The organism is Clostridium sardiniense, assembly GCF_050584765.1.
GTDB classification, from domain to species: Bacteria; Bacillota; Clostridia; order Clostridiales; family Clostridiaceae; genus Clostridium; species Clostridium sardiniense_A.
Map to the genome: position 1 here is coordinate 1 of NZ_JBNOOR010000001.1, position 115,343 is coordinate 115,343.

The window sequence follows — 115,343 nt, forward strand, 5'->3', positions numbered from 1 at the left end:
GCGATAGCTCAATGGTGGAGCATTCGGCTGTTAACCGACAGGTTGGAGGTTCGAGTCCTCTTCGCGGAGCCATTTTTATTATAAGCTAATGATAGCTTATTTTTTTTTGCCTAAAAATAAAAATTATTGTCTCTATATGGTACAGTAATGCAATAATTTTGTATTATAAAGAGTAAATAAAATTTCTAATGTATTACAAATTTGTAATAGATATTAATGTTTTTGTAATAGCAAATTTTTATATAAGTATTATAATTAAAGTATGAGATAATAAGGGGGGCATCCTGTGAGGAGACAGAGTACATATAATAAACATAATTTAGAAAGAATGAAGAAGAAGAGGATTATTGAAATGAAAAAAAGAAAAAAGCAAAGTATGTTATTATTGGGACTAGCATTAGTATTAGCTGTTGGAGGTATTGGAATTTATTCAGCTTTTTCATCAAGCAGTAAAAGTGAACAAGCTTTAGCAGATGGAAAAGATAGTGATAATAAAGAAAGCAAAGATGATAAAAGTGAATCTGAGGAAACTAAAAAAGATGATTTAGATAATTCAGGATATTTAACATTAGAAGAAGATCCCAATGCAGATGATGCAATTGTTGTTGCAGAACGTACTTCAGGACTTCTTAAGGGCCAATTACATTATCCTGTAAGAGATGATGGAAAAAAAGTTGTGTATTTAACATTTGACGATGGCCCTTCAAGTACTAATACACCTGAAGTTTTAAATATATTAGATAAATATAATGTTAAAGGAACATTTTTTGTAATGGGTAAGAGTATTGAAGCTAAACCAGAAGTAACAAATGATATTTTAAAGAGAATAGCTTCAGATGGACATGCAATTGCAAATCATAGTTATAGTCATGATTATAGTTATTTATATCCGAATAGAGTTATAAATTCAGATAGATTCATGGAAGAATATAATAAAACAAATAAATTATTACAAGGTGTACTAGGAAAAGATTTTTCAACTAGAGTAGTTAGATTCCCAGGTGGTTATTGGTCATGGAATGGAAGAGAAGAAGCTAGACCAGTTTTAGATAAGAATGGAGTAAATATAGTTGATTGGAATGCATTAAATGGAGATGCTGAAAATGGCGGAAAAAATACTCCAGAACAGTTAGTTCAAAATACTAAAAAGAGTGTAGAAGCTTTAGGACCAAATGCTGACAGTGTGGTATTTTTAATGCATGACACTTATGGAAAAGAGAATACAGTTAAAGCATTACCAGAAATAATTGAATACTTTAAAGATAAGGGATATGAATTTAGAACAATGAAATAATATTTATTAATATTAAGAAATGTAAATATAGATTATAATAGTATTAAAAGAAGCTTGATAATGTTAAGCTTCTTTTTTAAAATCAATAAAAGAGGTGTTAGAAATTGGCTAAGATATTATTGGTAGAAGATGAAATTAGTATACGAGGATTTTTAAAAATAAATTTAGCAAGAAACGATTTTGAAATAATAGAAGCAAGCAATGGAGAAGATGGAATTAAGAAGGCTATTGCTGAAAAGCCAGATGTTGCTATATTGGATGTTATGTTACCTGGAATAGATGGATTTCAAGTTTGTAATAGATTAAGAAGTGAATACCCTGATATGGGAATAATAATGCTTACAGCAAAAGGGCAAGATATGGATAAGATAATGGGACTTGAATATGGTGCTGATGATTATATAGTTAAACCATTTAACCCGTTAGAAGTAATTCTTAGGATTAAGGCTATATTAAGAAGATTAGAAAAGACTGCAGAGGTAAAATCAAATGAGATAGTTAATGGCCCATTTGTAATAAATCTTTATTCACAAAAGATAACTAAAGATGGAGAGGAAATAGAACTAACTCCTAAGGAATATTTAATTATGAAAACATTTATTGAAAATCCTAACAAAGCATTTTCAAGGGATGAGCTTTTAAATAGTGTATGGGGATACAATTATTTTGGAGATCCTAAGATAATAGATGTAAATATAAGAAGATTAAGAGCAAAGATAGAGGAAGATGCTTCAAATCCAAAATTTATAGAGACTGTGTGGGGCATAGGGTACAGATGGAAAGGGTAATATATGAAAAGCATAAAGAGTAGAATTATAAGAAACTTTATAATAGTAATTCTTTCAACAATAATGATACTAGATATGTTGCTAATAGTTTTTGTTAGGCAGTATTATTATGATAATACTGAAACTATTCTTACAAATCAGATTGATTTAGCAATTAATTTTTATGATAGATATTATTCAACATCATCATTGTTACTGAATATTTATGATAATGTTGATGCGTTTTGGAATCAAACAACAGCACAAGTTCAAATATTTGATGATAATGGAAAACTTTTAATGGATTCTATAGGAGTTAATGATAAGTCTCTGGAAGGCAATAATGAAATTAAGAAAGCATTAAAAGGAGAAAGTAGCAGATGGGTCGGATATGTAGGCTATACAAAATATAAAGTAATGGCCGTAACTAAACCTTTAGAAGTAAATGGTAAGATAATAGGTGCGATAAGATTTGTTACGTCATTAAAAGATATAGATGACTCTATAGCTTCAATAGTAAGCTTTTTCATAATTATATCAGTTTTAGTTTTAATTATAGGTGTAGTTCTTAGCTTTATTATGGCAAAAAATATAGTTGATCCTATATTGAAACTTAAAGATACAGCACAGAAGATGGCAAGTGGGGATCTAAATCAAAGAAGTAATTTCGTATCAAAAGATGAAATAGGGCAACTTGCAGATACTTTAGATTTTATGGCTGAAGAACTTACAGAAAAAGATCAGATGAAGAACGATTTTATATCATCAGTATCACATGAATTAAGAACGCCTTTGACTGCAATTAAGGGTTGGGTAATAACACTTAATAATGATAATACAGATAGAGAAACATTAAGTCTTGGATTTGATATACTTGAAAAAGAAACAGATAGATTATCAGTAATGGTTGAAGAACTACTTGATTTCTCAAGGCTTATAAACAATAAGATTAGTCTTAATAAACAGCCTATAGCTATAAAAGATTTTGCAAGTTATATAGAAGTATACATGGCACCAAGGGCAGAGAGAGAGAATATAAATTTCTATGTTTATAATAATGCAGAGGATATGGAAATGAATATAGATTTAAATAGGATGAAGCAAGTGCTTATAAATGTAATAGATAATGCATTTAAATTTACTCAAGAGCAAGGTAGAGTTAAAGTAGAATTCATAGATTTAGGAAGTAATTTAATAATTAAGGTTAAAGATGATGGATGTGGAATAGCCGCAGATGAACTCGAGAGAGTAAAAGAAAAATTCTATAAAGGTAGCAATGCAAATTCTAATGCTGGTATCGGGCTTTCAATAGCAGATGAAATAATTAAATTGCATGGTGGATCTTTAATAGTAAGAAGTGAGCTAAGTATTGGCACAGAAATCGAAATAATTATTCCTAAAGATGAAGGAGCTGAAATTTAAGAATGAAGAATAAGATAATATTATCTATAATTATGATAATTACCTTGTTTTCTTTGAGTGGTTGCAGTAGCATTGATGCTAATCAAATGGTGGAGATCAAATCACCTAGAAATAATGAGTTGTCAATAAAAGGAAAATGGGCGGTTGAAGACTATAAAGTTTTAGATAAAAATATATATGATGGTGGCAAAGTTGAAGATTTGAAAAATCAAGTTATTGATGTCGGAACTAGAAATATTAATATTGATAATAAGACATATAACAATGTTGATTATAAATTAAAAATTGTTAAAAGTGATTATTATATTTCATATGAGGCAGGTTTTACAATTGAAGATCTAGGAATAAAAAATAAAGATGTTGATTTAATAACAGCAAATGATAAAAATAATATTATTTTTGATTTTTTCCATATAGATAATAATAAGAGTTATATATATTATCAAGGTGTATTTTTAACAGTTAAAAGAGTTGGGGATGTTACTAAAGATACATTTATAAATTCAAATGAAAAATTATCAAATCAAAATGAAACCACAGATAAGAGCAAACAAGATGTTGGATTATATTTAGCACTTAAAGAGCCAAGAAGATTAAAAGAAGATGGCACATACACTGATGAAACTTATAAAACATTATGGATAAGTTTCAAGGACAATAAAGTTCAACCCATAGAAGAAGCTAATGGAGTAATATTTCCTAGAATGACAGGGATATGGACACTTGATAAGAAAACATTAAACAAAAACGGTAAGCATCAAGAATATTTTGTAGCAAACACTATAGATAGAAAAAGTAAAGAGAATCCAGTAGTAATAAAAAGTGATAAGGATATATATAGAAGCATTAACTTTATAAGTAATAACTATGTATCAACTGAAGTATATGAGGGAAATGATTTTAAGAATAATTTTCCTCAATATGAGATTTTACCAGTAGATAATTTATCTGTTGAAAAGGGATTTGTTATACAAGATATATATTCGAAAGATATAAATGCAAGATATAAAAAAGATTATGAGAATGCATATTCAGGGCTTACTACAAAGGAAAAAGAATCATCTAAAAAATACATTGATTACAGTAATTTCACTATGAAGAGGGAGAATGGTAAGTGGATATTACAAGGGAAAATATCACCACTAAGTGGTAATGGTGAATCTCATAATTATAAATTATCAATAAAACCAAATGAGAATTTGCTTAAATATGATACTTTAGTAGTTCCATGGAGAGTGCTAAAGAATGAAGTCCCATTTATGAAAGATGCATATACATCTCCAGATGGAAATATAGCTGTTATAATAATAGATGGTGAGTTATTAGTTTATGAAATAAAAGATAATAAACTATCACAAGAGCCAGTAGAAAGGTTTGATCTTAACAAAGGTGATCAGGTTATAATGGCAGAATGGTGTGCAAGTGATTATGTAGATTATTGGGAGAATTCGTTTAAGGAATTCCAAAAGGAAAAGAATAAGGAGGGATAATATGTTATCAAAAGAAGTTATAGGTAAGGTCTTATCTAAATGTATGATTACAGGAGGAGACTTTGCAGAAATTTATGAAGAAGATACAATAAATAATTCTTTGGGAATTTTAGATAATAAAGTAGAGAGTGCTATAGGTGGAAGAAGCTATGGTGTAGGTATAAGAATATTTAAGGGGCTTAAAAGCGTTTATGCATATACTAATGATAATTCATTAAGTAGCCTTCTAGATACAGCTTATAAGGCTGCTGTGGCACTTGGAGATTTAAAAGATGAGAAAGAGATATTTGTTAATGACTCCATAATAGTTCCTAATAAACATATAATAAAATATTATCCAGGGGATATCATGTATGCAAAAAAAATTGGAGTAATGAAAATGGCATATAATAGTGCAAAGGAATATAGCACAGATATTACAAAAGTTAGTGTTAGTTATTCAGATAAGGATCAAAGAGTATTAATAGCTAATACAGATGGTCTTTGTGTTGAAGATAGACGAGTTAGAACAAGACTTGGAATAAGCGCTGTAGCATCAAAAAATGGAGAGAATCAGACAGGATTCGAAGGACCAGGACGTTCAATGGGATTTGAGATGTTTAATGAGATAGATCCAATATGGCATGGAGAAGAAGCCGCAAGAAGTGCAGTTACAATGCTTCATGCAAAAGAATGCCCAGCTGGAAAAATGGCAGTTGCAATTGATAATGGGTTTGGAGGAGTGCTTTTCCATGAAGCTTGTGGACACTCATTAGAAGCCACTTCAGTTGCGAAGGGAAATTCTGAATTTGCAGGAAAGATGGGACAGCAAATAGCATCTTCAAAAGTTACTGCAATAGATGATGGAACTATAAAAAATGCATGGGGTTCAATCAATATAGATGATGAAGGAATGGAATCTCAAAGAAATGTATTAATAGAAAATGGTATATTAAAAGGTTACATGATAGATAAGTTAAATGGTAGAAGAATGGGAATGAAGCCAACTGGTAGTGCAAGAAGACAAAATTACAAATATGCACCAACTTCAAGAATGACAAATACTTATATAGCTGCAGGTGAAGATAAGCCAGAGGATATAATAAAATCAATTAATGATGGATTATATGCAAAGAAGCTTGGAGGAGGATCAGTAAATCCTGTAACAGGAGAATTTAACTTCTCAGTAGCAGAAGGATACCTTGTAAAGAATGGAGTAATTACTGAGCCTGTAAGAGGGGCTAGCCTTATAGGAAAAGGTAGCGAAGTATTAATGAATATAGATATGGTTGGAACTAACATTGAACAGGCACAAGGAATGTGTGGTTCATCATCAGGGAGCATAGCAGTTAATGTAGGTCAGCCAATGATTAGATTAAAAGAAATAACTGTAGGTGGAAGATAGGAGGTGTTTTTAGATATGGAATTTAAAGATTTTAAAGAAAAACTTTTTGAAGAAGCAAGAAAAGAAGGGCTTACAGAATTTGAAATATATTTTTCAAATAAGGAAAGTTTAAGTATAAGTATATATAAAGAAGAGGTTGAAAAGTATAATTTAAATAAATCTTTTGGAATATCTTTTAGAGCAAAGGTAGATGAAAAGATGGGCTATTCTTATACTGAAATTATAGATGAAGATGCAATAAAAATGCTTGTAGCAAATGCAAAAGCATCTGCATTATCAATAGAAAATGATGATATGCAATTTATATATGAAGGTGATAAACAATATAGTGAAATTAACAGCTACTATAAAGAATTAGAAAATATTGATGCTAAAAAACTTATAGATTTAGCAATAGATATGGAGAAGGAATGTAAGAATTGTTCAGATAAAGTGGTTAATTTTGCAGGATGTGGTATAAGTTATGTGAATGTAAAATATGGGCTTATGAATTCAAAAGGATTAGAACTTACTGATAAATCAAACCTTTTAACAGCTTATGTTGCGCCGGTTATAGAGATAGATAGTAGAAAGTATGATGGATTTGGATACGATACGGCTAAATCAATAGAAGAAATAGATCCAAAGAAGATAGCGAAGCAAGGTATTGATGAAGCTATGGAGAAAGTAGGAGCTAAATCAATAAAATCAAGTAAATATAAGACTGTAATTAAGAATGAAGCTATGGTATCATTACTTCAAGCATTTTGGTCAGTATTTGATGCAGATTCAGCACAAAAGGGAATATCATTATTAAGAGATAAAGAGGGAGAAATAATAGCCTCTGATAAAATCACATTAGTAGATAATCCTTTAATGGAAGATGGATTAGCATCTGTTGGATTTGATGATGAAGGAGTTGCAACATTTAAGAAGTCCATTATTGAAAATGGAAAGCTTATAACATTACTTCATAATCTAAAGACAGCTAATAAAGCAGGTATAGAATCAACAGGAAATGGATTTAAGGGTTCATATGCATCACCAGTAAGTGTAGGACCTACAAACTTCTATTTAGAAAATGGAGAAAAAGATTTTAAAGAGCTTTTAGCTGAGGTGAAGAATGGAGTTATAATTATTGAATTTTCAGGACTTCATGCAGGAGCTAACTCAATAACAGGAGAATTCTCATTAGCAGCTAAAGGATTTATGATAGAGGATGGAAAGCAAACATTCCCTATAGAGCAGATAACTGTTTCAGGAAACTTCTTTAAACTTTTAAAGGATGTTGAGGAAGTTTGTTCAGATATAAAATTCCCAATGAGTAGTTTTGGTTCTCCATCGGTGTTAATTAAAGAATTATCAATAGCAGGAGAATAAAAATTATAATTTTAAGTAAGAGAATGGTAATAAATTTTACCATTCTCTTAATTTTTTTAATTATTAATAAATTTATAATATCTAAGTGCTATAATACAAAGCAGAATTAAATATAAGGAGATAGGCTTTTATATGGATTTTATGAATCATGTAATTACTATTGCAACACATATTACAGAAAATTTCGGATATTTAGGAATATTTATAGCTACAATGCTTGAATATGCATGTATACCATTGCCAAGCGAAATTGTATTGCCTGCTGTTGGGCTTAGCATTGCAAATGGAAGATATAGTTTTACATTAGTATTAATATGCACAATATGTGCAGCTATTGTGGGGGCATTAATAAGTTATGCAGTAGGATATTTTGGTGGAGAAATTGTAATAAGGTGGCTTAAAAGAAGAATACCAAGTAGTAGAAAAGGAATAGATATGATAGAACATTTATTTTCTAATTATGGAAAATCTGCAGTGTTTTTCACAAGAGTAGTGCCTTTTACTCGGACATATGTATCATTACTTGCAGGGGCGGAGCGACTTAATAAACCTATATTTATTGTATTTTCGGCAATAGGAATAGGAATTTGGAACTTTGTATTATTACTTATAGGTTTCTATATAGGTAACAATATGGAACTTATAGGAAGTATATTTAGAAAATACTCAACTATATGTATACTAATAGTAATAGTTGGTATAGTTATATTTATATATAGAAAAAGAAAAAAATAAATATAGTTAAATTTTTTCACATTCTCACATTATTTAGCGTGTATTAATAAATTTCTAATAATTAGGTGATACAATGCTAAATAATGGAGGGTGTAGAATGAATGTTATAAATATAGCAACTCAATTAACACAAACATTTGGATATTTAGGAATTTGTCTTGTATGTATGATTCCATTTCCTAGTGAAGTAGTATTGCCATTTATAGGACTTGGTATTTCAAATGGGAATTTTAATTTTTTCTTGGCATTACTATGTACAATATTAACTGAAATAGTAGTATCAATAGTTAATTATATAATTGGATATTATGGGGGAAATGATGCCTTAGCGAAGATAGAGAATAAAATTCCAAATAGTAAAAACGGAGTGGAGAAGATTGGCAAGATATTGCGTAAATATAGAGAATTTGCAATTATAATAGCCAGAATAGTACCTTTTCTACGTACATACATATCACTATTAGCTGGAGTAGAGAAGTTAAATAAATATATATTTACAATACTTTCAGCAATAGGAATTACTATAGTAAATATATTTTTATTAGCGCTTGGATACTATATAGGCAATAATAAATCTTTAATTGGAAGTATACTAAAAAAATATTCTATAGTTACAATTATGATAATAGTAATTACTATAGTTGTATTTATAGTATATGACAAAATGAAAAAGAGCAAGAAATAAAAATTCTTGCTCTTTTATTATTTTAATTTTCATTCATATTAAAGTAATCTGAACGTATCATCTTATCCGACATATCAAGAGATCCTTCTATAAGACTTTTATCTTTATCTGAAAGATTATCTAAATCTCCAACAAGCTTACCATTTGTAAGTACTGCGTAGTTTCTATTTGTATTAAATAGATTTCTTCCAAGGGCAGTATCTTGATATTCTTTTGCAGGAATTCCAAGTCCGTATAATAGAGTTGGCATTATATCAATTTGGCCACCTATAGTATCAAATGTTTTTCCAAGTGGTTTACTCTTATCATATATTATAAGAGGTACTGTTGGTTGTCCATGGTCTGAATACCAATCCTTCTTGTTACTTAAGTTAGCAAATTTATCTTTGTAGTTCTTGTCTATATTATCAATTCTATATTGATAATACTTATGAACACCAGTGTGATCTCCTTCTATTGCAACAACTGTATTATCAAGTATTCCAGCTTTATCAAGAAGATCTAAGAAGTATCCTATTTGAGTATCTGTGTAATGAATACTTTCTATATATCCGCCAAGTTCACCAAGTTCAGGATCTAAGTTAAACTTAGTAAGGTTTTCAGGTAAATCAAATGGCCCATGGCTTGTAAGTGTTACAGTAAATGCATAGAATGGTTGTTTTAAATCTTTAAGCATTGGAACAACTTGTTTAAAGTATGTTCTATCGCTTAATCCCATTCCAATTATTTCGTCTGGGTTAAATGAATGAAAATCTACAAATTTATCAAAACCTATTCCAGTCAATCCACTTCTGTAATTCCAGAATGATCCTTTATCTGGATGTATAGCAATTGAATTATAACCATTATGATCAAGTATTAGCGGAAGAGAGTTATAAGCTCTAGTTGGATATCTAAAGAATGTTGACCCTCTTCTAAGTGGAAACATTGATGTGTTAACCATTAAGTCTGAATCAGAGCTTGTACCTTCGTTGACTTGTTCATAGATATTTGGGAAGTAAGCACCTTTACTAATTAAATTATCTAAAACAGGAGTAACTTTCTTACCATTTATTTCTTGTCCTAAAATAAAGCTCTCTAAAGATTCAACTTGGATTACTATAAGGTTTTTACCTTTATACATTCCATAGTAATCATTGTTTGGTAGATTTTCATTTTTAAACTTATAATAGTCATTAATCTGACTTTCATCCTCAGCTGTCATTTTATATGGCTTTGAATCTTTATATACATTTATAGCATCTATTATATGATATCCAATTGGTGAAAAGTATTGTACTGTGTTTGTTGGATCATAATTTTCAAATAGATATGCATTCTTTACATGCTTATTACCAAGTACATAGATGTTAAATGGTACATAAGCGATAAATATTATAGGAAGTATTAATGTACATAAAAAAGATTTTATAGCTCTTTTTTTAACCTTTATGTATGACTTTCTTGTAAAGAATACATAGATTCCCATTATTATGAAATCTATTACAAATAAAAAATCATATGGACTGAACATTGAAAGTATACTTCCAGACATATTATCTAAGTTAGCAGTCTGAGTAAGTATAAGTAATGATGGTACTGTTAAGAAACCTCTAAAATATGTAATATCAGTTATAATTAATGCTGTTAGTATAGCATCAATTACAAAAAGATATATAACTCTTCCTTTACCTTTAAATAATAAGGCAAAACTTAAAAATATTAATGCAAAAGCATAATAATAATCTAAGAAATATCTAGCATTATTAAATCCTTCAATAAGATTTAAATTATGAGGGTCTTTACTAGATACAAAACATTGAAAAAGTATACCCTTAAATACAATACTAAATAGCGGTATTAAGAATAGTATAAGTCTAAAAAGAGTATCCTTATTAAACTCAAATTTAAAGTTTTTAAAAAACTTCTCCATATGGTCACCCCTTAAAATATAGTCAACTTAAATTATATTATATGGACTATATTTAATCAATAAAGTGAGGAGAGAAGAAAGTAAAATAATGATATAATATTATTAGCAACAAATGAAAGGAAAGGAAATGTGTTTTTATGAAGATTATTGATTGTACTGGACTTACGTGTCCGAAACCTGTAATAGAGACTAAGAAGTACTTTGAGAGTATAGAAGGTGGGGAAGCTGTAATTATAGTGGATAATGAGATTGCAAATACTAATATTACAAGATTTGCAGAAAATTCAGGATTCACAGTTAATAGCGTTGAAGAAGAGGGATTATTTAAGCTTGCTATTATAAAGGAATCAGAGAGTAATAGCTGTAATGGAAAGGATACATTCTCAATAATAATAACAACTGATAAACTGGGGGAAGGATCTGAGGAACTTGGAAAAGTTTTAATGAAAAGCTATATGTATGCTCTAAGTGAAGCGACGGAAATACCAGAAGAGATAGTATTTTTAAACAGTGGTGTAAAACTTGTAACTGAAGGAAGTGAGGTGTTTGACAGTATAAAAGATCTAGAAGATAAAGGAACTAAGATTATAAGTTGTGGTACATGCTTAGATTTTTATGGTCTAAAAGATAAGTTATTAACAGGAGAAATATCTAATATGTATGCAATTGTTGAAATAATGAATAGTAAGAGAGTAATTAAAATATAAAATAAGAATATTATATATGTAATTTACAATATGCAATAAGTTATATCAAGATGGTTTAGGCTAAGGTATGACTCCTTGCATATTGAAAAATATATTGTGAATAATAATATAGAATTGTAAACTTTCTATGTGATATAATTTAAAATATTAATTATATAAATTGGAGAGATTATGAAACATATTTTTATTATTAATCCCGTAGCAGGAAAAGGCAAGGGATTAGACTTTGAGAGAAAGATACATAATATTTTTAAAGAGCTAAATTACCCTTATGAAATTATAGTTACTAAAAAAAGTGGACATGCTATAGAAGAAGTTAAAAAGATAACATCAAAAGAAAAATGCATAGTATATTCAATAGGTGGAGATGGAACCTTAAATGAAGTTTTAAATGGAATTATTAATTCAGATAGTTCACTTGCTGTAATACCAGCTGGATCAGGAAATGATTTTGCTAGAACTTTGTATGGAGATATAAAGTCTGATAATTTATTAGAGGACTTAATACATGGAGAAGAAAGGACTATAGACGTTGCAAAGCTAAATGATAAATATTATCTTAATATATCATCTATAGGATTTGACGCAAGTGTAGTTAATAACGCAAGGCATTATAAAAAATATAAATTTATAAGTGGACCAATGGCATATGCAATAGCGGTAGTAAAGACTCTTTTTACATTTAAACCTATGGAATTAACCTTTAAAATAGATGAGGAAGAAACGAAAGGCAATATGTATTTAATAGCAGTTGCAAATGGTAAATGCTATGGTGGTGGTATAAAAATTGCACCAAAGGCGAAACTAGATGATGGACTACTTGATATATATGCTATAAAAAAACCGAGGTTACATAGACTTATAAGATTTTTACCAATGGTAGTATCAGGAAAAGATACAAGCCATGTAGAGGAGATAAAGTATATAAAGTGTAATAAAATTCAAGTTATAGCAAAGGAGGAAACCATCATAAATCTGGATGGAGAAATTTTATTTTCAAAAGACTTAACCTTTGAAGTTATACCAAATGCATTAAAGGTTAGAGTTCCTAAGAAAGATATAATAAAGGAAGTGTAAAAGCCATGAAAAAATATGATTTAGTAGTTATAGGTGGAGGAATATCAGGAATGACAGCAACTCTTGCTGCTCTGCAAAATGGAATAAAAAACATACTTTTAATAGAAAGAGAAGATGAATTCGGAGGCATACTAAATCAATGTATTCATAATGGCTTTGGTAAATCGTATATAGAGGATGAAGTTACAGGGCCAGAATTTATAGAATTTATTAGGATTAAGCTTAATAAATATGAGTTTGATAGAAAGAAAAAAACAAGCGTTTTAAATGTATCAAATGAAAAGGTAGTAACTTATGTTAATGAAAAAGATGGAGTACGTGATGTAAAAGCTAAAGCTATTATTTTAGCAACAGGATGTAGAGAAAGGTATACAGGTAACGTATTAACTCCTACAAATAAATTCACAGGAATATTCACAATAGGAAATGCACATAGATTTATAAATTTAGAAGGTGTACTACCTGGAAAGAATCCAGTAATAATTGCAAATAATAAATGGGCATTAATTCTTGCTAGAAGGTTAGAAATTGAAGGCGGAAAAGTTGCAGCTCTTATAATAAATGAAGAAAGTGGCTTTAAGCTTACTGAGAAGAATAGAGATATACTTGAAGGCTTTGATATAAATATTTTAGAAGATACAAAGCTTTTAGATATTGATGGAAATAAAAGAATTAATAAAGTTAAGGTTCTTGATAAAAAAACAGAAGAGATTAAAGAAATTACATGTGATTCATTGTTTTTATCAGTTGGATATTATCCAGAGCTTGGAGTGGTTAAGGAACTTAACCTTAAAATTAATGAGGATACCAATACTCCTGTTGTAGATAATTACGAAACTTCAGAACCCGGTGTATTTGCTTGTGGAAATATTATATATGGCAAAGAATGTATAGAGATGGAAGATATAAATGGATATGATGCTGGATTAGTAGCATCAAATTATATCCATAAAATATCTGAATAAAAGTTCATTTCCTAATGAATTTAAATGAATACCATCTAAAAATATCTTTTCATTTATGTTGGTTTTAGTTAAAGTATAAAAATCAACATATTTGAATGGATATTTTTTTTGTAGTTTAATAATTTCTTCTCGAAGTATTGGTAGTGAATTACTACAATGAGTATAGTAATTTGAAGGCATAAATAAGTCTTCCGCTAAACTCTTAATAATAATAGGGGGAATACCAACTATAACTGAAGCGTTAATATCAAGACTATCTTTTATCATAAGTTCTAAATTACCAATAATATAATCAATATTTCTTCCACTTAATAAATCATTAGTACCACCCATTATAAAAATTTTTTTAGGGGATTTAGTAGTTACATCTCTGTAAAATCGAGTGAGCATTGATGAAGTTGTATCTCCATTTACTCCTTTATTTAATATAGTAAGGTTATTAAACCTTTGCTGAATCTTATAAACCCAAGAGTCTTTTTTAGAGACTCCAAAGCCAAATGTAAGGCTATCTCCAAATAGAATCATATCTACATTACTAGAATTCATAAAAACACCTCTTAATTTAAAATAATTTATTAAAGCATTTCTTGCATATTAGTGTTTTTCCTTTATTAGCTTTAATTGAGTCTTTAGGAGAAATCTTTTTATTACATATTTCACATACATATACTGAGACATCTTTTTTGACTTCTTTAGATTTTATTTCTTTATGGCTTAATTTTTTTGAGATAGAAGATTTCTTTATAGGGCTATAATTTCTCTCTTCTAATTTCGTATCTCTTTCTTTTATTGAAAATGAAAGCTCAAATTGACTAAGAGGAAATAATTCAAGTTCAAAACGAGGATCTTCCTTGTCATAATATTCTTCAACTATTATTTTTACTATTTGAGCATCATTTATAATAAGACCACTCTTTTCTATTCCATCAAAAATACTTTTTGAAATATTTATTGTATCTGGATGACGTTTTTCACTTTTATAATAAACTTTAAGTATAGCAATTAAGCTTTCGGTAAATACAGTGCTTGGGTTCTGAACTCTTGCAATATAGGCTATCTCTTGCTCATAAAGAGCATATCTATCATGATATTTACCTGTATTATAAGGAAGAATGGCTCTTCCATCTTTATTATGAAGTTTAAAGTTTGATTTTGTTATAGGAGATCCTTTAACAACGACTTTTGCATACTGTGACATAAAATAACTCCTTTTAGACATTAATTTTCCAAATTTTGAAACATAAAGTTAATGATAATATATGCTTTAAAATATATAATTTAAATATACATTATTAAAAAATACTTAACAAGTGCGGGTTTCATTGATAATAAATTGGTAATGAAGTATAATTACAAATAGTAAATTTATGCGATTATATAAAGAAGAGGGAATTAAAATGGATAAAAAAATAATTTTAGCAATTGAATCAAGCTGCGATGAAACATCAGCTGCTGTTGTTGTAGATGGTAGAAAAGTTTTATCTAATGTAATAGCTTCACAAATAGATACACATAAAAAATTTGGTGGTGTTGTACCAGAAGTGGCGTCAAGAATGCATACTGAAGTTGTTAATGGCGTTGTACAAGAAGCTTTAAAGGAAGCTAACGTAACTTTAGATGATATAGATGCAATAGGTGTTACCTATGGACCAGGTCTTGTAGGGGCATTACTTGTAGGATTACAATATGCTAAAGGTTTAGCTATGGCAACTAAGAAACCATTAATTGGAGTTAATCATATAGAAGGACATATATCAGCAAATTACATACAGCATGAAGATTTAAAACCACCTTTTGTTTCACTTGTAGTATCAGGTGGACACACATTTATTGTTTACGTAAAAGATTATGGAAAGTATGAAGTAATAGGAGAAACTAGAGATGATGCAGCTGGAGAAGCATATGATAAAGTTGCAAGAGCATTAGGTCTTGGATATCCAGGAGGGCCTAAAATAGATAAGTTAGCTAAAGAAGGAAATAAAGATGCTATAGCATTTCCGAGAGCTAAATTCCATGATGATACACTAGATTTCTCATTTAGCGGATTAAAATCAGCAGTTCTTAACTATTTAAATAAAGCTAAAATGCAAAATACAGAAATAAATAGAGCTGATGTTGCAGCATCATTCCAAAACGCTGTAGTTAGAGTTTTAAAAGATAATGTTTTTGCAACATGTGACAAAAAGAATTTAGACAAAATTGCAATAGCAGGTGGAGTTGCGTCAAATTCAGCATTAAGAGAGGCACTAATTTCAGAAGGAAATGAAAAAGGAATTAAGGTATTATTCCCAGAGCCAATTTTATGTACTGATAATGCAGCTATGATAGGAAGTGCTGCATATTTTAGATTTATAAAAGGTGAAGAATCAACGTTAGATTTGAACGCTAAACCTAATTTAAAACTGTAGTATAAACAGGGGGATAGATATGAAGTTATTACCTAATTCTAATAGTCTACATACAGTTGATATGAAGGAAAAAATTTCAAAAATCACATTATTTAAAAGAATAATTATAATAGCGTTAATTGTAATAGTTAGTGGGCTTGTAATCCAATGGGGATATGGCTTTTATGTAGGCGAAAAGTTTGGAGCTAGAATGAAATATACTAGAGTCAACGATAAGAAAATGGAGTATAATGTTTCAGGCAGTGGAGATCTTACAATAATTTTTGATGGTTCTACAGGAGCAAATGCCTATGAGTGGAAGACTGTAGCAGATGAAGTTGAAAAAGAACTTGGTGTCAAAACATTTGTATATAATAGACGAGGATATGGATTTAATGACTCAGGAAGTAGAATTACTCCTAAGGAGCAAGCAGAAGACTTAAAGATATTATTAAGAAAAGCAGCAGCTGGTGGACCGTATATACTAGTTGGTGAGGGATATGGAAGTTTAGTTATGACAAACTTTGCAAGCATGTATCCTGAGACGGTAAAAGGAGTAGTACTAATAAATCCATATGATGAAAATCAAATTAAAGAACAGAAAAATGGTATTAAAGGTACACTTGATTTAGTTAGAAAGAAGATAGAAGATGTAGGATCGAATTTCTCTTTAACACTACTATTAGATAAACTTGGACTAGCTAGTGAAAATAAAGATTTTGAAAATAATCTTACTGGTTTTGCAGGAGAAGAATTTTCTTATAAAAAAAATCAAAGTGGCTATAGAGATGCTGTTTATAACGAAACAAAAAATATATATGATAGATCAAGTGATAGCCAGAAAGATGGAATGTTTAAGGATATACCATATTATATACTAAGCAATGAAGATGATAATCCACTTAAAAGACTTGGAAGTCCGGACTTAACATTCCAATATAAGAGTGCCTATGATGGATCAGTTTATTCAATGATGGATTCAAAGAATGTAGAAAATGCAATTAAAAAAGTTGTTGAGTCAGCTAGAAGAATTGAAAAAAAGAATTCACAAAATAACGATTAATATAAAGGCTAAATACAAGACTATATGGTTATACTAATACTGAATAGGAGAGATTCTACTCAGTATTTTTTTTGAAAAATTTGAGTATTAATCAAAAATTTTTTTTTATGCCATATAGTTGACACAAAAATTTTTTATACTTAGAGTAAGAAGAATTTAAGACAAATTAGGAGGTACTTAATGAATAATGATGATAACTTAAATAAAGATTTAAATGACAGAATTGATGATAACACTAATGGCAGTGTTAATGACGATATGAACAATAATTATGATTATAATAATAGTAATTATGTAAATGAAAGTCCAGAACCTAAGAAGAAAAAGAAAGGTTCTAGAACATTTGTAGTAGGCGCAATAATTGTCGTTGTAGCATTACTTGCTGGAATTTGTGGTAGTGGAGTAACATATTTCTTAATGAAGAACGATAATAAGGTAACTACTCAAAGTCAAGATGGAAATGCACCAGATTTTAAGGATTCATCAGCCATGACAACTCAACAAGCATTTAATAAAGTAGCTCCAGCGGTAGTAATAGTTTCAACTAAAGGCTTAATGCAAAACGGAATTATACCACAAGAGGTTGAGGGTATAGGATCAGGATTCATAATAAATGAAGAAGGCGATATATTAACTAACTACCATGTTGTTAAAGGAGCGCAAGAAGTTACAGTAACTTTAAGTACTGGTGAAGAGGTTAAGGCAAAGGTAGTTAATTATGACGAGACACAAGATATTGCAATGATTAAGATGCAAGGTAAATTTAAAGTTCCAGCAGTTGCAGAGCTTGGAGATTCATCTAAGCTTAAACCAGGTGAAGAAGTTATAGCAATAGGAACTCCTTTATCAAAAGACTTTGCTCAAACAGTTACAAAAGGTGTTGTAAGTGCAGTTGGAAGAACAGTAAATACTGAAACTGGTAAACAAGTTAATTTAATTCAAACAGATACAGCTATAAACCCAGGTAATAGTGGAGGACCTTTAGTTAATTCAGAAGGTCAAGTAGTTGGAATAAACACTTTAAAATTAGCTGGAGGAGCTGAAGGAATAGGATTTGCAATTCCAATAAATGAAGTTAAAGCAAAATTAGATGTTTTATCAAAGCCTATATTAACTTTAGGAGTTAAAGTTAGAGAAATAGATAAGAAATTATCAAAACAATATGATATTCCAGAAGGAATATATGTAGTTGAAGTAACTCCATTTTCACCAGCAGAAAAAGCAGGAATTAAACAAGGTGACGTTATCACAGAGTTTGATGGAAAGAAAGTAAAAACTCTTGAAGAGTTAAATGCTATTAAAAGCACTAAGAAGGCTGGAGATAAGGTAAGTACTAAGATTATAAGAGATGGAAAAACAAAAACAGTTGATATAACATTAGAAGCTCAATAGAAAATGTGAATGGATACACACTAATTTTAAGAAAAATATAAATTAGTGTGTATTATTTTTTTGTGTGTATAAAAAGGTTTACCTATATAGTATAATTGATTATAGTATTGAGAAAGGGAGGATTTTATGAGTAAGATTAATGAGGTCTATCAATCATTATTAGACCTTCAAGCACAAGAAAATAGAGGTATAACGGCACAAGAACTAAGCGAATATACAAGTTCAAATAGAGCAAATGTATCAAGATATTTAAATAAATTGTATTCTGATGGAAAAGTTACTAAAGAAGAAGGAAGACCAGTAAGATATGCAGCAATTAACGTAATAAAAGAAAAGGAAATTGTTCAAGAGAGAAAATCTTTAAAAGTAAATTCAGGTGATAATAGTTTAGATATGATGGTTGGTGCAAATCAAAGTCTACAAGTACCTATTCAGCAGGCAAAGGCTGCAATGATGTATCCACCTAGAGGATTACATACTTTAATTCTTGGAGAAACAGGTGTAGGTAAATCAATGTTTTCAGAACTTATGTATCAGTTTGCAAAGGAAGATAATTTGTTAGATAAAGATGCACCATTTATAAGGTTTAATTGTGCAGATTATGCAGATAATCCTCAACTTGTAATTGCTCAAATTTTTGGTGTGAAAAAGGGAGCGTATACAGGCGCTGACAAAGATAAAGAGGGATTGCTTAAAAAGGCAAATGGAGGAATAATATTTCTAGATGAAATTCATAGATTATCTCCTCAAGGACAAGAAATGTTATTTACATATATAGATAAAGGATATTTTAGACCACTTGGTGATACTGACAACCCAATATATTCAGATGCGCAAATTATTGCAGCAACAACAGAGGATCCAAAATCATATTTATTAAAGACATTTACTAGAAGAATTCCGATGTCAATAACACTTCCATCTCTTAAGGAGAGAAGTGCAGGTGAAAGATATCATTTACTAGAACAATTCATAAAAGCAGAATCACATAGATTAGGCGATAGTATATATTTTAATAAGAATGCCCTTATTTCATTTTTATTATATGATTGTCCAAACAATATAGGACAATTAAAGAGTGATATACAACTTGCATGTGCAAAAGCTTTTTTAAATTATAAAGCAAATAATAAAGATTTTATAATAGTAGAGCAGGGAGATTTACATCCAAGAGTAAATAAAGGCCTTATGAAGCTTCAAGATCGTAGAAAAGAAATTGATGAGTTATTAGGAAGCGCTTCAGATGTTTTAAGATTTTCATATAATGATGATAATATAATAAATCTTATGGATGAGGAAGAAGAAAATATTAAAGGCGATTATTTCTACGATATTATAGAAAATAAATTAGATTACCTAAAGAAAAAAGGTATGGAAGAAGAAGAAATAAATGAAATAATAAATATAGACATAGAAAGTTATTTTGAAAAATATATAAGAGATCTTCCAGAAGAGGTAAGAAAAGAAGAGATAACCAAGATTGTTAGCGAAGATATTGCTAATATGGTAGAAGAAATATTAAATATGGCTTCAGAGAAGTTAAATACTCATTACGATGAAAAAGTGTATTTTGGATTAGCATTACATCTTCAAGGAAGTTTAGAGAGAATAAAGCAAGGAAATAAGATATATCATCCTAAATTAAATTTTGTTAGAGCTCAATATGCTGATGAATTCATGGTTGCAATGGAAGCTGCTAAAAAGATTGATGATAAATTTAATATACAAGTACCACTTGATGAGATAGGATATCTTACAATGTTCTTAGCAGCAAAGCCTTATGAGTTTGATGAGAAAAAAGAAGGTAAGGTTGGAGTAATTGTAATAATGCATGGGCACTCAACTGCATCCAGTATGGTTGAAGTTGCAAATAAATTAATTGGAGAGACTCATGTAAATGCACTTGATATGCCTTTAAGTATGAAGGCTGAAAAGATGTATGAGCTCGCAAAAGAAAAAGTAAAAGAGATAGATGAAGGAAAAGGTGTTATTTTATTAGTTGATATGGGCTCTTTAACTAATTTTGGTGAGATGATTAAAGATGAGACTAACATAGATGTGAAAACAATAGATATGATAAGTACTCTTGCAGTTATTGAAGCTGGACGAAAAGCCCTAAATGGAAGAAAAATAGATGAGATATGCAAAGCTTGTTTAGAAATCAGTAGATTTGGAGTAAAACGAGAAAAAAATATAAAGATTGAGAAAGAAAAAGTAATAGTTACAACATGCTTTACTGGAGAAGGATCGGCTGAAAAATTAAGGCAATTAATAGTTAATGGAATTAATAATCCAAATATAAAAGTTAAACCACTAAACATATTAGATAGAGATGACTTTATTAGAAATGTGGATAACCTAAAGAAAAATAGCAATATTTTAGCAATAGTTGGTACTGTTAATTTAAATGTAGAAGGAATACCATTTATATCAGCACCAGATATTCTAGCAGGAGATGGGTTATCAGTACTAGAGAGTTTTATAAGCCAAGAAGAAGATTTTCAAAAGATAGCAAATTCAATAGATGCTCAATTAGAAGAAGTAAATGGAGAATATCTTGTTAAAATAGTAAGAGAAGCTATTCAAGAAGTACAAGAGAATCTAAATATTAAAATATCACATGAAGTAACTGTTGGTATGGTAATTCATATATGCTTCTTAATTGAAAAAATAATTGAGGGTGGAAAGAGAAAGAAATTCGATAATTTAAATGAGTTTAGAAATAAGCATAATAGAGAATTTATACTTATAAGACAAAGTATTAGAAAGCTTGAAGTTAATTATAATATAAAGATAAATGAAGATGATTTAGCATTCATAGTCAGAATGTTTTTAGAAAATATAGTCTCTGTGTAGAGTGTAATAAGTGTGTAAAATTTAAAGTTTATAGTGTGTAATTTAAATTGCACACTATAAACTTTTTTTATTAAGGTGAAAGCCAGTAAATAAGCCATAATTATAAAAAAAAATAAAAAATTTTTTTTGAGAATATTTTGGCATACAGTTTGCTATATATAAATAGTGTAAAGGAACACAAACAAAAAAGTAAAATAAATAAAATAAAAATATAAAAATATAAAGTTTAAATCTTAAGGAGGAATTTATTATGAAAAAAATATTATTATGTTGTTCAGCAGGGATGTCAACAAGTCTATTAGTAACAAAGATGCAAGCAGCTGCAAAGGAACAAGGGATTGAATGTTTAATAAACGCTTATTCAGAAGCAGATGTTAAGAATCACGAAGATGAAATGGAAGTATTATTATTAGGACCACAAGTTAGATTCTTATTAAATAAAATGAAATCAAAGTATGAACCAATGGGAATTCCTGTTGATGTAATAAATACAGTAGATTATGGAACAATGAATGGCGCAAAAGTTTTAGCACATGCATTAAAATTAATCGATGAAAAATAAGATTCAGTAGATCGTAACTGTGTCAAAATTTTGGCAATATGAAGGGGAGTTAGGGACACATGGAAGAAATAATTTTAAACTTAATAATGCATAGTGGAGAAGCTAGAAGCTATGCAATGGAAGCTATGGAGCTTGCAAAGAGTGGAGATATTGAAGGTGCTAGAGGATTAATTGAGAAATCAAATGAAGAGTTAGGGCTTGCTCATCATTCACAAACTAGCTTAATACAAGGTGAAGCTGGCGGACAAAAAGCAGAATTCTCATTATTATTAATGCATGCTCAAGATCATTTAATGACAACTATGACATTAAAAGATTTAGCAAATCAAATAATTGACATACATGCAAGACTATAATCTATAGCATTTTAAACATGAACTCTAATGGTAAGCATTAGAGTTCATTAATTATATGTTGAGGAGATTAGAAATTATGAAATATATCATTGGTGTTGATGGCGGTGGTACTAAGACAGAAGCTGTAGCTTATGGGTTAGATGGCAATGTTCTAGCTAAAAGCTTAACCGGTTTTGGAAATTTGCTTAATGATGAGAAAGAAGCTTTAAATAATATAACTAGCGCTGTTAACGAAATATTAGATAAGTTAAGTATAGATGGGTTAGAGGGTATATATCTTGGTATTGCAGGTTCAGAGGTATCAGATAATGCTAAAAAGATACATAATGAACTTAAAGCAAAGTTTAATTTAGATTCAGTTATTATGAATGATGGAGATTTAGCTTTAAAAGCATTACTAAAGGGTGAAGATGGAATACTTGTTATAGCAGGTACTGGTTCTACAGCCTTTGGTATAAATGGCACAAAACAGGCTAGATGTGGTGGATGGGGCCATATATTAGGCGATGAAGGAAGTGCATATAAGATTTCAATTGAAGCATTTAAAAGAATGATTTATGAATATGATTTTGGTTTAGAAAGAAGTGAACTTTCACAATCAATACTTGATGAGCTTAATGCCAAAGAAGTTGATGAAGTAATCGGATTTATCTATTCAGCAACAAAGGATGAAATAGCAGGTTTTGCAGGTTTAGTATCTAAATATGCAGAAAAAGGTGATGAATATGCTAAGGGCATATTAGAAACTGAGGGGGTTTTACTTGCAAAGGATGCAGAACGAGTATTTAAGAGTCTAGACTTTGATAAATGTAAAATAGGGCTTGTTGGAGGCGCTATAAGAAAATCTAGAGTATTGAGAAATGCATTTGAAGGATATCTAAAAGAGAAGATAAATGTTGTTGAATTTGTAGATGAAGATGTATCAGCGGCAAAGGGAGCATATTATATACACAATAACAGTGTAAGATAAAAAGATTTATAAGGTATTGGAGGTCATATTAATGAAGAGATTAGGTATTTCAGTATATCCAGGACATCGTCCAATGAATGAAATATTAGAATATATAGAACTTGCGGCAAAGTATGGATTTGAAAGAATTTTTACTTGTCTTTTATCAGCAGAAGGAAAATCAATAGAAGAGATTGTAGAAGAGTTTAAAGTTATGCTTAATGTAGCAAATAAACATAACATGGAAGTTATAGCTGATTTAGATCCAACTGTATTTAATAACTTAGGAGCTAGTATCACAGATCTTAAAGTATTTAAGGATATGGGGCTTAGTGGAATAAGATTAGATATGGGATTCTCAGGGAATGAAGAAGCTATAATGACTTTTAATAAATATGGATTAAAAGTAGAACTTAATATGAGTAATGGTACTAAATATGTTGATAACATAGTTTCATATAAGCCAAATTTAAATAATTTATATGGATGTCATAATTTCTATCCTCATGTTTATACAGGACTTTCATATGATCACTTTATAAAATGTAGTAAGCAATTTAAAGAGCTTGGAATAAAGACTGCTGCATTTGTAAATTCTCCTACTGCGGAATTTGGACCATGGCCAGTATCAGAAGGACTTTGTACATTAGAAATGCATAGAGATATGCCGATAGATGTTCAAGCTAAACATTTATTTGCAACAGGCTTAATTGATGATGTAATAATAGCTAACTGTTTTGCATCAGAAGAGGAACTTAAAGCATTAAGTGAAATTAATAAAGAAATGTTAGAACTTTCTGTTGAGCTAGAGGATGGTATACCAGAGCTACAAAAGAAAATAGTTCTTGAAGAATTCCACTTCAATAGAGGTGATGTTTCAGATTATGTTATAAGATCAACTCAATCAAGAGTTAAATATAAAGGAGAGAGCTTTGCTCCATTTAACACACAAGATATGAAAAAAGGTGATATCTTAATAGAGTCAGATCTTTATACAAGATATGCTGGTGAACTTCAAGTTGCAATCAAAGAAATGAAAAATAGTGGTAAAACTAATGTAGTTGGAAGAATTATAGAAGATGAACAATTCTTATTAGATTATATTGAACCATGGAGTAAATTTGCATTTAAATTAAAGTAATTTAAATATTATTAGGCTATGGGGATATTAAAACCATGGCCTTTTATATTAAAGTTTTACAAAAGAAATTACATATTATTAAATAAGTAAAGAGGTGCAGAAAATGAACAAAAAAGGAATTAAAATAGTTACTATTGGTGGAGGATCAAGTTATACTCCAGAATTAGTAGAAGGATTTATTAAGAGATATGATAAGCTACCTGTAAGGGAATTATGGCTTGTAGATATAGAAGAAGGAAAAGAAAAGCTTGAAATAGTAGGAAACCTTGCTAAGAGAATGGTTAAAAAAGCTGGAGTTCCTATGGAAGTTCATTTAACTTTAGATAGAAGAGAAGCTTTAAAAGATGCTGATTTTGTTACAACTCAAATTAGAGTAGGACTTTTAGATGCTAGAATTAAGGATGAAAGAATTCCATTAAGTCATGGTGTTATAGGACAAGAAACTAATGGCGCAGGTGGTATGTTTAAAGCGTTAAGAACAATACCTGTAATATTAGATATCGATAAGGATATGGCGGAACTTTGTCCAAATGCGTGGCTTATAAACTTCTCAAATCCAGCAGGTATGGTAACAGAAGCATTGATTAGACATGGTATAAATAAAAAGGTTATAGGTCTTTGTAATGTTCCAATAGGAATGGAAAAAGCAGCAGCTGATATGTTAGGTGTTGATCATTCAAGAGTAAGATTTGATTTCTTTGGATTAAATCATATGGTATTTGGAAAGAACATTTATGTTGATGGAGAAAATGTTACTAGTAAAGTTATAGATTCTATTGCAGAGGGTAAACTTGGATCAATAGTTAAAAATGTAAAAGATTTTGGATGGGATGCTGATTTTATTAAAGCTTTAGGAATGATGCCTTGTCCATATCATAGATACTACTTCCAAACTGCACAAATGTTAGAAGATGAATTAAAAGAATTCTCAAAAGGAGAAACAAGAGCAGAAGTAGTTAAGAGATTAGAAGCTGATTTATTTGATTTATATAAAGATGAAAATCTTGATATTAAACCACCTCAATTAGAAAAAAGAGGAGGAGCTTACTACTCAGATGCAGCTTGTAGATTAATTTATTCAATCTACAATGATGAAGGAGACATTCAACCAATTGACGTTAGAAATAATGGAGCTCTTGAAGGAATAGATGATGATTCAGCTGTAGAAATTTCATGTATGATTACAAAGGATGGTCCAAAGCCATTAGCTATGGGAGAAATTCCTGTATCAGTAAATGGATTAATCCAAACAGTTAAATCATTTGAAAGATTAGTTGTAGAAGCAGCTGTTACAGGGGATTATCATAAGGCGTTAATGGCACTTTGTATGAATCCATTAATTCCTTCAGAAAGTATGGCTAAAACTCTGTTAGACGAATTACTAGAAGCACATAAAGATTATTTACCACAATTTAAAAAATATTTTGAAGATAAATAATATGGTATAAAAAGATGTACTTTAAAAGGTGCATCTTTTTTATGTATTAATATATTCTATAGGTGTATATGAAGGAATAGAAAGTAAATTATATTGGAATAAAACATAAATAAATTATGATATAATTGTATCTAGATTATTTAAATTTTGGAGGTAATAATGGGAGTAAAAATAGTAACAGATAGTACTAGTTATATTAATAAAAATATTAGAGAGGAATTAGAAATTGAGGTTATTTCTCTAAATGTTATTTTTGGTGGAAGAAGCTATAGAGAAGTTGAACTTAATAATGAAGAGTTCTTTGAAAACTTAGATAAGATAGAAGAAGTACCAACATCTTCTCAGCCTAATATAAATGAAGTTAAAGAAAAATTTGAAAATATTATTAAAAATGGAGATAAGGTTGTCTGTATATTAATGTCATCTGATATGAGTGGAACTTATCAAAGTGCAAATATGGTTAAGAATATGGTCTTAGAAGAATATCCAGAAGCAGAGATAGAGATTTTAGATTCTAGAACAAACTGTATGCAAATGGGATATGCTGCAATAGTTGCAGCAAAAGCAGCAAAAGAAGGAGACGATATTAAGGAAGTAGTATTAAAAGCAGAAGAAATAATAAATAAAAGTAAGTTCTTATTTATGCCAAAGACTCTAAAATATCTTAAAAAAGGAGGAAGAATAGGAAGTGCTGCTGCATTAGTTGGAAGTATATTAAAAATAATTCCTATTCTTACAGTAGTAGATGGAAAAACTACTATTTTTGATAAGGTTAGAACTAGAGGAAAGGCTATAAATACAATAATTAATAAAGTTATAGAAGATATTGATGAAAAAGGACTTGGCGAAATTGCTATACATCACATAAATTGTGAGAATGAAGGAATGGAACTTAAAAGAAATTTAGAAGATAAACTAAGGGAAAATGGAATAGAATGCAATATAATAGTAGGATCTATAGGACCGATAATTGGATTGCATGTTGGACCAGGAAGTATTGGAGTTGCATACTATACTAAAAATTAAGTAACATTAGGGGTAAATGCTAAATTGACTTATAACATATAGGGGAGAGGTTATGGAGAATATAGTACTATACATTGTTGCTATCTTTTTTTTGATAGGAGCAATAGATTATGTTTTTGGAGATAAACTTAAATTAGGAAATTACTTTGCTGATGGAATAAATAATATGGGGCCACTTGCAATAGCAATGGTTGGGATAATATCTTTAACTCCAGTAATAACAGAAGGATTAAATATAGTTTTAGTTCCAATTGCAGAGAGAATTGGAATTGATCCATCGATATTTATATCAAGTATCATTGCTATAGACATGGGAGCTTTTAATATAGCAGAAAATATTGCACTTAGTAAAGAAATGATATATTTTTCAGGAGTTTTAATGGCTTCAATGTTAGGGTGTACTTTAAGCTTTACCCTTCCTTTAGCTCTTGGAATAATAAAAAAGGAAAATAGACAGCCATTATTTATAGGTATGTTATTTGGTATTATATCATTACCTTTTGGTTTATTTATTGGAGGATTACTACTTAAGATACCTGTAAATATTATACTTATAAATTTGATTCCTATAATTATAATTTCTATACTTCTTAGCATAGGAATATTATATTGCGTAAATAAAACAATTTTTATATTTAATATTTTAGGAAAAGGAATACTATGGCTTAGTATAATTGGATTATCACTTCAAGGAATACAATCTATTTCAGGAGTAATAATTTTAAAAAATCTTATGCCATTACAAGAAGCTTTGAATATAGTAGGTAAAATTGCTATATTTTTAGGTGGTGCATATGTTATGCTTGAAGTACTAAAGAGATTGCTAGAAAGTCCTCTAGATAGATTAGCATTAAAATTTGGAGTTAATAAAAATTCGATTGCTGCATTTTTAGGAAGCTTAGCTTCAGCGATAATAGTATTTGTAAACTTCGAAGAACTTGATGATAAGGGGAAGATATTATGTAGCGCCTTTTCAGTTGGTGGGGCCTATGTACTTGGAGGGCAGCTTGGATTTGTTGCAAGTGAAGCAACTGAAGTCATAGGTATATATATATTCACCAAATTATTTTGTGGATTTCTATCAATTTTCATTGCAATATTATATATAAAGAAAAAAGAGAGCATAGTTAAGAATTAGAAGGATTGATTTTATGAAGGGTAAAATAAGAATGGTATTAATTTTTATTATAACAATAGTTGTATCTGTTGTAATAATAAATTATTTTAGTGATGATAAGCATAATAAAATAACAGGAGAAATTACTATTTGGGCAAATAATCATACATATGCTTACTTAGATGAATTGGCAAATGATTATATGAAAAATAATAAGAGAGCAAAGATTAAAGTTGAGAATATTAATAGCAAAGAGTATTTTAATAAAATAGTAAGTTTAAATAAAAAAGATGTACCTAATATTGCATTATTTGATAGTGAAGAGCTTACTAGCTTAATGAAAGAAAATAAAATTAAACCAGAAGATCAGAGTAATTTAATAAATACTTATAAAATGAACTTTTCAAGTAGTAGGTTACAAGAGGTAACTATAGATGGAAAGTTAATTGCTGTTCCATTTACAAGTAGACCTTTAGTTATGTATTTAAGAGAAGATGTATTAAAAGAGTACGGATATTCTAGCAATGATATAAATACATGGGATGATTTAATTAAAGTTTCAGAAGATATTTATAAGAAAAGTAATGGGAAGTATAGAGCTTTAAATGGGAATGGACAAGATTATAATGATTTAAAGACATTGCTTATAATGCAGAATATGCAGTATGAAAGTGATAAAGATAAGATAATAAAAAATGTAGAAAAAAATTTGAAGGATTTTAATGAAAAAAATATTATTACAAAAAACAATGATGAAAGCTATTTTGCAAAAATATCCTCTATAAATGGAATGAAATCTATTAAAGAGCTAGAAACGAAATGTATTTGGACAGCAAATAATCCTCCGGCTGCTAAAATTGGATCAAATAGATTTTTTGTGGCACAAGGTGAGAATCTAGTTGTTCTTAATGGTACTGAAGAGAAAGAACTTATAAATAGCTTTTTAGAGTATGTAAGTAATAATACAAATATAGCATTAAAATATGCACTTGATGGAAGTTTATTTCCAAGCTATATATATGCATATAAAAGTAATAAAGTAGAAGAGCCTGTTAAGAACTTTGAAGGAAAGAGCCCTCTTGTTGTTATGAGTAATATATCTAAGAAGGCTCCTAAAATAAATAATTATAATCTTTATAAAGAGATTGAAGGAAAGTTAGTTGATTAAAGAATCTAATATTGTTTCATATACATTTAATGTATTTTGTGCAGTTTGCCTCCAAGAGAATTGGAGGCTTCTTTTATATCCTTTTTCAATTAAATCATTTCTAAGAGAATCTTTTTCAAGTACATCAAATATAGCGCTAGATAATTCATCCTCTACTGTAGGATTGATTAGTAGTGCGGAATCTTTAGTTACTTCAGGAATTGATGTAGTATTAGAAGTTATAACAGGAGTTTTACAACTCATAGCTTCAAGTGGTGGAAGTCCAAATCCTTCATAATAAGATGGATATACAAAAAGATCCGCACCATTATAAAGAATAGGAAGATCTTTATCATTTAAAAAGCCAGTAAATATAATATCATTTTCTAAATTTAAGCTTTCAGCGTAATTCTTTAAATTAAGGCCATCATCTTTTAAAGAACCCCCAAGAACTAGTTTATATTTATTAGAAAGACTGTCTTTAACTTTACTAAATGCGCTTATTAGACCTCGAACATTTTTTCTTGAGCTAAATCCGCCTATATATAATATATAAGGTTCCTTAAAACTAAATTTATCTTGTATAGTTTCTCTACACTTATTTTTATTCATAGGAGTAAATTCATAATTTGTGGATAAAGGTGTTACAAATACTTTATCCTCTGGATAACCTTTAAAAAATTTTAGAATATCTCTTTTAGAATATTCAGAGACAGTAATTATACCTTTAGAATTTTCTATTATATTTGGAACATCTCTTAAAAATCTTTTTAAGTAGCCTGGACCAACAGTTTCTGGCATTATATATGGTATAAGATCATGTATTGTTACAAGTGTATTTATATCGTAATTAAAAGGGAATCCCATACCGTTTTGAGGAATATGATATAAATTTAATTCTCTATTTTTAATTAAATTCGGAATATATTCTTTTTCAAAAAAAGTACCATGGCGTCCAGAACAGTAAATAAGGTCAGTATTTTCTTGAATAAAGCTATTGTCCACTTTTCCAGCCCATATAAGAGTAAATTGGTTATTCTTATCTATGTTTATCATTTCTGAAATTAAGTTTCTTGTATATGTTCCTATACCAGTTCCTGCATGTAAGTTTATACTTCTAGAATCTATGCAAATCTTCATTAAAACACCTCAATTTAGCTATATACTATAAAATATTATTAATGGTAAAATTTGTGAATGAAATCACATTAAATTAAGGATATTCATATAATAAATCAAACAAGTTTTGGGAGAAGTATATGAATGAAAAGATTATTAAAAATATAGTGGAAAGAGAGTATGGTATAGAAGTTAAATCTGCCATAAAGATTAAAAATACTTATAAGATAAATGGAAATGAGGAATATTGTTTTAAGATTGTAAAATATAATTTTCCTCATTTTTGTTTTATTTTATCTTCTATGATGCATTTAAAAAATAATGGTTTTTCAAATGTATTAGATATAATAAAAAATAATAAAGGGAGTTTGTATGTAGAGCTTACAAATGGAAATTATGCTTACTTAACTAAATGGGTAGATTCAAGAGAAAGCAATTATGATGATATAGATGAACTAAAAAAGGTTTCTGAAAAATTATCAGAGCTTCATATCTGTAGTAGAAATTTTACTATAACACCTCTTATGAAGCCAAGAGTATATTGGTTATCATGGATAAACACATTTAAGACAAGAAGAGAAGAAATTCTTGATTTTGCACATAGAATATCTCAAAAGGCACATAAAAATGAATTTGATAAGGTATTTCTAGAAAATTTAGATGAAGAAATTAAAAGAGCTGATAGGAGTATAAATGGACTTATAAAAAGCGACTATTTTTGTGTTATGGAAGAACATTTAATGAAAAGAGAATTTTGCCATCATGATTTGGCAAATCATAATATCTTGATAGGAAAAGATAATAAGATAAATATAATTGATTTTGATTATTGTATTTTAGATAGCCATCTTCATGATTTATCTTCATTATTTATGAGATCTATGAAATATCATAGGTGGGATAAAAAGAAGGGAAATATAATATTAGAAGGGTACTCTAAAAATATTGAGATTTCTAATAAAGAAAAAAAGATAATGAAATCATTTATGTTATTTCCACAAGATTTTTGGCAAAGAGGATTACAAATGTATTGGGAGCAACAGCCATGGGGAGAGGAGTTTCTTTTAGATAAACTTAATAAATATTTGAATGATAGAGAAGAGAAGGAAGAGTTTTTAAATAATTTCTTTAACTAAGGGGTGATTACTATAAATGAGATAACTCTTAAAAATTATTTGTTGGAAAATGACGTTTATATAATGGGAAATTATTTTAAAAAGAAGAAAAATGATATAAATATCTTAAATCATATAGAGATAATAATTAACCTTCAAAAAATTTTGATGGGATACCATTCTGTTGAAAAAAACAGTATTTTAAGTGAAATAGGTAGAAGAGTCGATAGAATTTTCGTGATGACAAAAAAGCTAGATATAGGATTTAATGAGTTAAATTATTATGAAAAATGTGTATTAGATAAAATAAAGAAACAGCTTAAGAAAATAGAGGATATTGATTATATAGATATATATAGAAGAGGGATGTATAAAGATGAAATATGTATTGAACGAATCGATGAGAGTAACTTAAGGGTCGTAGATCAAGTAGAGGTTGGTAAGATTAAAAAAATTAGTTTTAACATAGTGGAGGAGGACTTTATAAATTATTTATTTAAATATAAGAAGAAATGTAATAAAGATGCCTTGAGAGAATATGCAAAAGAATATGTAAGAAGGTCAAACCTTAAAAAAAGTAGCCTTCAATATATAAATTTAATTGTTGATATGCCATGTGAGAGCCTTAAGTATTGGTATAAAAATAGATATGAGTGGGATGAACATAGCAAAGATGAATTCAGACTGATAGCTGAGAAAGAATTAGAATTCTAAAGGAGGTATGTAATGAGGAAGGTTAAATATGGAGATAAAAAGCTTTTATGTAGATATGATTTAAGTAAAAACTTTTTTGACAAGCTAGGACTTGATATATTAGATATAACTCCTCTAAGAAAGTTATATATATTAAATACAACTGAAGGAAAGAAAATATTAAAGAAAGTTGATTATAATGAAGATAGAATAAAGTTTATAGGAGAGTCTCTTGAATATGTAAACAAGAATTTTCCATACATTATGAAAATGAATAAGCTACAAGCAAATGATAATTATATAAGCTGGCAAGGTGATAATTATATAGTAATGGACTTAATAGAAGGAAGAGAGGCATCCATAAGTAATCCCATAGAAGTTGAGATGTGTAGTGAGGGATTAGCTAGAATGCATAAGGCTTCTCAAATGATTAGCGATGCACTAGAGCCTAAAGAAGTACCTATTAAAAAATCTAACAATTTAGTTGAGTACTATAAATCAATAAAAGAAGATCTTATAAATATAAAGGAATGGGTAAGTTGTTATACTTATAAAAATGAATTTGATAATCTTTTTCTAGAAAATTGTGATAGATATATAGAAGAGATATCAAAGGTAAATGAAATGATTTGGGTTAGTAAATATAGAGATTTATTAATGGATAAGGAATTAATATGTCTTTGTCATAATGACCTTGCAAACCATAACTTTATAATCAATGAAAATAAGATTAATATAATTGATTTTGATTATTCTACAATAGATTTAAGAACTTTAGATATAGCTGATTTTCTTTTGAAATGGATTAAAAATAGTGTTTTTGATATAAATAAGGGAAAGCTTGCATTAGAGAGCTATGATAAAATATTCAAAATAAAAGATGAGGAATATAAACTTATATATATTTTGATGAGTTTTCCAAGGGATATATATTCAATAATAAAATCCTATTATCATAAGAGTAAAGAATGGGAAGAAGAAGTTTTTCTTCATAGATTCAAGACAAAACTTGAGAATGATGTATTTAGAATGAAATTTTTAGATGATTATAAGGAGTTTTATGAAGAGAAGATATTATAAATAAATTAAAGAGTGAGTGATTAAAATTTTTAATCACTCACTCTTTTTTATCTACTTAAAATACTTTCATAAGCTTTAATAGTATTTAGTGCTGTATTTTCCCATGAAAATAATCTACTTCTTGTTAGTGCTTTTTTTACCATAGCTAGGACAAGTAAGCTATCACTTAGAACTCTTTGCATTGCATAACATAAATCGTCAGGATTATGAGGGTTTATAAGTAATGCAGAATCATAACACACTTCAGGAAGGGATGTTTCTGTAGATGTTATTACAGGAGTACCACATGCCATAGCTTCTATAGGTGGCAATCCAAATCCTTCATAAAAAGATGGATACACAAGCATTTCACAAGCATTATAGAAATAAGGTAAGTCTTCAAGTGGGATAAATCCAGTAAATATAACATCATTTTCAACATTCAAATCTCTAGCTCTATTTAAGTAGACATCATATGAGAATCCTTTTTTACCTGTTATGACTAGCTTGGTGCTTTTTCTATAAGGAGGAGGTAATAATGAAAATGCTTCAATTAATCCAATTATATTTTTTCTTGGACTAAAGCCTCCAACATATAATATAAAATCTGATGCAATACCATATTTTTTTTCAATATTTTTTTTGCATTGGCACTTACTCATAGGTCTGTAAATCTCTTCAGCGGCTAAGTGAGTTACATATATTTTTTCCTTAGGATAATTAAATTCCTTGCATATATCTTGTTTAGAAAACTCTGAAACAGTAATTATTCCATCACAATTATCTAGAATTTTGGGCATATCATCATTAAATATTCTAAGATAACGATCGCTAACTGTCTCTGGCATTCTAAGCGGGATTATATCATGTAATGTAATGGCTTTTTTGCAATTAATATTGTCAGAAAGTCCTACACCGTTTTGAGGAACGTGATATAATTCCATGCTATTACTAGATAAAATATTAGGAACTCTTACCTCTTCCCAAAAGTGCTCCTTAACTACAGTATCAATTTTTTCGATTTTAAAATTAGAATTTAAATTACTTAGTTTGGGATTATCTGGTGTAAAAATTAAATAATTATTATTGAAATCTACATTATTTAAATTATTTATCAATTGGTGTGTGTACGTGCCGATACCTGTTCCTCTATACCATTTTGCGGCTCTGCCGTCAATGCCAATTTTCATGATTTAATCCTTTCAAAGTACTCTTAATCTTATTATATTTATTTATAGTAAAAAATGTTAATAAAAGAAATAGGTAGTACATATAAATATTAAGGGGGTGATTAAAATGATGAGAGAGTTTGAAATAGAAAGACAATTTAATATTGAGATTGAAACTTTAAAAGCAAATAAGGGTGTATACTATTTAAAAACTAACAAAGGAGAACGTTGCTTAAAAAAAATAAACTATGGACCTCAAAAACTATTATTTGTATATGGTGCTAAGGAACATTTAATAAATAATGGATTTGATAAAGTAGACAAATATTTTTTAAACATAGAGGGTGAGCCATACGCATTAGTAAATGAAGATTTATATACTCTATCAATATGGTTAGAAGGAAGGGAATGTGATTTCCATAAAATTTCTGAAGTAAAACTTGCAGCAGAAACTTTAGCAAAATTACATGAGGCTTCAAAAGGGTATGATCCACCTGAAAATTCAAAGTTAAAGAGTGATCTTGGTAGATGGCTTAATCTTATGAAAAAGAGGGTTAAATCATTGGATAAGATGAGAGATATGGTTAGAAAGAAGAGTAATAAGAGTGATTTTGATTTAATATATATTAAATCAATGGAATTTTACAAAGAAATGGGCAGAGAATCTTATAATACTCTAGAGCAATCAAATTATCTTGGACTTTGTGAGATTGCAGAAAATGATAAGAGTTTCTGTCATCATGATTTTACTTATCATAATATTATAATTGATGGTAACAATGATGTTAATGTTATAGACTTTGATTATTGTAAGAGAGAAATAAGAGCTTTTGATATTTCTAACTTCATGACTAAAGTATTAAAAAGAGTTGAATGGAACTTTGAATATGCGAAGGCTATAATTGACTCATATAATAGTATATCTCCTATAAGAGAAGATGAGTATAAAGTTTTATTAGCTTATCTACAATTCCCTCAAAGGTATTGGAGATTAGCTAACAGATATTATTACAATGAAGTTAACTGGGGACAAAATACTTTTGCTAAGAAGCTTCAAGGAATAATAGATGAAAGAGATAATTATTTAGAGTTTTTAAAGAAGTTTAAAGAAGAATATAACATTGACTAAAACAAAACTCCATTTCGGTGGAGTTTTATTTTAATTAAATCATAAATCATATTTTTTACATAGAATAAATAGAGTAATAATATTTTAGGTGAAATTATGGTTGTAGGAGATATAGTTGTAAGAAAATCATACGATAAGGATGTTTCTTTCAAAGTGATTGATATAAAGGAGGTAGATGGAAAAGTTACGTTTATATTAAAGGGGTTAAATATAAGAATCATAGCAGATGCTGAGAGCGACGATTTAGAGAAAGTATCAGAAGATTACTCAGGAGAGCAAGATAAAATTTTAAATAGTAGAGTTAATAAGGCTATAAAAACCGCTATTTCAACCAGAGATATATATAACAGAAAAGGTGCAACAAAAACAAGTAATAAAGTAAGTAAGGTCTCTAAAAATGAAGAAAAAGAAGAATTGTTTTTTGGAAGACCAGGAAAAATACTTCACGTTGATGGGGACAAAGAATATATGGATACTTGCCTTAAAGTATATAAGCAACTTTCTCTTGATGCAGTGGGGGTAGCACTACCGGAGGAAGAACAACCTAAAAAGATAGTTGATTTAGTAAAAGAAATTAAACCGGATATAGTAGTTTTAACAGGACATGATGGTGTTCTTAGAGGAACTAGAGATTATTTGGATCTTAATAATTATAGAAATTCATTATTTTATAGAGATGCAGTAAAGGCACTTAGAGATTATAACTCAAGTTATGATGAATTAATAATCTTTGCAGGTGCATGTCAAAGTTGTTATGAAAGTATGTTAGATGCAGGGGCAAATTTTGCATCTTCTCCAAGTAGAGTTCTTATCCATTGTTTAGATCCTGTATTTGTATGTGAGAAAATTGCATATACTAAAATTAACGAAATTGCATCAATTAAAGAAGTTATTGAGAATACAATCACTGGTATAAAGGGTGTAGGCGGTTTACAAACTAGAGGGAAGTATAGAGAGGGATATCCTAAATCACCATATATACTATAAGTAAAATTAAATATAAAGGGATAAGATTATAAATATAATATTTAGAATAATTTATAATTAAGTCCCTTATAGTTTTTATATATTATATCGATTATTAATGAAAAATTAGTTTGAGGTTTTATGCATAAATGTGAGTAGATTTACAAATAATAAAAAGGTAAGAAAAAGTATGAAAAAAATATTGACATTATAATTGTTAAGTGTTAAAATTAAGTTTTTGCTTGACGAAGCTTCAAAAAAATGGTATAATAAAAAATAAGAAAGAGGGTGTTTTTATGGAAACTATTAAGACAATTGCCTCAATTAAAAAGAATATTGAGGGGCACCTTGGAGAAAAAGTAACTTTAAAAGCTAACGGAGGAAGAAAAAAGATTCTGGTTAACGATGGAGTTTTAGAAAGTGCTTATCCTAGCATATTCGTAATAAGATTAGACAATGACACCCAAAGAACCGTGACATATAGTTATTCAGATGTATTAACTCAAACAGTGCAATTACATTTTCCAGGATAGAAAATAAAACTTCGATTTTCGAAGTTTTTTTCTATTTAAATAATTTTAAATAAAAAAAAGAAAGATGGTGGGTTTCCATCTTTCAACTATGGTATAAAAGGGTATTGAGAATTTATGAGAGGTTATATGGTCAATAACCATTTACTATGTTACGACAAAAAAGACTGTTTGTCAACAAAAATATAAAAAAAATTTAAAAATAAATAAAAAAAATATATACTTTATAAAAAATTTTTCTTTAATATGGATATTATGATGAAAAAACTTATAAAAAAATAAAAAAAATAATTTGCTTTTCCTTCACATTAGGCATACATTTAGAATATTTTTATATAAATAGTAGTAGGTAGTTTATAGGGAGGGATTAAAAAATGTCAAAGATAGATGTTATAAAAGAAAATATCCAATTTGAACAACTTTTAAAAGAAAGCAATACTACAACTATGTTAAATGATGAATATCTTATACCTGATACTCATCCAGATGTAGAAAAAGTGCTAATGATAGAGGCAAAACCTTCTGTTACTTCTAAAGAAACAATGGGAGATAAGATCGTTGTAGAAGGAAAGGTTGAATATAATTTAATGTATTTAGCTAAAGAAGAAAATATAGTAGTTTCATCAGTTAATTATTCTCAAAAATTTAATAGCAGCTTAGACTTAGAAGAAGCTGAACATAAAATAGTCTGCGAAGTTGAATGCAGAGTAGAACATATTGAAGCAAAGATAATCAATGAAAGAAAAGTAGCTATTGATGGGGTACTTAATTTTAATTGGGAAATGTATAAAGGAAAAGAATTAGAACTTATAAAAGATGTTGAGGGAACAGAAGGTATAGAAATTCTTAAGAAAAATGAAGTTATAAATAATAAAAATGCAAATGAAAATATAGATATAGCTGGTAAATCAGTTATTAGAGTTAGCATGGATAAACCACAGATATCAAAGATATTAAAATCTAAAATTGAACTTCAAAAGAAAGAAATAAAAGTTGGAGAAGATAAAGTACACTGTGGATGTTATTGCAAACTTGTAATATTATATTTAAGCAATGAAAGTAAGGATATCTTCTATTTAGAAGATAATATTTATCTATCAAAAGAGGTTGAAGTTGCAGGAGTAACTCCAGATATGATGGTAACAGCTGATTATGATATAAAAAATAAAGATATTACTGTTGAAGAAGATGATTTAGGTGAAGCTAGAATTCTTAATACAGAAGTTTTACTTAACTGCAATGTAAGAGTCTTCTCAAAGAAAAATGTTGATATAGTAATAGATGCATACTCACCAAAATTTCCAATTGAAATTTCCAAGGATGAATGTGAGATGGGAATGATTCAAGGTGTCTATAATACTGAATCTATGGTAAAAGATAATCTTTATATGAATGAAGGCGCTATGATGCCTGAGAGAATAGTAACATTCTCAGGTAATGCTATAATTACTGAGAAATCAGTTGTTAATGATAAAATTATGGTTGGTGGATATATAAGTGTTAATGTTATATATAAAACTAATGATGAAGATAAGTATCTAGATAAGGTTTCTGGTGATATACCATTTAATGTGAGTATCGAAGCAAGTGGCGCTAATGATAAGATGAAGGCATTAGTTAAAGCCAATATAGAAAATATGGATGTAGCAATAGAAGCCAATACTATAGCTATAAAGGCTACTTTAATCATGAATGCTAAGATATTATTTGAAGTTAAAAAAGAATTTGTAAAAGATATCTTAGAGACTGAAGGAGAAGAAGTTGAAAAGAAAGCTAGTGTAACAATATATGTAGTAGGTAAAGGGGATACCTTGTGGAAGATCGCAAAGAAATATAATACAACAATGAATGAAATTATAAGAATGAATGAATTAGAAGAGCCTGATATTTTAGTACCTGGAGAAAGGTTATTAATACCTGGAAGAATAGTATCTTAGTCTAAAAAAAGAAGTCTTGCTAGATGTTTAGCAAGACTTCTTTTTGCATTTAAATGTTTAAATATGAGTTTTAATATTCTTGAATAAATAATATAGCCTTAGGAAATAATAATAAACGCATGATTTGAGGTGAATATTATGAAATCTAAATTAAACTATGATTTGGTTGTTATAGGTGGAGCAGAAGATAAAGAAGGAAGAAAAAAAATCCTAAATGAAGTATGCGATTTAATTAATAAAGATAGAGATTTATTATTAGTCGCTACAATAGCATCTGAAATTCAAGAAGAAATGGAGGATGTATATAATAAGGTCTTCAGAGAAATAGGAGTAAAAAATATAGAGTTTTTAAATATAGAAGATAGGGAAGAAGCTTATTTAGAAAAAAATATAGATCTTATAAAATCTTCTAAATTAATATTTTTTACAGGTGGAGACCAATTAAAAATAACTAGCCTTATAGGAGGAACTCCATTAAACAAAGCGCTTATGAATGGGATGCATAGTGGAAAAATAATAGTAGGAACATCAGCGGGAGCATCTGTAATGAGTGGAACTATGATCTTAGAAGGAGATGATGAGGAGTCACCTAAAAAACATAGTATTAATATGTGTCCAGGACTTGGACTTATTGAGAATGTTGTTATTGATCAGCATTTTATTCAAAGAGGAAGAATAGGGAGATTATTAACAGGTATAGCTGAAAATCCAGAATATTTAGGAATAGGAATAGACGAAGATACAGCTATAATCATTGATGAGAGAAAAATACTTAAAGTTATTGGAAATGGTGCAGTATACATAATTGATGGAACTGGAATAAATCATACAAATGTGTCAGAGCAATTTAGAGATAAAACATTAAGTATATTTAATGTTAAGTTACATGTACTAATTGAAGGAAATAAATTTGATCTAATTAATAAGATACCTTTTGAGGAGGAAGTATTTAGAGATGAAGATAAAAGGGATAAGGATATTTAATGGAAGAAATATCTATTCGCATAGAAAATGTATAAGAATGGATGTTGATTTAGAGGGATATTCTGAGACACCAAGTAATAAAATAGATGGCTTCAATGATGAACTTTTAAAACTCTTACCTATTCTAAAAGAACATAGATGTGGTATAGATACTGAGGGTGGGTTTGTTATAAGATTAAATGAAGGTACATATCTATCACATATTTGTGAGCACATGGTAATTGGAATGCAAAATATGTTAGGTATGGATGTTTCCTATGGTAAGGCTAGGGAATGTGAAGGAGAGCATTATTATATTATTTATGAATTTATGTATGAAAATACGGCAGTTGAAATAGGAAAATTAGCTGTTGATTTAATAAATTCATTAATAACAAAGAAAAGTATAAATTTTGAAGAGAGATTAAAATTAGTTAGTGATATATTAAGTAAAGAATCAATAGGACCAAGTACGGAAGCTATAAAAGTAGCTGCTGAGAGAGTTGGGTTACCTGTTTTTGAAATAGACAAATCAGGATATTATCAGATAGGATATGGAAAACAAGGTCGTATTATAGAAGCTACTATAGGGTCAAATACTACATGTATTGGAGCAGATATAGCATGTGATAAGATGTTTACAAAAACGTTATTAAGGAGCCAGAGTATACCAGTTGCTGAAGGAGAAAAAGTATATAATATAATAGGTTTATTAAAAGCAGCTGAAAGTATTGGATATCCAGTTGTATTAAAGCCGCAATGTGGTAATCAAGGTAAGGGCGTATTCTTAAATATCAAAAATGAAAAAGAGCTTATAAAAGTTTATAACAAACTATCAAAGGAATATAAAGATATAATAATAGAAAGATATGTAAGTGGAAATGATTATAGAGTATGCGTAATAAACAACGAAGTTGTTGCAGCTTCACTAAGAGTTCCACCAAAGGTTTTAGGTGATGGAAAGAGAAGCATAAGTGAACTCATAGAAGAGTTAAATAATGATCCTCTAAGAGGGGATGATCATGAAAGACCTTTAACTAAAATTAAGATTGATGATGATATGAAGGAACTTCTTTTAGAATCAGGATATAAACTAAGTAGTATTCCTAAAGTAGGTGAAGAAGTAATCCTAAGAAGGAATGCAAATCTTTCTACTGGTGGAATGGCTATAGATTGTACTGATGAAATATGCGAAGAAAATAAAAGATATTGTATAAAAGCAGCAAGGATTATTGGCTTAGATATCTGTGGAATTGATATAACAGCTTTAAGTATAGGAGAATCTATAAAAGAGCAAGGTGTGGTAATGGAAGTAAATGCAGCACCAGGAATAAGAATGCACCACTATCCATCAAGTGGAGAACCAAGGGATGTAGGAAAGGCTATACTAGAGCATTTATATAATGGAAAGCCTAGAAATATTCCTGTAATAGCTATTACAGGAACTAATGGAAAAACTACAACAACTAGACTTATATCATATGTATTAAATCTTATGGGAAATACTGTTGGTATGACATCTACGGAAGGCATCTATATTGGAGATGAATGCATAGATATAGGTGATGATACAGGTTATGAAAGTGCAAAATCAATTCTATTAAACAAAGATGTGGATGTTGCGGTACTTGAGACAGCTAGAGGTGGAATGATAAAGAAAGGATTAGCTTATGATTTAGCCGATGTTGGAGTAGTAACTAATATAACTGAAGATCATCTAGGACTTAATGAAATATACACAATGGAAGATTTAAGTTTTATAAAATCATTAGTAACTGAAGCTGTAAAACCAAGTGGACACTCTGTAATAAATGCAGATGATAATTGGAGTAGAAATTTAATAGATAGAGCTAGAGGGGAGATAATATATTTTTCCAAAGATAAGAATAATAGCTTAATACAAAAAAATATACTTGATGGAAAGAAGGCTGTATTTATAGATGACGGTATTCTTTGCGTAGTTAATAATAATAAAAAATATAATGTGCTAAAGGTTGATGATATACCAATAACGTTAAATGGTAGCTTAATATTTAATGTTGAAAATGCACTAGCAGCATGTGCAGCGTTAGTAGGAGTTGGCATAGATTACTGCATGATAGCTAGAGGATTTAATAAGTTTAAATTAGATTATGAACATAATGCTGGTAGATTTAATATATATAAATTAAATGGTAGAACTATTATATTAGACTACGGTCACAATGTAGATGGATTTAGGGCTATATTTGAATCTTTAAAATCTATGAATTTTAATAAGTTAATTGGAGTTATTGGCATTCCAGGTGACAGAAATGACGAAATGGCAATTGATATAGGAAAAATAAGTGATAAAAATTTAGATTTTATTATAATAAAAGAAGATATTGATAAGAGAGGAAGAAAGCCAGGAGAAATTGCTAATCTAATAGAAAATGGAATATCTGATAAAAATAAGTATAAAATTATTTTGGAAGAACCCGAGGCTCTTAAAGAAGCTATAAGAATTAGCGAAGAGGGAGATGTTATAGTAGTATTCTTTGAAGAATTACAGCCTTTGATGAAGGTTGTTGAGAATTATAGAGACGATAATGAAAAAGAAGAATTGGTTAATTTATAAATATTTAAATTAAAGATTAGACATATAATATTTTTTAATTATTCTATAATCCGTTTGAATGATTAAATCATTATATGTCTAATCTTTTTATATTACAAAAATAGACAGAGAGAATTAGCTATGATAAAATATGAGATAACATTGACAGAGGGAAGGGATATGTGTAATGAAAGCAAAGGCATATGCTAAGGTTAATATAGCATTAGATGTTATTGGAAAAAGAGAAGATGGATATCATTTATTAAGAATGATAATGCAAGCAATAGATTTATACGATGAGATATTGATAGAAAAGATAGATAAGGGAATAAAAATAAATTGTAATAAGCCATATGTACCAACTGATGAAAGAAATTTAGCTTATAAGGCAGCAAGGCTATTTATGGATAAATTTAATATTAAATCAGGAGTTAACATAACAATCAACAAAAACATACCAGTTTCTGCTGGGTTAGCTGGTGGAAGCACAGATTGTGCAGCTGTATTAAAACTCATGAATAAGATGTTTAAGACTAATCTTAGTGATCAAGAATTGATGGATTTAGGTGTTAAACTGGGTGCGGATGTTCCTTACTGTATAATTGGAGGAACAGCACTTTGTGAAGGCATAGGGGAGAAGATAACTAAGTTAAAACCATTCAAAGATAAAATATTAGTTTTAGTAAAACCTCCTTTTGGTGTTTCAACAAAGGTAGTATATCAAGAGTTTGATTTGTCAAAAGTTGTATTCCATCCTAATGTAGAAGGGCTTATTAAAAACATAGAAGAAGATAATTTAAAATATGTAGCAAGTAATATGAAGAATTTACTTGAAAATGTTACTCTTGCAAAGTATAAAGAGATAATTTCCATTAAACAATCAATGATTGAATGTGGATCAATTGGAAGTATGATGAGCGGAAGTGGTCCAACTGTATTTGCGTTTTTTGATGATATGGTTAAAGCACAAAAGTGTTATGATATAATGAAAAAGAAATATAAAGACGTATGCATAACAAGAACAATATAAAATAAATATATATGTATAGAACTCCTTTAACTGGTAATAATGATTACTAGTAAGGGGGTTTTTATTATGAAAAAAGTATTTTATGCATTTATATTAATTATAATTTCAATGTTATTTTCAGGGTGTACAAGCAGTGAAGTAGGTAACTTAAAGGTAGATAGTGAAATCACTTATGATTATGATAGTGTGCAAGATGAAATAATTAGATTTCACGTAATTGCAAATAGTGATACTGATGAGGATCAGGAACTAAAACTTAAAGTGAGAGATGAAGTAATTAAGTTCCTTACACCGTTACTAGATGAGTCATCAAGTATAGAAGAATCTAGAGAAATACTTAAAGGAAATGATAAGAAGGTTATTGATATAGCTAAAAGAGTTATAAAAGAAAATGGATATAATTATAGTGTTAAAAGCGAACTTTCAAGAGAGAATTTCCCAGAAAAGATATATGGAAATATAGTATTACCACAAGGAGAATATGAAGCCTATAGAATCCTAATAGGAAAATCATCAGGACAAAATTGGTGGTGTGTTATGTTTCCGCCATTATGCTTTGTAGATGTAACTAAAGGTGAGGTCGCATATAATGAGACAGAAAGACAAATGAATAAAGTTGTTGAAAATAAAAATAAATCTGTAGAGAAAAATGATAGTAAAAATAAATCTGTAGAGAAAAATGATAGTAAAAATAAATCTGTAGAGAAAAATGATAGTAAAAATGGAAATAGTAAAGAGAATGATAAGGATAATAAAATAGATGAAGAAGTTAATAAAATAGAGGATGATACAAAGATAGATGAAAAAAAAGAGTATAATATTAAATTTAAGATTGTAGAAGTTATAAAAGAATTATTTTAATAGTTACCTTAAAAATTAACTTGATAAAACTAATGAAGAATCATAAACTATAATTTGTAACAAATTATGAATTTGGGATAGTTAAAGTTTAAATAAACTAATTATTAGGAGGAAATTTTAATGACTAGAGCACTAGCTATGATATCAGGTGGATTAGATAGTATATTATCAGCAAAATTAATCAAGGATCAAGGAATAGAAGTAATAGGAATATGTTTTAAATCATATTTCTTTGATGAAGAAAATGCTAAAAGAATGACTGAACAAATAGGCATACCTTTAGAGGTTGTTGACTTTTCAGTTGAACATTTTGAAATGGTTAAAGATCCTAAAAATGGATGGGGAAAAAATATGAATCCATGTATAGATTGTCATGCTATGATGATGAGATATTCAGGAGAATTAATAAAAAAATTTAATGCAGATTTTATAATAACAGGTGAAGTTTTAAATCAAAGACCAATGTCTCAAAATAGACAAGCTTTAAATAAAGTTAGAAAAGAATCAGGTTTTAAGGATATTATACTAAGACCTTTATGTGCAAAAAATTTAGATGAAACTGAAATGGAAAAATCAGGGTTAGTAGATAGAGAAAAATTACTTGATATATCAGGAAGAAGTAGAAAAGTACAAATGGAACTTGCAGAAAAGTGGGGAATAAAAGATTATCCATCACCTGCGGGAGGATGCAGATTAACAGAGCCTAACTACTCATTAAGACTTAAAGAATCACTTGAAAGAAATGGTGATGTATCTCCAAAAGAAATAGAATTATTAAGATTTGGAAGACATTTTGTTAGTGAAAATGGTTGTAAGATAATAGCTACTAGAACTAAAGATGAGGGTGACAGAATAAAAAATGTTTTAACTAAAGAGGATTTAGTATTATATCCAACAAGTCATAATGGTGCTATGATAGTTATAAGTGGAAAGTATAATGATGAAGATAAGGAATTAGCAGCTAAGATAGCAGGCAGATATTGCAAGGGGAAAGACCTAGATGAGGTAGAAATATCTTATGGAAAATTTGGATGTAAATTTGACGGAACTTTAAAAGTTAAACCAGCTAGTGAAGATGAGATAAATAAGTACATAATACAAGGTAAATAAGGAGGTATAACATTTTGGAAAAAAAGGCGATTATTAAGATAGTTAGTAATGCTACTATGGAAAATGAAGAACTCATAGAAGTAGTTACTCCAGGTAGCTTAAAGAATGAGAATGATGAAATAATTGCAATGTATAAAGAGACTGAGATATCTGGAATGAATGGAACGGATACAAAGCTTAGAATTGGTGATGAATATATCATTCTTGAAAGAGAAGGAAGCACAACAACAAAAATGCATTTTGAAAAAGGTAAACCATCTGTTTGTTTATATAATACACCTTATGGAATGTTAGAATTAACAATTGATACTAAAGAGTTAAAAATAGATATGACAGAAGATGGCGGGAATGTTGAGATAAAGTATGAAATGCAAGTAGAGGGGCAACCATCATTTAAGACACAATTAAAATTAGATATAAAAGCATAATAAAATCACCTTACTAGATTACGATTACGTTAATTTGGCAGGGTGATTTTTTTATAAACTTCGTTTAAATTAAATCTTGTCTATAAAAATCAAAAGTGGGAATAATTTAATAAAAGGAGGGAATGTGTATGATTAATGAGGAAAAATATTTTAGAATAATAAAACAAGTATGTGCCTTTAATAACATATCTAAAGAAGAATTATTGGATATATTAAAGGAAAAAGATATGAAATACTTACTGATTTTATTTTTGAAAAAATATGATTGTTGGAGTGAAGAGGAATTAAAAGAAGTTTTAAATGTTAAAACACGAAAAAGCATACATTATAACTACCAGAAAGCTGAAGAAAAATTATTGATAAATAAGAAATTTAGAGATAAATATTTTGAAATAGAGAAAAAAATAGACGCAGAATTATAAAGAAAATAAGAAATGAACAAAATATAAATAAAAAATGACTAGATATTAAAAAATAAATGTGATACTATATTATCTATGTTATTTAAAGAGAATTGTTTTAGCACGAATACCCCATAAATGAAATTTATGGGGTAATATCTATTATAACTTTGGATAGTTTATATGTCAATAAAAAAATAAATTTTCTCATAGGGAGGAACTAAAATGAACAAAAGAACTAAGTATGTATTTGTAACAGGTGGAGTTGTTTCAGCATTAGGAAAAGGAATTACAGCAGCATCACTTGGAAGATTATTAAAAAATAGAGGGGTAAATGTATCAATACAAAAGTTTGACCCATACCTAAATGTAGATCCAGGAACAATGAGCCCATATCAACATGGAGAAGTATTTGTAACTGATGATGGAGCGGAAACAGATTTAGATTTAGGACACTATGAAAGATTCATCGATGAAAACTTAACTCAAAATAGTAATGTTACTACTGGTAGAATATATTGGTCAGTTATATCAAAAGAAAGAAGAGGGGAATACTTAGGTGGAACAGTACAAGTAATACCTCATATAACTAACGCTATAAAAGAAAAAGTTTATAGAGTTTCAAAAGAAAGAGATGTTGATGTTGTTATAACAGAAATCGGTGGAACAGTTGGAGATATCGAATCACAACCTTTCTTAGAAGCAATAAGACAAGTTAGAAGTGAAGTTGGATCTGAAAATGTTTGTTTTATACACGTTACATTAGTTCCATACCTTGGAAAAGCAGGAGAACTTAAAACTAAACCAACTCAACATTCAGTTAAAGAGTTAAGAAGTATCGGTATACAACCAGACATAATAGTATGTAGATCAGAAAAAGAATTATCAGATGATATTAAAAATAAGATAGGTTTATTCTGTAATATGGATGGAAAATCAGTTATCCAAAATTTAGATGCTGAACATCTTTATGAAGTACCTTTAATGTTACATGCTGAAGGGTTAGATAATTTAGTATGTGAAAAATTACACCTTGGATGTAAAGACATTGACAATAGTGAATGGATAGACATGGTTCAAAGAATTAAGAACTTAGAAAATGAAGTTACAATAGCGTTAGTTGGTAAATATGTTGAATTACATGATGCGTACATATCAGTAGTAGAAGCCTTAAGTCATGGTGGTCTTGCAAATAACACTAATGTAAAAATTAAATGGATAAATTCAGAAGAATTAGAAACTCAAGATGTAGACAAAGTTTTAGCTGGAGTAAATGGTGTTTTAGTTCCAGGTGGATTTGGAGATAGAGGTGTAGAAGGTAAGATAGAAGCTATAAGATGGGCTAGAGAAAATAAAGTACCTTTCCTTGGAATTTGTCTTGGAATGCAATGTGCAGTAATTGAATTTGCAAGAAATGTTGTAGGTCTTGAAGGTGCACACAGTTCAGAATTAGATCAAGAAACAAAATATCCAGTTATAGATATTATGCCAGAACAAAAGGATATAGAAGATTTAGGTGGAACAATGAGACTTGGATTATATCCATGTAAGTTAGATGAGACAACAAAGGCTTATGATTCATATAAAGATGAAATCATATATGAAAGACATAGACATAGATATGAATTCAACAATGAATTTAGAAAAGAAATTACTGAAAGTGGTATGACAATTTCAGGAACAAGTCCAGATGGAAGATTAGTTGAAATAGTTGAAATAGAGGATCATCCATGGTTTGTTGCAGCTCAATTCCATCCAGAATTAAAATCAAGACCAAATAGACCACATCCGTTATTTGATGGATTTATAGAAGCTGCTTTAAAAGAAAAGTAAAATAAATTATTATATATAATAAAGGTATTCTAAATTTTTAGAATACCTTTATCTATTTTAGGAGAAGATTATAAATATAATTATTATAAAATGAATCTTTTTAATTAATTATAAACAAATACCCTAAATACCTTGCAAACATAAGGGTATTGAAGGATAATAAAATAAAAGTCAAGTTATCTAAGAATCTTACCTTGAGAGTTCCCTAAAGAGTGAATTTAAGTTTTATATAAATATTGAACTAAATATGGAGGTGTCATTTTGACAAGAGAAGTTTACGAAGGTATGACCTTAGCAAGTTTAAAAGAAGTTGCTAAAGAGTTGAATATAAAAAATATATCAAAATATAAAAAAAGTGAATTAATAGATGAAATTATAAAGAATAAAGTAAATTCTATAGAAAAAAATGGTGTTATATTAAAAGAAAAGATATCACCTAAGCCTAGAGAAATCAACACTCAAAGTAATCAAAATAATTACCCAAATCAACAAAATAATTATTCAAATCAGCAAAATAATTATCAGAATACAAATAGAAATTACACTCAAAGTGAGAGAAATCATACACAAAGTGATAGAAGATATAACAATCAAGGAGATAGAAACCATAATCAAAATGATATGGCTCAAGCTGTTACAGTATCAGGTATATTAGAGATTCAAGAAAATAATAGCTTTGGATTTTTAAGAGGAAAGAATTGCTTAAGTAGTAATGAAGATGTGTATGTATCCCCAGCTCAAATTAGAAGATTTAACCTATCAACTGGAGATAAATTAGAAGGTAAGGTTAGGGAGCCTAAAGAAGGAGAAAAGTTTAAAGCATTAATATACTTAGAAAAAGTAAATGATGAGAATCCTGAAAAGGCTGTAGGAAGAACTAAGTTCGAAAAATTAACTCCAATATATCCAAAGGAAAGAATTAGACTTGAACTTAAGGGAGAAAATGATCTTTCAACAAGATTAATGGATATAATTTGTCCTTTGGGAAAGGGACAAAGAGGTATGATTGTTGCACCACCGAAGGCTGGTAAAACAACACTTTTAAAGAAATTAGCTCAGAATATATCAAAAAATTGTCCGGAAGTTAAGCTTATAGTATTACTTATAGATGAAAGACCAGAAGAAGTTACAGATATGCAAAGATCGATAAATGGAGAGGTGATGTATTCAACATTTGATGAAGAACCTCAAAATCATGAGAAGGTATCAAAAATGGTATTAGAACATGGTAAAAGAAGAGTTGAGCAAGGTCAAGATGTTGTAATTCTTTTAGATAGTTTAACAAGACTTTCAAGAGCGTATAATTTAACAATTACTCCAACAGGAAGAACATTAACAGGGGGATTAGATCCTGGTGCATTAATAATGCCTAAGAAGTTCTTTGGGGCTGCAAGAAATATCGAACAGGGCGGTAGTTTAACAATTCTTGCCACAGCTCTTGTAGATACAGGTTCAAGAATGGACGATATGATATTTGAAGAATTTAAAGGTACTGGTAATATGGAGGTACACTTAGATAGAAGACTTCAAGAGAGAAGAATATTCCCAGCTATAGATATTTATAAATCAGGAACAAGAAAAGAAGATTTATTATTGAGCAATGAAGAAAGAGAAGTTGCATTTGCAATTAGAAAAATAATGTATACAGATGGAAATGTAGATAATGTAACAGAAAATCTAATTAAAATGCTAGGTAAAACTAAAGATAATGAAGAGTTTATAAGAGTATTTGAAAAAAATAATATTTAGAAGAAAAAGACTGATACAAAAAGTTAAATGACTTTTTGTATCAGTCTTTATTACTAATTAAATGATTTACTAAATCAACTATTGAAGATGATGAATATGTATCTGCTAAAGATTTTAATTTATTTTTCATTTCTTCAAGAATAGCTGGGTTTTCAATTAATGAATCTATTATAGGATTAATTTCTTTCATATCATTTACGTGGAATGCATATCCCTCTTTAGTAAGAAATTCAGTATTCTCTTTCTCTTGCCCAGGTATTGCAAACGGTATTATTAAAGGTAAATTTTTTGCGATTGACTCAGTAACCGTAAGTCCTCCAGGTTTTGAAATTATAACGTCTGAATATTCCATAAATGAAGATATGTCATTTGAAAAACCTAATATATGCAATTTTTTATCTTTATATTCTTTAGTGCAATGTTTCATTAAATTATGCTTTAAGTTTTTATTATTTCCACAAACAACTGTAATTCTAAGTTTATTATCATTTTTTAATAATTCATCAAGAACATAAGAAATATCTTTTAACCCCATACTTCCACTCATAAGTAATATATTAAAGTATTCTTTGCCCTTTATATGAGGAATATTTTTATCTCTATCAAAAAAAGATTCTCTTATAGGAATACCAAAAGGGAAAATTCTATCTTTTTTTATATTTTTATTTATTAAAGATTGCTTAGTATAGTCACTTCCTGTTATATAAGCATCAACATTCTTTCCTATATATGTATAATGTGCCTTAAAATCTGTAACAACTGAAATGAAAGGTATGTTTAAGCCTTCTTGTTTTAGTTTATCCATTATACAGATACATAAAGGGTGAGTGGATATTATTATATCGGGTTTTTTTAAGCTAATTAGATTAGCAAGTCTCTTTTTCACAAATAAAAAAGGTATATTATCTAGCGTGTTTATAAATCTATTATTAGTTAGTTTATAAAGAAAACCATAAATACCTGGAAAACTCATTGCAGATACTTCATATCCACCTACTACAGCATTTATTAAGAACTTACTACTATTACTTAAAAAGTCATAACTTATGCATTCATAATCGTTTTTTTGAAGCAATTCGCTAAGTGATTTAGCTGCTTGATTATGTCCCTGCCCAGTAGAAGTAGTTAATATAAGAACTCTCTTCATTCAATTCACTCGCTTCATATAATTTTTTATATAAATATAGTTTAACATTATTTCAGTATAATTAAAATAAATTTAGCAAAAAAGAAAATGGGAAAGACTTGAAGTCTTTCCCTAAATTTCTTATTTTTTAATGTTGAATCTCTTGTTGAATTTATCAACTCTTCCACCAACATCAACGATTTTTTGCTTACCAGTGAAGAATGGGTGGCATTTAGAGCATATTTCTACTTTAAGTTCATCTTTAACTGAACCAGTTGTAAAAGTATTTCCACATGCACACTTAACCACTGCGTCGTGATGGTATTCTGGATGTATGCCTTCTCTCATGTTTTTCACCTCTTTGTGTTTTAGTTTTATTGTAGCATTGTACAATAAATAACTACTAGAGTATATCATAGGAATATAGCACAGTCAATAAAAGACAAAATTAAAAAAAACTTTTTATAAAGGTGCATAAATGCTATAATCATTATTAACTGAAATGTAGAAGGAGAGAAAAGGATTGAGTAAATTATACTTTAGATATGGGGCTATGAATTCAGGAAAATCAACGCATTTAATGCAAGTTGCTCATAATTATGAAGAAAGAGGAATGAGAGTTTTATTAATGAAACCATCAACAGATAAAAAAGGTGGTAATAAACTTGTTTCTAGATTGGGAGTAGTTAGAGATGTTGATGTTTTAGTTCAAAATGATGAAAATATTTGTAATATAGTTAAAAACAATGTTAAAGAGTATGGGAAATTACATTGCATTTTAGTAGATGAAGTCCAATTTATGAAAAAAAATCAAATTGATGAATTATTTGAAGTTGCAGTAACACTAGATATTCCTATAATATGTTATGGTCTAAGAACTGATTTTAAGATGGAAGGTTTTGAAGGAAGTAAAAGACTACTATTAATTGCACACAGTATAGAAGAGATGAAAACTATATGTAAATGTGGTAGTAAGGCTGTAGTTAATGCGAGAAAGATAAATGATAGGTTTGTATTTGAAGGTCAGCAAGTTGCTATAGATAATATAGGTGATGTTCATTATGAATCATTATGTGGAGAGTGTTACTTTAAATATAAGAACCAAAAATAAGGAGGGGATATATATTGAAGAAATGTGATGTGGGTGGTCAAGCTGTCATCGAAGGTGTAATGATGAGAGGAAATAAAGGAATGGCAACAGCTGTAAGAAAAGAAGATGGTAACATCGAAGTTGAAGTCAGAAAAATTACACCAATTACAAAAAAATACAAGATATTAAATATGCCATTTATAAGAGGTGGCTTTATACTTATAGATTCTTTAGTACAAGGAATAAAATCATTAAATTATTCAGCATCTTTTTTTGAAGATACTGAACCTTCAGCTTTTGAAGATTGGCTTAAAAAGAAATTTGGAGATAAAAGCAATGATGTAATAATTACTTTTACAATGTTTATTTCATTTATACTTTCAGCATTTTTATTTATTGCAATACCTACAGGAGTTGCTTCGCTTTTTTCTAAACTTAATATATCTAGCATAGGTCTTAATATGATAGAAGCAGCTATTAGAATAGGAATATTACTATTATATATGTGGGGAATTAGTAAATTAGACGATATATATAGGTTATTTCAGTATCATGGTGCTGAACATAAGACTATATTTTGTTATGAATCTGGAGAACCTTTAAAGGTTGAAAATGTAAAGAAATACTCAAGGTTTCACCCAAGGTGTGGAACAAATTTTTTATTTCTTATAATGTTTGTAAGTATAATAGTTTTTGCCTTTACTGGATGGGGAAGTTTTTGGGAAAGGCTATTACTTAGAATAATACTAATACCAGTTGTGTCAGGAATAACTTATGAGCTTATAAAGTGGCTTGGAAAGTCTGATAATAAGCTAGCAAAAATTATTGCAGCTCCAGGATTAAAATTACAAGAGATTACAACAAGAGAGCCAGATGATTCTCAGATAGAAGTTGCAATTAGATCTTTAAGAGCGGCTGAAGGATTACCGGAGGAAGAAATGACAATAACAGAACTTTTAGATGAAGGAACAAAAATATTATTAGATGTAGATAAGGAAAATGCAAGATTAGATGCTACATTATTATTAGGACATATAATAGGTAGAGATAGGCTTTATATACTAACTCATGGTGAAGAAAATATAAATAATAATGATAAGAAAAAGTATCTAGAGCTTATAGAGAAAAGAAAGTTAAAGATGCCAATTAAATATATTTTAGGTTCTTGTGAATTTATGGGTTTAGATTTCTATGTTGAAGAGGGCGTATTAATTCCTAGAGGAGATACAGAAATATTAGTTGAAGAAGTTTTAAATCATATAAGTGATGATGAGAAGTTAGATGTATGTGATTTATGTTCAGGGAGTGGTGCAATTGGTATATCACTTGCACACTACAGAAAAAATATTAATGTAGATTCAATAGATTATTTTGAAAAACCAGAAGAAATCACAATTAAAAATATTAAAAAACATAAATTAGAAGATAGAATGAGATTTATTAAAAGTGACTTACTGGAAGCTGTTATAGATGAAGATAAGAAATATGATATCATTGTTTCAAATCCTCCATATATAAAGGAAGAAGAAATAAGAACTTTAATGGATGATGTTAAAAGATACGAACCTCACAGTGCTCTAAGCGGAGGAGAAGATGGACTTATTTTTTATAGAAGAATAGTTAATGAAAGTAAAATTCTTTTAAAGGGAAAAGGAATATTAGCATTTGAGATTGGGCATGATCAAGGAGATGAGGTAAAAGCTCTTATGGAAGGAAATAATTTTAATGATGTAAGAGTTATAAAGGACTTAGCAGGACATGATAGAGTAGTTATAGGATATTTTACCCTTATTGAAAAAGGATTATAATATGTGATATAATACTTAAATATGAAATTAGATAGTACGGAGTGATAAAATGTTATTAGATAAATTAGCATTCATAGAAAACAAGTATGATGAATTATCAGTAAAGATTAGCGATCCTTCAATTATGGCAAACCAAAACGAGTGGAGAAAACTATGTAAGGAACATGCCGATTTAGAAATAATAGTAGGAGCTTACAAGGAATACAAAAAAGTTATAGAAGATTTACAAGATAACAAAGAAATGCTTGAAATTGAATCAGATAAAGAAATGAAAGAAATGCTTCATGACGAAATTAATGAACTTAAGAACAGAGAAGAAGAATTAGAACAAGAAATTCAAATTTTACTATTACCTAAAGACCCAAATGATGATAAGAACGTATTTGTAGAAATAAGAGCAGGTGCAGGTGGAGACGAAGCAGCGTTATTTGCAGCTAATCTTTTCAGAATGTATACAAGATATGCAGAAAACAATAGATGGACTGTTGAACTTATGAGTACTAATGAAACGGGAATTGGTGGACTTAAAGAAGTTGTATTCATGATTAAAGGTAATGGTGCATACTCAAGACTTAAATATGAAAGTGGAGTTCATAGAGTACAAAGAGTTCCAGATACAGAATCAAGTGGTAGAATACATACATCAACTGCTACAGTTGCAGTATTACCAGAAGTTGATGATGTAGAAGTTGAAATTAATGATAAAGATATTAAGTTTGATGTATTTAGAGCATCAGGTAATGGAGGACAATGTGTTAACACAACTGACTCAGCGGTAAGACTTACACACATACCTTCAGGAATAGTAATATCATGTCAAGATGAAAAATCACAGCTTAAAAATAAAGAAAAAGCTATGAAAGTTTTAAGAGCAAGACTGTATGAACAAGCAGAAGCTGAAAGAGCAGCGGGAATTGCAGAAGATAGAAAATCACAAGTTGGTACAGGGGATAGAAGTGAAAGAATAAGAACTTATAATTACCCACAAGGTAGAGTTACAGATCATAGAATAGGATTAACTCTTTATAAATTAGAAATGTTCTTAAATGGAGATATAGATGAAGTTATAAATGCACTTATAACTGCTGACCAAGCTGAAAAAATGAAACAAATGGGAAATACAGAGCAGTAATTTTAAAAAAGCCTTGCATTGATAATGTAAGGCTTTTAGAATATATAAAGGAGCAAAGTATGGATATTTATAAAGCATTAAAAAAAGAAAAAAAAGCCATAAAAAGATTTTACATATATATGGGTATATTAGCTTTGTTATTGCCAGCTACATTATGGCTAACAGGTATCAAAACAAAATTTTTTATATTTTATGTGCTGATTTTAGAGCTTTTAATAATACTTGCTGTTTTAAAAAAAAGAGATTATACAAAGCTTGAATTTAAATATAAAAATAATAGATTAAAGTTTACGAGTGGATTATTTAGCCAAACTAATACGATATTATGTGATACTATAGCCATAGTTCATACTGATGGTATTGAAGATTATATGAAAATAATATTAGTTAGTAATGCAAAAGTTAGAAATAGAAGAATGAAGCTAATATCAAAAGGATTTTTAAAAAGATATCCCGAAGTAGCTGAACTATACGATAAGATAAAAAGATTAGATCCAGATGAAATTTACTATTTTCAAATAGTGAAGAAAGGTGGATTAAAGAAATATCCTTTTCTAGATGAGGTATTTAAATATTGTGTTAAGGCGGACTACACTGAAGCTTGTATTGAAAATATAAAAATTGCGCGTGGGCAAACTTTAAGTTAGAAAGAAGGAATTAACTTTGAAAACAAAGATTGCTACTTTAGATGGAACTAATGATATAAAGTACATAAAAGAAGCGGCACAAGTTATAAAAGATGGAGGAGTAGTTGCATTTCCAACTGAAACCGTATATGGATTAGGAGCAAATGCTTTAAAAGAAGAATGTGTAGAAAAAATATTTATAGCAAAGGGAAGACCACAAGATAATCCTTTAATTATACACGTTGCTTCAAAAGATATAAGTGAATATGCAAAAAATATTCCTGAGGTTGCAACTAAATTAATGGATAAACTTTGGCCAGGACCAATGACATTAATATTAGAGAAAAAGGATATAATACCTATGAAGACAAGTGCAAATCTAGAGACTATAGGTATTAGAATGCCATCAAATGAAGTGGCATTAGAACTTATAAAGGAATCAGGAGTTCCTCTTGCAGCACCATCTGCTAATATAAGTGGAAGACCAAGTCCAACAGACATTGAAAGATGTATTGAAGACCTTACAGGGAGAGTAGATTATATAATTGGTGGACAAAAGAGTGAAGTTGGGTTAGAATCTACTATAGTGGATTGCACTGTATATCCTCCAGTAGTTTTAAGACCAGGTGGAATAACTTTAGAAATGCTAAGAGAAATAGATAAAGACATAGTAATTGATAAAGGATTGCTTAATAATTCAGAAGAATTTAAACCAAAAGCTCCAGGCATGAAGTATAGACACTATGCACCAAATGCAAAGCTTAAAATTATAAGAGGAAATAAAGAAAAAACTATTGAAAAAATTAATGAAATGGTACAAAATTATATAGATGATGGAAAGAGAGTAGGAATACTCATAACTAAAGAGAATAGTCATAGATATCCTAAGGGAGAAAAGGTTATTCTTGGGGAAGAAAACAATTTAGAAGAAATTGCATCAAATCTTTTTGAAGCCTTAAGATCTTTTAATGATCTAGATGTAGATATAATACTTGCAGAGGCTTTTAGTGAAGAGGGCTTAGGTGTTGCTATAATGAATAGATTAAGCAAGGCAGCAGGCCATGATGTTATAAATGTGTAATAGTGTTTGGAGGTTTTTTTATGAAAGTACTCTTCGTATGTACAGCAAATACATGTAGAAGCCCAATTGCAGAAGAAATATTCAATAAATTGAATAGTGATACAAACTTAAAAGCTAAATCAGCTGGCATTACTATTGTTCCAGGAAGCTTCGTGACTGAAAATTCGGTGGAATTAGTAAAAGAAGAATTAAATATAGATATTCAGCATAAAGAAGCTATTCAATTAAATAGGAATATGCTTGAAATGGCTGATATTGTTTTAACAATGACTAATTACGGTAGAGACTTTATAAAAAATAATTATCCAGATTATAAAGACAAAGTATTTTCAATATGTGAATATGCTGGCGTTAAAGGGGAAATAACTGACCCTTACGGCAGCACAATTTCTGTTTATCATAAAATATATAAAGAGTTAGAGGATATAATTCCTCGTATAATAGCTAAATTAAAGAAAGATGGAAGTGTGTAATATTTTTATTACATGCTACACTTTCTTTTTTTATAAATTAAAATACTTATGAAAATAATTGGAGGTGGCGTTATGAAAATAGCATTAGGATCAGATCATGGTGGATATAATCTAAAAAATGAAATTATATCATTTTTAAAAGATAATGGATATGAAATAAAGGATTTTGGTACTTATAGTACTGAATCATGTGATTATCCAGAATATGCACAAAAAGTTGCAGAAGCTGTTGCAGCAAAAGAATTTGATTTTGGAATATTAGTTTGTGGAACAGGTATAGGAATAAGTATAGCTGCAAATAAAGTACCAGGAATTAGAGCAGCATTATGTTCAGATACTTTTAGTGCACATGCAACTAGACAACATAATAATGCAAATATTCTTGCTCTAGGTGAAAGAGTTGTAGGACCAGGTCTTGCAATAGATATAGTTAAGACATTCTTAGCTTCAGAGTTTGAAGGTGAAAGACACCAAAAGAGAATAGATAAAATCTCTCTTATAGAAGAAAAATATAATAAATAATTAATTAATATATTGGAGGAATTTAAAAATGAGTAAAGTTACAGAAATCAATCATCCATTAATACTACACAAGTTAGCATTTATAAGAAGTAAGGAAACAGGTTCAAAGGATTTTAGAGAATTAGTTTCAGAAGTTGCGATGTTAATGGCTTATGAAGTTACAAGAGACCTTCCAACTGAAAATGTTGATATAGAAACACCTGTATGTAAAACAAAATGTAAGATGTTAGCTGGAAAGAAGCTAGCTATTGTACCAATATTAAGAGCTGGACTTGGAATGGTAGATGGTGTTTTAAAACTTATACCAGCAGCTAAGGTTGGACATATTGGATTATATAGAGATGAAGAAACACTACAACCAGTTGAATATTTCTGTAAGTTACCTCAAGATATAGCAGAAAGAGAAATAATCGTTGTAGACCCAATGCTTGCAACTGGTGGATCAGCTGTAGATGCATTAACTATGCTTAAAAATAGAGGAGCAAAGTGCTTAAAGTTAATGTGTTTAATTTCATCACCAGAAGGAATAAAGGCAGTAAAGGAAGCGCATCCGGATGTTGATATATTCGTTGCTGAAATAGATGAAAAATTAAACGAGCATGGATATATAGTACCAGGTCTTGGTGACGCTGGAGATAGATTATTCGGAACTAAATAGTTTCTTTGATTTATAATTAGTAAAATAAATAATAAAATCCCCTATTTTATAAGAAATAGGGGATTTTATAGATATTATAATTTTAAATATAAGAATTTTAGATATCATCTACATCAAATGAAAGTTCAATTTTTTTAACAGATGGCACAAGCTCCGTTAATCTCACACCAGCAGACTCAAACATTCTTTTTGATGCCTTAACTACATCTGTATCAGAATATTTATTGCTTAAATAAATTACTTCCTTTATGCCACTTTGAATAATAGCTTTAGCACATTCATTGCAAGGGAATAGTGCAACATAAAGTTTTGCATTTTCAAGTGAAACACCCCTATTATTTAAAATAGCATTAAGTTCTGCATGCACAACATAAGGATATTTAGTTTCTAGGAAATCACCATCTCTTTCCCATGAATAGCTATCATCTGAGCAGCCAAATGCAAATCCATTATAACCAACAGATAATACTCTATTAGTAGGACTTACAATACATGCCCCAACTTGTGTACTCGGATCTTTACTTCTTTTAGCTGATAAAAGTGCGAGTCCCATAAAATACTCGTCCCAAGATATAAAATCAGTTCTTTTCATAATAGAAACTCCTTCATATAAAAAATTATGTAATTTATTAATATTATAATATAAAGGTAGGAAAAAGGGAAAAAATCATCTAAAAAAGTATTTGTTTAAAATTTAACAAAAAACTATTGATTATTATTAAAGTAATGGTTATAATAAAAGTATGTTAAGACTTTAACAAAGATTAAGAAATTTGTTAATTATAAATTTGGGAGGTTTTATTAATGAGAGATGTAGTAATTGTAAGTGCAGTAAGAACAGCACTAGGTTCATTTGGAGGATCATTAAAGGATGTTCCTGCAGCAGATTTAGGTGCATTAGTAATAAAGGAAGCAGTAAAGAGAGCTGGAATAAAACCAGAAATGGTAGAAGAAGTTTTAATGGGAAATGTTATTCAAGCAGGTCTTGGACAAAACGTTGCTAGACAAGCTACAATAAAAGCAGGTCTTCCAAACGAAGTTTCAGCAATGACTATTAATAAAGTATGTGGATCAGGATTAAGAGCAGTTAGTTTAGCAGCTCAAATGATAAAAGCTGGAGATACAGATGTAGTTGTAGCTGGTGGTATGGAAAATATGTCAAGAGCACCATATCTTTTAGACACTGCAAGATGGGGTCAAAGAATGGGTAACGGAAAAATGGTTGACTCAATGATAAATGATGCTTTATGGGATGCATTTAATAACTACCACATGGGAGTTACTGCTGAAAATATAGCTAAAGAATGGAATTTAACAAGAGAAGAGCAAGATGAATTTGCTGTAGCTTCTCAAAACAAAGCAGAAAGAGCTATAAAAGAAGGAAGATTCAAAGACGAAATAGTTCCAGTTGTAATACCACAAAGAAAAGGAGAACCAAAAGTATTTGATACAGATGAATTCCCAAGATTTGGAGCAACTATAGAAGGATTAGGAAAATTAAGACCAGCATTCCAAAAAGAAGGAACAGTTACAGCTGGTAATGCTTCAGGTATAAATGATGGAGCAGCTGCATTTGTAGTAATGAGTGCTGAAAAAGCAGAAGCATTAGGACTTAAGCCAATGGCTAAGATTCTTTCATACGGATCAAGAGGATTAGATCCAGCTATAATGGGATACGGACCATTCCATGCTACAAAGAAAGCTTTAGAAGGAACTGGACTAGAAGTTAAAGACATAGACCTTATAGAAGCAAACGAAGCATTCGCAGCTCAAAGTTTAGCAGTAGCTAAAGATTTAGGATTTGACATGAGCAAAGTTAATGTAAATGGTGGAGCTATAGCTTTAGGACACCCAGTTGGAGCTTCAGGAGCTAGAATATTAGTTACATTACTTCACGAAATGGAAAAGAGAGATGCTAAAACAGGTTTAGCTACACTTTGCATAGGTGGAGGAATGGGAACAGCATTAGTTGTTGAAAGATAATTATAAAAAAATATAAGTATAATTATACAAATATACCTTAGAATTTTATTCTAAGGTATATTTTTTTATTAGTTTAAAGAAAGCCACCTTCTATGCGAGTGGCCATTAAATGATTATAGTATTAATACTGTATTCTTCTATTTAGGAATATATCTTAGTTTTTAGTTATATTCTTAAATGCGTTGTAAAGGTTTAACAAATATATAGACAGTTTTGATTAAAAACGAATATATATGTTTTAGGCATATAGTCGCAGTGCAACCGTACATTTTACGGGTTTATGACTTGTGAATAAATATAAAAAATTATACTACAAATTTATGAAAACATTTAAAAAAAATCGAGAAATAATAATAATAAATTAAAAAAGCTATAAAAATCTCAATTTTACATACAATAAATATGAATAAAGTGAAAACAGTATTAACAATATAATAATGCATTGAATAAGAAGAAAATTTTTTATTCAAACTTGATACTGTTTTAACGGAGTTATTATTATACTTATATATGATATATATATCAAAAATAGGAAATAACATCAAATATTTTAAAATTTCTATTGGAAATACCAATTTATTACGACTATTAAAAAAAGAGGTGATTTCAGAATATTCAGAAAATTGAATAGATAACAAAAATTCAATTCGTAAAATGTGAAAAATAGAATAAAACGGATATAGTAGCAGTAAACATGAATTATTGGAAGATAATTTTGTTTAAAAATCAAAAAATAACAAATTTTAATTAGAAATCAAGTTTTGGACAAAAAAATATATAAACTATAATTAAGAATATAATTGCCGAGGGGGTAAATTATGGTTGGAAATTTAAGTGGAATACTTAGACAAACTTTTAAAAGTAGTGGGATCATTCTTACTGCGGGACTTATAATTACATATTTAATAAATGCAAATTACTGTTTCCCATTTTTGATGGGATCAATTATTAGTATTTTAAATTTCTTAATAAGTGGTGCAGTTACTGAGAAGACTATTAATAGTGACATGAGCTTAAAAGGTATTATGCTTATGGTTAGTTTTGTAATAAGAATAATAATGGTAGCAATAGTAGGATTGTTATTATTGCAAAACCAATTCAATATAGTATTTTATCTTATTGGATACATGTCCAACTTCATTTCTCTATTCATGGCAATTAAATATGAAGAAAGGAAGTGATTGAGTGGAAGCGTTATTTAAAGAAATTGGCTCTACTGTGTTACAACAATGGGGAATAATTATTATAGTAGCCATTGTTTTGATACTAATGACAAGAAATCTTTCCGTAGTACCTAAAGGAAAAAGTCAATCAATAATTGAGCTTTTTGTTGAAGGAATTAGTAATTGGACTAAGAACACTATGGGAGATAAATACACAGGATTTGCAGCTTATATCGGTGCGTTAGTTCTTTTCTTATTCTTTATGAATATAACTGACCTTATAGGTTTAAGACCACCAACAGCAGATTACAGTGTTGCATTAGTACTATCATTAACAACATTCTTAATGGTTCAAATAAATGCAATCATAAAGAATGGCGGTTTTGGATATCTTAAAGGATATATTCACCCAAGCCCAGCTTTATTACCTATCAATATACTAGAGAGAGTAATGCTGCCAGTTACATTAAGTTTCAGACTTTTCGGTAACATTACAGTTGGAGTAGTAATTGTTGAATTGCTATTACAAGCATTAGGTAACTTAACTTGGTTTGCTCAATTAGCTATCCCAGTGCCATTTATGGCATACTTCGATTTATTTGACGGATTTCTTCAAACATTCATCTTTACTATATTAACAATGATTTATATAAAGATGACAGCAGAGGAGTAGCCAAAAAAAATCAATTTTTAGTCAGAGAAACTTTTAAAGTATTAAGGAGGAATTATTTATGACTGGAGCAGAATTTATAATAGGAATGCGTGCAATAGGTGCAGGTCTTGCAGTTATTGCAGCAGTAGGTGCAGGTGTTGGTATTGGTAATGCAACAGCAAGTCTATTAAAAAGTATAGCAAGACAACCTGAAGCAAGTGGTAAACTTATGTCAACATACTTCATTGGTTGTGCCTTAGCAGAAACAACAGCAATATACGGATTACTAATTTCATTCATCTTATTATTTGTTGGTATCCACTAAAATTTGAATACTATAAAAAAAGTAGGGTTTTAATAAGCCTGGAAGGGAGGCTTTAAATTTGGAAATTAATATGAATATTAACATACCAGAAATGATAGTAACACTAGTAAATCTACTTATATTATTTTGGTTAGTTAAACATTTTGCTTTTGATAAAGTAAATAAAATCTTAAAACAAAGAAAAGATCTTATTGAAAATACAATAAGTAAAGCTGATGAAGACTTAGAAAAAGCAAGAATATTAAAGCTTCAAAATGAAAGAGAAATCAGTTCAGCTAAAGAAGAAGGAAAAGAAATTGTTAGTCAATATAAGACTAAAGCAGACAATGTTTATAAAGAAATAGTAGAGGATGCTAGAAGAGAAGCAGGAACTATTATTGATAAGTCTAAAGTTGAAATTAATAGAGAGCGTACAAAGGCTCAAGCAGAGATTAAAACACAAGCAGTAGAGCTTGCTGTATTCCTTGCAGAAAAAGCACTTGGAGACTCAATTGATGAAAAGAAGCATAGAGAACTTATAGACGATTATATAAGCAAGGTAGGTATGTAATTATGTACGAATATTTAGATCGTAGATATGCTTTAGCTTTATATAAAGTAGCAGAAGAAAAAAATAAAGTCGAGGAGTATCTTGAGGACTTAAGAGAGATTTGCGATATTATTGATAACAATAAAGAATTTTACGAAGTCATTAAATACCCTCAAATAAGTACAAGACAGAAAAAGAAAATTTTCATTGATTTATTTAAGGGTAAAATTGATGAGGAATTATTATCATTTTTACTAATACTTATTGAAAAAGGCAGAATCTTATATTTAAGAGAAAAGCTTAATCAAATGGAACAAATCCATTTAGAAAAAGAAAACAAGGTAATTGCAAAAGTTAAAAGTGTTATAGAACTTACAGAAGATGAGACTTCAAGGCTAAAAGAAAAGCTAGAGAAGAAATATAACAAGACAGTAATTATAGAACATGAAATTGATAAGAGTATAATAGGTGGACTTTATGTAAGAGTTGGAAATGATGTTATTGATGGATCAATAAAATCAAGACTTGAAGACATGAGAGCCTTAATGCTTAAGATGGAATAGAGGTGAAACCATGAATATCAAACCAGAAGAGATTACTTCTATAATCAAAAATGAAATTGAAAAGTACGATAAACAAATTAAAACAATAGATTCAGGTACAATTATTCAAATTGGTGACGGTATTGCGAGAGTATATGGTTTAGATGATTGTATGGAGGGTGAATTATTAGAATTCCCAAATGATGTTTATGGTATGGCATTAAACCTTGAGCAAGATAATGTAGGATGTGTTTTACTTGGTTCTGAAGAAGGAATCAAAGAAGGAGATGTCGTTAAAAGAACTGGTAAAATTGTTGAGGTTGGAGTTGGAGCAGAGTTAATAGGTAGAGTTGTAGATGGCTTAGGAAATCCTATTGATGCAAAAGGTCCAATAAAACCAGAGGCATATAGACCAATAGAAGTTCATGCTCCTAGTATCCTAGATAGAAGCTCAGTTAATGAACCATTACAAACAGGAATAAAGGCAATTGACTCAATGATTCCAATTGGTAAGGGACAAAGAGAACTTATCATAGGAGATAGACAAATAGGTAAAACAGCTATCACTATAGATACAATCATTAACCAAAAGGATAAAGATGTAATCTGTATATATGTAGCAATAGGTCAAAAACAATCAACAGTAGCACATATAGTGAATACATTAACAGAATTTGGTGCAATGGATTATACAACTGTTGTTGCTGCAACAGCTTCAGAATCAGCACCATTACAATATTTAGCACCTTATGTTGGATGTTCAATTGGTGAACATTTCATGCATCAAGGAAAAGATGTATTGGTTATATATGATGACTTATCAAAGCACGCAGTTGCTTATAGAACAATGTCATTACTACTTAAAAGACCACCAGGTAGAGAAGCGTACCCTGGAGATGTATTCTATATTCATTCAAGATTACTTGAAAGAGCAGCTAAGCTTTCAGAAAAGAATGGTGGAGGTTCATTAACTGCACTTCCAATTATAGAAACACTAGCAGGTGACGTTACAGCATATATCCCAACTAATGTTATATCAATAACAGACGGTCAAATATTCTTAGAAGCAGATCTTTTCTATTCAGGACAAAGACCAGCTGTTAATGCAGGTATTTCAGTATCAAGAGTTGGGGGTAACGCTCAAATTAAAGCTATGAAACAAGTTTCAGGTACTTTAAGATTAGAGCTTGCCCAATATAGAGAATTAGCATCATTTGCTCAATTTGGATCAGATTTAGATGCTGATACTTCAAGAAGACTTGAAAAAGGTAAGAGAATGGTTGAAGTTTTAAAACAAAACCAATACTCACCAATGTCAGTTCAAAATCAAATTATGATTCTTTATGCTGCAGTAAATGATTATTTATCAGATATAAAGGTTGACGATATAAGAAAATTCGAAAAAGATTTCTTAGAATACATGGATACTCAATATAGAGAAGTAGGAAAAGAAATAGTAGAAAAGAAAGTTTTAACTGATGAATTAAAAGCATCACTTGAAAAAGGAATCACTGAATTCAAAAAAATATTCTTAAATAACGCATAGCTTATAAATTAAGCTATGCCATCTTTTAGGAGGTGGAGGTATGGCAGGAGCTGGACTTATTGAAATTAAGCGTAGAATTAAGTCAGTAGAAAATACTAAAAAAATAACAAAAGCCATGGGACTTGTTGCCACTTCTAAGTTAAGAAGAGTCAGAATGGAATTAAATAAAAATAACGATTACTTTGAAGCCACTAGAGATATAGCTCAAGAAGCTTATTCATCAATGGATGTTGAAAAAGAAGGTATATATTTTAAAGGTGGTCATTCAAAGCGAAAGTTATATATAGTTGTAACATCAGATTCAGGATTATGTGGAGGATATAATGTTAATATAGCATTATCACTTAAAAATTATGTTGGAATGGAAAAATCAGATAGTTTAGTTATGTGTTTAGGTAAAAAAGGTGTATCTTACATGAAAAGATATGGTTTTGAAACTGTAGCTGAATATGTTGATATAAAAGAAACTAGCGATATGAAGGAAGTTTCAACGATTTATAAGCATGCATTAAGATTATATAATTCAAATGAGGTTGGTGAAATTTATGTTGTTTATACACACTTTAATTCACCAGTTTCTCAAGAGGTTAAAGTTGATAAAATGTTACCTATAGAATTTGACGAAATAAAAGAAGATATTGGATTTATGTTAGAACCAAATGATGAATCTTCAATAGAGGCAACTTTTGATTTTTATTTAAAATCAAAATTAATTAATTGTATTTTAAACGCAAAAACTAGTGAGGAATCTTCAAGAATGACTGCGATGGACGGAGCTACAAAAAATGCAGATGACTTGTTAGATTCATTAAACACTAAGTATAATAGAATTAGACAAAGTGCTATAACCCAAGAAATTGCAGAAATAGTTGGTGGAGCAGCAGCACAAAAATAGTGAGGAGGTATCATTAAATGCCTAACAATATAGGAAAAGTAGTTCAAGTTATTGGACCAGTAGTTGATATAAAATTTGATACTGAGTCACTTCCAAATATTTATAATGCTATTGAAATAGAGATGAATGGAGAAACTTTAGTAACTGAAGTTGAACAACACGTCGGAGATGATATAGTAAGAACAATAGCTATGGAAGCGACAGAAGGATTAAGAAGAGGTATGAAGGCAGTTAATACAGGAAAACCAATATCAGTTCCTGTAGGAGAATGCGTTCTAGGAAGATTATTTAATGTTTTAGGAAAACCAGTTGATAAAGAAATATCTGGAGATGTTGCGACTAAGGAGTTCTATCCAATACATAGAGCAGCACCAACATTTGCAGAACAATCAGTTGAACCTGAAATGTTTGAAACAGGAATAAAAGTTGTTGACCTTATAGCTCCTTACCAAAAAGGTGGTAAGATTGGTCTATTTGGGGGTGCTGGAGTTGGTAAAACAGTACTTATTCAAGAACTTATAAATAATATAGCAAAAGAACACGGTGGATTATCAGTATTTACAGGTGTTGGAGAAAGATCAAGAGAAGGTAATGATCTTTACTATGAAATGAAAGAATCAGGAGTTTTAGCAAAAACTGCATTAGTATTTGGTCAAATGAATGAGCCACCTGGTGCTAGAATGAGAGTTGCACTTACAGGTCTTACAATGGCAGAATACTTCAGAGATCAAGGTCAAGACGTGTTACTATTTATAGATAACATATTTAGATTCTCACAAGCAGGTTCAGAAGTTTCAGCGCTTCTTGGTAGAATACCTTCAGCTGTTGGTTACCAACCAACACTTGCAACTGAAATGGGTGCTCTTCAAGAAAGAATAACATCAACAACACATGGTTCAATTACATCAGTTCAAGCAGTATATGTACCAGCGGATGACTTAACTGACCCAGCGCCAGCTACAACATTCTCTCACTTAGATGCAACAACAGTTTTATCAAGAAGTGTAGCAGAACGTGGTGTTTATCCAGCAGTTGACCCACTAGATTCAACTTCAAGAATATTAGATCCAAGAGTAGTTGGAGAAGAACATTATTCAGTTGCATCAAAGGTTAAACATATATTAGAAAGATATAAAGAGCTTCAAGATATTATTGCTATATTAGGTGTTGATGAATTATCTGATGAAGATAAATTAACTGTTGGTAGAGCAAGAAAAGTTCAAAACTTCTTATCACAACCATTCACAGTAGCAGAACAATTTACTGGTATGAAAGGTAAATATGTTACAGTAGAAGAAACAATAAAAGGCTTTAAGGAAATCATAGAAGGTAAGCATGATGATTTACCAGAATCAGCATTCTTATTTGTTGGAAACATAGATGAAGCTGTAGAAAAAGCTAAGACTTTAGCATAAGGGGATGATGCAATATGGCTAATACCTTTAAACTAAAAATCATGACACCAGATAAGGTCAAGATAGATGAAGAAGTTTTAAGCTTAACTACAAAGACATCCGAAGGTAAGTTTGAAATTCTTGCAAACCATGCTTCTATAGTAGTTAACACAGTACCTTGTGTTACAGAAGTTACTAAAGCAAATGGAGAAAAGATACAAGTTGCCACTTCAGTAGGAATAATTGGATTTAAAAATAATGAATTAAACTTTTGCTGTCGTTCAGCTGAAACAAAAGAAGAACTTGATAGTGGAAGAGCTGAAGAGGCAAAGCAAAGAGCTGAAAAGCGCTTAAGTGATGAAAAGTTTGATCAAGAAAGAGCTAAAGCTGCTTTAGATAGAGCACTTGCTAGATTAGAATTAAAAAAATAGATAAGAATATAAATAGATCCTAGATAATATATTATCTAGGATCTATTTGTTTTAGTCAATTTATGACAATCTAGCACAAAAAAATATTAAATTTATATATTATAGTATAAAGGTAAATATGTATATTAAAGGTAAAAAATGACAACAATGAAGATGAAAGGCGGGCAGGGATTATGGAATTAAAAAGCTTATTCATCTATTTTATTGTTTTATCAATTAATTTCTTAGGATTATCAAATGGAGAGAATATAAGTATCAATAATTATCAATATATAGAAAGCATAGTTAAGAGTGAAACAATATTTTCTGAAAATGGAGTTAAGATTCAATATAATATTAAGTCTGATATAAAGGATGAAGTAAAAAGAATTAAAGATATATATAGCGAAGAATACAGTATAGAAAATTTAACAGATAAAAATCATTTTTATATTAAAGGAGATAATAATATAGAAATGAAAGTATGGGAAGAAGAGGATAGAGTTTTTGTTGAAGGAACTATAATTAATTCTAAAAAAGAAACTTCCACAGTTGAAATAAAGAAGGAATTACAAAAATTACAAGATAATAAAGTGAATTCATTAAGATATTTTGAATATTATAAGGGAAAACTAAATTCTGTAAAAAGTATAAAAGATTTGAGTTTAAGCAATGAGTTAATTAAAGTACACAATGGCTATGTTGGAAAAAGCAAACTGAAGGATGGAAATCAAATCAGCTATGGAATTATGGAATATGACACAGGGGTATATGTAATTGTAGGGACTCCTATTATATTTACAACATACTAACAATTAATTATGGAGGAAAATATGGAAAAAATAATAGTAAAAGGGGTTAAGAAACTAACAGGAGAAGTAAATATAAATTCGGCTAAAAATTCGGTGTTACCAATAATAGTATCAACAATACTATCTCCTAATAAAATAATAATAGAAAATACTCCTATGTTAGAAGACGTTCAAGTTATACTAAATTTACTTCACGGCTTGAATACAGATATGAATTATTCAAGGATTAATAATTCACTTGAAATAAATACAAGTAACTTAAAAAGTTTTGATGCAACTAATGAGCTTGTAAGAAAAATGAGAGCATCATTTTTAATTATGGGTCCAATGCTTGCAAGGTTTGGACATTGTAAATTATCTATGCCAGGAGGATGTAATATAGGTAGTAGGCCTATTGATTTACATTTAAAAGGATTTAAAGCATTGGGAGCTGAAATTCTACAAGGACATGGATTTGTTGAGGCAAAGGCAAAGAAGCTTATAGGTAATAGAATATATTTAGATTTTCCATCTGTTGGAGCGACAGAAAATATAATGATGGCAGCAGTTTTAGCAAGTGGAACAACAATTATAGAAAATGCTGCTGAAGAACCTGAGATTTGGGATTTAGCAAATTTCTTAAATTCAATGGGTGCTAAGATAAAAGGAGCGGGACTTGGTAAGATTACTATAGAAGGTGTAGAATCCTTAAAAGGAGTAACTTACAAGCCTATTTACGATAGAATAGAAGCTGGCACATTTATGGTAGCTGCTGCTATAACAAATAGTATGATAAAGATAAATAATGTAACTGAAGATCATATGAGACCTTTAATTGAGAAGTTAAAAGAATGTGGAATTATATTAACAGAAGAAGATGATGGAATAATAGTGGATGGTAGATTTGATAAAAAACCAGTGGATATAAAAACACTGCCATATCCAGGGTTCCCAACAGATATGCAACCTCAAATGATGGCTCTATTATCTGTTATTAATGGATCAAGTATAATTACTGAGACCGTATTTGAAAATAGATTTATGCATGTAGCAGAACTTGTTAGAATGGGGGCTAAGATTAAGATAGATGGTAGAACAGCAGTTATTGAAGGTGTTTCTAGGCTTACTGGCTGTGAAGTGAAAGCTACAGACTTAAGGGCAGGCGCTGCTATGATATTAGCGGGGTTAGTAGGGGATGGATATACAGAAATAAGTGATATATATCATATAGATAGAGGATATCTAAATATAGAAGAAAAGTTTAGAGGCCTAGGGGCTGATATTTATAGGGATAAAAAATAGAGGGTGTTATACCCTCTATTTTTTTTTATCTTCTTTACATAAACTTCAAAGAGTAAGTATATTTATAAATAATAAACATATAAATAGATGTACATACATTTAGGAGGGATTAGAAAGTGAGAGAAAAAGAGATTATTGAAAATCTTAAACATATAGGGCTTACTACAGGCTTCATATTAATATTTATGGTAATAATTCCTTTTATACTTATGGGAAGTGGTATAAAGGATTTCACCTCTCCTACTAATACAGGTTCCGATGGGAAAGAGATTAGTATATCTGTAAAAGGAGAAGATAAAGCAAAGGTATATATAACAAAAGAAAAGAAAGTTAAAGAAATAGATGTAGAAGAATATATATTAGGAGTAGCCTCAAGTGAAATGCCAGCTAGTTTTGAAGAAGAGGCATTAAAGGCTCAAGCTATTGCGGCTAGAACTTTTTATTATAGTAAGAGAATGAAGAATTGTAATTTGGCTAATGGTGGAGAAATATGTGATAGTGTACATTGTCAAGCATATATGAGCAAAGAAGAAAGATTTAAAAAGTGGTCTGATAAGGATAGAGATAAAAACTATGAGAAAATAAAAAAAGCTGTAGATGATACTAAAGGGAGTGTATTAACATATAATGGTGAGATTGTACTATATCCACAGTTCTTTTCAACTAGTGCTGGGAAGACAGAAAATGCTGAGGATGTTTTTTCATCAAAAGTTCCATATTTAAAATCAGTCAATAGTGAAGGGGAAGAAGTGTCTAGTGCATATGAATCAGAAAAAGAAGTAACAAATAAAGATTTTGTAGATATCGTTAATTCAAAATATAGTAAAGCAAAATTAAAAGCTGATAATCTAAAAGAAAAAGTAGAAATAAAATCAAGAACTGAAGGTGGTGCAGTTCTTGATATAAAGCTTGGAGGAGAGACAATAAAGGGAACCGACTTTAGAAAGCTATTTGATTTAAAATCAGCAAATTTTACGCTTGAATACTCAAAAGATAAGGTGAAGATTAAGTGTAAAGGAAATGGTCATGGTGTTGGGATGAGTCAGTGGGGAGCTAATATTATGGCTAAAGATGGTAAGGGATATGAGGAAATATTAAAGCATTACTATACTGGTGTAGAGATTGGAAAAATAGTTTATAAATAAATACGGAAAATTGTTATAAAAAGATGATGTTTGGTAAATAATCAAATATCATCTTTTTTTAATGGGAAATATTAAAAATATTAGAAAATATGTATTATTTTTCATAAAAAGGACAAAATGATTATTGGAGGTGTTGATTATGAACCAAAAATCAAACGGATTTAAAGAAAAGTCTAAAAACATGACGTCAGGTATTAAAAAGTTTTTCAAAAAGGAAGGATTTTATGTAGCTTTATTTGTTGGCCTATGCGTAGTTACTATAATTGGTGCTGTTGCAATTAAAAATATAGGTACTAAATCTAAACCAGAAGCAAAAGCGCCTGAAGATAAAGAAATCACTTTAAATGTTGAAGATAAGAAAAATACAAATGTAGAAACATCAGTAGAAAACTCTGAGAGAGTATCTAATGACAAAAAAGAAGTAAAGAAAACAACAAGTAAGGCTGTTGGAACAGATAGTAAGATGAACTTTTCAAATCCTGTAGAAGGAAAGCTTTTAAAAGCACATAATGAGCCATATTTATTTAAAGATGGTAAAGCAGTTGCAGCAGGTGAAAAAGGTGATTCAAGCTTAAGCTATGGTGGTATATCAGTAGGAGCTAAGATGGGTACTCCTGTAAAGGCTTCAGAGGATGGAGTTATAGAAGATGTAGTTGAAAATGATGTAACTTATGGAGTTACAGTAATTATAAAACATCCAAACGGAGTGAAAACATCATACGCAAACCTAGATAAAAATGTAAAAGTTAAAAAAGATGATAAGGTTAAAAAAGGACAGGAAATAGGTAAAGTTGGTAACACAGCTAGTACATTAAAAATGTGCGTAAAAGATGATTTTATGCATATAAAAGTTTTCTCAAAGAAAGATAATACTTATTCAGAAGTGGACCCATTAAAGTACTTTGCTTATAAAAAATAGGTAAAGAAAAAATTAATCAGCCGTTTTAGGCAAAATGGCTGATTAATATTTTAAGTTTATAAAAATATGATTATTAAAATAAATATAAGTAATTAAGGAGGTAGCATTTTGAAAGACTACATTGAAGAGAGAGTATTAGAAGTAGCACAATATATTATTGATTCAAAAGCTACAATAAGAAAAACTGCAAAAGTTTTTGGTGTTAGCAAAAGTACAATCCATAAGGATATGACTGAAAGATTACCAAAGATAAATCCAATAATAGCTGAAAAAACTCATACTATCTTAGAGCTAAATAAAGCAGAGAGACATATAAGAGGTGGAAAAGCTACAAAAATGAAGTATAAATCTGCCGAATAAATCAAAATTTAGGGAAAAAGTTGAATTAAAATCATATTCCATATATAATTTACTGTATAGTTATATAAAAAAATGTAAAAATTTCTAAAATAAATGTTAATAATTAGGAGTGGAATTTGGAATGTGGTTTTGGAAGTCAGGAACTGATCTAGGTGTAGATCTAGGAACAGCAACGGTATTAGTATACGTAAAGGGTAAAGGTATAGTATTAAAAGAGCCATCAGTAGTTGCTATAAATACAAGTACTGGAAAGGTATTGGCTGTAGGAGAAGAAGCAAGAAAAATGATTGGAAGAACTCCAGGAAATATTATTGCAGTTAGACCATTGAGAGATGGTGTTATTTCCGATTATGATGTAACAGAAAAGATGCTTAAGGCGTTTATAAGTAAGGCATGCGGATCAAAGAAAATTGTAGCGCCTAAGGTAATGGTATGTGTACCATCACAAGCATCAGAAGTCGAAAAGAGAGCTGTTATGGAAGCTGCTAGAAATTCAGGAGCAAAAGTAGTACATCTTATAGAAGAGCCACTTGCAGCTGCAATTGGAGCAGGATTAGACATAACTAAGCCTGATGGATGTATGATTGTAGATATAGGTGGAGGAACATGTGATGTCGCAGTAATATCATTAGGTGGTGTAGTTGTAAGATCATCTATAAAGATCGCTGGAGACAGGTTTGATGAATCTATAATTAAATATGTAAGAGTAAAGTATAAAATAATGATTGGTGAAAAAACAGCAGAACAAATAAAGATGGAAATAGGTTCAGCCTTTAGTGGATCAAGAAATGAAGAAATGACAGTTAAAGGAAGAAATCTAGTGACAGGTTTACCTGATGAAATAAAACTAACTTCAGATGAGATCGGAGAAGCGCTTAAAGAACCGGTTAGCTTAATAGTAGAAGCTGTTAAGGGAGTATTAGAGAAAACCCCTCCAGAAATAGCTGCTGATATTATGGATAAGGGTATTCTTATGACTGGCGGAGGAGCATTATTACATGGCTTAGATAAGCTTATAGAATCAGAAACTGGGGTAACTGTGAATGTTGCGGAAAATTCAGTTGAAGCTGTTGCAGAAGGTACAGGTTCTGTTTTAGGATATATTGACAAACTAGATAAAACAGTAAATAATCAAGAAATCATATTAGTTGAATAGCATAATAAATAAACCCTGAGTATACTCCGGGTTTATTTTTTTACTTTAATAATGGAGTTTTATCTGGATTAGAATATTCATAGTAGGCATGAAGAATACCTTTAGATATAACCCGTGCCATATTTAAAACTAAGGAGAGCCTGATCGATCTAGTATAGAAAAGATCAGCATTTTCATTAGAATCTATAATACCAACGATAGATTTGCTTCCAACATCAGGCAATGATTTACCAACGCCCTTTCCAGGTCGTATTGCAAAGTTTCTAATATGAATTTCTCCGATAGAAGATTCCTGTCCTAGGCATGCATCTATACCAATTATATATGCATTAGGATGCTCTTTAGTTATATTATTTAATTGTTTATCTATATTTAAAGCATGTATAGGATTATCGATTGAACCATACACAGGAAGAGGAAATAGACTTTCCTTTAGTAAGGTACCAACTAATGGTCCTAAACAATCACCAATACATTTATCTGTCCCAATACAAACTATTATAGTATTTTCAGAAAAAGAATCTAAAATAGCTTGAGAAATATTATAATAAGCAAGTGGGGATGTGTGATGAATCCTTTTTTCCATATAAGCACCTCCATGCTTATAATATATGAAGATGTATTTGAAAATAGAATAATTTGAATAAAAATATCTCATATGGAAAGTATTCTCTATAGGAGGTGTATTATGAAAAAGATATTAATTACAAGCATATTAGCTATAGCAACTTCACTTACATTATATTTTGTTGCTTTTTGGCAACCTAAAGAGGATATTAATAATTTAGTATTAGAAAATTCAAAAAAAATAGAAGATAATAATATTAAAAAAGATATTAACGAAGATACCAATAAAGAAAGTAGTATTGATATAAATAATAATAAAGATAAAAATAATAAGTATAATAATGAAGAAAAAAATGAGAAAGATAATATAAATGATAACTCTTCAAATAATAAAGAAAATAAAGATTATTTAAATAGACCTAATAATGAGGGAAACAAAGAAAATAAAAATTCAAATATTAATAGTTCTATTAATAAAAAAGAAGAAACACAAGCTACAAATGCAAAAATATTTAATGTAAATAAAGAAGAGATATTGGGTAATCTTAGTTTAGTTGAAAAAACAAAGCTACTTACAATAGCTAATAAAATATCAACTGTAGATGTAGAAAGAATGAAGAATAGTTTAAAGAAGAATGGAGAGAAAGAGGGAATAACAGAGGTTGTTAGAGTTTTAAAGCTTAGACTTAAATCTGATGATTATAATGAAATAAAAAATATATTATCTCCATATATAAATATAGAATTCCTGGAAAGTTTGGTATAAAAACAAATAAGTATATTGTGGTGAAAAAATAAGTATACAGAAGAAAAAAAGAGAAAAGTGAGTTTAATTTCTTATTTTGATATGTTTTGTCATTTGAAATAAAGAGTATATAAATATATACTAACTATTGTCGGTTGGCCGAAAGGCGAAACGATTTAAAACTTGAAAGAAAATAAGGTGGAGTTCCCGAGTGGCCAAAGGGGGCAGACTGTAAATCTGTTGTCAGTTGACTTCGAAGGTTCGAATCCTTCTTCCACCACCATTCTTAAGGGCGCATAGCTCAGCTGGGAGAGCACCTGCCTTACAAGCAGGGGGTCACAGGTTCGAACCCTGTTGTGCCCACCACAAGTTTTAATAAATAAAAAGTTTAAAGAATATATGCGCTGGCGTGGCTCAATTGGCAGAGCAGCTGACTTGTAATCAGCAGGTTATCGGTTCAAGTCCGATCGCTAGCTCCAAAATGAGGTGGAGTTCCCGAGTGGCCAAAGGGGGCAGACTGTAAATCTGTTGTCAGTTGACTTCGAAGGTTCGAATCCTTCTTCCACCACCATTTTTTATGGGCGCATAGCTCAGCTGGGAGAGCACCTGCCTTACAAGCAGGGGGTCACAGGTTCGAACCCTGTTGTGCCCACCAAACTTTAAACTAGTTAAAAAGTATATATGCTGGCGTGGCTCAATTGGCAGAGCAGCTGACTTGTAATCAGCAGGTTATCGGTTCAAGTCCGATCGCTAGCTCCAAATAAGGTGGAGTTCCCGAGTGGCCAAAGGGGGCAGACTGTAAATCTGTTGTCAGTTGACTTCGAAGGTTCGAATCCTTCTTCCACCACCAAAAGTACTAAGATTAGTCTTAGTGCTTTTTAATTTTATACAAAAATAGTTTTATTAATATATTGTAGTTATAATAAGAATTTATATTATTCAAAATATAAATATATAGTATTTAAAATGAAAATAATCCCGAAAGATTAGAAAATTTATAATATATAAAATTTACAGATAATAAATATTAACAAACTTTATATATTAATAAATAAATATTAAGTTATTATCTTACAAGAAGTAATATTTATAAACAAATATAATATAGGAACTCACTAAAATAGAGACTTTAGACGTAAAAAAGTTATAAATGAAATATAAAATAATTTAAGAATAATGAAAAATAGGATATTTTTGCACGCATAAAATGTATTGACTCTACAAAATCTATATGATACAATTTCTACAGAAATTCAATTAGAAAATAAAAAATATATAAACTCTTATCAAGAGAGGTGGAGGGAAACGGCCCTGTGAAGCCCAGCAACCTACATATAATCTTTAATGTTGATTATAAAGTGTGGTGCTAATTCCTGTAGAGAAATCTACAAGATAAGAAAGATTAGGAAACTTGATCTCTTCTTATCGAAGAGTTTTTTTTATTGTCAAAATTCGAAGAAATTTGGAAGGAGAAATATAAATGAAAAGATTATTTACATCAGAATCAGTTACTGAAGGACATCCAGATAAAATCTGTGACCAAATATCAGATTCAGTATTAGACGCTATATTAGAAAAAGATCCAAATGCTAGAGTTGCTTGTGAAACATGTACAACAACAGGTATGGTAATGGTTATGGGAGAAATAACAACTAATTGTTATGTTGATATTCCTAAAGTTGTTAGAGAAACAATAAGAGAAATCGGATATGATAGAGCAAAATACGGATTTGACTGTGATACTTGCTCAGTAATGACTGCTATAGATGAGCAATCATCAGATATAGCTATGGGAGTTGACGAAGCTCTTGAATCAAGACAAGGTGAAAAAGATGAAGTTGAAGCAGTAGGTGCTGGAGACCAAGGTATGATGTTTGGTTATGCTACAAACGAAACAGAAGAATTTATGCCAGCTCCAATAGCTATGGCTCATAGATTATCAAGAAGACTTACAGAAGTAAGAAAAAATGGTACATTAGAGTACTTAAGACCAGATGGAAAAACTCAAGTTACAGTTGAATACGAACATGATAAACCAAAGAGAATAGATGCTATAGTTATCTCAACTCAACATGGTGAAGAAGTAACTTTAGAACAAATCCAAGAAGATTTAAGAAGACATGTTATTGACTATGTAATTCCAGCTGAATTACTAGATGAAAATACTAAGTATTATATAAATCCAACAGGAAGATTCGTTGTTGGTGGACCACAAGGAGATAGTGGATTAACAGGAAGAAAAATAATTGTTGATACATACGGTGGAATGGGAAGACACGGTGGTGGAGCATTCTCAGGAAAAGATCCAACTAAGGTTGATAGATCAGCAGCTTATGCAGCAAGATGGGTTGCTAAGAATTTAGTAGCAGCAGGAATAGCTGATAAGTTAGAAATTCAATTAGCTTATGCAATTGGAGTTGCTAAGCCAGTATCAATTCAAATAGATACATTTGGAACTGGAAAAGTTGATGAAGCTACTATAGTTAGTATAGTAGAAAAAGTATTTGATTTAAGACCAGGAGCTATAATAAGAGATCTTGATCTTAGAAGACCAATATACAAGCAAACAGCAGCTTACGGACATTTTGGTAGAACAGATGCTAACTTACCATGGGAACAATTAAATAAAGTTGAAGAAATTAAAGCTTTATTATAATAGAAGATAAAAGTAGAAAAAAAGAAAGATGCCTAATTTTAGGTATCTTTTTTTGCTTTTAATAATAATTAAATGTGTATGTTAAAAGAAAGTTTTAATTTGCATAGACTTTCAGTTATAGTGACATTACAGTTATAACACTTCTCACAAGCATATCTTAGGATATTTTCATCAGACTCTACACATAATATCATAAACTTCAAGCCCTCTTCTTATAACTATTAAAAATTTTATATAGATTAGTATAAAATAAAAATTTGTATTTTTGATAAAATAACTATGGATGTAAAGTAAAAGAGTAAATTGATGGTTATGATTGGAAATGATTTAATATGATTGAAATGTGAAATAAATTGATTAAAAATGATTGAAAATGATTGACTTTGAATTTAAAATGGTATATTATATAGACAAGAGGTGATGTAAATGTTATCAGAAGAGAGATTCGAAAGAATATTAGAAATTCTAAAAAATAATAACACAGTAACGGTAACAGAACTAGTTGATGAGTTAGATACATCAGAATCTACTATTAGAAGAGATTTAAATTATTTAGATAAACAAAAAAAATTAAAGAAAATTCATGGTGGAGCTAAGGCTTTAAAAACTATCTATGATGGTAAAGATGATGAGGTAGTAGTAAGACAAGCTCTTAATGTTGAAGATAAGTTAAGTATAGCAAAATATGCAGCTAAATTAATAAAAGAGAATGATTGTGTTTATATAGATGCAGGCACAACTACTGAGTTAATGATAGATTATATAACTGAAACTAATGCAATTTATGTTACAAATGGAATTGCACACGCTAAGAAGTTAATTCACAAAAAATGTAATGTATATATTTTAGGTGGAGAAATTAAGTTAGCTACAGAAGCTATCGTTGGTATAGAGGCTATTGACAGTCTAAAGAAATATAATTTTACTAAAGGCTTTTTTGGGACAAATGGTATTCACAAAGACTCAGGTTTTACAACACCAGATATACATGAAGCATTAGTAAAGAAAGAAGCTTTTAGTAAGAGTAATGAAGCTTATATATTAGCAGATGAATCAAAATTTGATCATATATCAGCTATAACATTTGCAGATATAGATAAAGGAATAATAATAACTACGAAACTAGAAGATAAAGATATTGAAAAATATACAGAAATTTTGGAGGTTAACAAAAGATGATATATACTATGACATTTAATCCTTCATTAGATTATATAGTAAAGGTTAAAGAATTCAATTTAGGAGAAGTAAATAGAAGTTATGAAGAGCAAATTTTTGCTGGAGGAAAAGGTATAAATGTATCTACCGTCCTTGGGAATCTAGGGCTAAAGAATAAGGCATTTGGATTTATAGCTGGATTTACTGGAGATGAAATAGAAAAGAGAGTAGTTAATTCAGGTGGAATGGCAGATTTTATAAAATTAAAAAATGGAACATCAAGAATTAATGTAAAGCTTAAAAGTAGCGAAGAGAGTGAAATAAATGGTCAAGGACCAGTTATAGATAAAGAAGCAATAGATAGTTTATATAAAAAATTAGACCAATTAAAAGATGGTGATGTCTTAGTTTTGGCAGGTAGTATACCGAACACATTACCTGAAGATATGTATGAAAATATTATTAAATATTTAAATAATAAAAATATTAAATTTATAGTTGATGCAACTAAAAATTTACTTGTTAATGTATTAAAGTACAACCCATTTTTAATAAAACCAAACAATCATGAACTTGAAGAAATATTTAAAGTTAAATTAAATGGAGAAGAGGACATAATAAAATATGCTAAAAAACTTCAGGATATGGGAGCTTTAAATGTATTGATTTCATTGGCTGGAGATGGTGCAATACTACTTACAGAAGATGGAGATATATTAAAAAGTAAGGCGCCAAAGGGAGAAGTGAAAAATTCAGTTGGAGCTGGAGATTCAATGGTTGCAGGTTTTATAGCAGGATACATTAAAGAAAAGAACTATAAATATGCGCTAAAGCTTGGAATAGCAACAGGCAGTGCAAGTGCTTTCTCAGAGGATTTAGCCACAAAAGAAAAAATAGAAGAGATACTTCTTCAATTAACTTAGGATTTGGAGGGAAAAATTATGCGTATAACAGATCTTTTAAAAGAACAAGGTATTGAATTAAATGCAAAAGTAAGTAATAAAGCAGAAGCTATAGATAAATTAGTTGATCTTATGGACAAAGCTGGAAACTTAAGTAATAAAGAAGAGTATAAAGAAGCTGTACTTAAAAGAGAAGAACTAAGTACAACAGGTATTGGTGATGGAATTGCTATACCTCATGGTAAATCAAAGGCTGTAAAAAAGGCAGGACTTAGCTCTATTGTTGTAAAAGATGGTTTAGACTTTGATGCTTTAGATGGTCAAGATGTTAAACTATTCTTTATGATTGCAGCTCCAGAAGAAGCTAATAACCTTCATCTTGAAGTGTTAGCAAGATTATCAACAATATTAATGGATGAGGAATTTAGAAATAAGCTTATAAATGCATCAAGTAAAAAAGAGTTCCTAAAGCTTATTGATGATAAAGAAACTGAAAAGTTTGATAAAGAGGAAAAGAAAGAAGAAAATGGATATAGAGTATTAGCTGTTACAGCATGTCCTACAGGTATAGCTCATACTTACATGGCAGCAGAAGCCTTAGAAGAAAAGGGTAAGGAAATGGGTGTTACTATAAAAGTTGAAACTAATGGGTCAGGTGGAGCTAAAAATGTTTTAACTAAAGAAGAAATAGATAATGCTGAATGTATAATAATTGCCGCAGATAAAAATGTAAAAATGGATAGATTCGATGGCAAGAGATTAATAAAAACTAAAGTAGCTAATGGTATTCATAAGTCACAAGAACTTATTGAAGAAGCTATTAGCGGAAAAGCTCCAATATACCATGCTAATAGACAAGCAGAAGGTGAAGATGAAAGCATAGAAAAAGAAGGCGTTGGACGTCAAATATATAAGCACTTAATGAATGGCGTATCACACATGTTACCATTTGTTATAGGTGGAGGTATATTAATTGCACTGGCATTCTTATTCGATGACTATAGTATAAATCCTGCAAACTTTGGTATGAATACACCATTTGCAGCATTCTTAAAGACAGTTGGTGGAACAGCATTCGGATTCATGTTACCAGTACTTGCTGGATACATTGCAATGAGTATTGGTGATAGACCAGCACTTGCAGTAGGTTTTGTAGGTGGTATGCTTGCAAATGAAGGTGGTTCAGGATTCTTAGGTGCATTACTTGCTGGATTTATAGCAGGATATGTAGTAGTATTCTTAAAGAAAATATTCAGTAAGCTACCAGATGATTTAGAAGGCTTAAAACCAGTTTTATTATATCCTTTCTTTGGTATATTAATAATTGGTGCGATTATAATCTTTGTAATAAATCCACCAGTTTCAGCACTTAATGCAGGATTAACTAATGTATTAAATTCAATGGGTGAAAGTAGTAAAGTATTACTTGGTATAGTTCTTGGTGGTATGATGGCAATTGATATGGGAGGTCCTATCAATAAAGCAGCATATGTATTTGGTACAGCAGGACTTGCTAGTGGTCAATTTGATATGATGGCTGCAGTTATGATAGGTGGTATGGTTCCACCACTTTCAATAGCTTTATGTACAACATTCTTCAAGAATAGATTTACTAAAAGGGAAAGACAATCAGGTCTTACAAACTATATAATGGGATTATCATTTATAACAGAAGGTGCAATACCATTTGCAGCAGCAGATCCACTTAGAGTAATACCAGCTTGTGCTATCGGATCAGCAGTGGCTGGAGGACTTTCAATGTTCTTTGGATGTACATTAAGAGCACCACATGGTGGAATCTTCGTAGTACCTGTTATAGGAAATCCATTATGGTTCTTAGTAGCATTAGCTGCAGGTTCAATTGTAGGTATGATATTACTTGCAATATTAAAGAAACCAATAAAAGAAGCAAAATAAGAATTAATAAAGAGATGCTAAAATTTTAGCATCTCTTTTTATATTTTAAATTAATCAAATATTGTAACAAAGGTATTATTATTTTTGCCTTCAAAGCACATTTCTATTTGTTCTTTTGTATTTCTTCCAGTTGAAAGCTCAGGAAGATTCTCTAAACTGAAGAATCCACTTTCTTCAGTTTCTATATTTTCTTCGAAGGAACCATCTATAAGATCACAAAGAACGAAAACCTTATATACTCCATAAGGATAAGGCTTTAAGCTGTATTTACTTTTATCAAGTACAGCAATTAATCTTTGGGGTTTAACATTTACACCGGCTTCTTCTTTACTTTCTTTTATAGCATTTTCTTTTATAGATAAATCTACTTCGGCCCATCCACCTGGAAGAGACCATTTATTATCAATACTTTCTTTAACTAGTAAGATTTTATTATCCTTAAATATAGCAGATCTAACATCAACCTTAGGAGTCTGATATCCTACTTCATTACAGAATAAATCTTTAATTTTATCTTTTGGAATATTAGTATATTCCTTTAATATTTCGCAAGATAAATCTCTTATTTCCTCAAATCTTTCTATATCATATTTATCTTTAGAATATTCAATTCCAGCTTGGGCTATTGATTGAAGTCTTTTAGCCCAAGATAACCACTTTTCTTCCATAAAAGCACCTCTTACGATAATATAAATGCTCAATGAGTATTTTCATTGAGCATTTATATAAAATTTATAATAAAAAATATTCTGATTTACTTTTAAGCTTCGTGTACAAGCTTTCCGTTAACTATAACTTTCTTTACATTAATATCTTCATCAAATATAACTAAATCTGCATCATAACCTTCTTTAATAAGACCTTTTCTATCTTCAACCTTACAATGTTTAGCTCCATTATAAGAAGCCATTTTAACAACTTCATTTAATGGATAATCTGAGTTGTTATAAACATTTTTTACTGCCTTATCAAGAGTTAGGATTGAACCTGCAAGTGAACCAGATTTAATTCTAGCAGCTCCATTTTCAACATTTACTTCTTGACCACCTAGTGAGTAAATACCATTTGGCATTCCACAAGCCATCATAGCATCAGTTATTAAAAGTACTTTATCAGTTCCTTTTTGCTTATAAGCAACTCTAAGAGCTGGATAAGCTATATGAATACCATCTGAAATAGTTTCAGTTGTTATATCTGAATCAAATGTAGCACCAACAACACCAGGAGCTCTATGTGTGAAAGGTGTCATAGCATTAAATAAATGTGTTGAGTGTGAGCATCCACATTTAATTCCATCTATAGCTTCTTCATAAGTAGCTTTAGTATGTCCTATTGAACAAACTATACCTTTATCACTTAAATATTTAATAAGTTCTTTTGCACCCTCTACTTCTGGTGCAATAGTGATTGAAACTACTGCATCATCACAGTCTCCAACCATTTTGTTATAAGTATCAATTGAAGGGGCTTCTAAGAAGTTTGGATTTTGAGCACCAATGGCACTTGGGCTTATAAATGGACCTTCAAGATGAGCACCTAATACGTTTGCACCATCTGTACCATTAATTTTAGCTTCTTTTATAACACCCATAGATTTTCTAATATCTTCTACAGCAACAGTCATTGTTGTTGGAGTAAAGGAAGTTGTACCAAATTTACAAATTGTTTTAGCTATTTCATTTATAGCTTCATATGTTCCATCCATAGTATCATGACCACCAGCACCATGTATATGAACATCAATAAATCCTGGTGAAAGATACATACCCTCTGCATCAATTACTTCTGTTTCTTGAACATTTTTAGGATTTATTTCTTTTATTTTCCCATTCTCAACTAAAACTGATCCTTTTTCAATTCTATCAAGAAAAATTATATTACAGTTTTTTATTAACATATATAACACCTCCACAAATTTATAGCTATAATTTAAGCTACATAGAAATTATATGTTTAACCTTCTATGATATAATTATATAATATATAGTCAAGAATAAAAATAACTAAGTAAGATTTGGAGAGATAGTATGGAAAACATTATTGGCTTTGTTGAAGCTATTGTTTTTAGAAGTGATGATACTGGGTATACAGTTTCAAAAATAAATGTTAATAAAGAAACAATTACAGCCGTTGGAACAGTTCCTTTTATGAAGGATGGCCAAAATGTAAAATTAAAAGGAGAATGGATTGTTCATAAGCAGTTTGGACAACAATTTAAAATAGAAGAATTTGAAGAGATACTTCCAACATCTGTAGATGCAATAGAGAAGTATCTAAGTGCAGGAATAATATATGGTATTGGTCCTGTAACAGCCAAAAAGATAGTAGATCATTTTGGTGAAGAAACTTTTGATATTATGGAAAATCATATAGAGAGACTTATGGAAGTTGATGGGATAGGAAAGAAAAAGTTCGGAATAATATATGAGTCATACATAGAACAAAAAGACTTAAAAGATATAATAATGTTCTTTCAATCTCATGGAGTTAGTAACAATCAATGTTTAAAGATATATAAAAAGTTTGGGCCAGATGCTAAAAATATAGTTTCAGATAATCCGTACATATTATGCAAAGAAATATCAGGAATAGGATTTAAAACGGCAGATAAGATAGCAATGAGTTTAGGGGTAGAGGCAGTATCTCCATTTAGAATAAAAAGTGGCATAGAATATGTTATAAATGGATTCTGTGCAGCTGGTAATACATATATGCCAAAGGATAAACTTATAAGTGATGCCTGTGAAACTTTAATGGTAGATTATAAAATTGTAGAAGAAAATATTTATAATTCAGTTTTAGAAGGGAGAATTATAGCTGAGAAGATACAGGATGAAGAGGCTGTATTTACTCTTCCATATTATTATTGTGAACTTGGAATAACTAATAAAATAATAACTTTAGGAATAGAAAATTTCCAAACTATAAATACAGATGTACCTTATGAAATAGAATTATTTGAAAAGAGATATGATATAAAGCTTGCAGAATCTCAAAAGGATGCAATACTTGCAGCTTTCTCAGAAGGGATAGAAATTATAACTGGTGGGCCTGGAACTGGTAAAACAACAATAATAAAATGTATTATTGACATATATGAGAAAAATGGAATGAAGGTTTTACTTGGAGCACCAACAGGAAGAGCTGCAAAGCGTATGAGTGAATCTACAGGAAGAGAAGCCAAAACTATACATAGATTATTAGATATGGGAGTTTCAAGTGATGAGGATGATAAATCATTGTTTGGAAAAAGTGAGTCAGAGCCATTAGAAGCAGATGTAGTAATTATTGATGAAGCATCAATGATAGATATTTTATTAATGCACAATCTATTAAAGGCTATAAAACTTGGTACAAGGATAATAATAGTTGGAGATGTGGATCAATTACCATCAGTAGGACCTGGAAATGTACTTAAAGATTTAATAAACAGTTCTTTAATAAAAGTTGTTAGATTGAAAGAGATATTTAGACAAGGTGCTGAAAGTTTAATTACAGTTAATGCACATAGAATTAATAGTGGTGAAATGCCATATCTTAATAAAAAGGGAAATGATTTTTACTTTATAAAGGAAGAAGATATAGACGGCATATTAACTACAATAATAGATTTAATAAATAGAAGATTACCTAAGTTTAATAAAGATTGGGATAATTTAAGAGACATACAGGTTCTTACACCAATGAGAAAAGGTACTCTTGGAGTGCTTAATATGAATGAGAGTATTCAAGCTGTATTAAATCCACCTGCAAATTATAAGAAAGAAAAACAAGTAAAAGAGATGACATTTAGAGAAGGGGATAAAGTTATGCAAACTAAAAATAACTATTCTCTTAAATGGACTAGAGTTTCAGGTGAAGGTGATGATGAAGGGGTTGGAGTATTTAATGGAGATATGGGCTTTATACAAAGTATAGATGAAGAACAGAAGATTATAACTGTTATATTTGATGATGAAAGAAAAGTTCATTATGATTATGTATACTTAGATGAATTAGAACTTGCATATGCTATAACAATTCATAAAAGTCAAGGAAGTGAATTTAAAGTAATTATAGTTCCTGCTTTTATTGGATCACCATTCCTTATGAATAGAAATCTTCTATATACAGGAATAACAAGGGCTAAGAAATTAGTAGTTGTTGTTGGAATGCCTAAGGCACTTAAATATATGGTAAGTAATACTAAAAGTATGGAGAGATACTCAGCACTACAGTATAGAATAAAGGACATTATACAAAATGATATTATAGATAATTAGAATTGGGAGTGAGTTGTTTGGTTAATTCAACTGATAGAGAATTTAGTTATTTAAATAAAAAGATAAGAAATTATCTAGATAATGAAGAGGCTATGCTAACTATTTTAGGAAAGCCTCTTCAAAGCAATGAAATACTTTATGATGTAGTTAAAGATATTATATGTAATAGACATGGAAGTGTTCTATATATATGGGGAAACTCTAATGTTGATAAAGATCTTATTTTTTATATAAATAAAAAGAATAAATATTATGCATATACTAGAGAAGATATAGTAGATAAAAGACTTGTATTTATGAATTGTAAGTATTTATATAATATAAACAAAAATTACGATCTTATTATAATAGACGATGTGTCATCATATTCAAAATTATCAAAAGAGAATTTTCAAAGTGTCTATGATAAATTAAAAAGGTATTCTAAAAAGATAATATTATATTCTTCAATAAATTATAATGAACATGAAAATACAATAAATATGTTAAATTTAGAAGATATAAAAATGCTTACAGAACCTAGAGTTATGACAACTAGGATAGACTTAAGATACGATATTCCATATTTCTTATATGAGTATATATTATGGTTTAAAAATAATAATAAAAATGTAATAACCTATGTACCTTACCTTGAAGATATAGATATAACATATGACTATTATAGAAAGAGAATTGATTTAAATGGCGTTAAATTATTAAAGTCAACTGATGAAAAGTTAAATAATAATGTATTTAAGTTTAAGGATAAGTCAATATTTCTAATAACAAATAAAATAGGAGAGGTATTAGAGACTCCAAATGTAGATGGAATTATAGTATTATCAGCAGACGATAAAAGTATAGATTATAAGAAAATATTGTTTATGTGCAGTAAGGTTTGCAAAAGGGATAATGAATTTTCGGAAGTTATTTTAGTTTGTCATGAAGAAACGGAAAATATAGAAAAGGCAAGGGAAGTAACTAGGAGTTTTAATAAGAGGCTATGGGAAGAAGGATATTTAAGTTATTAGATTATTTAAAAGAAAGTATACTACAAATACTTTTTCCATGTCCATCAACTTGCATAATATGTGAGGAAGAAGAGGAAGAAGGAATATGTAAAAGTTGTCTAAGAAGCATAAAGCTTTGCACAGAGGATGAATATTATGGTTATTATAAAGGTGCGCTTAAAGAACTAATTCATTTATTTAAATTTAAGAAGGATTTTTTAGCAGGTGAAATATTAGTAGGTATGCTTGAAACAAAGATATCTAGTATTAGTAAAGAGTATATTTTAACATATATACCTATAGGCAAAAAATCAAAAAAGACAAGAGGTTTTAATCAATGTGAATACATTGCAAAGCTTCTTTCTAAGCGTTTAGATTTAAATTATATGGAAACATTAATTAAATCAAAAGAAACAAGAGTTCAAAAAGAATTAAGTAAGAGCGAAAGGCGAGAAAATATAAAAGATTCCTTTTCTATAAAAGATAAATGTGATGTAGAAGGGAAAAAGTTTATATTAATTGATGATGTTGTTACAACAGGGGCGACCATAGAGGAAGGAATTAAAATATTAAAAGAAAATGGTGCAAATGAAATAAAAATATTGACTATTGCTAAAAGTCGTATATAATATTAATGTAAAGTTAGGTCTGTGGTTGAAAGTCGATGCCAGTCGCAGGCGAAACGATCCACATAAGCTAGGCAAAGATTCTAGTGAGCATGGTGCGGTATAGAGGTAAGTCCTACCAGATAATAAAATTTGAGAGGGTTAGTAGTGAGAGGTTAATTCCGGGTAGCGAAATCTCCAGTAGGCGAGTGTGGGGGCAAAAACCAGGTCAGCTAATTTTTCAAAAAAAGACACTAAAAATTTTAGTGTCTTTTTTTGCATTTAGTTAAAATTATATACAAAAACTAAATTTTCAGTAAATTCAGAAAATGAGCTTGCCTTTTATTATTAAGAGGAGTAAAATAAATATAACAAATAGATAAACAAATCATTTGAAATCCTCTAAGTTAGACTTAGAGTGTAGTGAGAGGGGCTGGACGCATGAAAGTAACAGTTGTAACAAAAAACATTGAATTAACTCCTGCTTTAAAAGAAATGGTGGAGAAAAAGGTTTCAAAACTTGATAAGTATTTTGAAAGTAATGTAAATGCGAAAGCAACATTATCTGTACAAAGGAATAGGCATAGAGTAGAAATTGCGATTCCATTTAATGGAATACTACTTAGAGCTGAAGAGATTACAGATGATATGTATAAATCTATAGATAAAGTAGAAGAAAAGTTAGAAAGACAAATTAGAAAGCAAAGAACTAAGCTTTCTAGAAGAATGAATGATTCATTAAGATTTGCAGAAATTGCAACTGATAAGTTTGGAGATGAACATGAAGGTGAATTAGTAAAAACAAAAAGATTTGCTGTTAAGCCTATGAATGTTGATGAAGCAATTCTTCAAATGGAACTTATAGGACATAACTTCTTCGTTTATAAAGATGCAGATACAAATAATATCAGTGTATTATATAAGAGAAAAGACGGAGATTATGGTTTATTAGAGCCAGATTATATATAAAATTTAAAACTTAATAAATAGAATTTTATACTCCATAAGGTTGATGATAAATCATAACTTTATGGAGTTTTTAAATTAAAATACAAGTAAAATTAATAAAATTGTGATAAAGTTGAAATATATTAATTAAAAATGGTATAATTTATAAATGTATACTAAGTAAAGAAAGAGAAAATGCTTATCAAATTTTTTAGCGTTTGGAAGGATGAAAATATGGGAATGTTTAAAGCTTTATTTGGAACGTATAGCGAAAGAGAAGTTAAGAGAATAAAGCCATTAGTTGACAAAATCGAAAGCTTAGAATCAACTATGGAAAAACTAAGTGATGAAGAATTAAGGGGTAAAACAGAAGAATTTAAAGAAAGATATAAAAATGGTGAAACATTAGATGACTTATTAGTTGAGGCATTTGCTGTTGTAAGAGAGGCTTCAGGAAGAGTATTAAAAATGAAGCATTACAGAGAGCAATTAATAGGTGGTATTGTTCTTCACCAAGGAAGAATAGCTGAAATGAAAACTGGTGAAGGTAAAACATTAGTTGCTACATTACCAGCATATTTAAATGCTTTATCAGGAGAAGGGGTTCACGTAATAACAGTTAATGATTATCTAGCTTCAAGAGATAGAGATTGGATGAATAATATTTATGAGTTTTTAGGACTTAAGACAGATGTTATCGTTCATGATTTAAATAATGATCAAAGAAGAGCGGCATATAACGCTGATATAACATATGGAACAAACAATGAATTTGGATTTGACTACTTAAGAGACAACATGGTTGTATATAAAGAAGAAAGAGTTCAAAGAGGACTAAACTTTGTTATAGTGGATGAGGTTGACTCAATTCTTATTGATGAAGCTAGAACACCACTTATAATTTCAGGTGCAGGAGAAAAATCAACAGAATTCTATAAAGTTGCAGATTACTTTGTAAAGACATTAGTTGCTGAAAAAGATTATACAATTGATGAAAAAGCAAATGCTGCAATGCTTACAGAAGAAGGTGTTGAGAAGGCAGAAAAGGCATTTAAAGTAGAAAACTATGCAGATGCTGAAAATATGCAATTACAACATTATGTAACTCAAGCATTAAAAGCTAACTATGTAATGAGACTTGATAAAGACTACATGGTTAAAGATGGAGAAGTTATAATAGTTGATGAATTTACAGGAAGACTTATGGAAGGTAGAAGATACTCAGATGGTCTTCACCAAGCTATTGAAGCTAAAGAAGGAGTTAAGATTGCAAGAGAATCAAAAACTTTAGCAACAATAACATTCCAAAATTACTTCAGAATGTACAATAAGTTATCAGGTATGACAGGTACAGCCTTAACAGAAGAAAATGAATTTAGAGAAATCTATGGATTAGATGTTATAGTTATTCCAACACATAGACCAATCCAAAGAATAGATAATCACGATATAGTATATAAAACTGCTATGGGTAAGTATAATGCTATAGTTGATGAAATAAAAGCATCTCATGAAAAAGGTCAACCAGTTCTTGTTGGTACTGCAAGTATTGAAAAGTCAGAAATAATTTCTGCACTATTAAAGAAAAAAGGTATTAAACACAAAGTCTTAAATGCTAAATATCACGAGCAAGAAGCAGAAATTATAGCAGATGCTGGTGAAGTTGGATCAGTAACAATTGCAACAAATATGGCTGGTAGAGGTACTGATATAAAACTTGGAGAAGGAGCAATTGAGGCTGGTGGTCTTAAGATAATTGGTACAGAAAGACATGAATCAAGAAGAATAGATAACCAGCTTAGAGGACGTTCAGGTAGACAAGGTGATATTGGGGAATCAACATTCTTCATTTCATTAGAAGATGATTTAATGAGAATCTTTATGTCAGAGAAAACTCATGCTATGGTTGATAAGCTTGGGCTTGAAGAAGATGATGCTATTGAAAGTAAGATAATTACAAAATCAATAGAAAGTGCTCAAAAGAAAGTTGAAGGTCATAACTTTGATATCAGAAAGAATCTTTTAGGATATGATGATGTTATGAACATGCAAAGAGAAATCATCTATAAGCAAAGAAGCCAAGTTCTTGAAGGTGAAAACTTAGAAGAGCAAGTAGAAATGATGATTAAAGAAGTAATAAGTGAAGCTGTAGATGCACATATTACTGGAATGGAAGATGATTATCAAAATGAATTTAAGAACTTAATTCTTTATTTAGATGATATTTGTCTACCTGCAAATAGAATAACTATTGAAGATTTAATGGATCTTTCAAATGATCAAATTAAAGAAAAGCTTACAGCAATAGCTTTAGAAATATATAAAGGCAAAGAAGCAGAATTTGGAGAAGAAAAACTTAGAGAAATAGAAAGAGTAGTTCTTCTTAAGAATGTTGATATTAAGTGGATGGACCATATAGATAATATGGATCACTTAAAACAAGGTATTGGACTTAGAGCATTTAAGCAACAAGATCCAGTTCAAGCATACCAAATGGAAGGTAGTGCTATGTTCGACGAAATGATAGAGTCAATTAAGATAGATACTGTAAAATATCTATTCCACGTTCAAATGGAAAAAGCACCAGAAGAGAGAGAAAGAGTAGTTAAAGAGACAACAGCAACTCATGCAAATCATGGCGGAGAGGAATCTTCTTCAAAGAAGCAACAAGCTAAGAAAGAAGTAACTACTGGTAGAAATGAACCTTGTCCATGCGGTAGCGGAAAGAAATATAAAAACTGCTGTGGAAGAGAAGTATAGAAATTAAAATGGGCATCGTTATCTTTAAGATAACGATGCTTTATTAAAATTAAGATAGAGGTGATTATATGAAAATAGAACTTGAAAAAGCATTAGCTAAAATGCCAAGTTTAAAATCAAATTTAGAGGAAATGAGGGCTTCACTTTGACAAAGAAGCCTTAGAGAAACAAATAATAGAACTTGACTTAAGAATGCAAGAGCCAGGATTTTGGGATGATATAAAAAAAGCTGAAGAAGTAACTAAAGAGAGTAAGTTCTTAAAATCTAAACTAGAAAGATTTGAAACTTTAGAGACAAAGGTTGAGGACATAGAAGTTCTAAATGAAATTATGGAAGAAAATGATGAGGAATCAATAGATGAGATAATTTCAGGAGTTAAGTTCCTAGAAAAAGAAGTTGAAGATTATAAGATAGAGATGCTTTTATCAGGTGAGTATGATAAAAATAATGTAATATTCACATTACATGTTGGTGTTGGTGGAACTGACGCAAATGATTGGACAGAAATGCTTTTAAGAATGTACACAAGATGGTGCGAAAGAAAAGGATTTTCTGTGGAAACTTTGGATTTAATTCAAGGTGAAGAAGCTGGTGTTAAGAGTGTAACTTTAAGTATAAAGGGCGAATTTGCATATGGATATCTAAAAGCAGAAAAAGGTATACATAGATTAGTTAGAATATCTCCATATAATGCAAATGGAAAAAGACAAACATCATTTGCATCTGTTGAAGTTCTTCCGGAGCTTACAAAAGATCAAGATATAGATATTAAATCTGATGATTTAAAGGTTGATACTTATAGAGCAAGTGGGGCTGGTGGTCAGCATGTTAATAAAACAGAATCAGCAGTTAGAATAACACATATTCCAACTGGGATAGTTGTGCAGTGTCAAAATGAGAGAAGTCAAATATCAAATAGAGAAACTGCAATGAATATGCTAAAATCTAAGCTTATAGAACTTAAGGATAGAGCTCATAAAGAAAAAATAGAAGATTTAACAGGTGAGCTTAAAGATATGGGATGGGGAAGTCAAATAAGATCTTATGTATTCCATCCATATAATATGGTCAAGGATCATAGAACCGGTGAAGAAACTTCAAATGTTCAAGCTGTTATGGATGGAGAAATAGATTCATTTATAAATGCGTATCTTACAAGTGATTTAAATATATAGTATTAACTATTATGATTTAGATAGTATAGTTATTATAAAAGGATATAAGAATTGTTTAAAAGGTATAGATATTTTATCTATATCTTTTTATTTTAGTTAATAAATAAATATCGAATGACAATAAAAATATATTGAATATAATTGAGAAAAACTGTAATATATATAATATAAAGTAAATTAAGAGGAGAGAAAATATGAGATATTTAAAGTTAACTACTATAATAATTAACTTAGCCATATTAGCTTTAGGAGTTATGATAATTGGAGGAACTATTAATTTATTTAATGATTTTAATAAATTAAACAATGAAGTAATTTTATTTGCTTTTACTAGGTTTGTTATTTTAATAGGATTGTTTATAATATTAATTAAGATAAAGGTACTAGTTAAAAATATTAATGATAAGATTATATTTGCAGATAAGAATATAAAGATTTTAATTACTATATCTAATATTTTATTTATAATGGCTATATCAACATATTTCATAAGAAATGATAATACATCACTTCAAATATTAGCGTTTGGTGGATTTGCTATTAAGTTTGAAACTTTATTATTAGCATCAATTGGATTAATTGCTAGAATAATTGGAGATGTATTTAATGAATCCATAAAGATAAAATATAAATCCGAGGAACTAGAAGAAGAGAGCAAATATACAGTATAGGTGAATGTATGATAATAACAAATTTAGATGTAATGATGGCAAAGAGGAAAATAAGCTTAACAGAACTTGCAGAGAGAGTGGGTGTTACCCAAGCAAACCTTTCTATTCTTAAGAATGGAAAAGCCAAAGCTATAAGATTCTCTACCTTAGAGGCTATATGCAAAGTATTAGAATGTCAACCTGGAGATATTTTAGAATTTAGAGATGATGAATAACTATAAATAATAAAAGACTTAGAATTATAATATTATAATTCTAAGTCTTTTATTATTTATATGAAGCTTTCATATATTCCTAGAATTATAAGTAATATACTAGATGCAGCAGGCGCATATTTTCCAAGTAATTTTCCAAGGAAACTATGTCCTAGCCATGATCCAGCAAAAATACTTATTGAGGTTATAATAAAAGTAAATATTGTAGAATAAAAGATACTTATTCCTGTTATACTTGCGGAAATTCCTACTCCTAAATTGTTTACTGTAAGAGCAAATGCAAGAGGAATTGTTTCTTTTAATTCTATAACTCTAGAACCGTTAGAATCTGCCTTTAAGAAATTGTTAGATTCTTTATTGCGTATAGATTCAATTAAGAACCAAATGCCTATTAAAACTAATGCTATTCCTCCAATAAAGTTAGATATACTATTAGGTATTATATTAGTTAGTAACTTACCAAATAGCATAGATAGGAAGGTTCCAAGTGTAGTTATTAAAGCAATTAATAGATTACTTGAAATAGGTAACTTTATTTTATGCATACCATAGGAAATAGATACTGCAAATGTATCTAAATTAGATGATATGGATAGGATGAAGGCTGATAAAAATTGCTGCATATAAATTTCTCCATTTTATTGTTATATTATTAGTATATTATATTGCAATAATATGGACATAAAAGTAGCAATAAAATGAATATTAAGTGAAAATATAAAAGTAAGTCTATTTATAAAATATAAAAATTTCGGATTTATTAAATTTAGATTAGAAAAAGGGCTTTAAAGCCCTTTTACTTTCCAAAATTATTTAAATTTAAATGGTTTAATATATCTAGATGAAATATATTATTAGCTATTAAATATATATTATATAATATGTAAAGCGAAATTATAAATTTTAAAAATCTATTGAAATTCTTTTCTCCATTAGAGTTAGTTTTAATAAAAAATACATTAAAATTAACTTTGCAAGGGTACAGCAATTCGATTCCTTCTTTTGTAAGCAAATCTAAAATCAAATGGGAAGCATAACCTATAAAAAATCCATAACACATACTTATAATTATAATATTATCATTACTTATAATTATAAAAAGTTTAAAAATTATATATAAAATAAGCATAGCTAATAAACTATGTGTAAAACCTCTATGTCTACAGCGTTTTCCAAAAATCTTAGAGATAAAAGGATGCCTTTTACTAATAAAAGAACTTTTCATATCTATATCAGGGAATAATGATCCAATATGAGAAGTATAGAAAAAAATTACTATTGATAGCAATCCATAGCTAATACTATAGTGAATCAAATATTTTGTTATAAATATATTTAATGTAATTAGAGCAATTAAAAATCCTCCAGATGAGTGTGTTTGTTTTGTCATTTATTTTGCACCTTTTTTTAGATTATATTATTAAATATTAAATACATTATATATTAATATGTGCATTAATTAAATCTTATTTTGTTAACTCTTTTAAAATTTAATTATGATATAAATTTTTAGTTGTAAAAATATACTATTAAAATTTTAGCGAAAATATATTGACTGTCACTAATATATATAATAAAATCAGATTGCAAAAGAAATTGAAAATTATTATCAGTTAAATACATAAAATAATAAATTTAAGGAGAGCAATATGAGAAAATTAAAGTCTTTATTATTAATTACAACAATGATGTTAACTTTTGGAATATTTGTAGGATGTTCTAGTAATAATTCTGAGTCTAAAGACAAAAATGAAACTAGAACTGTAAGTTCAGTAAAGGGCGATGTAGAAATTCCTAAAGATCCTAAACGTATAGTAGATATATCAGGAAGTAGTGAGGAATTAATCATATTAGGACATACTCCTGTAGGTACAGCTAATGTAGATTCATATGATACTAAAAATGTACCATCATACATAAAAGATAAGCTTGGAAATGCGAAAGTAGTAGGTCATTCAATGATGGATACTATGGATATAGAAGCAATCTTAAGCACTAATCCAGATTTAATAATAATGAGTCAAAGACAAGAAAAAATATATGATCAATTAAAAGATATTGCACCAGTAGTAATGATGAAAGATTACGGAAATGACTGGAAAGATAAACTGATTGATGTATCCAAAATATTTGATGAAGAAGATGTAGCTAATAAGTGGCTTGCAAGCTATGATGAAAAAGCTAAAAAAGTAGGAGAGGAAATTAAGGCTAAGAATAAAAATCAAACTTATTTGCCACTTCTAGCAACTTCAGGACAATTTATGGTATTTAGTGATGGTGGAATAGGGTCAATAATGTTTGATGATATGGGACTTCCAAAGCCAGCTGATATGCCAAAACAAGATAATATAACACTACCAACTGTAACAATGGAAGGTTTAACTAAAATAGATGCTGATCATATTGTAGTTATTGCAACAGAGGCAGATAAAAAAGATTTATCAAAGAGTAAAGTGTGGAATAATACAAGAGCAGTGAAAGATGGAAATGTAACAATACTTAATTCTAGTCCATTCTTCAGTCAGTCATATAATCCTATTGGAAGAGAGATGTTATTAGAATCAATTAAAAGTGAGCTAATAAAATAGTATGTTATTTAATAGGTGTGAAGTAATTAATTATGTTTTCACACCTATTATTTTATTTGATTAGGAGGATTATTAAATGGGCAATTCAAATAAAAAGGCTAGAGTTTATATATTTATGTTGCTATCAATAATAGTACTAATACTTGGAATAGGATTGTCTATATCAATAGGGGCAAAAGATATAAGTATACAAACAATAATAAAAAGTCTATTTATAAGTTCAAATGACGTAAATATCAATATAATTAGAGAAGTTAGGATACCTAGAGCTATTGCAGCTGCATTAGTTGGAGGTTTCTTAGGCGTTTCTGGAGCTATAATGCAAGGGGTAACTAGGAATCCAATAGCAGATCCGTCAATAATGGGAATTACTCAAGGAGCTACATTTGCAATAGCAATTGCTCTTGTATTACAGAAAGTTATGCCTAATATAGTGATAGGTAGTTTTGGACTTATAATATTTGCATTTTTAGGAGCAAGTATAAGTGGAGTTTTAGTATATTTTATAAGTTCTAGAGTAAATAGAAAGATAGATCCAGTAAAGCTTGCACTTGCAGGAACAGCTCTTGGAACATTACTAATTTCTTTAGCAACGGGAATAGCTATGTACTTTAATTTATCTAAAGAATTAAGCTTTTGGATATCAGGAGGTTTAGTTAGTGCTAAGTGGGAAGGAGTTCAATTACTATTTATAGTTGGAATGATTGGAGTTATTGCAGCTATTGTAATGGCGCCTAAGATTACAATCCTAAGTTTAGGAGAAGAAGTTGCTATAGGTCTTGGTCAAAAGACTAATGTTGTTAGAGGAATAGCTATATTTATAGTTATAGTTTTATCTGGAGCTTCCGTATCAGTTGCAGGGAATATTGTATTTGTAGGTCTAATAGTTCCACAAATAGTAAAAGGAATAGTAGGGGCTGATTATAAATATATAATACCTGGTTCTTTATTCTTAGGAGGTATTTTATTAGTTTATAGTGATATATTAGCTAGAATGATAAATCCACCATACGAAACTCCAATTGGATCTCTTACAGCACTTATAGGAGTTCCTATCTTTATATATCTTGTTAGAAAGGGGAGTAAATAATTCATGAAGTCTTACAAAAAAAATAAAACCTTCTTTATAGCAATGATATTATTAGTATTAATAATTATAACTATCTTAGTTAGTTTAAATATTGGATCATTTAAAGTAGGTCCATTAGATGTAATTAAAACGTTAATAGGACAAGGAACTAAAAGTGATGAGATTGTAATAATGAACTTGAGACTTCCAAGAATAGTCATAGCAATATTAGTTGGAACAGCACTAGCAGTAGCAGGTACAATTCTTCAATGTGTAACTAAAAATGACCTAGCAGATTCAGGTATATTAGGTATAAACTCAGGGGCAGCATTATTTGTTGTAATGTACATATATTTTATGAATGGTAATGTATATGATGGAATAAGTGATCTAACTATATTTACTATGCCTATTGTTGCATTACTCGGAGCTATATTCGGAGCATTTTTAATTTATATTCTATCATGGAAAAAAGGAATAGAATCATCAAGATTACTTTTAATTGGGATAGGAATAAATATTGCATTTACATCTATGCTTACTATATTCCAATTAAAGTTTACAACACAAGAGTTTAATAGAGTAATGGCATGGACGTCAGGAAGTATATGGGGAACTAGTTGGAAGTATGTAATAGCTGTATTACCATTTATAGTAATTTTCACTTCAATAGTAATATATAAATCAAGATATTTAGATATATTAAACTTAGGTGATGAGATATCTACAGGTCTTGGTATAACAGTTGAAAGAGAAAGAAGAAAGCTTCTTATATACTCAGTAATCTTAGCTGGAGTTGCAACTTCGGTAGCTGGAAGTATTTCTTTCTTAGGATTAATTGCACCTCATATAGCAAGGAAATTAGTTGGACCTAGACATAAAAATTTAATTCCTATATCAGCGTTGTTTGGTGCTTTAATTATACTTATAGCAGATACAATATCTAGAAATTTACTAGCACCTATAGAAATACCAGTGGGAATAGTAATTTCAATAATAGGAGTACCATATTTCATTTATTTAATGCTAGTTGATTAGAGTTAAGATACTGAAAGGAGAATTCACACATATGAGCTTAATAACTACAAAAGATTTAAATATTTCATATGGAAATATAGATATAGTAAAAGATTTAAACTTAGCTATACCAAGAGGAAAGATAACAACAATTATAGGAGCAAACGGATGTGGAAAATCTACTATATTAAAAACATTAGCAAGAATACTAAAGCCTAAAAGTGGTGAAATATATATAGACGGTACTGAAATAAATAAGCAAAGCTCAAAAGAACTTGCTAAAAAGATGGCAGTATTACCTCAAAGTCCTAAAGCGCCAGATGGATTAACTGTAGAAGAACTTATAGCTTATGGAAGGTTTCCGCATCAAAAGGGATTTGGAAATTTGAATAAAGAAGATAATGATATAGTAAAATGGGCATTAGAGGCTACCGGTATATCAGAATTTAAAGATAGAACTATGGATGCGTTATCAGGTGGTCAAAGACAAAGAGCTTGGATAGCTATGGCTTTAGCTCAAGAAACAGATATATTATTGTTAGATGAACCAACAACATATTTAGATTTAGCCCATCAGTTAGAAGTACTGAAATTATTAGAAAAGTTAAACAAAGAACAAGGTAGCACAATTGTTATGGTAATACATGAACTTAATAATGCTGCAAGGTTTGCAGATCATATGATAGGTGTTAAAAAGGGAAGAGTTGTGTGTGAAGGATCACCTAAAGAAGTTATGACAAACGAAAATCTTAGAGAAATATTTAATATAGATGCACAAATAATAGAAGAACCAAAGAGTGGTAAGCCTGTTTGTGTAACTTATGATACTATTAAAAATTAGGTCTTACGTATACAGAAATATAAGAGACATAGTTATTAATCAATTTAAATTAGTTGATTAATAACTATGTCTCTATTTTATATACCTATTTTACTACTGAATCATATAGTGTTAATTAATAACTATATATCTATATTTTATTTAAATAAATTAAAAAAATATATTAATTATTGACACATTTTCATTAGGAAGTTATTATTATAATAATAAAACCTAGTAAATCTATATGAATAATATAAAAAGGGGGATTAATTATGAATAGTACATTTTTTTCAGATTTTCTTATGATTACAGATTTTAAAACAATTTTATTTATTTTATTTTTAATAGGGGTATTTTTTATTATTAAAAAGCTTGAAAAGAATAAGTCTAGTTTTTCAAAACGTATGATAGTAGCGACAATACTAGGGCTTGTTCTTGGAGGAATTATACAGGGTGTTGCTGGTTTCCCAGATAGTCCAGATAAGATATCTTGGGTAAATGAAACAGTGAAGTGGTACGGACTAATTGGCTATGGATTTATGGACTTATTAAAAATGCTAGTTATTCCATTAGTTTTCATATCAATAATAAAAGTTATTACTGATATGAAAAATGGAGAAAATTTAAGTAAGCTTACTGTTAGAACAATACTTGTATTACTTTTAACAACAGCAATTGCAGCAATAATTGGAATTATTGTAGGAAACTTATTTAAACTAGGGGTGGGGCTTGAAGTTATGAATTCAACTTCAGAGATGAAGGAGGTAACTTCAATAATTGATACAATAAGAGGTCTATTACCATCAAATCCAATTAAGGCCATGGCAGAAGGAAATGTAGTTGCAGTAGTAATTTTCGCAGCATTTATTGGTATTGCTATGAAGAGACTATCAAAGAAGCATCATGATAAGATAAAGCCAGTTGAGGATTTAGTTGAAGGATCATATAAGATAATTGTTAGTATTGCTATGACAGTAATAAAATTTATGCCATATGCAGTTATTCCACTATTAGCTAATACAATTGCAAGTAAAGGTCTTGCAGCAATACTTGGAGTTATTAATTTTATTGGGGCACTTTATGTAAGTATAATATTAATGTTTATAGTACATCTTATAATAGTTGCATTAAATGGACTTAATCCAATTAGATATGTGAAAAATGTTATGGAGCCATTAATACTTGCATTCACTTCACGTTCAAGTCTTGGAACGCTACCAGTTACAATAGAGACATTAACAGAAAAAGTTGGTCTTGAAAATGGAATATCAAGTTTTGTTGGTAGTATTGGAGCAAATGCAGGTATGAATGGATGTGCTGCTATATATCCAGCTTTAATGGCAGTTGCTATAGCTAATATGTCAGGAACACCTATGAATTTTTCATTTTATATAATGCTTCTTATAATAATCGTTATAAGTTCTGTTGGGATAGCAGGAATACCAGGAACAGCAACAGTTTCAGTATCAGTTGTTATTTCTGGTATGGGAATGGGAAGTTATTTTTCTTTAGCAGGTGGAATACTTGCTATAGATCCAATCCTTGATATGGGACGTACAATGCTTAATGTAAATGGGACTATGGTTACAGCCATCACTGTAGGAAATAGTTTCAAAGCTATTGACAAAAATATTTTTTATGGAGAGAATAGTAACCATGGAAATAATCAAAGCAAATAGCTTTTAAGGAATGGTGATTATATGAAAATTTCAACAAAAGGAAGATATGGATTAAAAGCATTGATAGATATATATATGTACTCTTCTTGTGAAACAGTAACTTTAAAGGCTGTTTCAAAAAGGCAGGATATATCAGAAAAATATTTAGAACAAATATTTTCTTCTTTAAGAAAAGACGGAATAATAGAAGGAAAGAAAGGTCCACAAGGCGGATATTTTTTAACAAGAGATGCTAGAACTATTACTGTTGGTGAAATTTTAAGAAGTCTAGAAGGAAAGTTAGTTTTAATTGATAATGAGAAAGAGAATAATCAACTTTCGGAATATCTTTATGAAAATCTTTGGGATGTTATAAACAAAAAAATTAATGAGTACTTTGACTCAATTACATTAGAAGAATTAGCTAATAATTATAAATATAGTATAGAAGATATAGCATATTATATTTAATTTTAGCAAACTATAAAATATTAGATAATAATTTATAGAAAAGGGCTGTATTATATCTGGCTTACTAAGCTAGTTATAACACAGCCTTTTTAAATTATATTATAATCTATTTCGCTCTTTTATGTTTATCTATTCTTTTTAGAATTGGATAACCAATAAACATTAAAAAGATAATGAATGAAACAGCATGAACTATATCATTAAATAATATTTTTAAAATTGGATTATAATTATTATCAATAATATATTTATTACATAGCTTATAAGCTGATGTTATTGCATCTTCAGAGATAAATTCTATCTTATCATCTGGAGTATGAATTCTACTTACATCACTATGAGAAATAGTAAGAGAATCAAATCCGTTATTAATAAAGCTAGCATGATCACTGGCATCTTCATATTTAGTGTTATATTCTAGGCCTAATTCTTTACATATACTTTCAAGGTCATTAAAAAGATCAGATTTAACCTCAAGAGATTTTTCGCCTCTCATAAATGTTACAGGATAGTCTGGGGCACCAATCATATCAAAATTTATAACCTTAGCATCTTTTAGAGTATCCTTATATTTTGATGCAAATTTATTAGAGCCTATAAGTCCAAACTCTTCTCCATTTAATCCAATAAAAATAATATCTCTATTGGGTTTTGGTAGAGTGGATAGATAACGAGCAAGCTCTAATAAAAATGATGCACCAGATGCATTATCAAGAGCACCTGCATATATATTATCTAAGCAATCGGCACCCATATGATCAAAATGAGCTGTAAGGATAAGTGGAGGAATATTACTATCCTTTCCTTCAATTTTACCAGCTACATTATAAACTTCTGTTGTCTTTAAAGTATAAGGAAGAGATATCGATATTTCAGAATTATTTTTTATAGCAGTTACTATTTCATTATATGTATCCTTTGTAATAGCTATGGCAAAAGATACTGGTGATTCATGTACAAAAGAACTTCTAAATTTAAAATTATCTTCCTTACTTACATAAAGTAAGAATAAATCTCCACCCTTTTTAAAAGATATAGAAGAGGGAAATATGTTTAAATTATCTTCAGAGGATAGTGTTACATCTGAAACTTTAAAATTAAGCATGTCCTCTTTAAAATCAGTACCATACTTAAACTTTTTCACAGTACTATCATCTTTCTTTATTTCAAGTGTTGGAACTTCATCATTTTTAAATGGAGCTACAACTTGAAAGCCTTGAGTATAGTCTTTATCTATAGGTTTAAGGTCTAATTCCTTAAATTCTTCAGCTATATAATTTGCAACCTGTTCATTTTCATTAGTTCCACATAGTCTACCGTTAAATTGTTCAGAAGATAAAAAGGCTATATCATTTTTAACATCAGTGGAACTAAAGTGATGAACAGTGCATCTAAGAACTAAGAAAAAAATAAATATTATTGCAGAAATAATAGTGCAAACTTTATATATTTTAGATTTCATTAACTTCTCCCATCAATAATTGTTATACTTAAGTTTATTATATGTTTATAATTATTATGATTAAAAGAAGTTGTGTTTAAGCTAAGCTTTTTTATAAAGCATATCTACAATAGCATATGATAGAGTAAATAAAAGACATATATACACGCTTAAATTAAGCTTTGAATTAATTATTACATAGATTCCACCAAATATAGCGCTAATTAGTATTATATAATTTATAAACTTATAGATGCCTGATTTTTTCCCGTTTATTACTGTAACTGATGAAATAATAATCAAAATTAATGTTAAGAATGAAAATGAATCTTTTAGCACTTTAGAAAATTGTATTATTTTAAAGTGATTAAATGTTAGTAATAAGATAAGTACTACTAGCAATAGAGAGATTAATTTTTCTATATATTTATTCATATCAAGACCACCTTTACTGGAAAATATTTACAATTTAAATTATACTAGAACTTAACATAATTACAATATGTAATAAAGAATTAATAAGCAAAATAACCCAAAAAAGTTTATCACGTTAGTGAAGAAGGGTATAATAAAGATATAACTAATTTTGGAGGTTTTAGGATGAATATCAATGAGAGATTAGCCAAAGAGCTTGGACTTAAATTAAGTGCAATTAATAATGTTGTTGAATTATTGGATGGAGGAAATACTGTTCCTTTCATTGCAAGATATAGAAAAGAAATGACAGGTGGACTTTCTGATGAAGTTTTAAGAAACTTAGAAGAAAGGTTAACATATTTAAGAAATTTAGAAGATAGAAAAGAAGCAGTAACTAAAATTATAGAAGAGCAAGGAAACCTTACAGAAGAGATAAGTATCGCTCTTCAAAAAGCTGAGACATTAACAGAAGTTGAAGATATATATAGACCTTTTAAACCTAAAAAGAGAACAAGGGCTACTATTGCATTAGAAAAAGGATTAAAGCCACTTGGAGAACTTATATTAAGTGGAACTTTTAAAGGTAACATAAATGAAGAGGCTAAGAAGTTTATAGATAAGGAAAAGGGAGTAGGAAGCGGAGAAGATGCAATTAAATGTGCATTAGATATAATTGCAGAAACTGTTTCAGATGAAGCGAAATATAGAAAGTGGATAAGAAACTTTGTGTTCAATGAAGGATTAATTGAAACGAAAGGTGATAGCACAGAACCAACTCCTTTTGAAATGTATTATGATTACAGTGAAGAAGTTAAAAAGATACCTCCACATAGAATACTTGCTATAAATAGAGGAGAAAAAGAAAAGGTTCTATCAGTTAAAGTAGTCTCAAATGAAGATAAAATAATAAATTATCTAGAAAATAATTTATTAAAGGGAAATAAAGAAACTGATGAATTACTAAAAGAAGCTATAAAAGATTCTTTAAAAAGACTTATATATCCTTCAATTGAAAGAGAAATTAGAAGTGAACTTACTGATAAGGGGGAAGAAGGAGCTATAAATATATTTAAGGAAAATCTTAAAGCTCTATTACTTCAAGCGCCTATAAAAGGTAAAGTTGTTATGGGATTTGACCCTGGATTTAGAACAGGATGTAAGGTTGCTATATTAGATAGTACAGGTAAATTCTTAGAAAATACTGCTGTATATCCAACAGCACCTAAAAATGATGTTCAAGGAACTAAAAATAAATTAAAAGAACTTATAAATAAATATGATGTTGACGTTATATCTTTAGGAAATGGAACAGCTTCAAGAGAGTCAGAAGAAGTTATTGGAGAAATGATTAAAGAGATAAAGGAAGAAAATGGAAAAGAAATAGCGTATGTAATTGTATCAGAAGCAGGAGCTTCAGTATATTCAGCATCAAAGCTTGCTACAAAGGAATATCCGGATCTAGACGTTACTGTAAGAGGTGCTATATCAATAGGTAGAAGATTACAAGATCCATTAGCAGAACTTGTTAAGATAGATCCGAAAGCTATTGGCGTTGGTCAATATCAGCATGATGTAACTCAAAAGAGATTAGAGGAATCCTTAAATGGAGTTGTAGAAGACTCAGTTAATAAAGTTGGAGTTGACTTAAATACAGCTACACCTAGCCTTTTAACACATATATCTGGTATAAATGCAAGTATTGCTGATAATATAGTAGCCTATAGAGAAGAAAATGGTGAATTTAAAACAAGAAAAGAACTTTTAAAAGTTAAGAGATTAGGTCAAAAAGCTTTTGAACAATGTGCAGGTTTCTTGAGGGTTATGGAAAGTAAGAATCCATTAGACAATACTTCAGTCCATCCAGAATCATATGACGCAGCTAAGAAGCTTATAGAGATCCTAGGATATACTATGGATGACTTAAAAAATAAAAACTTGATAGATATAGAAGATAGAGTTAAGTTAAGGGGATTAAGTAATCTTTCTAAAGAATTAGAAGTTGGAGAGCTTACTTTAAAAGATATAATAAAAGAATTACAAAAGCCAGGTAGAGATCCAAGAGAAGATATGCCAAAGCCTATACTAAAAACAGGTGTTATAGATTTAAAGGATCTAAAATCAGGAATGACACTTATGGGAACTGTTAGAAACGTTTCAGATTTTGGTGCATTTGTTGATATTGGAGTACACCAAGATGGATTAGTTCATAAGAGTCAAATGGCAAATAGATTTGTAAAGCATCCTCTTGATATAGTTAAAGTTGGTGATGTTATAAAGGTTAGAATATTAGAAGTAGATGAAAAGAGAAAAAGAATATCTCTTTCTATGAAGGAAGTAGATTAATTAAACATATTAATAAATTTATAAACTAATATTTTGCAGAAGGTATCTATACAATTGTATAGATGCCTTTTACTTTTATGAAAAAGGCTTACTTGTTAAATGGTAAAAAATGGTGATATAATATTTATTAATTATAAAAATATAGAAGGGGATGATTAAAATGAAGTATTTAGCAATTATTATTCTATTATTAATTATTACATTTGTATCTATGTTTGTTTTTAGCTTTGGGCTTAATAAAGGGAATGGGTTAAAATCCAATTTAAAAGTTACTGGTATGATGATGATAGTTACTTTGCCTATAATTTCTTTAGTTGGAGGAACTTTATTTTTAGCTTTTAAATTAGTTGAGACGGTATTACCAGTACAGATTGAAACCTTCGATATATTTACTATTTCAATTATTGGTGTATTCATCATATTTATTTGTGATTTAATAAGTAAAAAAATAATAGGTGGAGTAATGCCAATTATTCTCGCTAAAAAATATGAAGGTAAAGAGCTTAAAGAAAAAGAAATGATGGATATAATAAATGGATTACAAAAAAAAGTTAACTTACTTACACTTGGAATTATGTTTTTATCTAGTTTAATATTATATATGGGGCTTATGACACTTATATCAGTTGAGTTTACTGGTTTCTTTTTAATTATCATATCATTATTAACTTTAGTAAGTTATAGAATTTTCTTTAGAGGTAAGGGGATTGTGGAAAATCAATAAAAAGATTGTTAAAAAAAGATGTGCTATTTTTAGCACATCTTTTTTACTTTTAGTAATAATTAATTTGCATTAAAAATAAGTATAGTAATGTAAAAGGAAATCTGATATGAATTCCATTGATTATTGGAAGAAAATTACAAATAAATATTGACAATAAAATGGAAAACATTTACACTGGAATTAAGTGGTAATTACCACCGGTGATAACAAAAAATGTAATAAATTTTAAAAAATTATAGATAGTAGGAGGAGTATTATGCCAAATATATTATTGACAAGGGTAGATAACCGTTTAATTCATGGACAAGTTGGAGTAACTTGGGTAAATCATTTAGGTGCTAATTTAATATTAGTTGCAAATGATGAGGTATCAAAGGATCCGGTACAACAAAATTTAATGCAGATGGTATTACCAGATGTTATTGAAACAAGGTTCTTTAGTATTGATAAAACAATAAAGATAATCAATAAAGCAGCAGACAGACAAAAAATATTTTTAGTTTGTAGAACACCACAAGATGCTTTAAGACTAATTGAAGGTGGAGTTCCAATAGATAAATTAAATATTGGTAATATGCATTTTAGTGAAGGAAAAGAACAAATATCATCAACAGTTTCACTAGATGAAGATGATAAAAAAACTATAAGGAAAATAATAGACAAAGGAATAAAGGTTGAGGTTAGAAGAGTTCCTGACGAAAGAGTAGATGTTGACATAGAGAAGTTTGTTTAATTTGTTTTCATTTTATATTAATTCATATATTTAATAAAAATTTATTAAAAGGGGAGGACGAACTAAATGGTAGTAGAAGCGTTATTGATTGCTATTTGGGCTGGTATTGCTGGTATTGATATGTATAATGGATTAACACATATACACAGACCGATAGTAACAGGACCCATCGTAGGACTTATACTTGGTGATATGACAACTGGACTTATGGTAGGAGCTGCTTTAGAAGTTGTATTTATGGGGATGGTACCACTTGCTGGTGCTCAACCACCAAATGTTGTTATAGGAGGAATAATTGGTACAAGTGTAGCCATTTTAGGTAAACTTGATCCACAAGCTGCAATTGGAATAGCAGTACCATTTGCAGTAGCAGCACAAGCTGGAATAACTTTATTATTCACAGCATTCTCGCCAGTAATGCATACGGCGGATAAATATGCCGAAGATGCCAATACCAATGGAATTAGTAAAATTAATTACGCAGGTATGGCAGTATTATTTGTATCATATTTCATATGTGCATTCTTACCAATATACTTTGGTTCAGACAAAGCAGCTGATATAGTTGCTATGATTCCAGAAACTGTTATAGGCGGATTGACAGTAGCTGGTGGAATTATGCCTGCTATTGGATTTGCTATGTTACTTAAAATAATGCTTAAGAAAGAATATGTAGCTTTCTTAATAGTTGGATTTTTAGCAGTAACTTACTTCAATATTCCAATATTAGCGCTTGCTTTAATTGGATTATGTATAGCACTTTATGATTATTATGCAAGTAGTAATCATAAAGAAGTAGTTGTAGCAAAGGAGGAATATGAAGATGGCATCTAAAGTAGAGTATAAAAATGCAAATACAACTGTTGAATCAGATTTAGGATATAAAAATGCTAGCAGTGATAAGGTAATAACTAAAAAAGACTTAAATAAAATGGTTTGGAAGTCATTATTCCTTCAAGCATCATTTAACTACGAAAGAATGCAGGCATGTGGATGGTTATATGGTCTATTACCAGGACTTAAAAAGATACACACAAACAAAAAAGACCTTTCAGATTCTATGAAAGACCACTTAGAATTCTTTAATACTCATCCATTCTTAGTTACATTTATTATGGGATTAATAATAGCAATGGAAGAGAGCAAAGAGGATAGAAATACAATAAGAGCTATAAAGGTTGCAACTATGGGACCTTTAGGTGGAATAGGTGACGCATTATGCTGGTTAACAGCCCTTCCTATATGTGTTGGTATAGGAGCATCTATTGCAAGTGAAGGAAACATTGCAGGACCAATAGTATTCTTACTATCATTTAATGCTATACATTTCTTCTTAAGATTCTTCTTAATGAATTATGGTTATAATACAGGTGTTAAAGCTATAGTTAATTTAAGAGAACAAACTAAGAAGATATCACATGCTGCTTCAATAGTTGGATTAACAGTTGTTGGTGGACTTATAGCTTCAATGGTTAGTTTAAAGACTACTTGGGTTATAACAGCAGGTCAAGCTGAGGTAAAACTTCAAGAAGGTGTTTTAGATGCAGTAATGCCAAATCTATTACCTTTATTATATACTTTCGTAATGTATAAGTTACTTAAGAAAGGACATTCTCCAATAGCACTAATATTTGTAACAGTTATAATTGGTATAGCTGGAAGATGGATTGGAATATTATAAAATAAAAGATTTAAATGTTTAGTTAAGAAAAAAGCTTAAGCAATGATTTGCTTAAGCTTTTTTCAATAAACATGTGAAAAAAATACAACTGGTAATAACAAGTTTTCGATATATATAAAATTTTTGTTGCATAATGTGGCATATAATGATTATAATGAAATAGAAGAAGTATTTAGATAGTATTTTTTCAATATATTTTATATTTAATTTAATAAAATAATAGGATGGTAATGACAAGTGAAGGTTATAGATAAAAATTCTAGAATCCCGTTGTACTTACAGCTTATGGATATATTGATAGAAAAGATCAATAAAAGCTTAGGAGAAAATGAGCAATTACTTTCAGAAAGAGAGATTTGTGAAATTTATGATGTAAGTAGAACAACAGTAAGACAAGCCTTAGATGAACTTGAGAGAGATGGATATATATATAAGGTACATGGTAAAGGAACATTTGTTGCACCAAAGAGGGTAAATCAAGATTTAGTTTCATTTTATTCTTTTACAGAAGAAATGAAAAAGATTGGTAAGGAACCTTCATCACAAATAGTTGGTTTTGAGATTATACAATCAGGTGAGAAACTAGCAAGCAAATTTAGGATGAAGGAAGAGGATTTAGTCTACAAGATTATAAGAATTAGAAAAGCAGATAATGTCCCAATGATGTATGAAATAACATATTTACCATTTGAAAGATTTGAAGGATTATCAAAGGATCAATTAGAAGGAAGAGCTATGTATGATGTTTTAACTGAAGAATATAATACAAAGCTAACTTTTGCTGAGGAATACTTTGAACCAATTCTTACAAATAAACTTGAAAGTATATATTTAGAAATCCATGAAGGAGCGCCAAGCTTAAAGATAGAAAGATATACTTACGAAAACAGTAAGCTTATAGAGTATACTGTTGGAATAGCTAGAGGTGACAAATTTAAATATAGAGTTCAGCTGAAAAATAATTAAGTAAAGATAATAAAATTTAAAATAAAAAATTTTTAAAACAACTGGTAATGACAACATTAACAGTTATGGGAGGGTAAAAAAATGATTTTTGGATTTACAGAAGAAAGATTAAAAGAATTAGGAGCAGAGTTTACTGGAACTGAAATTAGACAACAACCAAAATTATGGAGAGAGACATATAGAATAATAAATGATAATAAAAATAAAATAGAAGAATTTCTAAATAAGAATATAACTAGTAATACTAGAATAATATTAACTGGTGCTGGTACTTCAGATTATGTTGGAGATTCAGTTTATCTTCATCTTGCAAAGACATTAAAGTTAAGAGTTGAAGCTATAGCTACAACTGATTTAGTATCAAATCCACAAGAATTTTTAGAAGAAGATACTAAAACAATATTAGTATCATATGCAAGATCAGGTAATAGTCCAGAAAGTGTTGGAGCTTATGATATATTCCAAGAAAACGTAAAAGATATAGCACAGCTGGTAATTACGTGTAATGAAAATGGAGAACTTGCAAGGAAATCAATGAAGAATGACAATGCTCTTTGTCTACTTATGCCAAAGGAGTCTAATGATAAGAGTTTTGCTATGACAAGTTCCTTTAGTTGTATGTTACTTGCAACACTTCTAGCATTTGATATTAAGAATTTAGAAGAGAACAAAAAATATGTAGATAGAGTATCAGATCAAGCAGATTTAATCTTAGACAATAAGTGGAGTGAAGTAAAAGATTTAGTAGATTTAAATTGTGAGAGAGTTGTTTATTTAGGCTCAGGTGCATTAAAAGGGTTATGCCAAGAGATGGCTCTTAAGAATCTAGAATTAACTAGTGGAAAAACAGTAACCGTTTGTGAGTCAGTTCTTGGTTTTAGACATGGTCCAAAATCAATAATAAATGATAATACATTAGTTATATTTATGAATTCAACTAATGAGTATACAAGCCTATATGATATGGATTTAATTAGAGAAATACATGGTGACGTAGGTAAGCATAAATTAGCTGTTATTAGCTACAAGAAGAATGATGAATTAAATTCACTTTGTGATAAATATTTAGAAATAGATGGACAAGAAGTTCCAGAAGTTTATACAGTATTTAACTATATGTTGTTTGGACAAATATTTGGATTATTTAGCTCATTACATCTTGGAATTTCACCAGATAATCCAAGGCCAGATGGAACTGTTAATAGAGTAGTTAAAGGTGTAATAATACACCCATATAATAAATAGTTAGTTATGAGAGGAGACTTCTTATGGTTGGAATAATAGTAACAGGACATGGCAATTTTGCATCAGGAATATTAAGCTCACTTAGGCTTATAGCGGGAGAACAAGAAAAGTTATTAGGGGTAGATTTTACAGATGATGATAGTACTGAAAGTTTAGAAGTTAAGCTTCAAGAAGCTATACAAGGTCTTGAGTGTGATGAAGTTCTTGTACTTTCAGATTTAGCTGGAGGGTCACCATTTAAAGTATCAGTTATGCTTAGTCAAAAGTTATCTAATAAGAATATAAGAGTTATTTCAGGAACTAATTTAGGGATGATACTTGAAACTTCTCTTTGTAGAGATGGAATGGGTGTAGATGATTTAGTAGATTTTGCAATGAATTCAGGCATAAGTTCAATAAAAGCTTTTGAACTTAAAAGTGTAGAAGAAGATGAAGATATAGAAGAATTAGATGGAATTTAAAAAATAATTACAGGAAGAGGGCAACTAAAATGGGAAATATTTTATCAACTAGAGAAATGTTAAAGAAAGCACAAAGAGAAGGATATGCAGTACCTGCATTTAATATTCATAATTTAGAAACGCTACAAGTTGTTATTGAGACAGCGGTAGAACTTAGATCACCAGTTATATTAGCTGGTACACCATCAACAATTTCATATGCTGGCGGAGAATATATTGTAAGCATGGCTGAAGTTGCTGCAAAGAAGTATGATATACCAATTGCTATACATTTAGATCATTTTGAAGATGTGGATGCAATAAAGCATTATGTTGATATTGGATTTAAGTCAACGATGATTGATGCCTCTCATGAGACATATGAAAATAATATAAAGATAGTAAAAGAAGTAGTGGATTATGCACATAAGTTTGATGCTACAGTTGAAGCAGAACTTGGTAGGTTAGGTGGACAAGAAGATGATCTTGTTGTAGATGAAAAGGATGCTATGTATACAAATCCAGATCAAGCAAAGGATTTTGTAGAGAAAACAGGTATAGATTCATTAGCAGTTGCTATTGGAACAGCTCATGGATTATACAAAGGTACAGCTAAACTTGATTTTGAAAGATTAAAGGAAATTAGAGAAAAGGTAGATGTACCTTTAGTATTACATGGTGCATCAGATGTTCCAGATGAATTAGTAAAGAAAGCTATATCACTTGGTATATGCAAGGTTAATGTAGCAACTGACTTAAAGATACCTTTTTCAAATGCTGTAAAGAAATACTTTATAGATAACCCAGAAGCTAATGATCCAAGAAAGTATATGACACCTGGTAAAGAAGCTATGAAAGCTATAGTTGCACACAAAATAATGGTATGTGGAAGTAATAATAGAGCTTAATTAGATTATTAAATTAATCAAGGAGTAAGGCAATAGATGAATATGTCAAAGTAATAATATAGATTAATAAAAAGAGGTGAAAGAATGGGACATCCTATTTATGAAATAGTAAAAAGATATAAAAGTGGAGAAAATGTGGGAATATTTTCAGTATGTTGCTCAAATCAGTATGTTATTGAAGCAGCAATGAGTAGGTTAAAAGATACTAATATGCATCTACTAATTGAATCAACTGCAAATCAAGTAGATCAGTTTGGTGGATATACTGGTATGAAGCCTAAAGATTATGTTGATTATATTTATAAATTAGCAGAAGTTAATAATTTTCCAAAAAGTAGAATTATTTTAGGGGGAGATCATTTAGGACCACTTACATGGACTAAATTAGATCCTAAAGAAGCTATGGAAAATTCAAAGGAATTAGTTAGGGAGTATGTACTTGCAGGGTTTACTAAGATTCATTTAGATACAAGTATGCCTATAAAAGGTGACTTAGAATCTGGAAACTTTGGAGATGAGATAATATCAAAAAGAGCTGCAACACTTTGCAAAGTTTGTGAAGATGCTTATAAAGAATTACTTGAGATAAATAAAGATGCTATACACCCTGTTTATGTAATTGGAAGTGAAGTTCCAATACCGGGAGGGGCACAAGCTGAGGAAGAGGAAGAAGAGGGAATAGCAGTAACTAAGGTTTCAAACTTTAAGACTACAGTAGAAACTTTTAAAGAATCATTCAAGAATGAAGGTTTAGAGGAAGCGTGGAACTATGTAGTTGGAGTTGTCGTTCAACCAGGTGTTGAATTTAGTAGTGATCATGTATGGGGCTATAATAGGGATAATGCAAAAGAGCTTACAGAGGCTTTAAATGATTATGAAAATTTAGCATTTGAAGCTCATTCTACTGATTATCAAACTCCAAAGGCTTTAAAGGAAATGGTGGAAGACGGATATATAATTTTAAAAGTAGGACCAGCTTTAACTTTCGGATTTAGAGAAGGTGCATTTGCTTTAAATGCCATGGAAAATGAACTTTTAAAGTATAATCCAGATTTAGAACTATCAAGATTTATGGATGTATTAGAATTTAACATGATAAAAGATCCAAAGGATTGGGAGAAGCACTATTCAGGAAGTAGTGAGAAAATTAAGTTTGATAGGAGATATAGTTTATCAGATAGATGTAGATACTATATGCCAAGAGAAGATGTTAATTTTGCATTAGACAAAATGCTTGATAATTTAAGTAAAGTAGATATTCCAATAACGTTAGTAAGCCAATTTATGCATACTCAATATAAAAAGGTGAGAGATGGAGTTTTAGAGCTTTCAGCTAAAGAATTATTAAAAGATAGAATAGGCGAATATATAGATGACTATATATTTGCTACAAAATAAATTATGATATAAATAAAAGAACGGAAATGAAACTAAAAAAGGATTCATTTTCGTTCTTTTACTTTTAATTAATGATGACCGCAGTTATGGCCAGTACATGAGTTTGAAGGGCTAAATTCAAGTAATTTATTATCATTAAAAAGACTTATATTTTCTTTTAATGAAGTAGGATTTGCTTTAAATACCTTAACCCCCATAGAATTTAATTTGTTAATAGCACCAGCACCAATACCAAGTACAAGTACTACATCTATATCAGCACCACCTATAGCTTTTATTGGTTGACATTTACCATGCTCATGGTTTAAATCTCCGTTATTTATGGCAGTAACATCATTTGTTTTAGTATCTACTACTAAGAAAAATGGAGCAGATCCGAAGTGGTTATAAGGAACACTTTCTAAGCCATCATTTTCTTTTACAGGAATACAAATTTTCATTTTAATTTCCCCTTTCACAATTTGATTTATTACATCTTTTAGAGCAATTTTCTTTTCTCTCACATTTAAAGTCTAAGAAATTAAGATCATTTAATATAACAACCTCAGGGTCTTTAAGACTATCTGTAAAATTAATTAAATCATCCAAAATCTCATTATTAACTGAATAATGAATAAAATAACCTTTTTTATGACCTAATATAATACCAGAATCCTTCAAAACTTTAATATGCTGAGAAACAGCGGCTTCCGATATACCAAGATGTCTAGATATACCTTTAGCACATACATTTTTTCTAGCAAGTAAAAATAGAATTTTTAGTCTAGTTTCATCGCCAAGAGCTTTAAAAAGTTTAACTATATTATTCATAGGTACCTCTATTTTTTTTTAGTTAAGTAATTACTTAATTAAATTTTACTACTTAAAGAATATAATATCAAGATGAAAAGTAAAATTATAGTATAAATTTTATTGACAGTTTTATAACGAAAGTGATATTATTTAATTGTAAATTAAATTAAGATATCTTCAGGGCGGGGCGAGATTCCCCACCGGCGGTAAAGCCCGCGAGCTAAGTTTTTAGCATGATTCGGTTAGATTCCGAAGCCGACAGTATAGTCTGGATGAAAGAAGGTAAAATATTAGTATTTTAATGTAGAAGCTATATGCCCTGATATATTTATAAGTATATCAGGGATTTTTTATTTCTAAATTATAAATACTAATACTTACCCACCAAAGGAGATAATTTGGGGGAGGAATTATAAAATGACATCAAATTTAAACAAAATGGTTAAAATTTCATTATTAACGGGTATTGCATTTATACTTATGTTTATTGAGTTTCCGGTGATACCAATATTCCCATGGCTTAAAATGGATATAAGTGACGTACCAGCACTTATGGGAGCATTTGCCTTTGGACCACTTGCAGGAGTTTTAATAGAATTCTTAAAGGTTACTATGAATTTCTTATTAAGTGGTAGTTCAACAGGTGGAGTTGGAGAGGTTGCAAACTTTATAATTGGAGCATCATTTGTAGCACCAGCAGCATTTATCTATTGGAGAAATAAATCAAAGAAAAGTGCTGTATTAGGAATGATATTTGGGATAATCATAATGGAAGTTGTAGCAATTATAGCTAATGTATACTTCTTATTACCGGTATATGGTATGAATATGGCTCCAGCAGAACTTATGCAATATGTAACAGTAGGATTATTACCTTTCAATGGAATAAAGGGGATTGTAATATCTGTATTAACATATGCTATATACAAAAAGGTGTCAGTTAGTATATTTAAAGTTGAGCCAAATTTCGGAAGTAATAGTAAAGGTAAAATAGCATAATAGAGAATGATTTAATTATTAAAAATTATAGATATAAAAAATTAGAGGTATAGTTTAAACTATACCTCTAATTTTTTATATCTAAATATTACGTAGCCACATTATATTTGCATCTTCTTTATTGTCTTCATAAAAATTCTTCCTTATACCTTCACTTATAAAGCCAAAGTTTTTATAAAGATTTTTAGCAACGGTATTAGACTCTCTAACTTCTAATGTTATTGCATTACAATCTTCTTGTTTTAAAGAAGAAATTAATGACTCCATTAGTTTTTTGCCAATCCCTTTTCCTCTATATTCAGGATGAACAGCCACGTTTGTAATTTGTCCTTCAGAAGCTATAAGCCATGCCCCTGCAAATCCAACAACCTTATTATCCTCTTTGCATACAACATACCTTGCAAGTTTATTAGAGATTTCTTTTGTTATAGAATCTAAGCCCCAGCTTTCTTTAAGACTTAAAGAACTTACTTCATAAACACCATTTAAGTCTTCTAAGTCTAACTTTTTAAGAATTAGATTCGCCA

Annotated in this window: 111 protein-coding genes, 7 tRNA genes, 1 pseudogene and 2 riboswitches (2 of these 121 only partly in view); of the genes and pseudogenes, 100 read left to right on the forward strand and 19 right to left on the reverse strand. The window is 29.5% G+C overall.

Translation table 11 applies throughout. The annotated features are described in order from the left end of the window. Positions 1-286 precede the first annotated feature (286 nt). The 8 genes from ACQPUW_RS00005 (at position 287) to ACQPUW_RS00040 (ending at position 9,136) form a co-directional block, all read left to right on the forward strand. A complete protein-coding gene (locus ACQPUW_RS00005) occupies positions 287-1,294 on the forward strand; it encodes a polysaccharide deacetylase family protein (RefSeq protein WP_430835468.1) in 1,008 nt (335 codons plus the stop codon). A gap of 104 nt (positions 1,295-1,398) precedes the next feature. Then, entirely contained in the window at positions 1,399-2,082 is a 684-nt protein-coding gene (locus ACQPUW_RS00010) for a response regulator transcription factor (protein WP_430835469.1), read from the forward strand. Between the two features lie 3 nt (positions 2,083-2,085). Further along, positions 2,086-3,483, forward strand: a complete 1,398-nt coding sequence (locus ACQPUW_RS00015) for an ATP-binding protein (protein WP_430835470.1) — start codon at positions 2,086-2,088, stop codon at positions 3,481-3,483. Between the two features lie 2 nt (positions 3,484-3,485). Next, on the forward strand, positions 3,486-4,973 hold the full coding sequence (locus ACQPUW_RS00020; protein ID WP_430835471.1) for a hypothetical protein: 1,488 nt from the start codon (positions 3,486-3,488) through the stop codon (positions 4,971-4,973). A 1-nt stretch (position 4,974) separates the two neighbouring features. Beyond that, entirely contained in the window at positions 4,975-6,357 is a 1,383-nt protein-coding gene (locus ACQPUW_RS00025; protein WP_430835472.1) for a TldD/PmbA family protein, read from the forward strand. Positions 6,358-6,372: 15 nt separating this feature from the next. After that, positions 6,373-7,716 carry a TldD/PmbA family protein gene (locus tag ACQPUW_RS00030; protein WP_430835473.1) on the forward strand — a complete coding sequence of 448 codons (1,344 nt, stop codon included), beginning with the start codon at positions 6,373-6,375 and terminating at the stop codon, positions 7,714-7,716. Between the two features lie 132 nt (positions 7,717-7,848). Next, complete coding sequence (locus ACQPUW_RS00035) at positions 7,849-8,451, forward strand: DedA family protein (RefSeq protein ID WP_430835474.1); 603 nt, start codon at positions 7,849-7,851, stop codon at positions 8,449-8,451. A 97-nt stretch (positions 8,452-8,548) separates the two neighbouring features. Further along, complete coding sequence (locus ACQPUW_RS00040; RefSeq protein ID WP_430835475.1) at positions 8,549-9,136, forward strand: DedA family protein; 588 nt, start codon at positions 8,549-8,551, stop codon at positions 9,134-9,136. Positions 9,137-9,158: 22 nt separating this feature from the next. Here the strand turns inward: ACQPUW_RS00040 and ACQPUW_RS00045 are convergent, their stop codons facing one another. Continuing rightward, entirely contained in the window at positions 9,159-11,048 is a 1,890-nt protein-coding gene (locus tag ACQPUW_RS00045; protein WP_430835476.1) for an LTA synthase family protein, read from the reverse strand. 137 nt (positions 11,049-11,185) lie between these two features. On the opposite strand from ACQPUW_RS00045, the gene yedF reads away from it, so the two are divergent. The 3 genes from yedF (at position 11,186) to ACQPUW_RS00060 (ending at position 13,797) form a co-directional block, all read left to right on the forward strand. Then, positions 11,186-11,755 (forward strand): sulfurtransferase-like selenium metabolism protein YedF, encoded by a 570-nt coding sequence (gene yedF / locus ACQPUW_RS00050; RefSeq protein WP_430835477.1) that lies wholly within the window; start codon positions 11,186-11,188, stop codon positions 11,753-11,755. Between the two features lie 171 nt (positions 11,756-11,926). Next, entirely contained in the window at positions 11,927-12,832 is a 906-nt protein-coding gene (locus ACQPUW_RS00055; protein ID WP_430835478.1) for a diacylglycerol/lipid kinase family protein, read from the forward strand. 5 nt (positions 12,833-12,837) lie between these two features. Further along, the gene (locus ACQPUW_RS00060; protein WP_430835479.1) at positions 12,838-13,797 is read left to right on the forward strand and encodes an NAD(P)/FAD-dependent oxidoreductase; all 960 of its coding nucleotides are present in this window, start codon (positions 12,838-12,840) and stop codon (positions 13,795-13,797) included. Here the strand turns inward: ACQPUW_RS00060 and ACQPUW_RS00065 are convergent. Beyond that, the gene (locus ACQPUW_RS00065; RefSeq protein WP_430835480.1) at positions 13,768-14,343 is read right to left on the reverse strand and encodes a GDSL-type esterase/lipase family protein; all 576 of its coding nucleotides are present in this window, start codon (positions 14,341-14,343) and stop codon (positions 13,768-13,770) included. The two genes, ACQPUW_RS00060 and ACQPUW_RS00065, sit on opposite strands and share 30 nt — an antisense overlap. A 16-nt stretch (positions 14,344-14,359) precedes the next feature. Next, positions 14,360-14,995 (reverse strand): RusA family crossover junction endodeoxyribonuclease, encoded by a 636-nt coding sequence (locus ACQPUW_RS00070; protein ID WP_430835481.1) that lies wholly within the window; start codon positions 14,993-14,995, stop codon positions 14,360-14,362. Between the two features lie 199 nt (positions 14,996-15,194). On the opposite strand from ACQPUW_RS00070, the gene tsaD reads away from it, so the two are divergent. The 12 genes from tsaD (at position 15,195) to ACQPUW_RS00130 (ending at position 29,252) form a co-directional block, all read left to right on the forward strand. Further along, complete coding sequence (tsaD, locus tag ACQPUW_RS00075) at positions 15,195-16,205, forward strand: tRNA (adenosine(37)-N6)-threonylcarbamoyltransferase complex transferase subunit TsaD (RefSeq protein ID WP_430835482.1); 1,011 nt, start codon at positions 15,195-15,197, stop codon at positions 16,203-16,205. A 19-nt stretch (positions 16,206-16,224) separates the two neighbouring features. After that, complete coding sequence (locus ACQPUW_RS00080; protein WP_430835483.1) at positions 16,225-17,247, forward strand: alpha/beta hydrolase; 1,023 nt, start codon at positions 16,225-16,227, stop codon at positions 17,245-17,247. A 180-nt stretch (positions 17,248-17,427) separates the two neighbouring features. Beyond that, a complete protein-coding gene (locus ACQPUW_RS00085; RefSeq protein WP_430835484.1) occupies positions 17,428-18,639 on the forward strand; it encodes a S1C family serine protease in 1,212 nt (403 codons plus the stop codon). A gap of 126 nt (positions 18,640-18,765) precedes the next feature. Then, positions 18,766-21,495: a sigma 54-interacting transcriptional regulator gene (locus tag ACQPUW_RS00090; protein WP_430835485.1), complete on the forward strand. Its 2,730-nt coding sequence runs from the start codon at positions 18,766-18,768 to the stop codon at positions 21,493-21,495. A 250-nt stretch (positions 21,496-21,745) separates the two neighbouring features. After that, on the forward strand, positions 21,746-22,057 hold the full coding sequence (locus tag ACQPUW_RS00095; protein WP_204595459.1) for a PTS sugar transporter subunit IIB: 312 nt from the start codon (positions 21,746-21,748) through the stop codon (positions 22,055-22,057). Positions 22,058-22,116: 59 nt separating this feature from the next. Further along, entirely contained in the window at positions 22,117-22,413 is a 297-nt protein-coding gene (locus ACQPUW_RS00100; protein WP_430835486.1) for a PTS lactose/cellobiose transporter subunit IIA, read from the forward strand. A gap of 76 nt (positions 22,414-22,489) precedes the next feature. Continuing rightward, positions 22,490-23,383, forward strand: a complete 894-nt coding sequence (locus tag ACQPUW_RS00105) for a BadF/BadG/BcrA/BcrD ATPase family protein (protein WP_430835487.1) — start codon at positions 22,490-22,492, stop codon at positions 23,381-23,383. Positions 23,384-23,414: 31 nt separating this feature from the next. Then, positions 23,415-24,503, forward strand: coding sequence for a DUF871 domain-containing protein (locus tag ACQPUW_RS00110; protein ID WP_430835488.1), 1,089 nt, complete (start codon positions 23,415-23,417; stop codon positions 24,501-24,503). Positions 24,504-24,606: 103 nt separating this feature from the next. After that, positions 24,607-25,941, forward strand: coding sequence for a 6-phospho-beta-glucosidase (locus ACQPUW_RS00115; protein WP_430835489.1), 1,335 nt, complete (start codon positions 24,607-24,609; stop codon positions 25,939-25,941). A 159-nt stretch (positions 25,942-26,100) separates the two neighbouring features. Then, a complete protein-coding gene (locus ACQPUW_RS00120; RefSeq protein WP_430835490.1) occupies positions 26,101-26,967 on the forward strand; it encodes a DegV family protein in 867 nt (288 codons plus the stop codon). Between the two features lie 52 nt (positions 26,968-27,019). Next, positions 27,020-28,105, forward strand: coding sequence for an ethanolamine utilization protein EutH (gene eutH, locus ACQPUW_RS00125; RefSeq protein WP_430835491.1), 1,086 nt, complete (start codon positions 27,020-27,022; stop codon positions 28,103-28,105). 13 nt (positions 28,106-28,118) lie between these two features. Next, a complete protein-coding gene (locus ACQPUW_RS00130; protein ID WP_430835492.1) occupies positions 28,119-29,252 on the forward strand; it encodes an ABC transporter substrate-binding protein in 1,134 nt (377 codons plus the stop codon). Here ACQPUW_RS00130 and ACQPUW_RS00135 read toward each other — a convergent pair. After that, a complete protein-coding gene (locus ACQPUW_RS00135; RefSeq protein ID WP_430835493.1) occupies positions 29,241-30,371 on the reverse strand; it encodes a glycosyltransferase family 4 protein in 1,131 nt (376 codons plus the stop codon). The genes ACQPUW_RS00130 and ACQPUW_RS00135 overlap by 12 nt on opposite strands. 119 nt (positions 30,372-30,490) lie before the next feature. Between ACQPUW_RS00135 and ACQPUW_RS00140 the strand changes: the two genes are divergently transcribed. The 3 genes from ACQPUW_RS00140 to ACQPUW_RS00150 all read left to right on the forward strand — a co-directional run bounded on the left by ACQPUW_RS00140 (position 30,491) and on the right by ACQPUW_RS00150 (position 33,238). Beyond that, positions 30,491-31,486 (forward strand): CotS family spore coat protein, encoded by a 996-nt coding sequence (locus ACQPUW_RS00140; RefSeq protein ID WP_430835494.1) that lies wholly within the window; start codon positions 30,491-30,493, stop codon positions 31,484-31,486. Between the two features lie 63 nt (positions 31,487-31,549). Then, positions 31,550-32,179, forward strand: coding sequence for a hypothetical protein (locus tag ACQPUW_RS00145; RefSeq protein ID WP_430835495.1), 630 nt, complete (start codon positions 31,550-31,552; stop codon positions 32,177-32,179). Positions 32,180-32,191: 12 nt separating this feature from the next. Next, positions 32,192-33,238, forward strand: coding sequence for a CotS family spore coat protein (locus ACQPUW_RS00150; RefSeq protein ID WP_430835496.1), 1,047 nt, complete (start codon positions 32,192-32,194; stop codon positions 33,236-33,238). 47 nt (positions 33,239-33,285) lie between these two features. Here the strand turns inward: ACQPUW_RS00150 and ACQPUW_RS00155 are convergent, their stop codons facing one another. Further along, positions 33,286-34,407, reverse strand: a complete 1,122-nt coding sequence (locus ACQPUW_RS00155) for a glycosyltransferase family 4 protein (RefSeq protein WP_430835497.1) — start codon at positions 34,405-34,407, stop codon at positions 33,286-33,288. Positions 34,408-34,513: 106 nt separating this feature from the next. Between ACQPUW_RS00155 and ACQPUW_RS00160 the strand changes: the two genes are divergently transcribed. The 13 genes and pseudogenes from ACQPUW_RS00160 (at position 34,514) to rho (ending at position 49,901) form a co-directional block, all read left to right on the forward strand. Further along, on the forward strand, positions 34,514-35,515 hold the full coding sequence (locus ACQPUW_RS00160; protein ID WP_430835498.1) for a CotS family spore coat protein: 1,002 nt from the start codon (positions 34,514-34,516) through the stop codon (positions 35,513-35,515). A 96-nt stretch (positions 35,516-35,611) separates the two neighbouring features. Then, positions 35,612-36,502: a sporulation peptidase YabG gene (gene yabG, locus ACQPUW_RS00165; protein WP_430835499.1), complete on the forward strand. Its 891-nt coding sequence runs from the start codon at positions 35,612-35,614 to the stop codon at positions 36,500-36,502. 275 nt (positions 36,503-36,777) lie between these two features. Next, entirely contained in the window at positions 36,778-37,014 is a 237-nt protein-coding gene (locus ACQPUW_RS00170; RefSeq protein ID WP_204595475.1) for a Veg family protein, read from the forward strand. A 371-nt stretch (positions 37,015-37,385) separates the two neighbouring features. Continuing rightward, positions 37,386-38,948 (forward strand): DUF3794 and LysM peptidoglycan-binding domain-containing protein, encoded by a 1,563-nt coding sequence (locus tag ACQPUW_RS00175; RefSeq protein ID WP_430835500.1) that lies wholly within the window; start codon positions 37,386-37,388, stop codon positions 38,946-38,948. A gap of 138 nt (positions 38,949-39,086) precedes the next feature. Next, positions 39,087-39,932 carry a cyanophycinase gene (locus tag ACQPUW_RS00180; protein ID WP_430835501.1) on the forward strand — a complete coding sequence of 282 codons (846 nt, stop codon included), beginning with the start codon at positions 39,087-39,089 and terminating at the stop codon, positions 39,930-39,932. Continuing rightward, positions 39,904-42,510, forward strand: a complete 2,607-nt coding sequence (gene cphA, locus ACQPUW_RS00185; protein WP_430835503.1) for a cyanophycin synthetase — start codon at positions 39,904-39,906, stop codon at positions 42,508-42,510. The genes ACQPUW_RS00180 and cphA overlap by 29 nt, the downstream gene beginning before the upstream one ends. 166 nt (positions 42,511-42,676) lie before the next feature. Beyond that, complete coding sequence (gene ispE, locus ACQPUW_RS00190; RefSeq protein WP_430835504.1) at positions 42,677-43,519, forward strand: 4-(cytidine 5'-diphospho)-2-C-methyl-D-erythritol kinase; 843 nt, start codon at positions 42,677-42,679, stop codon at positions 43,517-43,519. Positions 43,520-43,585: 66 nt separating this feature from the next. Continuing rightward, positions 43,586-44,176: pseudogene (gene spoIIR / locus ACQPUW_RS00195) on the forward strand (stage II sporulation protein R); the annotation flags it as partial. A 324-nt stretch (positions 44,177-44,500) separates the two neighbouring features. Then, positions 44,501-45,490 carry a tRNA 4-thiouridine(8) synthase ThiI gene (locus ACQPUW_RS00200; protein ID WP_430835505.1) on the forward strand — a complete coding sequence of 330 codons (990 nt, stop codon included), beginning with the start codon at positions 44,501-44,503 and terminating at the stop codon, positions 45,488-45,490. Positions 45,491-45,504: 14 nt separating this feature from the next. Then, positions 45,505-45,918, forward strand: a complete 414-nt coding sequence (locus ACQPUW_RS00205; protein WP_221861086.1) for a DUF1934 domain-containing protein — start codon at positions 45,505-45,507, stop codon at positions 45,916-45,918. Between the two features lie 128 nt (positions 45,919-46,046). Beyond that, positions 46,047-46,340, forward strand: coding sequence for a hypothetical protein (locus ACQPUW_RS00210; protein WP_430835507.1), 294 nt, complete (start codon positions 46,047-46,049; stop codon positions 46,338-46,340). 204 nt (positions 46,341-46,544) lie between these two features. Beyond that, positions 46,545-48,152: a CTP synthase gene (locus tag ACQPUW_RS00215; protein WP_430835508.1), complete on the forward strand. Its 1,608-nt coding sequence runs from the start codon at positions 46,545-46,547 to the stop codon at positions 48,150-48,152. Positions 48,153-48,413: 261 nt separating this feature from the next. Next, the gene (gene rho / locus ACQPUW_RS00220) at positions 48,414-49,901 is read left to right on the forward strand and encodes a transcription termination factor Rho (RefSeq protein WP_430835509.1); all 1,488 of its coding nucleotides are present in this window, start codon (positions 48,414-48,416) and stop codon (positions 49,899-49,901) included. A gap of 40 nt (positions 49,902-49,941) precedes the next feature. Here the strand turns inward: rho and ACQPUW_RS00225 are convergent, their stop codons facing one another. Further along, a complete protein-coding gene (locus tag ACQPUW_RS00225; RefSeq protein WP_430835510.1) occupies positions 49,942-51,048 on the reverse strand; it encodes an MGDG synthase family glycosyltransferase in 1,107 nt (368 codons plus the stop codon). 120 nt (positions 51,049-51,168) lie between these two features. Next, a complete protein-coding gene (gene rpmE / locus ACQPUW_RS00230; RefSeq protein WP_430835511.1) occupies positions 51,169-51,375 on the reverse strand; it encodes a 50S ribosomal protein L31 in 207 nt (68 codons plus the stop codon). Positions 51,376-51,550: 175 nt separating this feature from the next. On the opposite strand from rpmE, the gene ACQPUW_RS00235 reads away from it, so the two are divergent. From ACQPUW_RS00235 to upp, 8 genes are all read left to right on the forward strand, one after another. After that, on the forward strand, positions 51,551-52,138 hold the full coding sequence (locus tag ACQPUW_RS00235) for a thymidine kinase (RefSeq protein ID WP_430835512.1): 588 nt from the start codon (positions 51,551-51,553) through the stop codon (positions 52,136-52,138). A 14-nt stretch (positions 52,139-52,152) separates the two neighbouring features. Then, positions 52,153-53,925: a peptide chain release factor N(5)-glutamine methyltransferase gene (prmC, locus tag ACQPUW_RS00240; RefSeq protein WP_430835514.1), complete on the forward strand. Its 1,773-nt coding sequence runs from the start codon at positions 52,153-52,155 to the stop codon at positions 53,923-53,925. Between the two features lie 49 nt (positions 53,926-53,974). Further along, positions 53,975-55,057, forward strand: a complete 1,083-nt coding sequence (gene prfA / locus ACQPUW_RS00245) for a peptide chain release factor 1 (RefSeq protein ID WP_430835515.1) — start codon at positions 53,975-53,977, stop codon at positions 55,055-55,057. A 59-nt stretch (positions 55,058-55,116) separates the two neighbouring features. Further along, entirely contained in the window at positions 55,117-55,704 is a 588-nt protein-coding gene (locus ACQPUW_RS00250) for a hypothetical protein (protein WP_430835516.1), read from the forward strand. Positions 55,705-55,720: 16 nt separating this feature from the next. Beyond that, positions 55,721-56,764 (forward strand): L-threonylcarbamoyladenylate synthase, encoded by a 1,044-nt coding sequence (locus ACQPUW_RS00255; RefSeq protein ID WP_430835517.1) that lies wholly within the window; start codon positions 55,721-55,723, stop codon positions 56,762-56,764. A 20-nt stretch (positions 56,765-56,784) separates the two neighbouring features. Continuing rightward, a complete protein-coding gene (locus ACQPUW_RS00260; RefSeq protein WP_430835518.1) occupies positions 56,785-57,237 on the forward strand; it encodes a low molecular weight protein arginine phosphatase in 453 nt (150 codons plus the stop codon). A gap of 72 nt (positions 57,238-57,309) precedes the next feature. Next, positions 57,310-57,759, forward strand: coding sequence for an RpiB/LacA/LacB family sugar-phosphate isomerase (rpiB, locus tag ACQPUW_RS00265; RefSeq protein ID WP_430835519.1), 450 nt, complete (start codon positions 57,310-57,312; stop codon positions 57,757-57,759). Between the two features lie 28 nt (positions 57,760-57,787). Beyond that, positions 57,788-58,417, forward strand: a complete 630-nt coding sequence (gene upp, locus ACQPUW_RS00270; RefSeq protein ID WP_430835520.1) for a uracil phosphoribosyltransferase — start codon at positions 57,788-57,790, stop codon at positions 58,415-58,417. A 97-nt stretch (positions 58,418-58,514) separates the two neighbouring features. On the opposite strand, the gene ACQPUW_RS00275 is transcribed toward upp, so the two are convergent. Further along, a complete protein-coding gene (locus ACQPUW_RS00275; RefSeq protein WP_430835521.1) occupies positions 58,515-59,009 on the reverse strand; it encodes a deoxycytidylate deaminase in 495 nt (164 codons plus the stop codon). A 212-nt stretch (positions 59,010-59,221) separates the two neighbouring features. Here ACQPUW_RS00275 and ACQPUW_RS00280 point away from each other — a divergent pair, with 212 nt between their 5' ends. From ACQPUW_RS00280 to mreB, 16 genes are all read left to right on the forward strand, one after another. After that, positions 59,222-60,400 carry an acetyl-CoA C-acetyltransferase gene (locus tag ACQPUW_RS00280; RefSeq protein WP_430835522.1) on the forward strand — a complete coding sequence of 393 codons (1,179 nt, stop codon included), beginning with the start codon at positions 59,222-59,224 and terminating at the stop codon, positions 60,398-60,400. Between the two features lie 818 nt (positions 60,401-61,218). Beyond that, positions 61,219-61,581, forward strand: a complete 363-nt coding sequence (locus tag ACQPUW_RS00285; RefSeq protein ID WP_430835523.1) for an ATP synthase subunit I — start codon at positions 61,219-61,221, stop codon at positions 61,579-61,581. A 4-nt stretch (positions 61,582-61,585) separates the two neighbouring features. After that, entirely contained in the window at positions 61,586-62,236 is a 651-nt protein-coding gene (locus ACQPUW_RS00290; protein ID WP_204595499.1) for a F0F1 ATP synthase subunit A, read from the forward strand. 58 nt (positions 62,237-62,294) lie between these two features. Next, the gene (gene atpE, locus ACQPUW_RS00295; RefSeq protein WP_204595500.1) at positions 62,295-62,540 is read left to right on the forward strand and encodes an ATP synthase F0 subunit C; all 246 of its coding nucleotides are present in this window, start codon (positions 62,295-62,297) and stop codon (positions 62,538-62,540) included. 70 nt (positions 62,541-62,610) lie between these two features. Further along, on the forward strand, positions 62,611-63,090 hold the full coding sequence (locus ACQPUW_RS00300) for a F0F1 ATP synthase subunit B (protein WP_204595522.1): 480 nt from the start codon (positions 62,611-62,613) through the stop codon (positions 63,088-63,090). 2 nt (positions 63,091-63,092) lie between these two features. Further along, positions 63,093-63,632 (forward strand): F0F1 ATP synthase subunit delta, encoded by a 540-nt coding sequence (locus tag ACQPUW_RS00305; RefSeq protein ID WP_430835524.1) that lies wholly within the window; start codon positions 63,093-63,095, stop codon positions 63,630-63,632. Between the two features lie 10 nt (positions 63,633-63,642). Continuing rightward, on the forward strand, positions 63,643-65,157 hold the full coding sequence (atpA, locus tag ACQPUW_RS00310; protein ID WP_430835525.1) for a F0F1 ATP synthase subunit alpha: 1,515 nt from the start codon (positions 63,643-63,645) through the stop codon (positions 65,155-65,157). A gap of 40 nt (positions 65,158-65,197) precedes the next feature. Further along, positions 65,198-66,052, forward strand: a complete 855-nt coding sequence (gene atpG / locus ACQPUW_RS00315) for an ATP synthase F1 subunit gamma (protein WP_430835526.1) — start codon at positions 65,198-65,200, stop codon at positions 66,050-66,052. Positions 66,053-66,069: 17 nt separating this feature from the next. Further along, a complete protein-coding gene (gene atpD, locus ACQPUW_RS00320) occupies positions 66,070-67,467 on the forward strand; it encodes a F0F1 ATP synthase subunit beta (RefSeq protein WP_430835527.1) in 1,398 nt (465 codons plus the stop codon). 14 nt (positions 67,468-67,481) lie between these two features. Beyond that, positions 67,482-67,877 (forward strand): ATP synthase F1 subunit epsilon, encoded by a 396-nt coding sequence (gene atpC / locus ACQPUW_RS00325; protein ID WP_430835528.1) that lies wholly within the window; start codon positions 67,482-67,484, stop codon positions 67,875-67,877. A 173-nt stretch (positions 67,878-68,050) separates the two neighbouring features. Beyond that, positions 68,051-68,668 carry a hypothetical protein gene (locus ACQPUW_RS00330; RefSeq protein ID WP_430835529.1) on the forward strand — a complete coding sequence of 206 codons (618 nt, stop codon included), beginning with the start codon at positions 68,051-68,053 and terminating at the stop codon, positions 68,666-68,668. A 21-nt stretch (positions 68,669-68,689) separates the two neighbouring features. After that, positions 68,690-69,949 carry a UDP-N-acetylglucosamine 1-carboxyvinyltransferase gene (murA, locus tag ACQPUW_RS00335; RefSeq protein ID WP_430835530.1) on the forward strand — a complete coding sequence of 420 codons (1,260 nt, stop codon included), beginning with the start codon at positions 68,690-68,692 and terminating at the stop codon, positions 69,947-69,949. A 116-nt stretch (positions 69,950-70,065) separates the two neighbouring features. After that, entirely contained in the window at positions 70,066-71,094 is a 1,029-nt protein-coding gene (gene spoIID / locus ACQPUW_RS00340; RefSeq protein ID WP_430835531.1) for a stage II sporulation protein D, read from the forward strand. 139 nt (positions 71,095-71,233) lie between these two features. Beyond that, the gene (locus tag ACQPUW_RS00345; protein WP_430835532.1) at positions 71,234-72,013 is read left to right on the forward strand and encodes a peptidoglycan DD-metalloendopeptidase family protein; all 780 of its coding nucleotides are present in this window, start codon (positions 71,234-71,236) and stop codon (positions 72,011-72,013) included. A 108-nt stretch (positions 72,014-72,121) separates the two neighbouring features. Beyond that, positions 72,122-72,373 (forward strand): sporulation transcriptional regulator SpoIIID, encoded by a 252-nt coding sequence (spoIIID, locus tag ACQPUW_RS00350; RefSeq protein WP_204595509.1) that lies wholly within the window; start codon positions 72,122-72,124, stop codon positions 72,371-72,373. A 121-nt stretch (positions 72,374-72,494) separates the two neighbouring features. Continuing rightward, positions 72,495-73,529 carry a rod shape-determining protein MreB gene (gene mreB / locus ACQPUW_RS00355; protein ID WP_430835533.1) on the forward strand — a complete coding sequence of 345 codons (1,035 nt, stop codon included), beginning with the start codon at positions 72,495-72,497 and terminating at the stop codon, positions 73,527-73,529. A gap of 40 nt (positions 73,530-73,569) precedes the next feature. On the opposite strand, the gene yyaC is transcribed toward mreB, so the two are convergent. Beyond that, positions 73,570-74,115, reverse strand: a complete 546-nt coding sequence (gene yyaC / locus ACQPUW_RS00360; RefSeq protein WP_430835534.1) for a spore protease YyaC — start codon at positions 74,113-74,115, stop codon at positions 73,570-73,572. Positions 74,116-74,217: 102 nt separating this feature from the next. Here yyaC and ACQPUW_RS00365 point away from each other — a divergent pair, with 102 nt between their 5' ends. The 12 genes from ACQPUW_RS00365 (at position 74,218) to ACQPUW_RS00420 (ending at position 81,474) form a co-directional block, all read left to right on the forward strand. Beyond that, positions 74,218-74,862 carry a hypothetical protein gene (locus ACQPUW_RS00365; RefSeq protein WP_430835535.1) on the forward strand — a complete coding sequence of 215 codons (645 nt, stop codon included), beginning with the start codon at positions 74,218-74,220 and terminating at the stop codon, positions 74,860-74,862. 176 nt (positions 74,863-75,038) lie between these two features. After that, positions 75,039-75,124: transfer RNA gene (locus ACQPUW_RS00370), tRNA-Tyr, on the forward strand. A gap of 7 nt (positions 75,125-75,131) precedes the next feature. After that, a tRNA-Val gene (locus ACQPUW_RS00375) sits at positions 75,132-75,207 on the forward strand. Positions 75,208-75,244: 37 nt separating this feature from the next. After that, positions 75,245-75,320, forward strand: a tRNA-Thr gene (locus ACQPUW_RS00380). 6 nt (positions 75,321-75,326) lie between these two features. After that, positions 75,327-75,412 (forward strand) — tRNA-Tyr (locus ACQPUW_RS00385). A gap of 8 nt (positions 75,413-75,420) precedes the next feature. Continuing rightward, positions 75,421-75,496, forward strand: a tRNA-Val gene (locus ACQPUW_RS00390). Positions 75,497-75,524: 28 nt separating this feature from the next. Beyond that, positions 75,525-75,600 (forward strand) — tRNA-Thr (locus ACQPUW_RS00395). Positions 75,601-75,605: 5 nt separating this feature from the next. Continuing rightward, positions 75,606-75,691, forward strand: a tRNA-Tyr gene (locus ACQPUW_RS00400). 430 nt (positions 75,692-76,121) lie between these two features. After that, a riboswitch (SAM riboswitch) is annotated at positions 76,122-76,240 on the forward strand. 81 nt (positions 76,241-76,321) lie between these two features. After that, positions 76,322-77,497, forward strand: coding sequence for a methionine adenosyltransferase (metK, locus tag ACQPUW_RS00405; protein WP_430835536.1), 1,176 nt, complete (start codon positions 76,322-76,324; stop codon positions 77,495-77,497). A 426-nt stretch (positions 77,498-77,923) separates the two neighbouring features. Further along, the gene (locus tag ACQPUW_RS00410) at positions 77,924-78,676 is read left to right on the forward strand and encodes a DeoR/GlpR family DNA-binding transcription regulator (RefSeq protein WP_430835537.1); all 753 of its coding nucleotides are present in this window, start codon (positions 77,924-77,926) and stop codon (positions 78,674-78,676) included. Then, a complete protein-coding gene (gene pfkB / locus ACQPUW_RS00415; protein WP_430835538.1) occupies positions 78,673-79,578 on the forward strand; it encodes a 1-phosphofructokinase in 906 nt (301 codons plus the stop codon). The genes ACQPUW_RS00410 and pfkB overlap by 4 nt, the downstream gene beginning before the upstream one ends. An 18-nt stretch (positions 79,579-79,596) precedes the next feature. After that, on the forward strand, positions 79,597-81,474 hold the full coding sequence (locus ACQPUW_RS00420; RefSeq protein WP_430835539.1) for a PTS fructose transporter subunit IIABC: 1,878 nt from the start codon (positions 79,597-79,599) through the stop codon (positions 81,472-81,474). A 50-nt stretch (positions 81,475-81,524) separates the two neighbouring features. Here the strand turns inward: ACQPUW_RS00420 and ACQPUW_RS00425 are convergent, their stop codons facing one another. Both ACQPUW_RS00425 and nagA read right to left on the reverse strand, forming a co-directional pair. Then, positions 81,525-82,142, reverse strand: a complete 618-nt coding sequence (locus ACQPUW_RS00425) for an NUDIX hydrolase N-terminal domain-containing protein (RefSeq protein WP_430835540.1) — start codon at positions 82,140-82,142, stop codon at positions 81,525-81,527. A 92-nt stretch (positions 82,143-82,234) separates the two neighbouring features. Beyond that, on the reverse strand, positions 82,235-83,371 hold the full coding sequence (nagA, locus tag ACQPUW_RS00430; RefSeq protein WP_430835541.1) for an N-acetylglucosamine-6-phosphate deacetylase: 1,137 nt from the start codon (positions 83,369-83,371) through the stop codon (positions 82,235-82,237). A gap of 130 nt (positions 83,372-83,501) precedes the next feature. Here nagA and recD2 point away from each other — a divergent pair, with 130 nt between their 5' ends. The 8 genes from recD2 to ACQPUW_RS00470 all read left to right on the forward strand — a co-directional run bounded on the left by recD2 (position 83,502) and on the right by ACQPUW_RS00470 (position 93,103). Further along, a complete protein-coding gene (recD2, locus tag ACQPUW_RS00435) occupies positions 83,502-85,736 on the forward strand; it encodes an SF1B family DNA helicase RecD2 (RefSeq protein ID WP_430835542.1) in 2,235 nt (744 codons plus the stop codon). Between the two features lie 17 nt (positions 85,737-85,753). After that, complete coding sequence (locus ACQPUW_RS00440; RefSeq protein ID WP_430835543.1) at positions 85,754-86,749, forward strand: hypothetical protein; 996 nt, start codon at positions 85,754-85,756, stop codon at positions 86,747-86,749. Continuing rightward, complete coding sequence (locus ACQPUW_RS00445; RefSeq protein ID WP_430835544.1) at positions 86,722-87,357, forward strand: ComF family protein; 636 nt, start codon at positions 86,722-86,724, stop codon at positions 87,355-87,357. The genes ACQPUW_RS00440 and ACQPUW_RS00445 overlap by 28 nt, the downstream gene beginning before the upstream one ends. Before the next feature lie 417 nt (positions 87,358-87,774). Beyond that, positions 87,775-88,302, forward strand: a complete 528-nt coding sequence (gene hpf, locus ACQPUW_RS00450) for a ribosome hibernation-promoting factor, HPF/YfiA family (RefSeq protein ID WP_430835545.1) — start codon at positions 87,775-87,777, stop codon at positions 88,300-88,302. 213 nt (positions 88,303-88,515) lie between these two features. Then, positions 88,516-91,041: a preprotein translocase subunit SecA gene (secA, locus tag ACQPUW_RS00455; RefSeq protein ID WP_430835546.1), complete on the forward strand. Its 2,526-nt coding sequence runs from the start codon at positions 88,516-88,518 to the stop codon at positions 91,039-91,041. A gap of 68 nt (positions 91,042-91,109) precedes the next feature. Further along, positions 91,110-92,217, forward strand: a protein-coding gene (gene prfB / locus ACQPUW_RS00460) for a peptide chain release factor 2 (protein WP_430835547.1) whose coding sequence is annotated in 2 segments (ribosomal slippage) — positions 91,110-91,175 and positions 91,177-92,217 — 1,107 coding nt in all. Because the reading frame shifts where the segments join, the coding sequence is not laid out codon by codon here. 194 nt (positions 92,218-92,411) lie between these two features. Next, positions 92,412-92,888 carry a hypothetical protein gene (locus ACQPUW_RS00465; RefSeq protein WP_430835548.1) on the forward strand — a complete coding sequence of 159 codons (477 nt, stop codon included), beginning with the start codon at positions 92,412-92,414 and terminating at the stop codon, positions 92,886-92,888. A gap of 8 nt (positions 92,889-92,896) precedes the next feature. Further along, complete coding sequence (locus ACQPUW_RS00470; protein WP_430835549.1) at positions 92,897-93,103, forward strand: helix-turn-helix domain-containing protein; 207 nt, start codon at positions 92,897-92,899, stop codon at positions 93,101-93,103. Between the two features lie 56 nt (positions 93,104-93,159). On the opposite strand, the gene ACQPUW_RS00475 is transcribed toward ACQPUW_RS00470, so the two are convergent. Both ACQPUW_RS00475 and ACQPUW_RS00480 read right to left on the reverse strand, forming a co-directional pair. Further along, the gene (locus tag ACQPUW_RS00475) at positions 93,160-93,726 is read right to left on the reverse strand and encodes a manganese efflux pump MntP family protein (protein WP_430835550.1); all 567 of its coding nucleotides are present in this window, start codon (positions 93,724-93,726) and stop codon (positions 93,160-93,162) included. 173 nt (positions 93,727-93,899) lie between these two features. Next, positions 93,900-94,493, reverse strand: coding sequence for a metal-dependent hydrolase (locus ACQPUW_RS00480; protein ID WP_430835551.1), 594 nt, complete (start codon positions 94,491-94,493; stop codon positions 93,900-93,902). Between the two features lie 259 nt (positions 94,494-94,752). Between ACQPUW_RS00480 and ACQPUW_RS00485 the strand changes: the two genes are divergently transcribed. The 6 genes from ACQPUW_RS00485 (at position 94,753) to ACQPUW_RS00510 (ending at position 100,729) form a co-directional block, all read left to right on the forward strand. After that, a complete protein-coding gene (locus tag ACQPUW_RS00485) occupies positions 94,753-95,691 on the forward strand; it encodes an iron-hydroxamate ABC transporter substrate-binding protein (protein ID WP_430835552.1) in 939 nt (312 codons plus the stop codon). Between the two features lie 76 nt (positions 95,692-95,767). Further along, positions 95,768-96,781 carry a FecCD family ABC transporter permease gene (locus tag ACQPUW_RS00490; protein WP_430835553.1) on the forward strand — a complete coding sequence of 338 codons (1,014 nt, stop codon included), beginning with the start codon at positions 95,768-95,770 and terminating at the stop codon, positions 96,779-96,781. 3 nt (positions 96,782-96,784) lie between these two features. Beyond that, on the forward strand, positions 96,785-97,798 hold the full coding sequence (locus tag ACQPUW_RS00495; RefSeq protein WP_430835554.1) for a FecCD family ABC transporter permease: 1,014 nt from the start codon (positions 96,785-96,787) through the stop codon (positions 97,796-97,798). A 31-nt stretch (positions 97,799-97,829) separates the two neighbouring features. Then, positions 97,830-98,618 (forward strand): ABC transporter ATP-binding protein, encoded by a 789-nt coding sequence (locus tag ACQPUW_RS00500; protein WP_430835555.1) that lies wholly within the window; start codon positions 97,830-97,832, stop codon positions 98,616-98,618. 254 nt (positions 98,619-98,872) lie between these two features. Beyond that, complete coding sequence (locus ACQPUW_RS00505) at positions 98,873-100,279, forward strand: cation:dicarboxylate symporter family transporter (RefSeq protein ID WP_430835556.1); 1,407 nt, start codon at positions 98,873-98,875, stop codon at positions 100,277-100,279. Between the two features lie 21 nt (positions 100,280-100,300). Further along, complete coding sequence (locus ACQPUW_RS00510; protein ID WP_430835557.1) at positions 100,301-100,729, forward strand: RrF2 family transcriptional regulator; 429 nt, start codon at positions 100,301-100,303, stop codon at positions 100,727-100,729. A gap of 106 nt (positions 100,730-100,835) precedes the next feature. Here the strand turns inward: ACQPUW_RS00510 and ACQPUW_RS00515 are convergent, their stop codons facing one another. Both ACQPUW_RS00515 and ACQPUW_RS00520 read right to left on the reverse strand, forming a co-directional pair. Continuing rightward, on the reverse strand, positions 100,836-102,191 hold the full coding sequence (locus ACQPUW_RS00515; protein WP_430835558.1) for a M28 family metallopeptidase: 1,356 nt from the start codon (positions 102,189-102,191) through the stop codon (positions 100,836-100,838). 81 nt (positions 102,192-102,272) lie between these two features. After that, entirely contained in the window at positions 102,273-102,605 is a 333-nt protein-coding gene (locus ACQPUW_RS00520; protein WP_221861128.1) for a hypothetical protein, read from the reverse strand. A gap of 165 nt (positions 102,606-102,770) precedes the next feature. Between ACQPUW_RS00520 and ACQPUW_RS00525 the strand changes: the two genes are divergently transcribed. From ACQPUW_RS00525 to ACQPUW_RS00570, 10 genes are all read left to right on the forward strand, one after another. Next, complete coding sequence (locus ACQPUW_RS00525; RefSeq protein WP_430835559.1) at positions 102,771-104,930, forward strand: Tex family protein; 2,160 nt, start codon at positions 102,771-102,773, stop codon at positions 104,928-104,930. A 160-nt stretch (positions 104,931-105,090) separates the two neighbouring features. Continuing rightward, entirely contained in the window at positions 105,091-105,654 is a 564-nt protein-coding gene (locus tag ACQPUW_RS00530) for a hypothetical protein (protein ID WP_430835560.1), read from the forward strand. Between the two features lie 256 nt (positions 105,655-105,910). After that, complete coding sequence (gene agaB / locus ACQPUW_RS00535) at positions 105,911-106,387, forward strand: PTS galactosamine transporter subunit IIB (protein ID WP_430835561.1); 477 nt, start codon at positions 105,911-105,913, stop codon at positions 106,385-106,387. Positions 106,388-106,453: 66 nt separating this feature from the next. After that, positions 106,454-107,221: a PTS N-acetylgalactosamine transporter subunit IIC gene (agaW, locus tag ACQPUW_RS00540; protein WP_430835562.1), complete on the forward strand. Its 768-nt coding sequence runs from the start codon at positions 106,454-106,456 to the stop codon at positions 107,219-107,221. Then, positions 107,211-108,068, forward strand: coding sequence for a PTS system mannose/fructose/sorbose family transporter subunit IID (locus tag ACQPUW_RS00545; protein WP_430835563.1), 858 nt, complete (start codon positions 107,211-107,213; stop codon positions 108,066-108,068). Before agaW ends, ACQPUW_RS00545 begins: the two co-directional genes overlap by 11 nt. 237 nt (positions 108,069-108,305) lie before the next feature. Beyond that, positions 108,306-109,034 carry a GntR family transcriptional regulator gene (locus ACQPUW_RS00550; RefSeq protein WP_430835564.1) on the forward strand — a complete coding sequence of 243 codons (729 nt, stop codon included), beginning with the start codon at positions 108,306-108,308 and terminating at the stop codon, positions 109,032-109,034. Between the two features lie 81 nt (positions 109,035-109,115). Then, the gene (locus ACQPUW_RS00555) at positions 109,116-110,279 is read left to right on the forward strand and encodes an SIS domain-containing protein (RefSeq protein WP_430835565.1); all 1,164 of its coding nucleotides are present in this window, start codon (positions 109,116-109,118) and stop codon (positions 110,277-110,279) included. Positions 110,280-110,302: 23 nt separating this feature from the next. Then, a complete protein-coding gene (agaF, locus tag ACQPUW_RS00560; protein ID WP_430835566.1) occupies positions 110,303-110,740 on the forward strand; it encodes a PTS galactosamine/N-acetylgalactosamine transporter subunit IIA in 438 nt (145 codons plus the stop codon). Between the two features lie 29 nt (positions 110,741-110,769). Beyond that, positions 110,770-111,627, forward strand: coding sequence for a tagatose bisphosphate family class II aldolase (locus ACQPUW_RS00565; protein ID WP_430835567.1), 858 nt, complete (start codon positions 110,770-110,772; stop codon positions 111,625-111,627). Positions 111,628-111,711: 84 nt separating this feature from the next. Beyond that, the gene (locus ACQPUW_RS00570; RefSeq protein ID WP_430835568.1) at positions 111,712-113,025 is read left to right on the forward strand and encodes a class II D-tagatose-bisphosphate aldolase non-catalytic subunit; all 1,314 of its coding nucleotides are present in this window, start codon (positions 111,712-111,714) and stop codon (positions 113,023-113,025) included. A gap of 68 nt (positions 113,026-113,093) precedes the next feature. Here the strand turns inward: ACQPUW_RS00570 and ACQPUW_RS00575 are convergent, their stop codons facing one another. Both ACQPUW_RS00575 and ACQPUW_RS00580 read right to left on the reverse strand, forming a co-directional pair. Further along, entirely contained in the window at positions 113,094-113,465 is a 372-nt protein-coding gene (locus ACQPUW_RS00575) for a NifB/NifX family molybdenum-iron cluster-binding protein (protein WP_430835569.1), read from the reverse strand. A gap of 1 nt (position 113,466) precedes the next feature. After that, positions 113,467-113,835 (reverse strand): ArsR/SmtB family transcription factor, encoded by a 369-nt coding sequence (locus ACQPUW_RS00580; protein ID WP_430835570.1) that lies wholly within the window; start codon positions 113,833-113,835, stop codon positions 113,467-113,469. A gap of 151 nt (positions 113,836-113,986) precedes the next feature. Beyond that, positions 113,987-114,105: riboswitch (FMN riboswitch) on the forward strand. A 129-nt stretch (positions 114,106-114,234) separates the two neighbouring features. Here ACQPUW_RS00580 and ACQPUW_RS00585 point away from each other — a divergent pair. Continuing rightward, positions 114,235-114,816 (forward strand): ECF transporter S component, encoded by a 582-nt coding sequence (locus tag ACQPUW_RS00585; protein WP_430835571.1) that lies wholly within the window; start codon positions 114,235-114,237, stop codon positions 114,814-114,816. Positions 114,817-114,897: 81 nt separating this feature from the next. Here ACQPUW_RS00585 and rimI read toward each other — a convergent pair whose 3' ends face one another. Continuing rightward, positions 114,898-115,343, reverse strand: the 3' portion of a protein-coding gene (gene rimI / locus ACQPUW_RS00590) for a ribosomal protein S18-alanine N-acetyltransferase (RefSeq protein WP_430835572.1). The gene runs 1 nt beyond the window's last position; 446 of the gene's 447 nt are visible here — the last part of the coding sequence; its start codon straddles the right edge of the window (only 2 of its three bases are visible, at positions 115,342-115,343); the stop codon is at positions 114,898-114,900. After that, positions 115,325-115,343 carry the end of a tRNA (adenosine(37)-N6)-threonylcarbamoyltransferase complex dimerization subunit type 1 TsaB gene (gene tsaB, locus ACQPUW_RS00595; RefSeq protein WP_430835573.1) on the reverse strand. Its footprint extends 701 nt past the window's final position, so the window shows 19 of its 720 coding nt (coding positions 702-720); its start codon lies off the right edge, out of view; its stop codon occupies positions 115,325-115,327. Before tsaB ends, rimI begins: the two co-directional genes overlap by 20 nt.

Coding starts and splice junctions, on each gene's coding strand:
- ACQPUW_RS00485 (WP_430835552.1), top strand. CDS start 94,753: ATGAGAAAATTAAAGTCTTTATTATTAATTACAACAATGATGTTAACT.
- ACQPUW_RS00410 (WP_430835537.1), top strand. CDS start 77,924: ATGTTATCAGAAGAGAGATTCGAAAGAATATTAGAAATTCTAAAAAAT.
- ACQPUW_RS00575 (WP_430835569.1), bottom strand. CDS start 113,465: ATGAAAATTTGTATTCCTGTAAAAGAAAATGATGGCTTAGAAAGTGTT.
- ACQPUW_RS00580 (WP_430835570.1), bottom strand. CDS start 113,835: ATGAATAATATAGTTAAACTTTTTAAAGCTCTTGGCGATGAAACTAGA.
- ACQPUW_RS00065 (WP_430835480.1), bottom strand. CDS start 14,343: ATGAATTCTAGTAATGTAGATATGATTCTATTTGGAGATAGCCTTACA.
- ACQPUW_RS00035 (WP_430835474.1), top strand. CDS start 7,849: ATGGATTTTATGAATCATGTAATTACTATTGCAACACATATTACAGAA.
- ACQPUW_RS00345 (WP_430835532.1), top strand. CDS start 71,234: ATGAACCAAAAATCAAACGGATTTAAAGAAAAGTCTAAAAACATGACG.
- ACQPUW_RS00095 (WP_204595459.1), top strand. CDS start 21,746: ATGAAAAAAATATTATTATGTTGTTCAGCAGGGATGTCAACAAGTCTA.
- ACQPUW_RS00275 (WP_430835521.1), bottom strand. CDS start 59,009: ATGAAAAGAACTGATTTTATATCTTGGGACGAGTATTTTATGGGACTC.
- ACQPUW_RS00180 (WP_430835501.1), top strand. CDS start 39,087: ATGAAATCTAAATTAAACTATGATTTGGTTGTTATAGGTGGAGCAGAA.
- ACQPUW_RS00135 (WP_430835493.1), bottom strand. CDS start 30,371: ATGAAGATTTGCATAGATTCTAGAAGTATAAACTTACATGCAGGAACT.
- ACQPUW_RS00160 (WP_430835498.1), top strand. CDS start 34,514: ATGATGAGAGAGTTTGAAATAGAAAGACAATTTAATATTGAGATTGAA.
- ACQPUW_RS00080 (WP_430835483.1), top strand. CDS start 16,225: ATGAAGTTATTACCTAATTCTAATAGTCTACATACAGTTGATATGAAG.
- ACQPUW_RS00070 (WP_430835481.1), bottom strand. CDS start 14,995: ATGTCACAGTATGCAAAAGTCGTTGTTAAAGGATCTCCTATAACAAAA.
- ACQPUW_RS00250 (WP_430835516.1), top strand. CDS start 55,117: ATGGATATTTATAAAGCATTAAAAAAAGAAAAAAAAGCCATAAAAAGA.
- ACQPUW_RS00495 (WP_430835554.1), top strand. CDS start 96,785: ATGAAGTCTTACAAAAAAAATAAAACCTTCTTTATAGCAATGATATTA.
- nagA (WP_430835541.1), bottom strand. CDS start 83,371: ATGTTAATAAAAAACTGTAATATAATTTTTCTTGATAGAATTGAAAAA.
- ACQPUW_RS00300 (WP_204595522.1), top strand. CDS start 62,611: ATGAATATTAACATACCAGAAATGATAGTAACACTAGTAAATCTACTT.
- yabG (WP_430835499.1), top strand. CDS start 35,612: ATGGTTGTAGGAGATATAGTTGTAAGAAAATCATACGATAAGGATGTT.
- atpG (WP_430835526.1), top strand. CDS start 65,198: ATGGCAGGAGCTGGACTTATTGAAATTAAGCGTAGAATTAAGTCAGTA.
- ACQPUW_RS00520 (WP_221861128.1), bottom strand. CDS start 102,605: ATGAATAAATATATAGAAAAATTAATCTCTCTATTGCTAGTAGTACTT.
- ACQPUW_RS00040 (WP_430835475.1), top strand. CDS start 8,549: ATGAATGTTATAAATATAGCAACTCAATTAACACAAACATTTGGATAT.
- mreB (WP_430835533.1), top strand. CDS start 72,495: ATGTGGTTTTGGAAGTCAGGAACTGATCTAGGTGTAGATCTAGGAACA.
- ACQPUW_RS00260 (WP_430835518.1), top strand. CDS start 56,785: ATGAAAGTACTCTTCGTATGTACAGCAAATACATGTAGAAGCCCAATT.
- metK (WP_430835536.1), top strand. CDS start 76,322: ATGAAAAGATTATTTACATCAGAATCAGTTACTGAAGGACATCCAGAT.
- ACQPUW_RS00130 (WP_430835492.1), top strand. CDS start 28,119: ATGAAGGGTAAAATAAGAATGGTATTAATTTTTATTATAACAATAGTT.
- prfA (WP_430835515.1), top strand. CDS start 53,975: ATGTTATTAGATAAATTAGCATTCATAGAAAACAAGTATGATGAATTA.
- ACQPUW_RS00420 (WP_430835539.1), top strand. CDS start 79,597: ATGCGTATAACAGATCTTTTAAAAGAACAAGGTATTGAATTAAATGCA.
- ACQPUW_RS00210 (WP_430835507.1), top strand. CDS start 46,047: ATGATTAATGAGGAAAAATATTTTAGAATAATAAAACAAGTATGTGCC.
- atpD (WP_430835527.1), top strand. CDS start 66,070: ATGCCTAACAATATAGGAAAAGTAGTTCAAGTTATTGGACCAGTAGTT.
- recD2 (WP_430835542.1), top strand. CDS start 83,502: ATGGAAAACATTATTGGCTTTGTTGAAGCTATTGTTTTTAGAAGTGAT.
- yyaC (WP_430835534.1), bottom strand. CDS start 74,115: ATGGAAAAAAGGATTCATCACACATCCCCACTTGCTTATTATAATATT.
- ACQPUW_RS00515 (WP_430835558.1), bottom strand. CDS start 102,191: ATGAAATCTAAAATATATAAAGTTTGCACTATTATTTCTGCAATAATA.
- ACQPUW_RS00475 (WP_430835550.1), bottom strand. CDS start 93,726: ATGCAGCAATTTTTATCAGCCTTCATCCTATCCATATCATCTAATTTA.
- ACQPUW_RS00105 (WP_430835487.1), top strand. CDS start 22,490: ATGAAATATATCATTGGTGTTGATGGCGGTGGTACTAAGACAGAAGCT.
- ACQPUW_RS00280 (WP_430835522.1), top strand. CDS start 59,222: ATGAGAGATGTAGTAATTGTAAGTGCAGTAAGAACAGCACTAGGTTCA.
- murA (WP_430835530.1), top strand. CDS start 68,690: ATGGAAAAAATAATAGTAAAAGGGGTTAAGAAACTAACAGGAGAAGTA.
- ispE (WP_430835504.1), top strand. CDS start 42,677: ATGAAAGCAAAGGCATATGCTAAGGTTAATATAGCATTAGATGTTATT.
- rpmE (WP_430835511.1), bottom strand. CDS start 51,375: ATGAGAGAAGGCATACATCCAGAATACCATCACGACGCAGTGGTTAAG.
- agaB (WP_430835561.1), top strand. CDS start 105,911: ATGCCAAATATATTATTGACAAGGGTAGATAACCGTTTAATTCATGGA.
- secA (WP_430835546.1), top strand. CDS start 88,516: ATGGGAATGTTTAAAGCTTTATTTGGAACGTATAGCGAAAGAGAAGTT.
- ACQPUW_RS00020 (WP_430835471.1), top strand. CDS start 3,486: ATGAAGAATAAGATAATATTATCTATAATTATGATAATTACCTTGTTT.
- ACQPUW_RS00555 (WP_430835565.1), top strand. CDS start 109,116: ATGATTTTTGGATTTACAGAAGAAAGATTAAAAGAATTAGGAGCAGAG.
- ACQPUW_RS00175 (WP_430835500.1), top strand. CDS start 37,386: ATGTCAAAGATAGATGTTATAAAAGAAAATATCCAATTTGAACAACTT.
- agaF (WP_430835566.1), top strand. CDS start 110,303: ATGGTTGGAATAATAGTAACAGGACATGGCAATTTTGCATCAGGAATA.
- ACQPUW_RS00215 (WP_430835508.1), top strand. CDS start 46,545: ATGAACAAAAGAACTAAGTATGTATTTGTAACAGGTGGAGTTGTTTCA.
- ACQPUW_RS00150 (WP_430835496.1), top strand. CDS start 32,192: ATGAGGAAGGTTAAATATGGAGATAAAAAGCTTTTATGTAGATATGAT.
- ACQPUW_RS00585 (WP_430835571.1), top strand. CDS start 114,235: ATGACATCAAATTTAAACAAAATGGTTAAAATTTCATTATTAACGGGT.
- ACQPUW_RS00480 (WP_430835551.1), bottom strand. CDS start 94,493: ATGACAAAACAAACACACTCATCTGGAGGATTTTTAATTGCTCTAATT.
- atpC (WP_430835528.1), top strand. CDS start 67,482: ATGGCTAATACCTTTAAACTAAAAATCATGACACCAGATAAGGTCAAG.
- ACQPUW_RS00525 (WP_430835559.1), top strand. CDS start 102,771: ATGAATATCAATGAGAGATTAGCCAAAGAGCTTGGACTTAAATTAAGT.
- ACQPUW_RS00100 (WP_430835486.1), top strand. CDS start 22,117: ATGGAAGAAATAATTTTAAACTTAATAATGCATAGTGGAGAAGCTAGA.
- upp (WP_430835520.1), top strand. CDS start 57,788: ATGAGTAAAGTTACAGAAATCAATCATCCATTAATACTACACAAGTTA.
- ACQPUW_RS00490 (WP_430835553.1), top strand. CDS start 95,768: ATGGGCAATTCAAATAAAAAGGCTAGAGTTTATATATTTATGTTGCTA.
- ACQPUW_RS00085 (WP_430835484.1), top strand. CDS start 17,428: ATGAATAATGATGATAACTTAAATAAAGATTTAAATGACAGAATTGAT.
- ACQPUW_RS00470 (WP_430835549.1), top strand. CDS start 92,897: ATGATAATAACAAATTTAGATGTAATGATGGCAAAGAGGAAAATAAGC.
- ACQPUW_RS00140 (WP_430835494.1), top strand. CDS start 30,491: ATGAATGAAAAGATTATTAAAAATATAGTGGAAAGAGAGTATGGTATA.
- tsaD (WP_430835482.1), top strand. CDS start 15,195: ATGGATAAAAAAATAATTTTAGCAATTGAATCAAGCTGCGATGAAACA.
- ACQPUW_RS00115 (WP_430835489.1), top strand. CDS start 24,607: ATGAACAAAAAAGGAATTAAAATAGTTACTATTGGTGGAGGATCAAGT.
- ACQPUW_RS00060 (WP_430835479.1), top strand. CDS start 12,838: ATGAAAAAATATGATTTAGTAGTTATAGGTGGAGGAATATCAGGAATG.
- ACQPUW_RS00505 (WP_430835556.1), top strand. CDS start 98,873: ATGAATAGTACATTTTTTTCAGATTTTCTTATGATTACAGATTTTAAA.
- ACQPUW_RS00465 (WP_430835548.1), top strand. CDS start 92,412: ATGAGATATTTAAAGTTAACTACTATAATAATTAACTTAGCCATATTA.
- agaW (WP_430835562.1), top strand. CDS start 106,454: ATGGTAGTAGAAGCGTTATTGATTGCTATTTGGGCTGGTATTGCTGGT.
- ACQPUW_RS00510 (WP_430835557.1), top strand. CDS start 100,301: ATGAAAATTTCAACAAAAGGAAGATATGGATTAAAAGCATTGATAGAT.
- ACQPUW_RS00090 (WP_430835485.1), top strand. CDS start 18,766: ATGAGTAAGATTAATGAGGTCTATCAATCATTATTAGACCTTCAAGCA.
- ACQPUW_RS00305 (WP_430835524.1), top strand. CDS start 63,093: ATGTACGAATATTTAGATCGTAGATATGCTTTAGCTTTATATAAAGTA.
- atpE (WP_204595500.1), top strand. CDS start 62,295: ATGACTGGAGCAGAATTTATAATAGGAATGCGTGCAATAGGTGCAGGT.
- ACQPUW_RS00030 (WP_430835473.1), top strand. CDS start 6,373: ATGGAATTTAAAGATTTTAAAGAAAAACTTTTTGAAGAAGCAAGAAAA.
- ACQPUW_RS00170 (WP_204595475.1), top strand. CDS start 36,778: ATGGAAACTATTAAGACAATTGCCTCAATTAAAAAGAATATTGAGGGG.
- ACQPUW_RS00500 (WP_430835555.1), top strand. CDS start 97,830: ATGAGCTTAATAACTACAAAAGATTTAAATATTTCATATGGAAATATA.
- rpiB (WP_430835519.1), top strand. CDS start 57,310: ATGAAAATAGCATTAGGATCAGATCATGGTGGATATAATCTAAAAAAT.
- ACQPUW_RS00570 (WP_430835568.1), top strand. CDS start 111,712: ATGGGACATCCTATTTATGAAATAGTAAAAAGATATAAAAGTGGAGAA.
- ACQPUW_RS00155 (WP_430835497.1), bottom strand. CDS start 34,407: ATGAAAATTGGCATTGACGGCAGAGCCGCAAAATGGTATAGAGGAACA.
- ACQPUW_RS00145 (WP_430835495.1), top strand. CDS start 31,550: ATGGGAAATTATTTTAAAAAGAAGAAAAATGATATAAATATCTTAAAT.
- ACQPUW_RS00285 (WP_430835523.1), top strand. CDS start 61,219: ATGGTTGGAAATTTAAGTGGAATACTTAGACAAACTTTTAAAAGTAGT.
- ACQPUW_RS00330 (WP_430835529.1), top strand. CDS start 68,051: ATGGAATTAAAAAGCTTATTCATCTATTTTATTGTTTTATCAATTAAT.
- ACQPUW_RS00015 (WP_430835470.1), top strand. CDS start 2,086: ATGAAAAGCATAAAGAGTAGAATTATAAGAAACTTTATAATAGTAATT.
- ACQPUW_RS00200 (WP_430835505.1), top strand. CDS start 44,501: ATGACTAGAGCACTAGCTATGATATCAGGTGGATTAGATAGTATATTA.
- pfkB (WP_430835538.1), top strand. CDS start 78,673: ATGATATATACTATGACATTTAATCCTTCATTAGATTATATAGTAAAG.
- hpf (WP_430835545.1), top strand. CDS start 87,775: ATGAAAGTAACAGTTGTAACAAAAAACATTGAATTAACTCCTGCTTTA.
- ACQPUW_RS00110 (WP_430835488.1), top strand. CDS start 23,415: ATGAAGAGATTAGGTATTTCAGTATATCCAGGACATCGTCCAATGAAT.
- ACQPUW_RS00055 (WP_430835478.1), top strand. CDS start 11,927: ATGAAACATATTTTTATTATTAATCCCGTAGCAGGAAAAGGCAAGGGA.
- atpA (WP_430835525.1), top strand. CDS start 63,643: ATGAATATCAAACCAGAAGAGATTACTTCTATAATCAAAAATGAAATT.
- ACQPUW_RS00225 (WP_430835510.1), bottom strand. CDS start 51,048: ATGAAGAGAGTTCTTATATTAACTACTTCTACTGGGCAGGGACATAAT.
- ACQPUW_RS00365 (WP_430835535.1), top strand. CDS start 74,218: ATGAAAAAGATATTAATTACAAGCATATTAGCTATAGCAACTTCACTT.
- ACQPUW_RS00120 (WP_430835490.1), top strand. CDS start 26,101: ATGGGAGTAAAAATAGTAACAGATAGTACTAGTTATATTAATAAAAAT.
- eutH (WP_430835491.1), top strand. CDS start 27,020: ATGGAGAATATAGTACTATACATTGTTGCTATCTTTTTTTTGATAGGA.
- ACQPUW_RS00425 (WP_430835540.1), bottom strand. CDS start 82,142: ATGGAAGAAAAGTGGTTATCTTGGGCTAAAAGACTTCAATCAATAGCC.
- ACQPUW_RS00545 (WP_430835563.1), top strand. CDS start 107,211: ATGGCATCTAAAGTAGAGTATAAAAATGCAAATACAACTGTTGAATCA.
- cphA (WP_430835503.1), top strand. CDS start 39,904: ATGAAGATAAAAGGGATAAGGATATTTAATGGAAGAAATATCTATTCG.
- yedF (WP_430835477.1), top strand. CDS start 11,186: ATGAAGATTATTGATTGTACTGGACTTACGTGTCCGAAACCTGTAATA.
- ACQPUW_RS00045 (WP_430835476.1), bottom strand. CDS start 11,048: ATGGAGAAGTTTTTTAAAAACTTTAAATTTGAGTTTAATAAGGATACT.
- ACQPUW_RS00565 (WP_430835567.1), top strand. CDS start 110,770: ATGGGAAATATTTTATCAACTAGAGAAATGTTAAAGAAAGCACAAAGA.
- ACQPUW_RS00025 (WP_430835472.1), top strand. CDS start 4,975: ATGTTATCAAAAGAAGTTATAGGTAAGGTCTTATCTAAATGTATGATT.
- ACQPUW_RS00445 (WP_430835544.1), top strand. CDS start 86,722: ATGGGAAGAAGGATATTTAAGTTATTAGATTATTTAAAAGAAAGTATA.
- ACQPUW_RS00530 (WP_430835560.1), top strand. CDS start 105,091: ATGAAGTATTTAGCAATTATTATTCTATTATTAATTATTACATTTGTA.